Raw genomic sequence first — 87104 nt, 5'->3', positions numbered from 1 at the left:
GTGCCCAATTTTATAAGAACCCTGTGAACTCACGTTCACGGGGTTTCTTTGTTTATAACCCAGGCCTGAACCAGGCAGAAATAATCATCTCAGCCACACCGGTAATGCCCCTTAAGCCGGTAGCAAAAACAAGCGTTTCCCGGGTATCAGCCTGTATGCCGGTAGTAAAAACGGCCCTTTTCCGGGTATCCCGCCCGATGCCGGTAGTAAAAATCGCCTCTTTTCGGGTATCGGGCCCTATGCCGGTGTGATGTCTTGAGTTAATTGGCTGATATTCATATGTTAACCCAATAGCATCCATAATCCTTGCTGACTTGTAAAGCAAAGCGGCATTCCGGCTGAATCCTAGCCACGTCCTAAAATAGAAGTTATTTAATAAGCAATCAGGTTCGGCAGCAGGTATCCATCTTATAGGTAAGACGGTTGATAGTATCTTATGCAACCATAATCTGATTAACAAGGGTTCTAAAGAAAAATATACAGAGTTATTGCAAGGAGCTGGTTATTTCAGTACGCCTTTATCCAAATCTTCATCATCATTATGAGCTATCTTTTTAACATATAACTCATCAACCAAAATAATTAGAATGGCCAGTAGCGGCACGGCCAGGATAATACCTAAAGCCCCGGAAACGGTACCCATTATCAGCTGGCTTATTAACGTTAATGCCGGCGGTAAATTGATCATCTTTTTCTGGATCATGGGCGTAACAATATTAGCCACTATAGTTTGCGAAACGATATAGATCACCGCTACCAATATAGCCATATTGGTACTTATGGTAAGCGCCAGCAGCACACCGGGGATCATGGCTATCAATGAGCCTATACTGGGTACCATTTCTAACAAGCCGGTTATTAGGGCTAATATTAAGGCTACTGGTACGCCTACTATTGTTAACGCCGTACCTATTAATATCGTAACAAACAACATGGAAAATAAGGTGCCCTTAAGCCAGCCTTTTAATGAAAGGCTGATGCGGTCCATAATATGTTTGCCCAGTTCTTTTTTATTATGGGGTACTAATACCAGTATACCGTCCTTATACAGCGATGGATTGGTGGTGAAAAATATCCCGAGGAATAAAATAATATACATATCGCCCAAAACTCCAAAAGTGGTGCTGAAAAATCCCTGCACCGTATTCAGCATTTTTTGTGAGTTAAAGCCTGATATACCCTGCAATACTTTTTGACCGGCGGAAGTTTGCGAAAGCTTGACCTGCGCATTTTTAATTGTATGGGGCAGTGTGTTGCTCAGCTCGGCAACCTGCTCCTGGATCTTAGTGCCCATAAACCAAAATAAAGCAACCAGTAATATTACCGTGCTTAGTATAGATATGATCATGGCGGGTTTGCGGTTCAGCTTGGTTCGTCGTTGTATCATGTCACCCAGGCCATGAAAATATACCGAGATAAGGGCCCCGGCCAAAACCATCAACAGGATATCAAAAGCAACCCTTATCACTAATATGGTTACTACCAGCAAAGCTACTATGCCTACAGTCTGCCATACTTTGCCGGCATATGTTAATTCTATTTTTTCTTCGGATTGCTTTTTGTTTGCTGCCATGTTTATAAATGTATAAACAATACTGGAAATTAGGTTAAATGTTTTAAATGTTTACCGCCTATACCCCGTGCAGCCGATGGATATTAATAAAGCTTATACAGTATCCAGTGATCCGTCTCGTAAGCTTTTTGTAAGGTGGCGTAATTGTTACCGGTTTGATAAATGACAGGGCTGTATTTGCTGTTTAATATGGTATAGCCGGACAATAAATTTTTTGTGTTAGCGATAAGGATATAGTTTACGTATTGCCCGGGTGTTTCAATGGCGCTCAAAAAATTTTCCTGGTAGGGTAGTGTAAGGTCTGCCACATTATTGGTGAAGGCTACAATGGGATAAGCTACGGCATCATCAATCAATATTTTTGAGCCGTCAGGTAAACCGTTCAGGTAGTTTGCCATGTCACGGTTCTCGTCCTGTTGCCCGTCAACCGTCCTGTTTTTTAACAAGGTGATGAAATTGCGCTCATCATCAATTAATGACGTATTTAAAAAGTAATAGCCGGTATACAGTTGCACTAATATAATTAGGCTCAAAACTGATTTAAACAGTATAGTCCTTTTAACTGGCTGCGCCTTTATTATAAAACAAAGCACTGCCAGTATCAGAAATATAAGGTAGTATGGGTACAGCAAAAAGGCCTTGTCATATTTGATATGCAAAAATTCTACAAATGCAAATGGGGTTAACAAGGTTAAAATTTGATAAGCATTGCGCCTGAAAAGAGTTATTGCAAATAATATCAGCGGGCAGAACATCACTATCCTGGCCGAGATCAGCAACGATATTTCAGGCGATTGAAAATCGGGGTTAAGCGCAATTTTTTCATAGGAGAGCCTTTCAGCCAAAACATTCCAGTTAGCGTATGGGCTATTTAAAAAGTAGTCGGCATCATTGGCATTTGTCAGGTTAAGCATTTTATAGCAGAAGATTGTTGCTATGGGCAGGAGGAATAAGATGACGTATAATGCAAAGGTTTTGTTAATGAGCTTTCGACGTAACGACGGACTGTTGAAGCTCAGGGTCATCCTGAAAATAGATTCTTTTTCGGCCAGATTTAATGACTGTAAGGCTATTGAAAATATCAGCGGGATAAAAAACAGCGTTAACCAGATAAACTTATAATCGCAGAATAACAACAATACTAAACATATACTGGCTATAGAGATATGAAAGGTTGTATTTGAGGTATAAAACTTAAATATGTTGAGAAAAAACAAATAGAAAAATATCAATACCATATATATTGATTTGCCCGAGCAGGCTGCATACAATATCCCCGGATGAAATAAAAACAAAATGATTAGTAGCAGCAGGTAAAAGTCATCCGCAGTTTTTTTGACCAGCGTGCCGGCCATCAGGTAAAAAAGCGTAGCCGTGCCCAGGGCCGAGGCAATCGCCGGCGCAAGTAACGAACTGATTATGGTAAACGGCAAAGTGGCAAAAAAGGGTAATGCCGGCGCTGTTAAGCCAATTACCTTTAATTTATAACCCCTGCCCTCAAATATTATCCTAACCTTTTCAATATAAAAAAGGGTTTCCTGGTTAAAGTAGCCTAAGTTATTGAGGTAAATGCCGCATACCAGGTAGTAGATAGCTATCAGCATTGTAATAATTACCAGCGTTTGGCCGCGTGATATATTTATTTTAAACTTTAAGCTCATTCGGCAGGCGCAGGTTGGTTATTAATTTTACTTAAGCCATGATCGGTTTTTTCCCAATAAAAAGGCTTAACAATTAGCTGGTACAGGGCCTTATAGGCAGCCCACGAGTGTAGCAACCAGTAAATGGGGTTTGCTATGGCAAATAGTATAAGCTCATAGTAACGGCGCTTAAATACCGCCATCATATTTACATAGATCATTAATATGTTACCCACCATCAGGTTAATGATAGACATGAAAAGCACCCAATCCGGAAAAATTGAGCGGATAGAGGTTAAATCAAATATCAGATAGCATAAAAATATACCCAGCAATAGCGGGTATACCAAAAAGGTAACGGGTGTTGCGCCAATAAAAAAGTTAAAGCCCAGGAACCCCTTCCAGCCTAATTTCTTCCAGAGTTTTACGGGGTTGCGCATATGTACCAGGTGGGTTTGCATATACCCTTTAATCCAGCGCGAACGCTGGCGCACCCAGTTAAACATTTCATTATTGGCTTCTTCGTAAGTGGTAGAGTTGATAATAGCTACCTTATAACCTTTTGCATAAGCACGCACACCCAGGTCGGCATCTTCCGTTACGTTAAACGGATCCCATCCGCCCAACTCCATTAAAAATTCAAATTTAAAGTGATTACTGGTTCCGCCCAGGGGGATGGGGATATCAAAAGTATCCAGCCCAGGTAACATATAATCAAACCAGTAGGAATACTCAAGCGTAAACATACGGGTAAGAAAATTTTCGCCGCGGTTAAAGTAATTTAACGCGCATTGGATACATACATAATTAACGGGCAACTTATTAAACAGCGTAACTACTTTTTTAAGCTGATCGGTATCGGGTATGTCCTCGGCATCATAAATGGTGAGGTATTGCCCCCGCGAAAAATGCAGGCCGTAGTTGCAGGCCTTCGGCTTTGTTTTAGGCATATGGAACGGTACCACAATAACCTCAAATACAGCCGGGAAATCCAGGTCCCTTACCGCAGTAAGCGTTTTGTCATCGTCTTCTTCAATCAATAATTTAATATCCAGCTTTTCGCGCGGGTAATCTAAACTTTGCAGGTTCCAGATCAGTTTTTTGATCAGCCTATCTTCTTTGTATACCGGCAGGTGTATGGTATAAACAGGCAGATCGTCATCAATAACCTGGCGAACCTCCTGGCGCGTTACGGCCTGGTGCAGTTCAAACCGCGAACCAACCAGCGCCAGGAATAACTTAAATACAATAGATACCAGGAAGAACGCACTTAATAATACGTTGATGATGATTGATGTGTTTACAAAGCTCAGCATCAGGCCGATAGCTACTGCTGTAATTATCCCAAAGGTAAAAACAAGCTGGGGTGTAGTAAAAGTAGTAAGCGCAGAGCTTTCCGGATCGCGGTTATGTAAGTCAAACACCGCCGATTTTACATATTTCTGCCCCAGCAGCACATGGCTAAGCCAGGTAATATCCAGATCTGAAGCCAGGATTATCTGCGGCTCCATATCATAAGTAAACTTTATATAGTCAATAAAAAGCTCGTCGCTGGGATTAGCCATCAGCGTAACTATCTTATTCTTCTCTACCCGTAAAGGCAGGGCCAAATGCGCGTCTGCAAACTTTAAATCGGTTTGGGCCAATATGTCAAGATCATAAGCTTCGTCACGGATCTGCTTAAATTCATAGCCCGCGTTAAGCAATGAGCGTTCATAATTTTTACGGCTCAGGTAACCAAAGTTCAGTAATATTTTAATGTATGACAGCCCCGACCGTCTTGAAAAATCGTCAATCTTATCCTGATCGGCTTCTGTTATAAAGCCGTCATGGATCAAAAGCTCGGGGATTGACATCTCCATTATTATAGATTAAATAAAATGTTAAACAGTTTAAAAAACTGAGGTAATAAGCCGGTTATGCGCCAAATTACTCACTAAAAATATCTGTTGATTTTTGAACCTTGGCACGTATGTACAGGAACGACAGCAGGATCAATGCCAGCATACCCAGCAAAATGTACAGGTTGTAGCTTTCCCAGAAACGGGTAAGCACGCTTTTGGTATCAATATACTCCAGGTTCTCGCTTGATTTGCTGATGTTAAATAAATACTTGTTCATGTTAACATCAGATATAGCTACGTTACTTGACAGGGTCGACAACTGCTCGGTAATGGATCTTGAGGCTGATGTAAAGGCATCGGCCAGGTTTTTACCGGTAGCAGTAAGTACCAATACCGCGTTGTTGCTTCGCCCGTAAAAGATCTGTGCCAAACCATTTGATACCGAGTCGGACAGGGAGTAAACTATCTTGTTGTTCTCGTTATTATACAAACGGAACTTATGGTTAAACTTGATGGGGGCATCCGGGAAATCATCCATCAGGGGGTCATCATGTGATAGTAACGCAATGATGTTGTTTTTCTTCAGCTCGTTTTTATCAATGCCGTCGGCGTATTCAAACTCTGGGAAGTTGTTTGCGTTGATGTTGTTGTTTAACTCGTAAATGATCTCGCCCATTGCTGCCGCGGCATAAGGCGCATATTTTTTACTTACCACAATGCGGGTTGTACCGGAGTTAAATGCTTCAGGGTACTGGTAAAAACTCAGGTCGCTGGTGATGAATGGGTTCTTTGATTCAAGGTATGATTTATCAACATCAACCTCGGCAAAGAAGCCGTTAAAACTGGTGTTACAGTTACCCCCGCTTGAATAAAATCTAAACTCGGTCTCCAGTGTGTTGTATTTATGGTGCTGGTAACGGTTAATAGTTACCGATGTATTCAGCTTGCCGGATGCATCCAGCTTTTCTGAGCTGATCAGCATGCCGTTAAGGTAGATGTTTAAGTAACCGCGGTCGCCCTGTGCAAGGCTGCTATAATTAGCTATAACACGTATCTCAACTTCTTTTGGGGTAAAGCTAAAGTCGGAGTTTTTAAAGTTGTAAACGCTTTTTAAATTACCAATGCCCGACATGAAGTTGGTAGTGCCGCCAATTTGCCTGAATGATAATTTTGAACGGTTTTCGTCAATGGTTTTAAAGAACTTATTCTCAGCATTGTCTATTAACAGGTAGTCGCCAAAAGTTGAATTAAGAATATTCATGTTACCCAGGGCGGTAATGGTTTTTTCGTAGCCGGCATCATCGCCGCCGCTTACAAACAATACTTCAGATGGAACAGCAGCTTCTGCCAATGATTTAACCGTAAGTAATTTACCCTTTACATTAATCAGCCTGGTTAGGGTATCAATACTTCTTACTACTGACTTGTTTAAATAAAATAAGCCTTCGTTTTTTTGCGGAACAACTTTAATCAATGCCCGCTCGTTGGCGGTAAGCTTGGACATATTGCCTACTACAATATAGTTTTTTATGCTGTCGGGTAATAGCCCTTCCTGGTAAACTGCGATATTTTTAACATCGGCTTTCTTTAACCTTGAGTATGACCAGGCTACCGCTTTCAGATCATGCAATGATGGGTTTTTAGGATAAACAATGGCTTTCATGGTTTCAAAACAATTGCCAATATTTACGTTGTTAAAGAAATTGGTTGTGCTTTTTACCAGCGAGAGGTATGAATAACTTTTTATCTTCATCCACATAGCCGGGTTATCCAGGTCCTTGCATTTCTCGTCGGTCACCGTACATAAGGTTTTAACCTGTATTTTCAGGAATTTATCAGACGACATATCCGCACGGCTTAAGTTAAGTGTAATCGTCATGACAGAGTCCTGCGAAAGCCGGCTGCTAAAAGCCGGTCTGTCATTGATGATAACGTTGATGTACGACAGATTTTTAATTAAAGCCTGCGATGGCTGTACAAACAAAACTACTTTACTTCCGTTCAGCTCAATGCTCGGATCTATTTTCAGATAATAAGCACTGCTGCCGCTCATGCCTACAATAGCATCGTCATTATGGCCCATGGCATGAAATGAGAGTATCCTTTGCGCAAAAGTTGAGGTGCTTAATAAAAAGAAAAAGGCCAGTGAGGTAAATAATTTGGTCATTGGTGCAGTATTAGTTGATTACGTAAAATTCTACTCTAAAGTAATTGCCATTGTCATCGCTGCGGTAAAACAGTTCGCCACCCATTTCCTGGGTAATTAGTTTGGCTATTGACAGGCCCAGGCCCAGGCGGCTCTCTTTGCTGGTATGGGCCTCATTTAATGTTTTTAGCTTGTTAAACATCATGTCAAGTTCATCCTGTCCAATCGCTATTCCCTCGTCAATAATTTCAAAAACAAATTTTTGACGTTGTAAACTGGTTACGATACGGATGTTGTTATTGGTTTGTGAGAATTTGATAGTGTTTGATAACAGATTCTGAAATATCTGGCCGGCAAAAACTTTATCCAGTTTAACATTTAACGGCAGTTTTAAAATGTCGTCAATCAAATGGATGTTTTTCATTTGGGCGGTTTCCATCAGCCCCCTGAATATGCGCCTCACTTCAATGTTAATATCAAATATTTCCATGTTGAAGTTCATCTCAGGCGATTCTATTTCTTTTACATCCATCAACTTGTTAAGGATGTATTGCATTTTTTCTGCTGATTCTGAAATATAGTCTGCAAATTCTTTCTGGTCGGCACTTAAACGATAATCTTCCTCTTTAATCATGTTATTACTCATGATGATGGAGCCGATAATATTTTTCAGATCGTGGCCGGCTATATTAATGAAACCGTTTTTTTGCTCATCCATTTTTCGCAGCCGCTCGTACTGCATGTCAATAATGGTGTTTTTTTCGATAATATCACGGTTTTGATTTTTCAGTTGCTCGTTTGATTTTTCGATAAGCAGCTGCGACCGTACTTCGCGCTCAATAACCTTATAGCGGGCATTTGGAATAAGGCATGAAATAGCCGTAACAATGAAAAAAAACTGCCCGCCGTTACTAACAAACAAATCAACGCTGTACTCGTTTAAGGCATTAAAAAATATAGTAAGCAATATCAACGCAATAAGCGATTGAATGACAGAATTTACCGGCTCCCAAAATACCTGGATATTGAAAAAAAGGATAATTGCCGAGTAAACCAGGAAGTAAACATTTAATTGCTGTATATTAACCACATTACACAATATGGCCGAGGTGCATGAAAGCGCAAAGAAAGTAAGGTGTAATAAGATACGGTAATTGTAATTTTTACTTTTAAAGACCGTGTATAAACTGTAGATTAAAATGTCTGTTATAAGGCGTACAATTAAAAACTGTACCCAAATACCAGGGTTATAAATAACATCGATAATAAACGTTAAAGGATATAAAAAAAGAATAGTCCAGATGATATTATTGGTCTGGTACCAGGCTTTTTTTAAAATTTCTTTTGAAAATTCGTCTTTAGTAATTTGAACAAACATTATAAGTTTTTAAATTATATAAAGATTAAAATTATTTAGTGAAATAAACTTATAATTAAATAAGTGAAAAAATTAGTTAAACCAGGTGCCATAACCTTAATAGTTTGCCGGGCATTGATGATCCTGTTTCTATTCGCGCAGGCTACATTAGCAAAAAACAATCCAATTACATCGCCGCCGCGTTCGCGGGCATTTAAGCGGGCCCAAAGTTTAGATAATGGCATAAGTATTTCGTGGCTTGACCAAACCTGGGCCAGGGATATATTGAATGATAATGCTGTTACCGCAACCGATTTTGAATTGATTAAAAGGCTGGGTTTTAAAAGCGTGAGGCTACCAGTGGCATTTGCGTTTTTCGAATCAAAAAATATACCGGCAGACAGCGCTTTTAAGCGTATTGATAAAGTAGTCGGGCTATGCCGCCTCTACCGCCTGAAGCTGATAATAGATTACCATTATGGCCAGTTAAATGACAGTAATTATCTGACAGAAACGCCTAAAATTATTAACTCATGGCTCACTGTCACCCGGAGATATATACATGAAAACCCCGATAATGTATTGTTTGAAATATATAATGAGCCCGCGCGCATTAACCCCAGGGTGTGGAAAGATGCGGCCTATAATATAGTTACAGCTATACGAAAAGTTGATAAAAAGCGGACGTTGATTGTGGGCGCGTCAAACTTTAACAGTATTTATGAATTAAGCCGCAGCGAGCCTTTGGCCGATGATAATATTATTTACACGGTGCATTTTTATGAACCTTTTTTATTTACACATCAGGGTGCCGCCTGGGTGGGCGACCAGGTAGCTACCACCGGGGTAACATTTCCTTATAATGCGGAAAGTTTTCCCATAATTAATCCAAAAGCAAAAGGCACCTGGGGCGAAACAAACTTTTACCAGTACCGTACCGACGGAAATGAGCAATCACTGGCTGACAAATTATCAATTGTTAAAAAATGGGCGGCTAAATATGATGTCCCGCTTATTTGCGGAGAATATGGAGCCTACAATAAATATGCTGATCTGGACAGCCGGTGCCGTTATATTAAAGCGATGCGCAGCACCCTGAAAAAATTAAATATACCCGGGATACTATGGGATTATAACAGCGCTTTTTCTGTTTTCACCGGCCCGCCATCTTTAAAAACCCTGCCCGATTGCATGAAAGATGCTATAGGTTATGACGACAAAAAAAAATGATGTTTTATTGAATGTTTAAATCATTACCTTTGTAAATTAATTGTTTACTATGATATTTTTTGAAGAAAAACGGAAAGAAGTGATGGCGCACATCGAGAAATTCATGCTCGAAAAGATGCAGGAATACTTGAAGCCCATTGACACGATCTGGCAGCCATCTGATTTTTTACCGGATTCTACGAAAGATAATTTTTTTAGTGAAGTTAAAGACATGCGCGACACCGCCAAAGGCTTATCGTACGACCTGATGGCTGTTTTAATTGGCGACACGATTACGGAAGAGGCCCTGCCTACTTATGAATCCTGGCTGACTATGGTTGAGGGCGTATCCAGAAACGAAGAAGGTGGCTGGATGAAGTGGACCAGGCAATGGACCGCCGAGGAAAACCGCCATGGTGATCTGCTTAACAAATACCTGTACTTATCCGGCCGGGTGGATATGCGTGCCATGGAAGTATCAACCCAATATTTAATTGCCGACGGATTTGATATCGGTACCGGTCATGACCCTTACCGTAATTTTATCTATACTTCTTTTCAGGAACTGGCAACCAACGTATCGCACCGCAGGGTTGCATCACAGGCAAAAAAAGACGGCGATAACCTGTTGTCAAAAATGTGCGGTGTTATCGCATCTGATGAGATGCGCCATGCCAAGGCCTACAAATATTTTATAGAAAAGATTTTTGAGGTAGACCCGAATGAGGCGATGCTGGCATTTGAAGATATGATGCGCAAAAAGATTGTGATGCCTGCTCATTTTTTACGCGAGGTTGGTTTAAAGATCGGTCAGACTTTTGGGCATTTTACGGATGCTGCACAACGATTAGGTATTTATACTGCGGTTGATTATGTGGATATATTAAAAGAACTAATTACCGATTGGCATATTGAAAGTATTGGTGACTTAAGCGAATCAGGCGAGAAGGCCCGTGATTACATAGTGGCATTACCAAACCGGTTGCTGCGCGTTGCCGAAAGAATGAAGAACCCAACGCTTGATTATAAATTTAGCTGGATAAAGGAGTAACCTTTACCCCTTTCCTTAAAAGGGAGAGGGGGTGTAATTTAGTGGCGGTTTAGTCAAAGTTATCCCTCTGTAACCAGATCAACCCCTCTGCTATCGTCTGTCAAATCTTCAAACAAACTGTTTAAGATAGACTCGATGGTAAGCGAGTTTACATCATCTACATAATGTTCATTACGGGTTATCCACAGCTCACCCCCTTTGATAACCAGGCTGAAAAGAACCCCGTCATAAAGCTCGGGTTGTGAGATCTCTACCGCATCGCCAACTTTCTCAATTTTAAAACTAATGTCTTCCTGCCTTTGTTCTTTAAACAAGGGGTTTAACTTTTGCTGCAAATGCGCCAGTAATTCATCCGGATTAATGTTGGTATGTAGGGTTATCACTTTCATATATAAATTACAATCGAATTGTATAATTGTTTAATTTCCCACTTTATCATTTCATAGCAAATGAAATGCAGCGGTTTTAAAATATCAATGTCATGAACTATAAATTATTGGGCCGATCAGGTCTTAAAGTATCAGAGTTATGCCTGGGCACCATGGGCTTTGGCACCGAGGCCGGCTGGGGAGCGGATGCGGCAACCAGCTTTGCAATTATGGATTCCTTTACCAATGCCGGCGGCAACTTTTTAGATACGGCCAATGTATACAAGCTAGGTACCAGCGAGAAGATAATAGGCGAATATATCAGCAACCACGATCGCGATTATTTTGTACTGGCTACCAAGTATTCCTTAAAAGATAACCTGACCAATCCCAATGCATCAGGTAATAACCGTAAAAACATGATGCGCAGTGTTGAGGAAAGCCTGCGCCGTTTAAAAACCGATTTTATTGACATGTTGTACCTGCATATATGGGATGATATTACGCCTATTGATGAAGTAATGCGCGGACTGGATGATCTGATCCGCCAGGGGAAAGTAAACTATGCCGCTATCAGCGACACGCCGGCGTGGGTTATAGCCAAAGGTAATACCCTGGCTGAATTAATGGGCTGGAGCCAGCTGATAGCCCTGCAGGTTGAATACAGCCTGATACAACGCACACCAGAGCGCGAACTAATACCGATGGCCAAACATTTTGGCATGACGGTTACACCCTGGGCGCCTTTGGGCGGCGGCGTGCTTAGCGGCAAATATTTGCGTGGCGAACAGGGCCGGATAAAACCCGAAAGCAGACGACTGGACGATCGCAGCGTTAATATCACTAAGGCCGTGGTAGCCATTGCCGGCGAATTGGGCGTATCAGCAAGTCATGTTGCGTTACAATGGGTAATGAGCCGGGGCTTTTCGTCAATCCCGATTGTAGGTGCAACCAAAGTTAACCAGCTGGAAGAAAATCTAAAAACTATTGAGGTTGTCCTGACTAAAGAGCATATACAAAAACTGGATGAAGTATCAGCAATAGACCTCGGTTTCCCCGGCGAGTTTTTTAAGGAGGATGGCGTTAAAATGAATTCTTTTGGTGGATTTTATGATAAAGTAGAGAAAAGAACCTAGCCATTATAAGCGCAGTGTGTTAATCGCGAATTTTGTGTGCGACCGGTTCGTTGTTGAACAATCAGGTGATGAAGAAAATTACTTCCTGGCCATGTTCTCTAAAGCATCAATAAACAACGGCGAATCATTCAAGCTCTCAACCAGTTGCACGTGCTCTCCACCCAGCGCACGGAATTCGGCGCCATATTCTTCGGTAACTTCGTAAACGGTTTCCAGGCAATCGGCAACAAAAGCGGGACAAAGTACCAGCAGACGCTTTTTGCCTTCGTGGGCAAGTTGCTCAATCACTTTACTGGTATAAGGCTGCACCCAGGGGTCATTACCCAGGCGGGATTGAAAACAAACCGTATAATTTTCTTTGGAGACGCCCATTTTTTCGGCAATAAGACGTGCCGTATCATATGATTGTGCCGAGTAACAAAACTTATTGGTATCATTTAAAGTGTCGCAGCAGCCATCAACCTGCAGGCAATAGGTATGGGTATGATCGCATTTTTTAATCTGCCGCTGCGGCAACCCATGGAAGCTAAACAATACATGATCATAGGTTTCGGGCTGATATTTTTGCGCATTGTTGGCGAAGGTTTGTATCATCAGTTCATCATCATGAAATGAATTGATGAACGAAATATTGGGGATGGTTTGCCAGGTTTTAACCAGCTCCATTACCTTTTCCTGTACTGAGCCGGTACTTGCTGATGCATATTGCGGGAACAACGGGATAACTTTGATATCGCTAACCAGGTTTGCCTTCAGGCGTTCTAAAGCCGACTCAATAGAAGGGCTTTGGTAGCGCATGGCCAGCTCAACCTGGTACTCATCGCCAAGGCGATCCTGCAAGGCTGCATGTTGTAATTTGCTGTAATGTAATAAAGGCGAGCCGGTTTCACTGCTCCATATCTGCTGGTATAATTTGGCTGATTTTGGCGCACGGAAAGGCACAATAATCCCCTGCACTAATAGGCTGCGCAGTACCGGGTTAATATCAATAACCCGCCCGTCCATTAAAAACTCGTTTAAGTATTTGCGTACATCCGCAGTGCTCGGGCTATCAGGGGTACCCAGGTTAACCAGTAAAATTCCTTTTTTAGACATCGGCGTAAAAATAGCAAAAAAGAGCTTAACCCCCTAAATGGTTAATTTTATTACCGGAAGATTAGATTGTGAAGCGGCGGCAGGTTAAAACTTCTCCAGTTCGGCTTTAACTTCTTCCATTAACCACATCGGTGTTGAAGTTGCGCCGGCAATGCCAACTTTATCGCCGGGGGCAAACATAGCTAACTGCAGCTCGCTGCTTGATGAGATGAAAAAAGTGTTAGGGTTATGCTTGCGGCAAACCTCATACAGCACCTTGCCGTTTGACGATTTTACACCGGATACAAATACAATTTTATCAAAGTTTTTTACAAATGCAGGCAGGTCCTTGTCTCGGTTTGATACCTGGCGGCAAATGGTATCATTAGCATTCAAATCATAACCACGCGCGGTAAGTTCTTCCTTAACCTGGTAAAACTTTTCCATGCTTTTGGTGGTCTGGCTGTAAAGGGTAATATTTTGCGGCAGTTCCACGCCATCCAGCTCGGCAATATCCTGGAAAACCAGGGCTTCGTTGTTGGTTTGCCCCTGCAGGCCGATAACCTCGGCATGTCCGTGCTTGCCAAATATTAATATTTTCTCTTTATGGTCGAAAGATGTTTTAATGCGGTTTTGTAATTTAAGCACAACCGGGCATGAGGCATCTATCAGTGTAATGTTATTAGCCAAAGCGGTGCGATAGGTATCAGGAGCTTCGCCATGCGCGCGGATCAATACTTTCTCATTGCGTAGTTCTTTCAACTGTTCATGGTCAATAATGCGCAACCCAAGGGCCTTTAAGCGCTCAACCTCTTCGTCATTATGTACAATGTCGCCCAGGCAATACAGGTAACCGTCTTCGTTCAGGATATCTTCGGCCATGTCAATGGCATAAATAACCCCGAAACAAAATCCCGAATCTTTATCTATCGTCACCTGTAATTGATATGCTCCCATCGCGTTACAAATTTACGGTTTTTTTGTCCGAATCACATACAAGTTTAATTTGTGGGGTTGGCCGTGATGATAAATGCTTTGATCTTTTTAAGCTTTAACTATTACTGCATCAGCGCAAAAAATATAAACTGGCTTGCCAATATAGCCGGTCCAACCATATTCTGTTTATTAAAACGGAATTTTTCAAACACAAAAAGTAACACCAGGCTTATAATAAACCAGCAGGCATAGTTTTGAATATGCGTGCTATTGTCCGCCCATTGCCAGTAGTTTAACCGCCCGGCCACGGGCTCTATTAGCAGATCAAGCATAACCAATAATAAGGCACCAGTTAAAACCCGTAGCCAGGCCGATTTTATTCGCAATTGCTTTAGCGATACCCCTGTCGAATAGATCAATAAAAACCAGTTTGCGCCCATTATTAACGGGACGCCATTAACAGCAAACCCCAATGTTTTTCCATAAGCATAGTTGCCAAAAAGTTGGCCCGTATGTACGCCGAGCCACTCGACAGTAAAACCTGTTATAAATACAAGCGCAAAAAAAAATATGAATTTAGTATCAAAACGATCATGGCTATAAAAAACCACCAGCGTCATCAACAGTAAATGAAACGGAACCAAATGGAGAAACAGCGGCCTGGCAACCGTAATGGAAAGCCCTATTAATCCTACCAAATGAAATATGGCGACTATCCTTACTGCATTGGCGTCACGTTTTTCTTTGCGGGTGGCTCTGAATGAATTTATATCTTGCGGCCTTTCCATATCATGGTTTTGGTAAGATGTCTTTGTACTGCTAAAAAGGCAACGAGGGTTAAGCTAAACATTTGCGCGGGGTGCAAAAGGATATTGTGCCACGCATTTTGACCGGCCGAAAGCGATACCATTATCCGGGTTAGAATGATCAGGCTCATCATAAATAGTATCAACTGCAGGTTAAGCGTCATTATCACTATCATAGGGCCGCCAATAATCAAGACAATATAGACCAAAAACCATAGTATGCTATAGTTAAATGCCGCCAGGAAATTTTTGCTAAACCCGTTTACCGCGTTAACATAGTTATTATACATGCGGCAATTTATCATACCGTTAGCCAGCAGGGCTTCGCCATTGCGGCCTGCGGCTTTAACCTGGCGCATTATTTCAACGTCTTCAACTATTTTGCCTTTTACCTGGCGGTGCCATTGGTGCTCGCGGTAAACCCCGGCGTCAAAAAGCATAAACTGGCCGCTGGCCGCAGCCACTGTATAATTTTTAACCAGGTAAATTAAACGTAGCGGTAACAGGTTAAGCAGTATATAATGCATTAAAGGCACTATCAGCTTTTCGCCCAGGGTAAGCATTTGTTGATTGGCAAACAGGCTTAGCAGGCTCAGCTTATTTACATACATGCGGTGGATGGCGCTATTTACCAGGCCCGCGCTTATTTTTTCATCAGCATCAACAAACAAAAAGAAATTACCCCGCGCCTGGGTGGCCAACTGGTGGCAGGCATAGTTTTTACCCAGCCAGCCGAGTGGCAGTTCTCCGCCCTTTATCACCCTGAATTGCGAATGCCCGGCAGCAAAGCCGGCGCAGATTTCATAAGTGGCGTCTGTAGATTCATCATCCAGTATCAGCACTTCATAGTTGGCATAGTCCTGCTGATGGATAGATTGCAGTAATGCCAGGATGTTTCCTTCTTCGTTACGCGCTGGTATCAGGATAGAAACAAGGTCGGTATAATGGCGGTTTACACGGCGCAGTTTAGGATCGGATATGAAATTAAACAATGTCACCGCAAACCGCAGGATAAGAAAGAAGAAGGTAACGGCAATGGCAATTATCACTATTTAATTATTTGAGTTTGCTGTTGGTGCGCATAGGTATAATGTTGCTGATAGGCCTGCTGCAGATCAGTAATGTTATCAAAACTATCCTGTTTAACCGATTTTAAATAAATGTAGGCACCTGGTTTTTTGTTTTCAAAATGCTCTATAAAAATAGTGGCAAATACTAACTGAAAACTGCCTGTTGCCTGTTTCATCACTTTTATTATGCCCTTTTCAAATTCAATATTGGTAGTAAAATTAGAATATAGTTTTCCCTGCGGAAAAATAACCACCAGGTTACTGGGGTCTTTGAGCAGTTGCGAAGTATAATTAAGCGACTCAATAATGTCTTTCGATTTTTTATTGATTGAAAAAGCTCCGACATATTTAAGTATCGGTATCCGTTTGGACGTTTGCTCTAATAACATGACATAAAACTTCTTTTTAAAAAGCTTAGATCTCACCAGGTATAACAAAAGTCCGTCCCAAAAACTACTGTGGTTAGCAATTAACAAAATGGATTTATGCTGATCAATTTCGATATCGTTAAAAATAACCCGGTTGAAATGGCGGGCGACAGTAAACCGTACATAAAGATGGAAGACGGTTTGTATAATGAAGTTTTTTTTGGGATAGATCATATGCCGCCGTCATTAATGCTCCGCATCCAGCTGCGCTGTCAGGGCTTGTTGATGAAAGCTGTTGATCCTGTTGGTTAGCTCTTCAAATGATACCTCGCCGGCTACTCCGCAATCGTAAAGGTGAAAGAAAACAGATGGTTTAAGGCTTTCAAAATAGTCAATCAACGCGCACGAGTAAATTATCTGGCATGGGCCCTTGATGTTTTTTATCAGGCGTTCAATGCCCTTCTCCACCGTAATTTCAGTAGTATGATTGGATATTAATTGTCCCTGCGGGAAAACAACTACCAGGTTTTCTTTGTCGTTTAACAGGTTTGCGGCGTACTGTAAGGACTTTATCATTTCGCGCGAGGTACGGTTAATAGAAAACCCGCCGAACAGGTTAAGCATCATCCGCTTGCGCAGATGATCTTCCTGCATCATGATATAGAGTTTGCGTTTAAGGTGCCAGTAAGCCAGGTAATTGCCCCACAAGCCGTCCCACCAGCTAAAGTGATTGCAGAGCAATAATATAGAATGGCCCTCCTTAGGTTCAAAAGGCATAACCACCAGCCGGTTAAAATAGCTGCGCATCCTAAAACGCATATAATAAGCAAACCAGTTGCTAAATAAGTTTACTCTGCGTGCAGGTATCATGGCGCTAAATTTACTAAATATTCATCCAATGCGGGTATCACCAGCCAGTGGCCCAGTTCAACTTCATGTACTTCCGGATCAGCTAATAAATTAATAAACGGCATAGCGGCTTTTTTGGGGAACAATTCGTCATGCCGGCCAAATATCAGCCGGCATTTTATTTTATGCTGATTGATGAGATGTGCCGTTTTAACAACATCGGGCACCAGTAATTTTATTAAATTAAGGGTATAATAAACGTCAAGACGTTTTTGTTCGGTATCCATTTCGCTGTAGGCTATCTGGTACAGGCTTTCATCAATAAAACCTACTTTACGAAGGTTTTTAAGCAACGCCGGCGCTAACCATTTGCTCTTGGTCACTTTATTAAAAAGGTATTTGCCCCAGCCGCGGTTTCGCAACAGTTCAAAGCCTTTGTAAACTGAAAGCCCGTCAGGCGCCATCAATATAATTTCGTCTATCAGGTCTGCGTATTCTTCAACCAATATCAGCGCTAAATTAGCGCCGATGGAGTAGGCCATTACCGAAAAACGTTGCCGGCCATACTGCTTAAACCATTCCTCAACATATTCAAAAACCATAGCTTTGGGCATGCCGGCCAGGATCTGCGCTTCGGTCCAGTTAGCTAATTTGCTTTCACCATGAAAAAAATGGTCAAAGCCATACACATGATATTTTTTTAAAACAGATTGACTTAGCACATGAAATTGCTTTCCGGTCATTCCATAGCCGTGAAATGCCAGCATGGGCCTTTGTCCCTCGCCATATTCATGAAAATGTATTTTGCCTAAGTTTGAAATTTGTAAAAAGCCCATCAAGAATATGCTATATAATTGACAATCGCATCGGTAGCGCCGGTATGTTCGGCTACGTAAGTTTTTGCCTTATTGGTTGCCGCTGCATAGTGGGTTTCATTACCAATCAAATCAGCCACTACTTTTTTTAGCCCGGCCTCATCACTAACACTAAAACCGGCACCAAGTTTTATCAGATCCTTAGCTTCTTTAAATTTATTATAGTTAGGGCCAAATATCACTGGTAAACCAACGGCAGCAGCTTCCAGTGTATTGTGTATGCCGGCGCCAAAGCCACCGCCAATAAAGGCAATGTCTGCATATTGATATAAAGACGACAGCATACCAATGTTGTCGATAATTAAGACTTGAGTAGTGAGTGGTGGGTTTTGAGCGGTAAGTTTTGAGTAACGCTGGGCGGCGTTTTGAGGCAAAAGGCCTGTTAGGTTATTTATTTTCTCTTCGCTTATCTCGTGCGGGGCGATAATGAATTTCCAATCGGGGTATTGGGTAATTAACCCGGCAATTAACCGCTCATCAGCAGGCCAGGTACTGCCGGCTATGAAGAGCTTCTGGCCATCTTTAAACCCGCTGATCGCGGACAGGTCTTTTGGTTGTTGCGCATTCGCCCAAACGCGGTCAAAACGGGTGTCGCCGCTGACACTTACATTATTGATGTTTAGGGATTGCAGTAGATGTTTTGACTCCTCATCCTGCACAAAAAAATGACTTACAAAACTTAACATCTTACGATGTAAGCCGCCGTACCATTTAAAAAACACCTGTTCGGGCCTGAAAATGCCCGAGATAATGTATAATGGTATCCGGCGTTTATTAAGCTCGTTAAAAAAATGATACCAATACTCATACTTGGTAAATATTGCCAAAGCCGGATTAACGGTGTTTATAAACTCTTGTGCATTTTGTGCGGTATCCAGCGGGAGATAATAAACCGCATCGGCAAGCGGTGTATTTTTTCTGATCTCGTACCCCGATGGTGAGAAAAAAGTAACAACGATCTTGCTTTGAGATTGCATGGCTCTAAATCGTTCCAAAACCGGGCGCCCTTGTTCAAACTCGCCAAGCGATGCAAAATGAAACCAGACACTTTGATTAAAAGCGGTATATTTAACATGTTGGCGTCCTGTTATCCAAAGGCGCGCCTTGCTGTTGAAAGCCGAAAAAAGTAAAATCAGGGTATAGTAGATGCGTAACCCTAAGTTATATAATAATAACATTTTAAATGCGAAATCAGTATCTTCGCCGGGATAAATATAATAACAATATAAACAAATACTTTTGTGAAAATAGCTGTAGTAGGAACGGGATACGTCGGTTTGGTTACCGGAACTTGTTTGGCCGAAACCGGCAACCAGGTTATATGTGTTGATATAAACGAGAAAAAGGTAAAAATGATGCAGGAAGGCAAATTGCCTATTTACGAGCCTGGATTAGAGTTGCTTTTTACCCGAAATATTAATCAGGGCCGCCTGCATTTTACCAGCAATCTTGCTGAAGCCATTAAAGAAGCGAAGATTATATTCCTTGCTTTGCCCACGCCTCCGGGTGGTGATGGCTCCGCCGATTTGAGTTATGTATTAGGTGCAGCAAAAGACATCGCAAAACTGATCAGTGAGTATAAAGTGATCGTAACCAAGTCTACCGTTCCGGTTGGTACGGCCGACAGGATTACCGCAGTGCTTAATGAGCATACCGATGTTGAGTTTGCAGTGGTATCAAACCCTGAATTTTTGCGTGAAGGCGTAGCTGTTGAGGATTTTATGAAGCCCGACCGTATTGTTATTGGTACGTTAGATGAGCGCGCACGTAAATTAATGGGCGAATTATACTCGCCTTATGTGCGCCAGGGTAATCCTATTATTTATATGGATCAGCGTTCGTCAGAGTTAACTAAATATGCTGCTAACGCTTTCCTGGCGACAAAAATTTCATTCATGAATGAAATTGCGAACCTATGTGAACTGGTTGGCGCCGATGTTGACATGGTTAGGCGAGGCATTGGTGCCGATGACAGAATAGGCCGCAGATTTTTATTTTCAGGCATAGGTTATGGTGGCAGCTGTTTCCCTAAGGATGTGCAGGCCCTGGCCAAATCAGCCAGGGAAATAAATTACGACTTTAAAATCTTAAACGCGGTGATGGATGTTAATGACATTCAGCGTAAAATATTGGTTGAGAAGGTAAAGAAATACTTTAACGGCGATTTGAAAAATAAGAAGTTTGCCATTTGGGGCCTTGCCTTTAAGCCGGAAACCGACGATATACGCGAAGCGCCGGCGTTATATATTATTGATGAATTATTAAAGGAAGGCGCAACTGTGGCCGCGTTTGACCCGGAGGCTATGCCCAATGTCAAAACTCAGCTAGGGGATGTAATCGTGTATGCCGATAACCAGTACGATGCGTTGAAAGACGCAGACGCGTTATTGATATTAACAGAATGGTCGGTATTCCGCACCCCGGATTTTGACCAGTTAGAGTCGCTTTTAAAGGCAAAAGTTATTTTTGACGGCCGTAACCTGTACGACATTCAGAAAATGATTGATTGCGGATATTATTATAACAGCATAGGTAGAAAAGTAGTAAGCTAATGGCACGTAAACGTATATTAATTACCGGGGCTGCCGGGTTTCTGGGTTCGCATTTATGCGATAGGTTTATTAAGGAAGACTATCATGTTATTGGTATGGATAACCTGATAACCGGCGACCTGCGCAATATTGAGCATTTGTTTAAATTGGAAAATTTTGAGTTTTATAACCATGATGTATCCAAGTTTGTGTACGTACCCGGCGAACTGCATTATATCCTGCATTTTGCATCGCCGGCCAGCCCTATTGACTACTTAAAAATACCTATCCAAACCTTAAAAGTAGGTTCATTAGGTACGCATAATTTATTGGGCCTGGCCAGATCAAAAAAATCCAGGATGCTTATTGCTTCCACGTCCGAAGTTTATGGCGACCCAAATGTTAATCCCCAACCCGAAGAATACTGGGGCAATGTTAACCCGGTTGGCCCGCGTGGCGTGTATGATGAGGCGAAACGTTTCCAGGAGGCTATTACGATGGCTTATCATACTTTTCATGGACTGGAAACCCGGATAGTGCGCATATTTAACACCTATGGCCCGCGGATGCGCTTAAACGACGGCCGGGTACTTCCCGCCTTTATTGGCCAGGCTTTACGTGGTGAATCATTAACCATGTTTGGTGATGGCTCTCAGACACGGTCTTTTTGTTATGTTGATGATTTGATAGAAGGGATTTATCGTTTATTGCACAGCGACTATGCACAGCCCATGAATATTGGTAACCCCGATGAAATTACTATCCGCCAGTTTGGTGAAGAAATCATCAAGCTAACCGGGACCGATCAGCAACTGATCAGCCTGCCGTTGCCGACCGACGACCCAAAGCAGCGCCGGCCCGATATTACAAAAGCCAGGGCAATTTTAGGCTGGGAGCCTAAAGTGTCAAGAAGCGAGGGTTTAAAAATAACTTACGAGTATTTCAAATCATTGCCTGAAAAGGAGATACAACACAAGGATTTTACTTATTATAATAAAAATTAATGGCAAAGATATTAGTAACGGGTGGTTTAGGTTTTATCGGTTCACATACCGTTGTTGAGTTGGTAAACTCAGGATACGAGCCGATTATTGTTGATGACCTTTCAAACTCTGATCCTAAAATAATAGATCAGCTGGCTAAAATCATAGGGTACAAACCGCCCTTTTACAAACTTGATCTTTGCGACGAACAGGGGGTAAAAGAATTAGCCGTTAAAGAACCGGATATTGCGGGTATTATTCATTTTGCAGCTTTTAAAGCAGTTGGCGAGTCGGTTCAACAGCCAATAAAATATTATCGCAATAATTTTTATTCGTTGCTTAACGTGTTGAATGCCTTTGATGGTAGACCGGTAAATTTTGTTTTCTCGTCAAGCTGCACCGTTTACGGGCAACCTGATAAATTGCCGGTTACAGAAAGTGCGCCGGTTAAAGCTGCCGAGTCGCCTTATGGAAATACCAAACAAATAGCCGAAGAGATATTAACTGACATGCAAAAAGCAGGAAGCAGCTATAAAGTGATCTCCTTGCGCTATTTCAACCCGGTAGGAGCGCATAGCTCCGGATTAATTGGCGAGCTGCCTATTGGGGTGCCTCAAAATCTGGTGCCATTTATAACGCAGACCGCCATTGGCAAACGTGAAAAAATTACGGTTTTTGGTAATGACTACAATACACCTGACGGCAGTTGCATCCGCGATTATATTCATGTGGTTGACCTGGCAAAAGCACACGTGGCAGCTTTAAAATTAATGGAGACTGAAACTTTTAAGGGCTACGATGTTTTTAATATTGGTACAGGTCAAGGTAGCTCGGTACTACAGGTTATACATGCCTTTGAGCAATCAACCGGCCAAAAATTAAATTACCAGATAGGCCCGCGCCGCGATGGTGATGTAGAGCAGGTTTGGGGCGATGTAAGCAAATCGAAAAATATTTTGAAATGGCAGACAGAATTGAATCTGGATGTCATGATGCAATCAGCCTGGGAATGGGAGAAATATATTGCCCAAAATCCATTATAATGATGAAAAAAATAATAATAACCGGGGGCGCAGGGTTTATAGGCTCGCACGTAGTGCGCAGGTTTGTAAAAAATTATCCTGAATACAGTATTATCAATCTGGACAAATTAACCTACGCAGGCAATCTGGCAAACCTCAGAGATATTGAAAATGCATCAAATTATAAATTCATAAAAGGCGATATCGTTGATTTGCCGTTTATTCATCAGCTTTTTGCGGACGAGCAACCCGACGCAGTTATACATTTGGCGGCCGAGTCGCATGTGGACAGGTCAATAACCAATCCGTTGGATTTTGTTATGACCAACGTTGTCGGTACCGTAAATTTATTAAACGCAGGCCGCGAAATTTGGAAGGGGCAATATGATAAAAAACGTTTCTACCACGTATCAACCGATGAAGTTTACGGAACTTTAGGCGAAGAGGGGATGTTTACTGAAGAAACTGCGTATGACCCCCATTCGCCATATTCAGCTTCAAAAGCCAGTTCAGACCATTTTGTCCGGGCTTATTATGATACTTATGGCATGGATACGGTAATATCCAATTGCTCAAATAATTATGGTTCTTTTCATTTTCCGGAAAAGTTAATACCATTGGCAATTCATAATATCCAGCAGCAGAAACCTGTCCCGGTTTATGGTAAAGGCGAGAACATCAGGGATTGGTTATGGGTTGAAGACCATGCGCGCGCAATCGACCTGATATTTCATAAAGCGGCTACCGGCACTACCTATAATATCGGCGGCCATAATGAGTGGAAAAATATCGATTTGATTAGAACGCTTTGCCGCATTATGGATAGGAAACTGGGCAGGGCCGAAGGCGAATCGGAAAAATTGATAACCTTTGTTACCGACAGGGCCGGCCATGATTTGCGTTATGCTATTGATGCAACCAAGCTTAAAAATGAATTGGGATGGGTGCCAAGTATTACGTTTGAAGAAGGACTGGAGAAAACGGTAGACTGGTATTTGGCGAACGAAGAATGGTTAACCGATGTAACATCAGGTCATTATCAGCAATATTATAAAGAACAATATAACAGCCTTTAGATGTTAAATTTCTTTAAGAAGAAGGAAGAAAAAAAAATCGCGGCTTTCAATTATGATTTGATAGCAGTTGACATGCACTCGCATGTTTTACCCGGGATTGATGATGGCGCACAAACCGTTGAAGAGTCTGTGTACCTGATAAAGAAAATGATGGATGTTGGCATCAAAAAGATTATTGCCACCCCGCATATCATGGTTGATTTTTACAGGAATACACCCGAAACAATAAATGGTGCGCTTGAAATACTGAAAGCCGAATTAAAAAAGCAAAATATCGACATAGAAATTGAAGCTGCTGCCGAACACTATTTTGATGAAACTTTTGAGAAAAGGGTTGAAGAAAAAAAATTAATGACCATGGGCGATAACTACGCCCTTTTTGAATATTCATTTATAAGCCCGCCACCTAACGCATTTGAGGTTATTCAAAAAATGATGGAATGGGGTAGTTACAAACCAATTTTAGCGCATCCCGAAAGATATCCGTACATGACGGTTGAAGAGATGGCAAACCTGCGTGGCTGGGGTTGTAATATGCAGTTAAATACAATATCATTAACAGGCTATTATGGCAAGGATGTAAAGAAAAAAGCCGAGAGTATGGTTGACAATGATATAGTTGATTTTATATCAAGCGATATGCACCATCCAAAACATGCCGCCGCTTTTAAAGATGCACTTAATTATCCGCACCTGGAAAAACTGCTCTTTAATTATCCGCTTAAAAATATAATGCTGAAGTAGCGCTTAATGTGCAGTTACGAAGATCGGCACATTATTTAAACTACTCATATCTTAATGCCTCAACCGGGTCAAGTTTTGAGGCTTTTTTTGCCGGATAAAATCCTGACAGCAATCCAATTAAGGTGCACAAGGCAATAGCCGAAAGCAGCCACAACCAAGGTATAATGAATTTACCGCTTATTTGTACCGCTATAAGGTTACCAACAGCCATACCTAATATAATACCCAGCACGCCGCCGATCAGGCATATTACTATGGCTTCAATTAAAAATTGCTTACGTATAACCGCAGGGGTAGCGCCAATAGCTTTTCTGATGCCAATTTCGCGGGTGCGCTCGGTAACCGACACCAGCATAATATTCATCAGGCCTATAGCCGCGCCAATTAAAGTAATTATGCCAATGCCAAAACCGGCATACGTCATCCCGGTTAACTGACCTGACAGTTGTTGTTGAACAGAGTCGCTGCGGGTTATTTCAAAATTATCGGCACTGCCAACATTTAGTCCGCGGATATTCCTGAATAGCGAGGTAGCTTCGCCAATACTGGCGTCAAAGCCGCCCCCGTTGGTAACCATCACCGTAACAGCAAATGATGGATTTGAAATGGCGGCTATTTGTTTAGCCTTTAATATGGGTATAGTACATAGCCTGTCGCCGCCGCCAAAGCCGGCGCTTGATCCCTTTGGCGCAAAAACACCAATGATCCTGAATTTATTGCTGCCTATAAAAATTGATTTATTGATGGGGTCCTGGTTTTTAAAAAGCTTGGTTTTTATTTCATCACCTATAATGGTCACGTTGGCGCCATACTCCAGCTCGGTTCCTGAAAAATTACGGCCAAGGCCCAGTTTGTAGCCATTGGTCAATAAATAATTTTCATTAGTGCCGGTTACGGTAACGTTTGGATTTGTTTTTTCACTGCCATATTTAACAATAGCGGCACCTGATATATCCAGGTTTATGGCGACGAGGGCAGGTAATTTATAAAGCGTTTTAAAACGCTGGGCCTGATCGTAGCGTATAGAAGGATAACGTTTTCGGTGCCCCCCGTTGCCAAAACTAACTCCCGATCCGCGGTTTTGTATGGTGAATGAATTTGCGCCGAGGCTTGAAAAAGCATCAGTGGTGTATTGTTTTATACCTTCAATAGCGGTTAAAATGCCCACCAAAGCCATAATGCCGATAGCGATAATTAATGAGGTAAGCGAAGTGCGTAGCCGATTTCCGGCTATTGATTGTAAGGCTATGGATATATTTTCTTTAAGCGTGGTTTTTACCGGCATGGTATAAATATAAAAACTTGAATATAAGATTATATATATGCGGGTTTGTTACAAGTGTCGTTAAATGAAACTGACACGCCTTAAAATTAGTTATTAATTTTTTTTAAATATTTACGAACAATTTGTTTTGCAGGTAACTCAATAAATGAATAAACTAAAGCGGCAATGGCAATTAATATTAATATGGATAAACCAAGAAAGATTGACGGATTTGAAACGTGAAAAAGATGACAACACCATATATATACCGGATACTGTAAAATATAAATACAATAACTTATTTCGCCCAGGTAAATAAATACAGGCTTCGAAAAAAAAGAAGCTATATAACCTTTATTTAACGATAGGAATAATATGAATGGCGCAAAGATTATTACCAGTAATCCATTATGCAGGTTAACAGGTAACTTAAGCCCATATGATTTAATTAATGGTAACAATAAACAAGTTACTCCAGCTAGTGCAAAAAATATAATCATCGCATAATCAGTTTTAAAATACCTTTTATGTAAAAATTTCAGATAAATGAACCCTAATAAATTGCCTGTTAAAAACTCATTTAAATGTATTACCGGGCTGTAAAAAATAAAGTTCCTAGACAGATCTGACAATGTGCTTAAATGAATCGATAAAAAATAACAGGCAATTTGTGATAGTAACCATATTGCTATAATTGCAAAACATAGCTTTGTTAAACTATTTTTTAAGTAAAATCTATTATACAAAAAAGGGAATAATAAATAAAAAAACATCTCGACTGATAATGACCAATCCGGTAGATTATAGGATAGTAAATGACCAGGTATCATTGATTGTACTAAAAATATCTCTGAAAGTAACCTTTGAAAGATTATAGGGCTTACAAAAAAAAGCATACCACAAAGTGCCAATAGGTATATCGGATAAATTTTGGCAAACCTGTTGATGTAATAGTTTTTTATATCAATCCGTTTATCACCATGATGGTAGGCCACGATCATCACAAAGCCCGATAAACAAAAAAAATAACTTACTGCAACATTGAAGTTATTTAAAAGTACAAACAAAAAGCCCGTGTTAAAAGGATAGGTGCCTTTTCCAAAATGAAATATAACGATACCAATAGCTGCGATAAACCGGGTAAAGGTTAGTTGGTCAATCTTCATTAGTTTTGAAATTGTTAAACTAAACGCCAAGATAAAATAATAAGGCTAATAAATATTAAATTCACCATTTAATTGGAAATATCATGAAAACCCTCAAATCAATTTTTGTAGCGCTATTATTAACGACAATAACTATCTGCGCAAAGGCACAAGCAACAAATGCCGCTATAAACAATGTGGTAACCGCCTATTTAGATGTAAAAAATGCGTTGACCGCAGATGACGGCGCTACGGCAGCAGCAAAAGCTAAAATGTTAGCCGGCCAGATCAACGCGGTTAAGGCTGCTGATCTGTCGCCGGTACAACAAGGCACCTGGAAAAACTATGTTGATAAACTGAGTTTTGATAGTCGTCATATCAGCGAAACTACGGCTATTGACCATCAGCGCGAACATTTTGCATCACTGTCAAAAAACATGTATGCCGTTTTAAAAGCAGTTAAGGTAAACAACGAAACGCTTTACCTGCAATATTGCCCCATGAAAAAAGCGGGCTGGTTAAGCAATAAGCCCGAAATTGAAAATCCCTATTTTGGCAAGAGCATGCCCAACTGTGGCAGCGTAAAAGAAACATTGAAGGCGACGAAGTAGCGGTGGAGAGCCGGCAGAATCGCCGTAAATAAAAACAGCCAGCAATCAGCACCCGTTTGGGTCCTGGTTCCTGGCTGTTATATTTTTATACTTAAGAAGGATTATACTGAAAACGAGGTGCCGCAGCCACAAGTGCTGGCAGCATTAGGGTTGGCAAAGGTAAATCCACGGGCGTTTAAGCCATCCTGGAAATTTATTTCCATCCCCATCAAATACATGCCATGGGCTTTATGCATAAAAACACGAAGGCCATTGATCATAAATTCCTGATCGCCTTCTTTTTTCTGGTCGAAACCCAAAACATAGCTCATGCCAGAACAGCCACCACCTTCCACACCAATGCGCAGGCCAAAATCGTCGCCAATTTCTTGCTGATCTTTTAATTTATGAAGTTCTTTAACGGCACCCTCTGTAAGGGTAACCGGTGCAGGTGCAATTTCAACAGCAGTACTCATCTTATTTTTAATTAACTACACAAATATAAGGTAAAATGCGGATTTTTGTTTCAGCAGCATTATTTATGACCTGCGCCTAACATTAACTAACACCAATGATACTGTATTCTTATTTATTAGACATTGTAAAATATACCGTTTCCGGCCTTGGGGTGGTATGGATAGCCTTTTATTTATTAAAGCCCTATCTTGACCGGTCTGAGAATATGCAGCTTATCGAATTAAAAAAAACGATCAGTAACCAAACGCTGCCATTGCGCCTCCAGGCCTATGAGCGGGTGGTGCTGTTTATTGAACGGATCAACCCTTCTAATCTGCTTATCCGGTTAAATAACCCGGATTACCAGGCTGCCGAATTATATATGCTGATAGTTGCCGAGCTGCGCAATGAATACCAGCATAACGTTACCCAGCAAATTTATGTAAGTACCAATACCTGGGCCATCGTAAAACGCCTGAAAGATGAAACCCTGGGCGTAGTTAATAACGCCATAAAAAACCTGCCCGAAACGGCTACCGGTCTTGAGCTGAGTAAAATGATATTGGCACAGGTAAACCAGTCTGAAAATAATCCTTATGAAATTGGTCTTAACCTTATCCGTAAGGAACTTGAAGAGTTATTTTAACAGCTATGGCGGGTAAGCGGGTAACAACGTCGGGTATTGAAATTAAGGAAGTATATACCGGGCCTTCAAACATGAATGAATTGCCCGGCGAGTTTCCGTATACCCGCGGGATCCAGAAAGACATGTACCGGGGCAGGCCCTGGACGATGCGTCAATACGCAGGTTTCTCAACCGCCGAAGAGTCAAACAAGCGCTACCATTATTTACTGAGCCAGGGCACCATGGGCCTGTCAGTTGCTTTTGACCTGCCCACACAGATCGGTTATGACTCTGACCACGAGCTTGCCGATGGCGAAGTTGGGAAGGTTGGCGTAGCTATTGATTCGCTGCAGGATATGGAATTGTTGTTTGAGGGGATTGCGCTAAAAGACATCACCACCTCCATGACCATTAATGCTACGGCGCCAATTTTGCTGACGATGTATATTGCGCTGGCAAAAAAGCAGGGGGCAGACCTGCAGCAATTATCAGGCACGGTGCAAAACGATATACTGAAAGAATATGCCGCGCGCGGTACTTATATCTATCCGCCCGGCCCGTCTATGCGGTTAATTACGGACGTGTTTGAATATTGCAGTAAGGAAGTGCCTAAGTGGAACACGATATCTATCTCCGGCTATCATATCCGTGAAGCCGGGTCGACCGCCGTACAAGAGCTGGCATTTACTTTAGCTAATGGCAAGGCCTATTTAAAAGCCGCCTTAAGTAAAGGATTAGACATTAATGTTTTCGCCAAACGGCTTTCCTTCTTTTTTAATTGCCATAATAATTTTTTTGAAGAGATAGCCAAGTTCAGGGCCGCGAGGCGGATGTGGGCACACATCACCAAAGAGTTGGGGGCCACAGATGCCGGGGCGCAAAAATTGCGCTTTCATACCCAGACAGGTGGCTCAACGCTTACCGCGCAGCAACCTATGAATAATATTGTGCGTGTAACTAACCAGGCGCTGGCGGCAGTGCTGGGCGGCACACAGTCATTACATACCAATGGTTATGACGAGGCTATCGCTTTACCCACAGAGGCCGCCGCAAAGATAGCCCTGCGTACCCAGCAGATCATCGCTTTTGAAAGTGGCGTGACCGACACGGTTGACCCATTGGCGGGATCATACTTTATAGAGGCATTGACCGACGAGCTGGAGGCTGCCGCCCAGCAATACATAGATAAGATAGATGCTATGGGCGGATCGGTGAAAGCTATTGAGCAGGATTACATTCAGCAGGAAATAGCCGCGTCCGCCTACCAGTATCAAAATGAAATTGAAAGTGGCGAAAAGGTAATTGTGGGCGTAAATAAATTTATACAGGAAGAACCACCCTTAACCAATGTGTTTAGGGTTGATGACGCGATAAGGATACACCAAACCGAAAAGTTGAACGACCTAAAGAACCGGCGTGATAACATCGCGATAGCCAATAACCTGCAGCAACTGAAAGCAGCAGCAGCAGGTACAGAAAACCTGATGCCCTTTATACTGGCAGCCGTTGAAAGCTACGCTACCCTGGGCGAAATTGCAGACACCCTGCGCGCCGTTTTTGGCGAATATTAAAAGTGATTTGCCTGTAAGTAAATCTATCTAAAAAGTAGTACTTGCTAAAATTACCCCGACAGCAATTAATTGTTAAGAAGCCGTTAAGCCGTAAAATTTGAGTTAAATAATAATAAAGTGGCAAAAACGGCTCAAAACGCAATGTTTGGTATTAAAAGGGATATAACGGCGGTTGGGTCATGCGTAATATAGCTTTTAATCTTATAAATCATACAAAATTCCGGGCACTATTTTTGAAATTTATTTTTATAAAAAGTGAAAAAAGAATTTTTTAATTCGCTTTTTTTCTGAATATTCGATGTTCCGTAGCAATCCCAATTAATGTGTCGCTGGGGGTTGAAAATCAATCTTTTACTAAATACTATATGGAAAAAACTTGTACTACCGTCTGGAATAGCTGCCTTCAAATCATAAAAGACAACATACCTGCGCAAAGCTTTAAAACTTGGTTCGAGCCAATAAAAGCTTTACGTATGGAGGGAAGCGTCCTTACGATACAAGTACCTAGTTTATTCTTTTACGAGTGGCTTGAAGAACATTATGTGCAGCTATTGCGTAAAACAATAAAAAAACAATTGGGCGATGATGGCCGTTTAGAATATAATATTGTAGTTGAGCAGTCATCAACCAGCAAACCCTATACAACGAATATGCCTTCAAACGGAAATGGTGCGGAGTCAAAGAATCAGTCAATGCCGATTCCTATTTCTATAAATAAGGACATTAAGAACCCGTTTGTAATTCCCGGTTTAAAGAAATTGAATGTTGACCCGCAATTAAACCGTCAGTATACTTTTGAAAACTTTGTTGAAGGCGATTGTAACCGTTTGGCCCGCTCAGCCGGCTATGCTGTTGCTGCAAAACCGGGCGGTACTTCATTTAACCCGTTAATGATATATGGTGGTGTAGGTTTAGGTAAAACCCACCTTGCACAAGCCATTGGAAATGAAATTAAACGTTCATTACCCGATAAACTGGTACTATATGTATCATGCGAAAAATTTACACAGCAGTTTGTTGATGCGTTAAAGCATAATAACATCAATGATTTTGTGAATTTTTACCAGGCCATTGATGTACTGATCATGGATGATGTGCATAACTTTGCCGGTAAAGAAAAAACACAGGATTTCTTTTTTCATATCTTCAACCACCTTCACCAGTCGGGCAAGCAACTGATCATTACTTCTGACAAAGCGCCAAAGGACCTTGCCGGTTTAGAGGAGCGTTTGCTGTCAAGATTTAAATGGGGCCTGTCGGCCGATTTGCAGATCCCTGATCTGGAAACCCGCATGGCTATCCTTAAAAATAAAACTTACCAGGATGGTATTGAGCTGGGCGATGACGTGATTGAATACGTTGCGCACAATATTGACAACAACGTGCGTGAGCTGGAAGGCGCCATGGTGTCCCTGCTGGCACAATCAACCCTTAACCGCAAGGAGATTGACCTGAACCTGGCCAAGCAAATGCTGAAGAATTTTGTGAAAAACTCATCTAAAGAAATTTCGATGGAGTTTATCCAAAACCTGGTTTGCGAGTATTTTGAAGTGCCTATTGATATGGTGAAATCACAAACCCGCAAACGCGAAATTGTGCAGGCACGTCAAATATCAATGTACCTGGCCAAGGCGCATACCAAGAGCTCCCTAAAATCTATCGGCCATTTCTTTGGCGGCCGTGATCACTCAACGGTAATCTATGCCTGCCAAACTGTAGAGGATTTAATTGATACCGATAAAAAATTTAAAGGCTACGTAGCCGATATACAGAAGAAGCTAAAGATGTCATAAAACGGTATATCCCGCTATACTTTGATGAGTGCCATTGTGATTTAATCATGATGGCGTTTTTGTTTTAGGCGATTTACATATGCAGCTAATTAGTTAATTACACTATCTTAGTATATGAAGAAATTCGTCATACTTGCGGCCATTATCATTAATTGTTCCATCGCGCTAGCGCAACAAACAGCTGCCGACGCTGTTAAGCAAACCGTTAACACCATGTTTACCGCCATGCGTAAAGGCGATAGTACACTGTTACGCTCAACCTTCGCAAAGGGAATAGTGTTTCATAGCGTCGGAAATAAGAAGGATGGCAGCACAGTACTTACAACCGAAAACCCCGACGAGTTTATAAAAGCCGTGGGCACGCCGCACAAAGGCGTCTGGGATGAGCGCATTGTAATAACCGATGTGAAAATCGATGTTGCCCTGGCCAGTGTTTGGGCTCCGTATAAGTTTTACCTTGACGATAAGTTTAGCCATTGCGGCGTAGACGTTTTCCAGTTGATGAAAACTGCCGGTGGCTGGAAGATAATTTATATTGCAGATACCCGCCGAAAAGACAACTGTATAGAGTAATGTTTTTTTAAATACCGCTTTTATCAGGATTATTAAGTAAAATTGATAGTTGCTTTTAAGTGATATTATATCCCCCGCGTTAATGGCTATACATAAACCCAAACACATTATGCTTGTTGATGACGATCAGCTTTTTTTAAAGCTGATTGAACAGGTGTTTAAAAAATCAGGGTTTAACTGTACCATAGCCCCGTCTGCCGAAGCTGCTATTGAATTACTGAAAGAAGGTGCTGCGCCGGATATTATCCTGTCTGATTACGAAATGCTGAAAATGAACGGCTTTGAGTTTCGGCGTTATTTAATGAACGAACCTTTATTTAAGGACATCCCGTTTGTGTTTTTAACTTTTTTCTCGGACAAGGACCTGGTAGAAAAAGGGCTTGACCTGCAGGCGATTGACTACATCATAAAAGATACGCCTATCAATGTTATTGTATCTAAAGTAAACAACATACTTTTCGCTGTTGACAAGCAGCGCGAACTGTCTGAAAATGAGATCAAGAAAGCGGCGAAGTCGCTTAACATCAAATCAATACCTGTTAAACCGCCGGAGATAAAGGAATTTAAAGTTGATTTTTGGCACCAGGCTTATCAGGATATCCCGGGGGGCGACTTTATTGATTTTATAAAGGTTAATGACCGCTACAGCTTTATTGTGCTGGGCGATATTATGGGCAAAAAGTGGATGGCCTGGTTTTTTACATTCGGGTTTTTAAGCTATGTACGGTCGGCGGTGCGGTTTGCGGCTTTTAACAAGGAATATTCAACCTCAAAAATTTTGCAGCAGGTTAACAGCATTATTTGCTTTGATGAAGTGTTGAAAGATATTTTATCAAGCTTATCGTTGTTATTAATTGATAGCGAAACCAAACGCATCACCTACTCGGGCGCAGGAGATTTACCATTACTGCATTATAACCATGAAGCCGGCGACCTGAGCATGATCAGCTCATCGGGTTTGTTGCTTGGGTTGTTTGAAGAAGGTAATTACAGCGAGAAAGAGATCATATTAAAGCCCGGCGACAGGCTGTTTGTGTTTACTGACGGTATGATTGATTTTATTGATAAAACCGGCAAAAAGAGTGATTACAACCAGTTTTTAAAAACGCTTAACCCCTTTATGAGAAAAGAGAATAACTTTACGGATATTGCGGCAAACCTGTTTAGTAATAATTTAAGTGAACAGGTTGATGACCGCAGCATAATTAGCATATATAAAAATTAAGGTATGGTTAGTATATATAAAGAGCATGACAACGTTTTGCTGGTTAAGCTGGATATAAAAGAAGCCAGCCTTGAAAATGGCGATGCCTTTAAAACCGAGGTTATCAAACTTTTTGAGAAGTATCAAAAATCAATTGCGATAGATATGAGCGCTGTTGGATATATTGACAGCTCATTTTTAGGCTCAATGGTGTCTGCATTTAAGCATTTAATTGCCCTTAAGTCTGAACTTTTATTGATTGGGCTAAGTAAAGACATAACTAACCTTTTTGCGCTAACCAGGTTAGATAAAGTTTTTAAGATATATAATACTTTTGACGATATTACTTAAGCAGGAAATACATGGCTCAACCGGTTAGCAAACAGTTTATATTACCCAATACCAGGCAATCCATCAAATCCTCGGTGCAGGAACTGCTTGATTTTGTAATTAATCATTTGCCTGCGCATATTGATAAAGAAGTAATCAGTTTTAAAATAGAGGTGATATTAATCGAGCTGTTAACTAACGGTATCAAGCATGCCGGTACCAAAGAAACCCTCCTGGATATTACCATCGATGATAAAAGCATCAACATAGATAAAAGCGATTTTGGCAACCGCTACCAGCCGGGTAACATTACTTCATTGCTTATTCATGATTCCGGCTATAAAGAATTGTTAACTAAAGACGGCCTGCACAGCATGTATGCAGTGGTTGAAAACGACACCCGGATAAAGTTTGTATGCGAGGAAGAGGGGGATGATGATACAGTTATAGATGTAAGTAATTTAATGGAACATTTCGGCCTGCTCATCATCACCAAAGCATCTGATAATTTTACGTACACCTATAATATCGAGCTGGGCCTTAATACCTTTAGTGTACTGCTGGTATTAGATGGCTCACCGTTTTAAAACCTGGTAATCCCACTACACTTTAGCTTTGTCAGCATTTACGGGGTAGTGTCCGGGTCTTTATTTTCGATATGCTTTTCGGATTTAACCTCGCCGTCGATAATGGTCCTTTCGAAATCTTTCTCGTCTTTACGGTCGCGCCTGATAAGCCACCTGATCAATATCACGATCGCCAGAAACAATAAGCCAACTAACCAATAATTAACATCTACAGTCATTTTTATAATAATGCGTTTAATTGCACTATAAATTTAAACCATACATATTAAACCAGGGTTACGGTGCAATTAATATTTAAGCAATCCTTAACGTGCGCTAGCGCAGCCTGGCCAGCGCTTCTTTTATCCTCGGGATGGCCTGTTCAATGTCCTGCAGGGTACATACGCCAACCGACGCCCTGAACCAGTTAACATCGTCATCAGTACCAAAAGCAGAGAACGGAACAAAAGCAATGCCCGCCTCTTTTATCAGGTAAAAATTAATATCGGCAGAGTTTGAAATCCTGGTGCCGTCCGGCGTTATTTTCCCCGTGTAATCAATCTTTAGCGTAAGGTAAATTGCACCCATAGGAGCAATGGAGTCAACCTGGAAGCCTTCGGTCTTTAATTGCTGAAAGCCGTTATGTAAGGCATTTAAGCTTGCCTGAACTCTTGATTTAAGCTTGTCCAGGTAAGTATTAACCGCGGCATCTTCCACAATGTATTTTGCCATTGCCACCTGTTCTGCCTTCGGCGCCCACGCACCCATATGGCCCACAATGGCTTTCATGTTATTTATAATAGCTTCCGGGCCAAAGCCCCAACCCACACGTACGCCTGTGGCCGCAAAGCACTTAGAGGCGCCATCAATAAAGATAACATAATCCTTAAGCTCCGGGCGTAAAGTAACGGGGTCAAAATGCTGGTTATCGCCAAATGTTAATTGCGAATAGATCTGGTCATATAAAAAATACAGTGGTTTATCGCCGGCTGCACGGGTTTTGTTTTCGGCAATTACCAGGTCGCAGATCTCTTCCAGGTCCTTTTTATGGAACATGGTGCCCGTAGGGTTCAATGGCGAGCATAAAGCCAGCAGGGCCGCGCCCTTAATATGGGGGCGCAGATCGTCGGCCGTAGGCATAAAATTGTTTTCGGCTTTGGTTTGTACCATTACGCCTTTGGCTTTAAGCAAATCGCAGTAATGGTTATTGTTCCACGATGGCGCCGGGAAAACCACCTTGTCGCCCTCGTCAACAACCGCCAGGTAAGTGGCGTATATCAATGGCCTTGATCCGCCCGAAATCAAGATCTCGTTAGGTTGATAGGTCAGCCCCAAACGGTTCTTTAAAAAAGACGAAACGCTTTGGCGCAGTAATAACACACCATCGGCAGGCGGATAGTTGGTTTGGTTAGCTGCATAAGCATCAACTATGCCTTGCTTTAACTCGTCAGGTATAGGATAGATATCCGAGTCGTAATCGCCTATGGTAAGGTTGGCAATATTTTGGCCCTGGCGTTTTAATTCGTTGATCTCGCCGGCTATTTTGATAATTTCAGAGCCGCGAAGATTTTCAGCTAATGCAGATACTTTCATTTTGAACTTGTAGTAAAAGGGTAAAGGTATTTATTTAAGGTTAAAGGTAAAAGGCGAAAGGTAAAAGGTTTGTAATAAATACACCTTTTACCTTTCGCCTTTTATACTTCAGTCTTATTAGTTTTATCCCGGAAGGGGCTTACGCAATTTAATTATTCTAACTAAATGCATAAATTTCATTACCGGGTAAACCGGGTCAAACTCATACCATTTAGCGGCAAAGTTTGAGTTATTAGGGCGTTTATGATGATTGTTTTGAAACAATTCGCCTAACATTAAAAAATCCAAAGGGATAGAATTTTTAGATTTATCGCCATTGTCAAAATTTGAGTAGCCGTATTTATGACCGCACCAGTTTACAATAGCTCCGTGTATGGGGCCCATCATAAAGTGGATCGGCAATAATAAAAACATCCACCAATGGGTAGCAAAGGCCACATAAAAGGCTATATAGCCAGCACCAAATAATAGTCTTGATATAATGGTTGATCCCCAGTAATCCAACAAACGCCACTCGGGGTAGTTGCCTTTAAACTGAGCTTCGGGTTCCTTTAACCGTTTTTCATACAGCTTATAGCTTAGTGCGGTGCGCCACATCATCTGGAAAACATCCCTGAAAAAATAAGGCGAATGCGGATCCTTCTCCGTATCGCTGTAAGCATGGTGCTCGCGGTGCATAATTGCATACGCACGCGGGTTTAAATAAGATGAACCCTGGCAAATAAACGTTAACATATGGAATATGCGCTCGTTAATTTTATGGGTGCTAAACATTTTATGTGATGCGTACCGGTGAAGAAAAAATGTTTGGAAAAATAATGACAGGAACCAGTGTGCCAGAAAGAATATTAATATGATCACGAATTGATATGGATTTGTATATAGTATATTATAATAACGGCAAAGATACCATTTTAGTTTTTATCGCTAATAAACTTATTATTAAATTAATATGCGGCCCTGCCGGAACCTGCGCCAGATAAAGTATAATCTGACGAAAAATAGGTTTAAAATAGATATACCGACTTATAGGTCTTTTTTTGAAACTATAATTGGAAGTGTAAATAATTAGAGTTAGATTTATAGCATACAAAGAAATGGGCGTGAAACCCCATAGATACTTGACAGATACCTTTCCCGATCAGCATTTTTGCTGTCTTATTAGTCTTAGCCGTTAACTTCCGTTGTATATTAATCAGTAAAAAATATTTTTTTATTATCAATACCTATCTAAACCTGATCACAATACAACCGCCCGGAAGTTAGCTCCCGGGCGGTTTTTTTTATTGAAATTCAGTTTTCTTTGCAACTATAAGCATTTATCTAAACCTGTATCATTTTGAGAAAAGTTAAAAAAAAAGTGCGTTTTGGCACTGTAATGCTGGCCTTATTACTTGCCGGCCTTATCAGCGGCTGCGCAAAAAAAGCCATTGATCCACATTGGGGTGCTGGCGACGATTCGGGCGTGAATGACTCCACTCTGCCTGTGTTATATGATTTTACGCCAAAAAGCGGCCTGGGCAATACGGTTATAAAAATATCAGGAAAAGATTTTGATACATCCCCGGGTAATACTGTCGTATTTATAAATGATCTTCGGTTAGCTATCAGCTCAGTCACGTCGACCGAAATTGTGGCAACAATACCTGCAAAAGCAAATACCGGTAAACTGGTTATCGGTAACGGCAACTCGACCTTTCAATCAGAGGTTAATTTTACGGTGATGTATGCGTCTTCTGAGAATTTTTTTACACTGGGTATTACCAGTATTAAACATTTTGGTTTAGACCGGCAGGGTGTTGGTTATGGTGATAATGGTACCAGCATTTATAAAATCGGGGCAAATGGCATTACGACATTGATGATGAATCCCGGTACGGATTTTAAAGCTATATCAGATTTTACAATGTTGCCTATCGGTGATATTTATGTAGCTAACCAGGGTAATTTTAATATCGCTAAAATAACACCGGAAAGAGTAACAACTGTATTTGCCGGCGACGGCACCGAAGGTTATGCTGACGGCCCCGGCAAAACTGCAAAATTTAGCGCAATTACCGGGATTGCTCATGACATATTGGGTAATTTATACGTTAACGATGCCCATAGGGTACGAAAAATATCCGCCACGGGCGTGGTTACAACTATTGCAGGAAATGGTACCGACGGATATGTCGACGCAAAGGGTGCCAACGCCCAATTTGGTTCGTTAGAAGGCATAGTGGTTGATGAAGAGGGCACTATCTATGTCACAGATCGTAAATATCGGAATATACGCCGCATCTCAGCCGATGGCGTGGTAACCACCCTGGCCGGCGGCGGTGCCGCGGGTTTTGCAGATGGTACGGGCACTGCAGCTCAATTCAGTAATCCAAGACAGTTAGCAATTGACCTGGCTGGCAATATATGGGTCACTGATGAAAACAGCTCGATACCTTTATATGAAGTGCGTGTGATCAATAAATTCGGGGTGGTGACAACCTTTATAAAAGGGATGTCAAATAACGGCGTGCTTACCGGGTCGGCAGTTAGTGCCACCGTAAATTCGCCGCTTGGATTAACTTTTGACCTGGCAGGTAATTTATACATCGCCAATACCGGCGCGGGTATTGTCAGTAAATTAACCTTCAGGCCGATTTAGTAAAAAACTATACCTGCTATTAATTATAATAAAGACCGCCGGGACTAGCCCGGTCGGTTTTTACTATAGTTCAAACAGGTCTGCCAATAACTTATAGGATTTTAGCCTGTCGTCAAAATCTTCGGCAATGGTTACGGCAATAATTTCATTAACACCATAGCTTTCTGCCAATTGGGTTAAGCGGGCTTTTACCATTGCCGGTGTACCGGCAACTACGCGCTGACGGTTGTAGCGCATGCGGTCCTGCTCCTGGAGCGTATATTCGGTATCTTTTATTTCCGCATAACCAAAAGGGGATAGGCCGAGCCCTTTTTCAAACTGAATAAACCGGTGGTCCATTACCGCTTTGTGCTGCATTACCTTTTCTTCGTCTTCCGAGCAAAAAACAAATATGGCCATGTTGGCTTCGGGTTGCTGTAAATCCTGCGACGGTTGAAAGCGGTCCTTATATGCCTGTACCGCCTGCGGGCCGCCTACCGGATTAATAAAGTGCGCGAAAGAAAAGCCCATGCCAAAATGGGCCGCAAATAAACCGCTTTGCCCGCTTGAACTTAGCAACCACATTGCCGGTACGGTTTGTACCTGCGGTATGGCCCGTATTTTTTGCCGGATAGTGCCCGGATCGGCCGTGTCGTGAAAATAGTGGCGCAGGTCAGCCAGCTGCTCTACAAAGTCCTGTTCGGCAAAATGGTTTGACGGGTTTAATATCGAAGCAGTAATGCGGTCGGTCCCCGGTGCGCGGCCCATGCCCAGATCAACACGGCCGGGTGCCAGCGCTTCCAGCATCCTGAAATTTTCGGCAACTTTCAGGGTACTGTGATTAGGCATCATGATCCCGCCGGACCCAACCCTGATATTTGTAGTTTGCGATGCCAGGTAGGCTATCAGCACTTCGGGCGTAGAGCCTGCAAGGCTGCCGGTATTGTGATGTTCTGATACCCAAAAGCGGGTAAAGCCTAATTGATCTGTATATTTTGCTAACGCGATGGTTTCCTGTACGGCCTGTTCGGCAGTGACGCCCATTCTGATTGGCGACTGGTCCAGTACGCTTAGTTTGATTTTATTTGTATCCATAGTGATTATGGAACAAAAGTACACACCGCGGGATTGTGGACAGCCGGGTTGCCTGTATTATGGCATTACCGTTACAGATTTTTCCTGTTAAATTAGAATAACCAGACAAACGCAGGCTGACAGCCTACGATAAAAAATGATATAGAAATACGACGGCACCCGTATAAGCAGGTTTCTTCTCGCCTTCAATTTCCATCGTAACACCTATGGTAGCTTTGGTAATGCCCCTTAAATTAGCAATAGCATCTAATTTAGCAATAAGGCGCACTTTGCTTTCAACCACAACAGGTTGTGCAAAGCGTATGTTTTCTACGCCATAGTTAATCAGCATTTTGAGGTTGCGCACATCGGCAATCTGGTGCCAGAAATAGGGCAACAGCGATACCGTTAAATAACCATGCGCTATGGTAGCATGAAAGGGACTTTCGGTTTTGGCTCTTTCCGGGTCGGTATGGATCCATTGATGATCTATGGTGGCTTCGGCAAACTGGTTGATTTGTAGTTGGGTTATGGTATGCCAGCCGGATACGCCGATTTCCTGGCCTAAAAGCGCTTCAAACTCGGCGTGGTTGTTTATAATTTTCATAGATCAATAATTATCAGGTTAGTGATTGATGGTGTAAATATAATAAACCAACTAACAAAGCAATCGTTTGCAAAAAAAACGGCACAGTAAAATTGGCTATGGTGTTCCGCTTCGTTCCGGGGTGTTCCGCTCTGTTCCGGGGTGTTCCGCTCTGTTCCGGGTGTTCCGCTTTGTTCCGCTCGCGCAAAGTGGAACGCCCGGAAAACAGGACATTTAAGACAGTCTACTTAAACATATTCTTCAATGCGGCCAGTTTAACCGCCATATCAGTTTCGGGTTCCGGTTCTTTCTTTTTAGGCTGATGACGGTCTGGCCTGTTTTGTTGAACCGGTTTAGCCCCATGTTGCGGCCTGTTTTCCTTTTTAGGCTCGTCCGTTTTCATGGATAGAGAGATCCGCTTGCGAGCCACATCCACCTCGGTAACAGTAACCTCAACCTGCTGCTGAACTTTCAATACCTCGTTAGGGTCCTTAATAAACCGGTTAGTGATCTGGCTTAAATGCACCAGGCCATCCTGGTGGACACCGATATCCACAAATGCACCAAAGGCGGTGATATTGGTTACTATACCGGGCAGTTTCATGCCCGCTTTTAAGTCGGTAATGCTGTTTACGCCTTCAGTAAAGCTAAATGCCTCAAACTTTTCGCGCGGGTCGCGCCCCGGCCTGGCCAGTTCGGCCATGATATCATTCAGGGTTGGCAAGCCCACCGTCTCTGTAATATATTTTTGTAAAGGGATGCTTTGACGCAGCTTATCATCGCTGATCAGGTCGTTTATGGTGCAGCCTTTGTCTTTAGCCATTTGTGCTACCAGTGGATATCTTTCAGGGTGCACCGCGCTTGCATCCAGCGGGTTTTCGGCGTTGTGGATACGTAAGAACCCGGCGGCCTGTTCAAATGCTTTATCACCCAAACGTGGTACCTTTTTTAGCTGATCGCGGTGTTTAAACGCGCCATTCTCGTCCCGGTACTCCACAATTTTTTGCGCCAGTTGCGGGCCAAGGCCGGATACGTAGGAAAGGATTTGTTTTGATGCCGTATTGAGCTCAACGCCAACGGCATTAACCGCGCTGATAACGGTATCATCTAACGATGCCTGTAATTTATTCTGATCAACGTCATGCTGGTACTGCCCGACGCCGATGGATTTTGGATCGATCTTTACCAGTTCAGCCAGCGGATCCATCAAACGGCGGCCGATAGATACTGCCCCACGCACGGTTACGTCCTTATCCGGAAATTCCTCACGCGCAACCTCCGAAGCCGAATAGATGGACGCACCGCTTTCGTTCACCATCACAATTTCCACTCCCGGTAAATTAAGGTTGCGGATGAATAGCTCGGTTTCGCGGCCGGCTGTCCCGTTACCTATGGCTATAGCTTGTATGTTGTATTTTTCAAAAAGATGTTTTACGGTTTTCTCCGCTTCTTTTGCCTGCCCTGCGCCGGTATGCGGAAAAACTGCGGTATACTCCAGCAACTTACCCTGCTCATCCAGGCAAACCACCTTGCAACCTGTACGGAAACCCGGATCGACCGCCATGGTGCGTTTCTGGCCAAGTGGTGCGGCCAACAGCAGCTGGCGTGCATTCTCGGCAAATACCCGGATAGCTTCTTCATCAGCTTTCTTTTTGGTAAGCAGGCGTACCTCTGTTTCCATTGATGGGCGCAGCAGGCGCTTATAACCATCGGCTATGGCAGTTTTGACCTGGTCCGCAGCAGCGTTATTGCCGGTTATAAAAGCTTTTTCCAATTGATCAATAGCTTCATCCTCGGGTGGTAAAACGTCTAAATATAAAATCTCTTCTTTTTCGCCGCGGCGCATAGCCAGTATGCGGTGTGAGGGGGCTGATTTTACCGGTTCTTCCCACTCAAAGTAATCCTTGTATTTAATGCCTTCGGTTTCCTTGCCGGTAATTACCCGGCTTTTAAATGAGCCTTTCTCCAAAAACAATCCGCGTATTTTGGTGCGTACCTCCACATCTTCGCTGATATGCTCGGCGATGATGTCCCGGGCTCCGCCCAGGGCCTCTTCCAGGCCGGCCACGCCTTTTTCTTCAGAGATATATTTTTCGGCTTCGGCTTCCACATCAAACTTGTGTTGGGCGAAGAGCAGGTCGGCCAGCGGTTGCAGGCCTTTTTCGCGGGCTATGCTGGCGCGGGTTTTACGTTTGGGGCGGTAGGGCAGGTAAATATCTTCTAACAGCACCATCGTTTCGGCAGCGTTGATCTGTGCCTGCAACCCGGGCGTTAGCTTACCCATTTCGGTTAAAGAATTTAGTATGGCTTCGCGGCGTTTGTCAAGCTCACGCAGTTGTTGTATCCTGTCGCGGATGCCGGCTACCTGCACCTCGTCCAGGCTACCGGTTACCTCTTTACGGTAACGGGAAATAAAGGGAACCGTAGCGCCTTCGTCTAACAAACTTATAGTTGCGGTAACCTGTTTTTCGGCTATCGAAAATTCGGCAGCTAATTTTTTATGGTGGCTCGTCATATCCTATCCTTTATTGGGATAGCGAAATTCGGGTTATGATTGGAGATGTCAAAGGGATGTTGGTAAATAAGTGATTGGAAACAATTGGTTGGGAATGCTTTGAAGAAAGGATCAAAGACCAGGTAATAGCTGTTACCCTTTTTTTCCCTTCGCCAAATTCTTATCAACCCTAAATTTTACAATACGGGTTATCAGATCCAATGGCAATGGCTGATCAAGCGGGAACTGCAGCGTGCCTTTACCGGCCTCATATTTTGCGGTTTCTTCTTTAAATGCTTCAATGCCCATTGGCGCCGGGTAAAACCCGATATGATTTTTATAGCCACCAAAATGTACCAGGTTGCCGTTAAGCGTGAACGTTGGTATGCCGTATTTAATAGCTTCCCGGGCGTTTGGCGCTGCTTGTTGTATAGCGGCGCGGATGGTTTGTAATTGCTCCTGCACATCGGCCGGGTAGGCGGCGATATAGTCGTCAATATTTTTTGCGTGATCGGTTTTCATTGTTCGACAATTAATCTGTAAACAAATTTAGCAGCTGATAACTAACCGGATGGAGTGCAAAAAAGACATTGTTAGGGGTGATATGTGACAAAAAAGCCTTTCCTGGCTGGGAAAGGCTTTAAAGATCATTGGTTAATGGTTACTTAACCGTCAATTGATTATTACTTACATCAGCATCCATAAAAATACCGCCATCTAATGCAATGGATTTGGCTGTTTTATTGGCATTAATAGTTATGGTGATGTGTTTGCTGTCTTTTTCCCAAACAGCGGCAGTTGCGTGCGTGCTTTTGGTGGTACCATCAGTATAAGTAACAATCACGTCAAACGGAACTGCAAACCCGCCTATATTATTAATGGATAGTTTATAACCACCGGCAACCGCTTTTGCATTATCTAATCCCAGGTCTATGTAACCGTTGGTGAAGAACCAGTTGTTAAAAAACCAGTTTAAGTTTTTGCCTGAACCCGCATTCATCGAGTTAAAATAATCCCAGGGGATAGGGTGCTTGCCGTGCCAGTTATTCATATAAGTATGCAGCGCTTTTTTAAATAAAGCATCGCCCAGCATATCTTTTAGTGCCAGATAGCTTAATGATGGCTTGCCGTAAGCATTGTTACCGTATCCCCGGCGCAATTCGCTGGTTGGGGTAATTACCGGCAGGTCCTCCATGGTTGAGGGGTTATTGATATAACCTTCAACACGGAATTTTTTATAAAAATCGTCAGCTTTTTTCTTGCCGTTTTCGGCAGTGCCTATTAACAGTTCAAAGGTGGTTGCCCAGCCTTCGTCCATAAATCCGTACCGGGTTTCGTTAATGCCCATGTAAAACGGAAAATAGGTATGCGCTATCTCGTGGTCCTGCACTAACTGCGCAAAGCCCAGGTCTTCTTCGTGGCTGTCATTAACCATCATCGGATATTCCATGTCAGCAAATCCCTGGAAAACTGTCATTTTAGGGAACGGGTAAGGCACACCCGGCCAGTTGTGCGAGAACCAGCCCAATGCATTACGGCTGAACTGTACTGAATGATGAAAATCCTGAGATTTATCCGGATAAGCGGCCTGTACACTGGCTATGCGGTGGGTGGCATCGTCAACCAAAACGCTTGCACCATCCCAATTATAATGATCGCTTACGCCTACAGCCATGTCTGATATGTCTGTCGCGGTCCATGTCCAGGTATTGGTAGCATTTTGCGCGGTAATATTTTTCGCCGCCAGGTCGGCAGGGGTAGCAATATGTATGGTGCTGTCGCTGGTCATTGATTGTTGCAGGCGTTTGGCAGCTTCGGGTTGTAAAACCTGGTTGGGGTTTTGCAGGGTGCCGGTGCTCCATACAATATAGTTTTTAGGCACGGTGACGTTAAGCGTATAATTATTAAAATCATTATAAAACTCTTGCGCATCTAAAAATGCTAAAGTATCCCAGCCGTTATAGTCGTCATACACGGACACGCGCGGATAAAAATAAGCAAGATAAAAAGTGGTTGAATCTATCATCCCCTCGCGGCCGCTTTCTTTTGACAGGTCAAAATGCCAGTCGATATTCAGTTTTACCGAATCATGCGGCATTAAAGGCGTTGCCAGTGCTATGGCCTGGTTGGTGCCGGCTGCGGTAGTATTGTTCCAGTTGTGCCTGGCGCCGTTAACCAAAAAATTGTCAACCTGGATGCCTGAAGTCAGATAATCATCGTTTACGCTGCTATAACGGGCCACACCGGGGCGATGAATATTGAGGATCAGTTTCATGTTAAGCCTCTTTAAAGTATCGGGACTGTTATTAAAATAGGTTATCTGCTCAACGCCTTTAACCAAACGGCTTGGCGGCGCCAGGCTGATGGATATGTTATAGTTGCCGGTGTTTTGCCAATAGTTTTTACCGGGCTTGCCGCTAACATCGCGGGTGCCTTTGTTAAAGGCTTTATGAATATCGCGCGGCATGTACAGGTTTTGGGCGTTGGCCTGTATCATGAACAGGCACAATAAGGCCGGGATAGAAAATGATTTTAACATTTAATAGCGTTTAAATAATGAATCAGTTAATGAGCTGTAAATCTACTAAAAGTAGTGAATTACTACTTTGATTTTGCAGGAGGGAAAATGTTACTAACCTGTATAAGATATTTTATACTCCTGTTTATGCGATGCTTAGGCAAGCATCAGCCTAAATAATAATTACAATAACCTATAAATCTGCTTGCAAATAAAACAAATAAGCGTATCTTTGCAGTCCCGAAAAAGCGGGGTATAATAAAGATTTATTTAATTTAATTAAAAGCAAGTGAATACGTTAAGTTACAAAACTGTCTCAGCCAACAAAAAAACAGTTAACAAACAGTGGGTTGTTGTTGACGCCGAAGGCGAGATTTTGGGGCGCTTGTCTACTAAGATCGCAATGATCATTCGTGGAAAAAACAAGCCAGATTTTACCCCAAACGTAGACTGTGGTGATAATGTAATAGTTATCAACGCAGACAAGGTTAAGTTGACCGGAAATAAATTCAGTGAGAAACAATATGTTTCTTATACCGGATATCCAGGCGGTCAGCGTTTCATTTCTCCTAAGGAGTTAATGGCAAAACATCCAACACGCGTAATTGAAAAAGCGGTGCGTGGTATGTTACCTAAAAGTCGTTTGGGCAAAGCATTGTTTGGCAATTTGCATGTATATGCAGGCGCTGAGCATCCTCATGAAGCACAAAACCCGAAAGCCATTTAACTATTAAAAACTAAGGAAAAAAGAAATGCCAACAACTAACACTTCAGGCAGAAGAAAAACAGCCGTTGCACGTATCTACCTTACAGATGGTAGCGGTGCAATTACCGTAAACGGTAAAGACTACAAAGAATACTTCCCTACATTGCCATTGCAATACATCGTTACTCAGTCAACTGAGGTTTCCGGTTCAGCCGGTTTATTTGATGTTAAAGTAAATGTTGCAGGTGGTGGTGTAAAAGGACAGGCAGAAGCCGTTCGTTTAGCTATCGCGAAAGCTATTGTTGAACTCGATGCTGATAAGAAGCCTTCATTGCGCGCTAAAGGTTTAATGACACGTGATAACCGTATGGTTGAGCGTAAAAAACCAGGCCGCAAGAAAGCACGTAAGAAATTCCAATTCAGTAAACGATAATTTAAGGAGAACAACAAAATGGCAAGAACAACATACGACGAGTTACTGGATGCTGGTGTACACTTTGGTCACCTTACCCGCAAATGGGATCCTAAAATGTCACAGTACATTTTCATGGAGCGCAACGGTATACACATTATCGATTTAAATAAAACCTTATCAAAGGTTGAAGAAGCTGCTGCAGCTATAAAACAAATTGTAAAATCAGGACGTAAAGTATTATTCGTAGCTACAAAGAAACAAGCGAAAGATATTGTTGCTGAATATGCAAAAAATGTAAACATGCCTTTTATAACCGAGCGTTGGTTAGGTGGTATGTTAACCAATTTTGCTACCGTACGCAAGTCGATCAAAAAGATGTCAAACATCGATAAATTGACTAAAGACGGTACTTACACCAACCTTTCTAAAAAAGAAAGATTGATGATACAGCGTGAGCGTATCAAATTAGAAACTTTATTGGGTGGTATTGCTGATTTAAATCGCTTACCGGCTGCATTGTTTTTAATTGACGTTAAAAAAGAACACATCGCAGTATCTGAGGCGTTAAAGTTAAATATCCCAACCTTTGCAATGGTTGATACTAACTCTGATCCTTCAAACATCGATTTCCCTATCCCGGCTAATGATGACGCTACCAAATCAATTTCATTGATCACCGGTATCATTATCAAAGCGATAGAAGAAGGTTTGGAAGAACGCAAACGCGAGAAAGACGACGAAGCTGAAAAAGAAGCAGCACAGGCTAAAGCGAAAGCTGACGCACCTGAAGTTGCTGACAGGGCGCCTGCTGCCGAAGGCAAACGAAGCCGTAAAGCTCCGGTTGAAGCTACTGCAGCTGTAGAAGACGAAGCTCCTGCCGCAGCCGATACTACAGAAGAATAATAATTTTAAAAGTTGTAAGTTGTGAGTTATAGGTTGTAAGTTTTTACTCCTGCAACTCATAACTTGCAACTTTCAACATTTAAAACATACAAATAAGATGTCTACAGTACAAATATCTGCATCCGATGTAAACAAGCTGCGCCAGCAAACTGGTGCCGGTATGATGGATTGCAAAAAAGCTTTAACTGAAACTAATGGTGATTTTGAAGCAGCTATTGATTTTTTAAGAAAAAAGGGCGCTAAAGTAGCAGCCAGCCGTCAGGACCGCGAGTCGAACGAAGGTGTTGTCATCGCGCGTACATCGGCTGATTTTAAACGCGGTGTGATCATCGAGTTAAACTGCGAAACTGATTTCGTGGCTAAAAATGCTGAGTTTATTGCTTTTGCTAACGCTATTGCTAACGAGGCGGTTGAGCAAAACCCAAAATCAGTTGAAGAATTAAATCAATTGCCAATTGATGTTGAAAATGCACGCGTTACTATAGCTGAGGCTTGTATTGACAAAACCGGTAAAATCGGCGAGAAAATTGGTGTATCTAAATACGAAGTTATTGAAGGCGAAAAAGTTGTTGCTTACATCCATGGTAACTACCGTTTAGGTGTATTGGTTGGCCTGAGCAAAGCTGTTGCCGGCGCTGACGAAGCAGGAAAAGACGTTGCGATGCAAATTGCTGCAATGAACCCTGTTGCTATTGATAAAGACGGCGTTGATTCATCAATTATTGAGCGTGAATTGGAAATTGCTAAAGACGTAATACGTGCAGAAGGTAAACCGGAAGAAATGGTTGAAAAAATTGCTGCAGGTAAATTAAATAAATTCTACAAAGACTCAACCCTGTTAAACCAGGAGTTTGTTAAGGACTCATCAAAAAATGTATCTCAGTTTTTAGATACCGTTGATAAGGGCCTTACGGTGACTGCCTTTAAACGGGTAGCTTTAGGAGCTTAAATATTTTAATCCCCGCTGAAAAGCGGGGATTTTTTTTGTCAAAAATTTGGGGCCGATAATTGATGACCGCGCTTTATAATCTTCAGTTGATATCTGATGGTGTTGTTACCACCGGTAAAGCTGTTTTATTGCAGGGCGAAAAGATCATTGCTGTTATAGCGGCTGACGCGATCCCAAATGATGCTAAAAAAATCGACTTAAAAGGGCACTATCTTGCCCCGGGTTTAATTGACCTGCAGATTTACGGCGCAGGTTTACCCTTGTTTTTTGGCGGTGATCCATCAGCAGAAGCACTGGCCCAAATGGAACAGACTTTATTAAGCCAGGGATGTACCGGTTTTTTTGCCACCATTGCCACCAATACAGACGAGATTGTTGAACAAGGCATTGAAGCGGCAGTAGCTTATTGGAATAACCGGCTGGGTAACTTTTTAGGTTTGCACCTTGAGGGGCCTTATTTAAACTCCAAGCGTTGTGGCGCGCACCCGCCTGCATTAATTAAAAAAGCTGCGCTGGCCCAGGTAAAAAGCTGGGTTGAAAAAGCTAATGGTTTAATCAGGATGATAACGCTGGCGCCAGAGTTACAGGACACTGAAGTTTTAGATTATCTGCACCAGCAAGGTATTATATTGTCAGCAGGACATAGCAACGCCACTTACGCTGAAGGAAAAGCATTTTTAAATAAACCGGTTAAAGCGGTTACGCATTTGTATAATGCGATGCCGCAGATGCATCACCGTGATCCGGGGTATATCCCCGCCATATTTGAAGACAAGCCTTATACCAGCATTGTTGCCGACGGTATTCACGTTGATTTTGTGATGGTCCGTTTAGCTAAACGCGAATTGGGTGACAAGTTGTTTTTAATAACTGATGCGGTAACCGAAAGCGATAAAGGCACTTATCAGCATAAATTTACAGGCGACAGATATGTAATGCCTGACGGTACACTGTCAGGCTCATCTTTAACAATGCTCAAAGCGGTACAAAACTGTGTGCAGCATGCCGGTATTGAACTGGCCGAAGCTATAAACATGGCAAGCCTTTACCCGGCTCAGTTAACGGGAGCAACAGCTAAGGGCAAGATTGAAAAAGGCTTTGATGCCGACCTGGTTATTTTTAATGAAGCGTTCGGGATTTACGGCGTCGTATTTAAAGGCATAACAAAAACAACATAAAATTTTAACAGTAGCTTTAATTCCATATTTTTGATAAATCCCAATTCATGAAATACAAGAGAATATTACTCAAACTCAGCGGTGAATCTTTAATGGGCGATAAGCAATACGGCATTGATAATAAGCAGGTATTGCAATATGCGCAGGACATTAAAAGTGTTTACGATAAAGGAATCGAAATAGCAATTGTTGTAGGTGGCGGTAATATTTTTAGGGGCTTAAGCGCCGAAAAATCGGGCATGGAACGTGCACAGGCTGATTACATGGGTATGCTTGCAACTGTAATAAACTGTATGGCATTGCAAAATGCTTTAGAAAGTGTTGGTGTTGAAACGCGTTTGCAATCGGCCATAAAAATGGAGCAGATCTGCGAACCTTATATCCGCCGCCGTGCAATGCACCACCTGGAGGTAGGCAAAATTGTAATATTTGGGGCTGGTACCGGTAACCCGTATTTTACTACGGATACCGCGGCATCACTTCGTGCTATCGAAATCAAAGCTGATGTTGTGCTTAAAGGTACCCGCGTTGATGGTATTTACACGGCCGACCCGGAGAAAGACCCATCGGCTACCCGTTATGATGAAATCACTTTCCAGGAGGTATATGACAAAGGTTTAAATGTTATGGACATGACCGCTATAACCCTTTGCCAGGAAAACAGCCTGCCTATCATCGTATTTGACATGAATAAACCGGGTAACTTCATGAAAATTGCCGAAGGCGAACAGATTGGTACGCTGGTAAGATAATTATCTGCAAATTAAAGTTTAGGGCTTGATCTGATTTTCCAATGAGTCGGGCTCCTGCTGGTGTGAAATACTCCAAATACTTTTATTGTGTTTTCATCAACTAAATAATGAATGCCGTAGGGGAACCTATCGATAAAATAAATGCGTAAATCTTTATATCGCTTTTGAAATAGGGATGGATCACGGCTGATTAGATTGAACCCGGCTTCTAAGCAAAGCTCAAAATCTTTGCCTAAGCCGGCTCTGCGGTTTTCATACCATGCAAAAGCATCTAATATATCAAGTCTCGTCTCGTCAGATATTAACAGTTGATACATTATTATTTCGCGGCGTTAAGCTCGCCTTTTATATCCTCCCAGCTGACAAAAGAAGTCTCGCCTTTTGCATAGCGGTCTAAGCGCTTGTCTAATTCTTGTTGGTGTGAATCAGGTGTTGAAATTGTATTATGATCTATACTATCCCAGATTTTTTCAATCATCAAAATGCGCTCTGCCACACTCATTTCTAATATCTCCTGCATTTGTATCATGTGTTAAAATTAAAGTAATTTTTTATTTATAACAACAAAGTTTATTACCAATGGCACCAACGGTTTTTTTATTAAACCAAAAATCATAGATTTTACTATTTTTGTCAAAAAACATAACACAATGAGCGAACTCATTAAAAAACAAGTAACCGACGCTAAAGCTGCAATGGACCGTGCTATTGACCATGCAGACGGCGAATTGAATAAAATACGCGCAGGTAAGGCAAGCCCTTCTATGCTGGATGACGTATATGTTGATTACTATGGTACCGCAACGCCGCTAAGCCAGGTTGGCAGTGTTAACACCCCGGATGCACGCACCATTGTTATACAACCCTGGGAAAAATCATTGCTGGGCCCCATCGAAAAAGCCATAATGGAAGCTAATCTGGGTGTTAATCCGCAAAATGACGGCGTGATCATCCGCATTAACGTACCGCCATTGACTGAAGAACGCCGCCGCGACCTGGTTAAGAAAGCAAAAGGCGAGGCTGAAAATGGTAAAATCGCTATCCGTAACGTACGTAAGGATGCTAACGAGAAGATTCGCAAACTAAAAGCCGAAGGTGTTTCAGAAGACGAAATGAAAGCCGGCGAAGCTGAGATACAGAAACTTACCGATGCCTATATCATTAAGGTTGACCAACTATCCGAAGCTAAAGAAAAAGATATCATGACGGTTTAATTTAACCTGATTGTCAAATTAAAGGGAGTGAGCTACTTAGCCATTCCCTTTTTTTATTTTTGTGGCAAATCATGAAAATACTCTTATCATATCTTAAAAAACATCGCTGGGTAGTAATCTGCGCGTTATTGTTTGCTGCTTTTAACATTGGGTTCTCTTTATTAGATCCGTATATATCTGGTCGTATATTTGACGAAGTGATTAATCAGCACAATAAGCTGGATTATCATGTTTATCTTTTCCGCGCGCTCAAACTGGTAGGTCTGGCTATCGGTGTTGCAATGGTGTCGCGCATAGCAAAAAATTTCCAGGATTATTTTACCAATATCATTACCCAAAAAACCGGTGCAGAAATGTATGCCGATGGCTTAAAACGTTCATTGGAATTACCTTACCAGGTGTTTGAAGATCAGCGCAGTGGCGAAACCCTGGGCATATTACAAAAGGTACGATTAGATTGTGAAGCATTTATCACGTCGTTTATCGGGGTGTTATTTGTTAGTATAACAGGTATGACGTTTGTTATTGTTTACTCTCTGTTTGTGAGCTACAAGGTGACACTGGTATATGTCGCCGCTATACCGATCATTACTTTCGTAAGCGTGTCGCTTAGTCGCCGAATCAAAAAGATTCAGCGCAGTATTCTGTCTGAAACTACAGCCCTAGCGGGTTCAACAACCGAATCGCTAAGAAATATCGAGTTGGTTAAGAGCTTAGGATTAGTTAACCAGGAAATTAGCCGCTTAAACAATACTACTTACAAAATATTAGGCCTTGAGCTTAAAAAAGTAAAATATGTACGCAGCATGAGTTTCGTGCAGGGTACTACGGTTAATTTTGTGCGGAGCACTATGGTAGTTGTGTTGTTGCTGCTGATATTCGGGCAAACCATAACGCCGGGGCAATACATCAGTTTGCTATTTTATTCTTTCTTTTTGTTTAATCCTTTGCAAGAGCTTGGTAATGTGATAGTGTCGTGGCGCGAAGCCGAAGTTTCCCTGGGGAATTTCGAAAAGATCCTAAACACACCTGTTGACGTCAAGCCTGAAAAACCCGTACTGGTTGAAAAAATTATCAAGCTGACCTTTGATAATGTATCCTTTAAACATTTAACCGCAAACCGAAACGCGCTTAATCATATCAGCTTTGAAACCAATACCGGCGAAACCATAGCCTTTGTCGGTCCTTCGGGCTCAGGTAAAACCACGTTGGTTAAATTACTGGTTGGCTTGTATCAGCCATTGGAGGGTGAAATATCATATAACAACGTGGCCAGCAAAGAAATTGATTTGGATCAGCTGCGCGAAAAAATAGGGTTTGTTACCCAGGATACACAATTATTCTCGGGCACTATCCGCGAAAATTTATTATTTGTACGCCCGGGCGCTACAGACGAAGAATGTTTGGAAGTATTGCAACGTGCAGCCTGCCAAACACTAATGGCCCGGGCCAGCAATGGTTTGGACACCGTAATAGGCGAGGGCGGCGTGAAAGTTTCCGGGGGCGAGAAGCAACGATTATCAATAGCCCGTGCCTTATTACGCAGGCCGGATCTGCTGGTGTTTGATGAGGCTACATCGTCATTAGACTCGTTAACAGAAGAAGAGATAACCGAAACGATTAAAGATGTATCAGGACTTAACAATCACATCACTATTTTGATAGCGCACCGTTTATCAACCATAATGCATGCGGATAGGGTATATGTGTTAGAAAAAGGCAGGATTATTGAATCTGGCAGGCACACAGAACTATTAGATCAAAAAGGACTGTATTATGCCATGTGGCGCCAGCAAATTGGTGAAAAAGATGCTATTGAAGTAAACTGATAAAAGATAATCAATATGCTCACATCAGCCATTAGCGGTACTTTTGGATTAATATTTTTGATAGCTTGGGCACTGCTGGTGATATTTGCCTTGATCAGTATCTTCCGCAATGCTAACGTAAACCGGGACAATAAATTTTTGTGGTTTATTATCGTTGTTATTGTACCAATTATTGGCCCGCTTGTTTACTGGTTTTGGCATAGCGTAAGGCGGCCGGAGTAATGACCGCCTTATTATGCGCGATTAAATCGCAATTTGTTCCTTCACCTCCGGCGCAGATATTTCATCGAGCGACAACGGGATCAGCTTTTTAGTTTTGAAATAGGTAATGCTTACAATCAATAAAGTCATGCTGCCGCCAAAAAGTACAGACGGCACTGTCCCTAATAACTTTGCTGCCGTGCCCGACTCAAAGGCACCTATCTCATTTGACGAGCCTATAAACATTTGATTTACAGCAGATACCCGGCCGCGCATACTGTCAGGGGTTAGTATCTGCATAATGGTGCCGCGTATTAATACACTGATGCTGTCAAATCCACCCTCGGTAAATAAAAACAGTAACGACAAATAGAAATTACGCGATAAAGCAAAACAGATAATAGATAAGCCAAAACCGGTTACAGCTATTAACAGGTTACGCCAGGGTTTACCCATAGGTGATATACGGGCCATGGCCAGCATAACCAGTACCGCGCCTAATGAAGATGTTGCACGCATTATCCCCAGGCCCTGTGGGCCTACGTGTAATATCTCGTTGGCAAATACAGGTAACAGGGCCACAGCGCCCCCAAAAAATACCGAGAACAAATCAAGACTCATCGCGCCAATCATCATTTTGTTGTGGAACACAAAGTGAATACCCTCCGACAGGCTGTCCCAGATACTTTCCTTAGGCACATAAACCGGGGGGTATCTTTTCAGGAAAAACACACATACCAACGCCACAGCCAGGAATATGATGATAATGCTGAAGGTTGCTGTGATCCCGTAAAAACCGTAGGTCAAACCACCTACCAACGGACCCAGAATAGAAGCGATCTGCCAGCTCGAACTGTTCCAGCTGCTGGAGTTGGGATAAATTTCTTTAGGCACACTATGGGCCATGATGGTAAAAGCGGCGGGATTATAAAAAGCCCGGGCCACACCATTACAAAATACCATTACATATAAAACAGGAAGGATCCACCCGGCATGAATGTAGGTTTCCATGCTTTTTAGGGTGATCGTAAACATTACGACAGATGAAAGCAGCACGGCGAAAAACACAAAGAGCAGCATCTTCTTTTTCTCGGATTTATCAGAGATGTAGCCACCGTACAAGGCAATACCGATGGATGGTATTGCTTCGCTTAAGCCTATCAGCCCCAGCGCAAAAGCGCTTTTGGTTAACTGGTAAACATAAAAGCCTAAAATAACGGCCTGCATTTGGTAAGCAAAGGTGAAGAAGAACTTCATGCCCAGGTAGGAGCGGAAATCTTTATAACGTAAAGCTATGAAAGGATCTTTTTCGGGTAAGGATTGACTATCAGCATCTGCCATCACACAAAATTACAATTCAGAATTTAAGATTATAGATTATTTGAAATAAATACCCGGGGATGACCTAACCGCGTTTACGATATCTTATCCCAGCTTAACCCCGCATTTTTAGCCTGGAAAGCCAAATTCAACAGCTGATTTTCGGGTAATGTCAGTTGGGGGTCTGCCGCAAAAATATCTTCAACACATTTTCGGGCCTGCATTAACAAATCCTGGTCGGTGGTTAAATCGGCTACTTTTAGGTCGAGTAATCCGCTTTGTTGCGTACCTTCAATATTGCCGGGCCCCCGTAATCGCAGGTCGGTTTCGGCAATTTCAAAACCATTGTTGGTTTTAACCATCGTATTCAGGCGTATGCGGCCCTCGGGGCTTAGTTTTTCTTTACTCATAAGGATACAATAGGATTGCTCTGCACCGCGGCCCACGCGGCCTCTTAACTGGTGTAACTGAGATAGCCCGAATCGTTCTGCATTCTCTATGATCATTACCGAGGCGTTTGGCACATTTACGCCAACCTCAATTACGGTAGTCGCTACCATAATCTGTGTTTCGCCTTTTACAAAGCGTTGCATTTCAAATTCCTTATCGGCGGCTTTAATTTTACCGTAAACCACACTTAACCTGTATTGCGGTAACGGAAACTCGCGCGATATGGCCTCAAAGCCATCCATAAGGTTTTTTAGGTCCAGCTTTTCGCTTTCCTGAATCAGCGGATAAACAATATAAATTTGGCGGCCCCTGGCAATTTCTTCTTTCATAAAGCCAAACATGCGCAGCCGGCTGTTTTCGTAAAAGTGAATGGTTTTTATGGGCTTTCTGCCTGCGGGCAGTTCGTCAATTATAGAAATATCCAGGTCTCCGTATAAAGTCATAGCCAGCGTGCGCGGGATAGGAGTTGCCGTCATTACCAGTATATGCGGTGGCACAGCGTTCTTTCGCCAAAGTTTAGCGCGCTGTTCCACACCAAAGCGGTGCTGTTCGTCAATCACAACCAAACCCAGGTTTTTGTATTGTACTTTATCTTCAATAAGCGCATGGGTGCCTATCAGTATTTTTAGTTCGCCGTTTTCCAGTTTTTCGTGCAGTATTTTCCGGTCCTTTGGCTTGGTTGATCCGGTTAACAGCGCCACTTCAACAAAATTATCGCCAACCAAACTTTTTATGGTCTGATAATGCTGATTAGCCAATATCTCGGTAGGCGCCATAATACAGGTCTGAAAACCGTTGTCAATGGCTATCAGCATACTCATTAACGCCACAACAGTTTTGCCGCTGCCAACATCGCCTTGTAATAAGCGGTTCATCTGTACGCCGCGCTGGGTATCCTGGCGGATCTCCTTTAAAACTTTTTTTTGCGAATTGGTTAGCTCAAACGGTAACCTGTTGTGATAAAACTCATTAAAATATGGCCCTACTTTATCAAATATGTTGCCTTTAAATTTTTGTACCCGCAATAGTTTATTCTTTAACAACTTTAGCTGTAAAAAGAAAAGCTCTTCAAATTTTAGCCGGTGTTTTGCTTCTGCCAGTGTTGCAGCGTCATCCGGAAAATGAATGTTACGGTACGCATCCGCCCGGCCCAACAAATTAAATTTGTTGATGATATATAGCGGAAGGTTTTCATGAATGTCGCGGACATGCCGTTCAAGTAAGCCGGCGATGAGTTTTTGCAGGCCTTTACTGTCTAAGGTAAATTGTTTTAGTTTCTCGGTCGAGCTGTATACCGGCTGCAGCGCCATGTTGCCCTTGCGTTGCGCAGCTTCTGTGCCGTACAGGTCAAACTCCGGGTGCGACATTTGCGCTTTGCCATTAAATAACCCGGGTTTGCCAAAAAGGATATAAGCCTTGCCTGGGATAAGATTTTTCTCGACCCATTTAATACCCTGGAACCATACCAGCTCCATTACGCCGGTGTCGTCCTGCACCTGCGCAACCATGCGCCGGGTATGTTTTTCGCCCAGCAGTTCTTTATGGATTACACGGGCAATAACCTGCACATAAGGCAGGTCAGGTTGTATTTCCCTGATTTTATAAAAGCGGGTACGGTCAATATGCCTGAACGGAAAATGCAGCAGCAGATCCTCGAATGTTTTTATGGACAGTTCTTTTTTAAGAGCATCGGCACGGACGGTACCAACTCCTTTTAAATATTCAACCGGGGTGTTAAATGGCTGACCGTCCAAGGCTTTCTATCAGGCTTTAACTGCTATTACAGAAATTTCAACACTTACGCCTTTAGGCAGCGCAGATACCTGAACGGTCTCACGCGCCGGGAAGTTATCCTCAAAGTATGAACCATAAACTTCGTTAACCTCAGTAAAGTCAGCCAGGTTAGTTAAGAAGATGGTGCTTTTTACAATGTGGCTAAAATCCGCTTTTGCCTGGTTTAAAATAGCGCCTATGTTTTCCATCACCAAATGAGTGGCGGCGGTAATATTATCAGTAACTAACTCACCGGTAAAAGGATGTAACGGTATCTGGCCGGATACAAAAATGGTATTACCTGCCTGTATAGCCTGGTTATAAGGGCCTATCGGTGCGGGTGCATCAGTGGTACTAATTACTTTTTTCATTTTATATAGATTGATTTATTATGCCGCCAATGTCAGCATTGATCTTGTTACTTGTGTTTTAATATAAACCAGGATATCAGTTTCCAGATAATGCCCAACAAGAAAACACTTATAGCAATAGCATTTATAATATGCATTACCCGCAGGTTAAAGCTGGTTGGGCGGTTGGGGTCTTTTTTACGGAAAAAGTACATAAGGCAAATTTATTAAAAATTAGCTTCCGGATTATTTAGCAAATATAGGTAAACAAAAAAGGCTCCCCAAAATTGGAGAGCCTTTATATTATTTAACTGAATTCAAATTATTTTTTGAATTGAACACGACGGTTTAATACACGTCCTTCTTCAGTTGAGTTATCAGCGATTGGCATTGTTTCGCCATATGCTTTTACTTTGATTTTTTTAGCGTCAACACCAGAGTTAACTAAGTAAGTTTTTACTGAGTTAGCACGGTCTTTAGATAAAGCTAAGTTGTGAGCAGCAGTACCTTCAGATGAAGCAAAACCGTCTAATTCAACTCTTGAACCTGATGCACGTAGGTCAGCAGAAGTAGCATCTAACACTGGGTAAGATGAAGTTCTTAATACTGAACTGTCAAATTCAAATTGGATGTTGCTATAAGCAGCACCAGTAACTGAACGATTCATTGTAGTATCAACTGCTTTAGGGAATACGATAGCGCAACCTGAACCGTCAACTACTGTACCAGCTGGAGTGTTAGGGCATTTGTCAAATTGATCAGCAACACCGTCACCGTCAGAATCTTTTTTCAAATCGTTAACTGCATTTTCAACGTTAGTTACACGGCCTTTTAATGCCTCAACTTCTTTACGCAATGCTTCGTCATACAATTCGTCGTACATCATAGCAACTGGGTTAACCCACTCTAAGTTAGCTTTTGATTTTGAACCTAAAGTAAATTCTAAACCAGCATAACCGTAAGAGTAATGGTCATTGTTATGGTAACCTGCGTTAACACCATCAAATACGTCACCGTCGATGAAGTTCTCAGTGTAACCTAAGTTTAAGCCAACAGCGTCAGATAATCTGAATTTAACACCAACACCAACCGGGATAACTAAGTTAGTCACAGTGTGTGGATTAGTGTTAGTAGCACTTGCAGTGTTGTAAGTTTCTGATGTAATTGTTGGGAAACCAGGAGTGTTAGCACCGTAGATAGTAGGGTTAAAGTTTACTAAACCTGCACCTGCACTAACTAAGAAGTTAATAGCGTTTTTGCGACGCAGATAATCAATAGTAGCTACGTTTACAACACCACTGATTGTTCCTTGCCAGAACGGAGTTGAATATTTGATGTAGTTGTTACCAGTTCTCTGATCAGTAACGAAACCTCTGTTACCGGCAGTACCTTGTACTTTACCACCATGTAAGTCTAATTGCAGCGCAAATGAATGTGCTAATTGTTTTTTAACAGATAAGCCATAACCTAAGTTAACAACGTTACCAGGGAAATCAGAACCGCCGCCTGTTGCGAGCGTAGGTGATGTTGCACCAACGTTTAAGCCAATACTCCAGGTATTGTACTGTCCGCTACCACCAAATACCTTGGCAGTAGTTGTAGTCGATGACGTTGTTTCAGTGGTCTGGGCGTTTGCGGCACCTATAACCATCAAAGAAACAAATGAAAGAGCGACTGTTTTTTTTAATGTAGAATAGTTCATAGTTTTAAGATTAAACAATGTTTTAATTGTGATTTTTACCAAAAATAGTAATTATGTTTGAAACGATTACCAAATACTGTTCCAAAAATTATAATACCAACACAAAGAAATGAAAAATGTTCTATAACTAGTACAAATAATATTAATAGCATGAAATATTTACCTATCCAAAATAATTTATTTACAAATAATAGAAAAAATTTCGTTTCACGCATTAAACCGGGGTCGTTAGCTGTATTTCATGCCAATGATGAGTTCCCCAGAAGCGGTGATCAGGCCTTTATATTTAAGCAAAATCCCGATTTCTTTTACCTTTCGGGGATAGATCAGGAGCAAAGCATCCTCTTGCTGTTTCCTGACTGTCCTAATTCTGTATACAAAGAAGTACTATTTTTAAGACAAACTAATGAACACATTGCCGTTTGGGAAGGACACAAGTATACCAAAGAGGAAGCCAGGCAGGCGTCAGGCATTGAAAGCATTTATTGGCTGAGCGAATTTGACAACATATTGCATAGTATTATCAACTATGCCGAGAATATTTATATCAATACTAACGAAAATGACCGCTTTAGTTTCTCTGTTCCGTACCGCGACCTGCGGATGCTGGACGAATTGCGCGTAAAATACCCGCTGCACCATTATGAGCGGTCGGCACCTATATTGCGCGATCTCCGGCCGGTGAAATCAGAAACAGAGATCGAACTGACCAAGAAAGCCTGCGCTATTACCAAGGATGCTTTTGAGCGTGTATTGAAATTTACCAAACCGGGCGTAACCGAATATGAGATAGAGGCGGAGATTATCCACGAATTTATCCGTCAGCGTGCAACAGGCCATGCGTATAACCCGATTATCGCATCGGGCAAAAACGCAATAGTGTTACACTATATAGATAATAACCAGGTTTGTAAGGATGGCGATGTGATATTATTTGATTTTGGCGCCGAATACGCTAACTACAATGCCGACATGAGCCGCTCCATCCCTGTTAACGGCCGCTTTACCAAACGCCAGCGCGAAGTGTATGATGCCGTATTGCGGGTAATGAAAGCTGCGACCAAAATGATAGTAGCAGGGGCCGTATGGAACGAGTATCATGACGAGGTGGGTAAGGTAATGACCAGCGAACTGATTGGCCTGGGTTTACTGACCAAACACGACGTTGAAAAACAGGACCCTAAAATGCCGGCCTATAAAAAATACTTTATGCATGGTACCTCGCATCACCTGGGTTTGGATGTGCATGATTATGCCAGCCGTTATAAACCGTTTGAAGTTGGTAACCTGTTAACCTGCGAGCCCGGGATCTACATCCCTGCCGAAGGCCTGGGGATAAGGTTGGAAAACAATATCCTGATTACTAAAGGCGGCAATATCGATTTAATGGCTGATATCCCTTTAGAGGCTGAGCATATTGAGGAGATAATGAATAGTTAGGATATTGGAAGTTCGATTTTGTATTTGATTAATTAAATATGTAGAGCCGCAATTTTGCGTCTCTTTTTTTATGCTGAATATTTTTCTATAAAAGCATACAAATTAAACCCCTTATCAGTTAGAGCTTTAGCAAGATCCTGCCGAAGCTTTTTTTTGTCAATACCGGCCATGCGCTTTTGCCTGATCAGTTGGTAAGCTTTTTCGGCCAGCAAAAATTCTTTGCGGGTGTTTTTGCTGTCCCGGGAGGTTACAATAAAATCAGCTATCTCATTAATGCCTGTGCCGGTTGTGGCTATGGTTTTAAAAACGGGTGTTTCGGCAGTCTCTTTTTGGTGGATGATCTTTTTGAGGTTATTGGCAAAGAGATCCGCATCGACCCTGTCGGCTTTATTAATAATGAAAGCATTGGCAATTTCCATCAGGCCTGATTTAATGTTCTGGATCTCGTCGCCCGATTCAGGTACCAGCACCACCAACGTCAAATCAGCAAGGCCCGCGATTTCAATTTCTGATTGCCCTACACCAACAGTTTCTATCAGCACATAATCAAAGCCGGCTGCGCGCAGCACGTCGGCCATTTCAATAGTTTTGGCAGACAGCCCGCCCAATGATCCGCGGGTGGCGATTGACCTGATAAAAACATCAGGGCTGTTAAAGTGACTGCTCATCCGAATCCTGTCGCCAAGCAATGATCCAAAGTTAAATGGGGATGTTGGGTCAATAGCCAAAACCGCTACTTTATTACCTTTATTAACCAATCGTTCAATCAGGCTGTTTACCAGCGTACTTTTGCCCGCGCCCGGCGGGCCGGTTATACCTATAATAGGTGCAGGGTTTTTAAATTGAAGGGTCTTTAGCAGTTCATCGGCTCCGGGCAGGTCGTTCTCCACCATAGTTAACGCGCGCGCCACGGTTTTAAAATCGTTGCATGTTAGTATGGGTTGCTTGTTAATAGATACCGGCATCTGTGGATTTGAATATTACAAATGAATAAAAATATCGCAACATAAATTAATATAATCTTTATAATTGCAGCAAAGCGGTAGTTTAATGTCAAAACCCAGGGTATTAGTAACGTTCGATTCAATGAAGAACCCAAACTCGGGTTACTTCACCTACGGCAAAGGCCTTGGCGACGCGCTGATCCGACAAAACAATAACAGGTTTAAGCTAACCTATTATATGTTTAAAAATACCATTTACTTTTTTAATAAGCTGGTTGATATCATTTTCCTGTACAGGTTCCATGCTCTCTTCTTTCCGTTTTATAACAGGTTTGACGTGGTACATTTTACAGATCAGACCTGCCGGTTAAAACCGTACCGGGTAAATGGCAAAAAGATCATGACCATACATGATATTAATAAGGTGCACCTGTCATTTAGCAAGCCTCATAAAATAAAAAAGCATTTAAATAAGATCCGTCGCTATATGGCGCTATGTGACAGGGTAGTAACCATATCGCAATTTGTGGCCGATGATATCCTGCGTTTTATCCCGGAAATAAAAGATAAACTGAGTGTTATATATAATGGTGCGGATGAGTTGAAGGTGCCCATAGGACACGTGCCCGCTTATCAGCCTCAAAAACCTTTCTTATTTACTATAGGGTTACTATCCGTGCAGAAAGGATTTCATTATATTCCGTCCCTACTGGAAGGGAATAACTACGAACTGGTTATTGCCGGTATTGAAACCCCGCATAAAAGCCGCATTATAGAAGAGGCCGTAAAATACGGCTGCCTTGACCGCCTCACTATAACCGGCCCGGTGAGTGACGACGACAAAGCCTGGTACTACAAAAATTGTAGCGCTTTTGTGTTCCCCTCAATTGCCGAGGGGTTTGGGCTGCCCGTGATAGAGGCCATGTATTTTGGCAAGCCGGTATTTTTGGCAAAATTCACCTCGTTGCCCGAGGTTGGTGGCGACGTAGCTTATTACTTTGATAATTTTGAGCCCGCGTATATGCAAACCGTTTTTGCTGACGGAATGAACGACTATACTATTAATAATAGAGCTACGGCTATTATTGAACATGCGCATAAGTTTTCGTGGGATAAAACGGTCCGGCAGTATATACAATTATACGAGGACTGTTTGGCGCAGCAATAGCAAATCATCATTCCTGTAAGGGGCATTGCCTGCACTGTTTAGAGAAACAAGGAGAATTTTATAATACAAAGTGCAAACCATGTTTACACCGGCTTTGCACTTTGTATTAAAAGTTGTTGTTATTAATTCTTTTGAAAAGTATAAACAATATAAGCTGTTGTATTACCTACAGCAACGGGCGACTTTAGTGTCATGTACCGGCCATCGTTTTGCGCGATGTTAAGCTGATAGCCCTCGGTGACATTCTTAGCTTTATCGCCCTGGTATATTTTCTTGAACTGAAATACGGGATTGTTTTTATCCTGTGTATTATAACTCCAAAATATGGTTTGCGATGTGCCGTTAGCCAGCGTGTACATACCATCGCCACTATTAGTAAGGCGCCAGGTGCTGTTAATGAAATCGCGCGGAGGTGCCTGGTTAAAAACATCCTGCACAGCGCCGGGTAGCAGGCCGTCATAATTTATACCGGTTAACGTCCACGTCCCGACAATGCGGGCACGCGATGCACCGGTAGCTGCCGCAGGCAAACTTTTAACGGTTGAACATGCCTGGAAAATAAAAGCAAGGGCTATAACAGTAAATGTCAGCTGAATAATTTTTTTCATAATAATGATCTGTCTTTTACAATAAGGTATACATAAATCCTGCCAAGAATATCAAAAAAATTTTTGTCGGCTGGGCAACCGGCGGGCCAGCCGATTAGTATTATCCGCCCCGGTCTTCTCCGGTTGGCAATTTTCAATATTAACTTAATTACTTAACTGTATACTTAAATATATCCCCTTTGCGTTAAACAACCTGATATAATAATAAACCAGAAAGAAAAATTTCATTTAATTTTCATCTACACAAAATAAAGTGAAACTGGTGTACGTTATACATCGTATAACTGATCAACAAACAATAATAGCTTATGGTTGAAACCTTTACATTCAATGCACTCACTAATCACGAAGAAGTGAAAAAGGAAAATTTAAAAGATGATCTGGGAGCCGACGAATTGATGTTTTATCACTCGTTACGCGCTAACCTGGAGCTTCTGCAAAAAAAACCAAAACTTCAAACTATCCACTACATTTTAGATTATTCAAAAAGCAGCCGGTAGTTATTAGTGGTCGAAAGTCTTAAGTCCGAAGCCGAAAGTCAATTTCTTCTTCGGACTTTTTTTTACTTTTGGATGCCGACTTAAGACTTCGGCTTACACCTGCATGCTTAGATCAGAACGTTACCGCCATTTTGTTGATTATTTTTCAAAGCATCAGCCCGAAGCCGAAACCGAGCTGCATTATACAAATCCGTTTGAGCTGCTGGTGGCAGTGATCCTGTCGGCGCAGTGTACAGACAAACGCATTAACCAGATAACCCCGGCGCTGTTTGCGCGTTTCCCGGATGCTGCCAGCCTGGCTGCATCAAATACTGATGAGGTATTTACGTATATCCGCAGTGTAAGTTATCCTAATAATAAAGCCAAGCACCTGGTACGCATGGCTAAAATGCTGGTTGATGTTTTTGGCGGGGTTGTCCCGGCGGATATTGACGAGTTGCAAAAGCTGCCGGGTGTGGGCCGTAAAACGGCTAATGTTATTGCATCCGTAGTGTATGATGTGGCAGCTATTGCGGTAGATACCCATGTTTTTAGGGTAGCCGACAGGTTGGGCCTTACCACTAACGCCACTACACCGCTTGCTGTCGAGAAACAATTGGTAAAATACCTGCCGAATAACACCCTTGCTATTGCGCACCACTGGCTGATATTGCACGGCCGTTATATATGTGTGGCCCGCAGCCCTAAATGTGAAATATGCCCCCTTACCTGGTTTTGCCGTTACTATGAACGCACACATACCGAAAAGGCTTTAATAAAGGCTGAAGCGCAAAAATTAAAGAAAGCTAAAGATGCCAAACGCAAACGGTCATTAGATGGAATAAGCAGGGAACTGGCTAAACGCAGTGTGGATAAGAATATTTGATTGGTAGTTGCGGGTTAGGTAAGTTTACCTAAGGAATAATACTCTTTAAATTTTTTACTAAAAAAATTAGTATTATTAAAAATAACTATTACATTTGCTAAAGATATTATTAAAAGATGAGCAACGCAGATAAACTAAAAGCACTACAACTTACACTGGATAAGTTAGAAAAATCATACGGAAAAGGCACCATCATGAAGCTGGGCGATTCTGTAATTGAACCTACGGAAGTTATATCAACCGGTTCATTAGGCCTTGACATCGCTTTAGGCGTTGGCGGCTTACCTAAGGGCCGGGTTATTGAAATATACGGGCCTGAGTCTTCAGGTAAAACCACCTTGGCCATTCATGCCATTGCCGAGGCGCAAAAGAAAGGCGGCATTGCTGCCTTTATTGATGCCGAGCATGCTTTTGACCGTTTTTACGCTAAAAAGCTAGGGGTTGATGTAGAAAACCTTTTAATATCACAACCGGATAACGGCGAACAGGCGTTAGAAATTGCTGATAACCTGATCCGCTCGGGCGCTATTGATATTTTGGTGATTGACTCCGTTGCTGCGCTGGTACCCAAAGCTGAGATTGAAGGCGAAATGGGCGATTCGAAAATGGGTTTACATGCCCGTTTAATGTCGCAGGCGTTACGTAAACTAACCGGTACCATCAGCAAAACCGGATGCTGCTGCATATTTATTAACCAGTTGCGTGATAAAATTGGGGTTATGTTTGGCAATCCCGAAACTACTACCGGTGGCAACGCTTTAAAATTTTACGCTTCGGTACGTTTGGATGTACGCCGGATCTCACAAATTAAAGACAGTGACGAGGTATCAGGTAACCGGGTTAAAGTTAAGATCGTTAAGAATAAGGTTGCACCTCCGTTCCGCATCGCCGAGTTTGACATTATGTTTGGCGAAGGTATATCAAAAGCGGGCGAGATCATCGATCTGGGTGTTGAGCATAACATTATTAAAAAGGCAGGTTCGTGGTTTAGTTATGGCGATACCCGCCTTGGTCAGGGCCGTGATGCGGTTAAACAATTAATTTTGGATAACCCTGAACTAATGGACGAACTGGAAGCCAAAATTAAAGCAGAAGTTACCGGCGATAAACTGGTAGTTGAAACCGAATAATTTGACAGGATAACTGGAGTTCTGCATATCATATTTTATTTTAATAATATGAAAAAGCCCCTTCCGATTGGAAAGGGCTTTTTTTATTATACTGCTCATAATCAGGCGAATTTAATAATGACTATGATGAGTTAACCTGAGATTAAAATGAGATTAAATTTTCAGAAATCCTTTATATTGTCAAGGCAGAGTCATACATTTATATAAAAGTAACAAAAATGCTACAATATAAATGATGATACCCCCATTTAACTTACCCCTTAAAAAAGCATGGTTTTTACTCATGCTTTTTATATTTCCGGTTGGTGTAAGATCACAAACATTTACCCTTGCCAATGCTTTTGCCCATAACGATTACCGGCATAAGCGGCCCTTGCTTGATGCCGAGAATAACGGCTATACCCATATTGAAGCCGATGTTTTTTTGCACAAGGGTAAACTGGTAGTTGCCCATATTAACCCTTATTTTAAAAGCAAGCGTACACTCGAAAACCTGTACCTGGCTCCTTTATTTAAACAGGTGGCTGCTAACAATGGCAATGTTTATGAAGGTTACAACAAGCCGGTAACCTTAATGATAGATATTAAGACGGACGCCGGGAAGACTTATGTCGAATTAAAAAAGCTATTAGAGAAATACAAGCCCATATTATCAAGTTACGATACCGGCAAGGTTACTATGCGTGCGGTTACTATTGTATTATCGGGCAACAAGCCTTATGACAATGTAAAAAACGAAAAGAGCCGCCTGGCCTTTATTGATGAGGACCTGCGTAAAGTTGCCCGTGACACTATTGCCAACGTGGCCCAAATGGCTAGTTGTAAATACTCAAAACTTTTAAAGTGGAAGGGAAACGGTACTATATCGCCCCGCGAAAAACAACGGTTATGTAATTATGTTACCATGGCCCATAAAAATGGCGACCAGGTACGCTTATGGGCGTCGCCCGATAATAAAGCCGTTTGGAAAGAGATACTAAGCTGCGGTGTTGATCTGATCAATACCGATAAGTTGGTTGCCTTAAAAGACTTTCTGGTATCACAAAAGACGAGCCTTGCGGCATCAAATTAATCAACCCGCCGCCACTTTACGGAATAATAATGTTTTTATGCTGCGAGGTGTGTACGCTAAAATAACCCAGCACCTGGTCGGTATTAAAATTATTTGGCGGATTGGTGGGTGTTGTCGAATTAAACCCGTTTGATTTTTGTTGTGTAAATGTATACCAATACGTATACATATTAGCATCAATACACTGCATTTCAATATCTACGTGATCACCGCTTTGAAGCTCTATATCGTCCTGATAGAGTAATTGCTGTACAAACCGGCCGTTGTTAAATTGATCGTTGCGGGCAAATACCTGCTTTACCTGTACTCCATTTACTGTTAGCACAAAACGATATTGATTAACGGTATTCGGCGGATCCTGGTAATAAATAATAATGGTTTTTGAAGTTTTGTTGGCAAAGTGCTGCACAGATAAAGCAACAGAATCAATCGCTACTTTTGACGGCATGGTTGATTGTGCGATATAAGTCTTGCCATCAACCAGGGCATTTAAGGTATATGTTTGGTTATACCTGCCTAAAAATGAAGTTGAGTAATATACCCCCGGAGAACGTTCTATCAACGTAAAGGTTATGCCATTGTAATCAATAAGTTTAACCGTTGCGCCCCTTACCGGTGGGTAAACATTGGTATGATCAAGCGGGACAGATCTTGTTATCACCACGGTTTGTGGGCCTAACTGATCGGTCAAATTTCCCTCGATTACCAGTTGCGACGCCGCATTATTTAAATTCAGATCTATCACATTTTTACAGGAGTTTATTGTTATCCCCAGTAAAAATAAAATCGGTAGGATATACTTGATTTTCATATCTGTACTAATAAGTAAAGTTATACGTAACGGACGGTATCCGGCCAAATAAACTTGTTTTTACAGCTTGCGTACGGGTAGGATCATCCGGGTTGTCCTGGAAAGTAATGGTGTAAGGATTTTTACGGTTATATGCGTTATATAAACCAAATGTCCAGCTTGAATGGAACCTTTTATGCGGCTTACCTTCAAAAGTAACGCCAAGATCAAGGCGGCTGTATGCCGGCAGGCGGTCGGCATTACGTTCGCTGTAATAAAGGGTAGTTAGCCCCCCAATATTATACTTGCCGTGCGGATAGGTAACCGCGTTACCGGTGCCATACACAAACGTGCTTGACAGCGTCCACCTGTTATTCAATTTATAAATGCCCACTACTGACAGATCATGTGTCCGGTCCTGCGTGGCCGCAAAGTAATTGCCTCGGTTTACGGCATCAAACTGATTTTCTGTTTTTGACAGGGTATACCCGATCCAGCCGTTTAATTTGCCGTAGCGTTTTTTAAAGAACAACTCCAGCCCGTAAGCCCTGCCACGCCCGTAAACCAATTGCGATTCAACGTCCTGATTGGCAATTAACTGTGCACCATTTTTATAATCGATCTGGTTTTGTAACCGTTTATAGTAAACCTCGGTCGAAAATTCATATTGATTATTAACCGAGTTTTTAAAGAATCCTAATGCCACCTGGTCTGAAATACCCGGTTTAATATTATTGCTGCTCATTACATACAGATCTGTTGGCGAACTCGCCGTGGAGTTAGAGACCAGGTGGATGTTTTGGGTATTGCGATTGTATGATGCTTTTATTGAGTTTTGATCATTTAACTTATAACTGACCGAAAATCGCGGCTCCGCATTAATATAAGTTTGTACAACTTCGCCCGAATTATAGTTGGCAGAAGAGGTGAGCATGTCATTAGCATCGTAAGTATTAAATTTGCCCGGCCCAAGCAGCGAAAACAGGGCGACCCTTACGCCGTATAAAAAGTTAAGCTTGCTGCCTACTTTCCAGTCGTCTGATATATAGACGGTAGATTCAAGACCATTGCGCGTTTGTATAGTCTGCGGGTTTACGTCTGAGTTATTTGACGAACTGATATCGCCCGGAGAAATGGCATGGTGGGTACCGTTAATACCAAAATGCAGTGTGTTTTTATCGGATAAGAAATATTCAAAATCCTCCTTCAGGTTAAAGTCGCGTATTTTTGAGGTAACCTTAAAATCGTTGTTACTTGAAAAGCTTTGGACAACAAAATTGTAATCGCTGTAAATAAAGGATGTATTTAAAAATAGCTTATTGTTAAAAATATGGTTTAGCCGCAGCGTAGCGGTTTGGTTACCCCAGTTGGTTTCAAAATTATCTTTAAGCCCCAATACATCCTTGCCGAAATAGCCAGAAAGATAGACGGTGTTCTTATCATCAAGACGATAGTGGAATTTAGCATTAAGATCGTAAAAATAGAGGCTGGCACCCCGTGTGGCCGAATCAGGAGATAGTTTTAAAAACAAGTCGGCATATGTTCTGCGGGCGCTTATCATAAACGAGCTTTTGTTTTTCACGATTGGCCCTTCTACTTTTATGCGAGATGATATTAAACCGATCCCGCCCTGCACCGCAAAGTTTTTATCATTGCCGTCCAGCATTTTAATGTCTAGTACGGAAGATAATCTGCCGCCGTACTGCGCCGGCATACCCCCTTTGTACAGACTTACGTCTTTTATGGCATCAGAGTTAAAAGTAGAGAAGAAACCAAACAGGTGCGAGGCATTGTAAACCGTAGCCTCGTCCAGCAAGATCAGGTTTTGATCGGCCCCGCCGCCGCGGACATAAAAGCCCGTATTGCCATCGCCGGTCGACTTAACGCCTGGCAACAGCTGAATAGTTTTTAAAATATCTTTTTCGCCAAATATCACGGGTACGTTGTTTGCCTGGCTAAGATCAAGCCGATTCACACCCATTTGTGGATTATCCACATTGTCGTTTTTATGCGAATTACTGCTGATGGATATTTCTTTCAGAGTGTTGTTATTGACAAGCAACACAGTTAGCTGCGAATTTTTATTTAGTTTAATGGGCTGACTCAGGGTTTCATAGCCAATGTAACTTATCATCAGCGTATAATCACCCTCAGGGGCGGTCAATGAAAAGAAGCCGTAGGCATTGGTAGCCGCGCCATTTTGCTGTAATTCTTTTAACCTTACAGAGGCGCCAATTAGTGTTTCGCCAGTGGCAGCATCTTTAACGGTACCATCAATAGTATATCTCTTTTGAGCATTTGCCTTTGGGATCAGCGAAGCAGAGATCAACAGAAAAAAAACGTAAAAAAAAAGTCTATGCATATAGGCTCATTCCGTCTACTCTAAATCGATAAAAAAACGTTTGTCGACGCATATCCGGGAATAATAGGTCTTTAATGGCTCAAAGATATCACTCTGAGCGTATTATAACGTATAAATACGACAAATAGCATAAACAGGTTGCTGTTACCGGCGATATTTTTGAATACCGATTTTACCGGGTACCATAGCTAAGTAAAATAACTCCCGAAGATAGTGTTTGTGCGCACAGCAGGGTTAGATTTTGCCTTTTATTGAAAAGGGCTATCCCGCGCCCCAGGCTAACGGGGTATAACCAAAGCCGGTATTCATCAACCAGATTCAATTTTATAAGAGACTGTACCAGTTTACGGCTTCCATAAATAATAATATCCTTACCAGCCTGTTGTTTTAATTTAATTATTTCACGGCGGATGTCCCGGCTGATCAACAGCGAATTTTGCCAGTATAAATTTTTTAACGTAGTTGAGCAAACCACTTTGGCATAGCTGTTCATCATATCGGCAAAAGCCAGATCATCGCGCGAAAGAGAAAGCGTGTTACCCACAGCCGGCCAATAACCGGCCATTGCGCTGTAAGTATTTCGCCCCAATAATATCGTATCCGCCCTGCTTAGTTGTTCGCTTAATAACCGGCCCATGTCGTTAGTCCAGTTTTGCAGGTGCCAGTCAAGCCCACCATCGGGCCCGGCCATAAAGCCGTCAAGACTAATATTCATCGATACAATTATCCGCCTCATTCAACCCCACATTATAAGTCAATTATGCCGGAGTATAATGGAGTGCCACAATGCCCACTTCAAATGCCCGGATCTTTGCCAGTTCAAAGCCAAGTTTTTTGTCGAGCATTTTAAATATAGGTATGCCGTTGCCAATTGCTGCCGGGTTTATAAATAGGTGATATTCGTCAACCAATCCGGCTTTAATTAATGCTGAAGCAAAGCCCGCACCGCCGTAAGTGATTATATCGCCGCCCTCAGCAGCTTTTAATTTTTTCACTTCTTCCGCAATATCCCCGGTTGCAATAACTGTATTTTCCCAACCGGATTCCCTTAGCGTTTTAGAAAAAACAACTTTAGGCGTTTTAACCATTTTTTGGGTAAACTCATCAGCTGTTTCAGGGTTCTGCATTAATCCGGCCCAATGCGGTATAAAGCCTTCGGCCAGTTTACGACCCATAATTATGGTGTCAACAGGGGTGGTTATCACTCTGACATAGTCTTTAATATCTTCGCCCCATCCCCACGACATCCAGTCCATCTCGCCATTTGGGCCGGCAACGTATCCGTCAACAGATAGCTGCATCTGTAATTTTAATTTTCTCATGATATAGATATGTAAGGCTTATGCCTGTTTGGTTAATGCCAGCTTTTTGTGATAGAAAATATAAGCACAGGCAGCCAGTGCCAGGAATAAAAGCATAAAGTACCATGGTGCCTCAGGATGTGGGATGCTGTAAAGCGAATAGGTTGCAGCTATCAGATCAAATGTCAAACCCGCATATGCCCATTCTTTTAAGCGTGGAAAGCCCGGGATGAGGATAACTACAGCGCCCAGCATTTTTGCCACCCCTATAAACGGAACAAAATAAAGCGGATAGCCTAAAACATTATGAATGCCTTTTACCGCATCTGGCGATGACAGGACGTCGGGTATGGCCGATCCGAACATTACGAAAGCGAACAGGCCGTTAAATACCCAGTACAAAATTTTTGTTGTTTTCATGATTGTTAGTTTAGTTGTTGTGATTTAATTATTTAACTATACAAATGTACTATCGCAAACTAGACCCGGTAGCGTGAGGTTGAGACATTGTAAGGGGTGGTTTGAGACATACCGTTTTTTCTTAATCTGCTTTTCTTAAATTTGAAATATATAAATTCATGATAGCCTGGTTAATACAATAAAGCAAATGAAACATATCTCTATACTGGTACCTTATGATGCTGTTTTAGCCGCCATTTTTGACCCGCGGTATATGTTTAGCGCCGTTAACCAGTTTTTAACAGATGAGGGCAAGGAGCCTGCTTTTGACATACAACTGGTTGGCCTGGCGCCGCAGGTTCAATTAAACAATAACGCTTTCACGGTAAATACAGACAATCTTTGTAGCGCTGTTGAAAAAACCGACCTGGTAATTATCCCCGCTCTTAGCGGCGATCTGAGAACTAGCCTGGAGCGAAATAAAGAAATGGTGCCCTGGATAATTAAACAGTATGCTAACGGCGCCGAAGTAGCCTCCTTGTGCCTCGGCGCTTTCCTGCTGGCTAAAACCGGGTTGTTAAATGGCCAGGAATGTTCAACCCATTGGTTGTTTGCCAATGATTTCAGAGAGATGTTTCCGGAGGTGACACTAACCGACGGTAGTATTATTACCGAAGCAGACGGCTTATATTCAAGCGGCGGGGCAAGTTCATACTGGAATGTGCTGCTGCACCTGATTGAAAAATATACCGGCCGCGAAATGGCCATACGCGCCTCTAAGTTTTTTGCCATTGAAATTGACCGCAAGAGCCAGTCGCCATTTATTATGTTTAACGGGCAAAAGAAACACGAGGATGAACCTATAAAAAAAGCGCAGGAATTTATTGAAGAAAACCTCGCCGGAAAAATATCTGTCGAAGACCTGGCTACCCGCTTCGCTATAGGCCGGCGCCATTTTATCCGCCGGTTTAAAAAAGCCACCAATAATACACCTGCCGAATATATACAGCGTGTAAAAATTGAAGCCGCCAAAAAACATTTGGAGAGCACCTGTAAAAACATCAACGAGGTCATGTATGATGTTGGCTATACCGATGTTAAAACCTTCCGGACGGTATTCAAAAAAATCACGGGCTTATCCCCGATTGATTATAAGCACAGATATAACAGGGACGCGGCCGGTAAATAATTTCTATTTTTGAAAATGCTCATTCGCCTTGCAAATTTTACCGATATCCCTCAAATACTGCAGTTAATAAAAGAGGTAGTGCCGGTTATGAATGCGGCCGGCAATTTTCAATGGGACAATGCCTATCCAAATGCGGCCGTATTTGAAAGAGATATAACCTTAAACCAGCTTTGGGTGGCCGACGGGGATGACGGCATAGCCGGTGTTATTGCTATTACAACAGACCAGGACCCGGAGTATGCTGATGTTGGCTGGGATATCAATGAAACCGCTATTGTGGTGCACCGCATTGCGGTAAGCATCAATCACCAGGGCAAAGGTGTTGCCGCCCGGCTGATGCAGCAGGCAGAGCAGGTGGCTAATACTCGCGGCCTGAAAAAAATACGGATCGATACCAATGTAGTGAACGGGGCCACAAACCACCTCTTTCCTAAATTGGGCTATGTTTATGCCGGCGAGATCAGCCTGGCAACGCGCCCCGGAATGCGGTTTAGTTGTTATGAAAAAATATTGCGCTAATTAGTTTAGTGTTACCAAAATCCAGTCAACCATAAAACTGGCTTTGCCGGCTTTTATTTTGTGGACGGTACTCTGCGGCAAACCGGGGTACGGCTCTTTTACTTTATTAACGCCCTGCGGATAGGCGCCGCCCAGGGCCAGGTTAAGCAACAGGTATTTTGAATTATCAAAAACCCAGTTCCCATATTTTTCTACCAATGCTTTGGTTACGGTGTAGGTAATCTTACCGTCAATGCTAAAGGTTAGTTGGGTGGCGGCTATGTCCACCGCGTAAATATGCCATTGGGTTACATCAATTCCTTCAGGAAAAACATTGCGATAAATTAACGGGGTATTTCCATGATATGTTGGGCCGTGTATGGCATGGCTCACCCACGACGAATCGCCAACGGTTTCCATAATATCGATTTCGCCGGCATCGGGCCATTTGCCCTTCCCTAATATCCAAAAGGCCGGCCATAAGCCGTCGCCCGCGGCAATTTTCATCCTTGCCGACACCGCGCCGTACCTAAACTCATACTTGTTGCGGGTATTTATCCTGCCTGATATAAAATCATTAGATTTTTGCCGGTTACTGCTGAAGCCCGGGTGATAACCCGGCTGTATGGTTAATCGGCCATCAGCTACAATCAATACCGCTGCCGAATCTACATAAGCCTCCTGCTCGTTATTGTCAGCATGGTTGTTAATTTCAATGTTCCATACCGATCGGTTCAGGTCATTGCCGTTAAAGTCCTCAAAAAATAGCGTGTCCGGTTTTTTTTGTGCCGATGCGGCCACCCCAAAACAAAGCAATAGCAGAAGTAAACAAAAAAATTTCATTGATATGGTTTCCTATTAAACCTTTTAAAAAAGCTGTAGTCAAAACAATAATAAACCGCGTCGTATAACAAATGTACAATTTGTGACGTTATATTTCCTCCCACCTTAAACTATTGCTTAAAAAGAACTAAGCATATTAACCAACCAAACTGCAGCGCTACGCTATAAATACATGGTGCATAAAAGCATCCAAACAGATTCCTGATGGCTATTTATTGCTTTTTAGACCAGGTTGCTTTGTAGCAGTTGGTTTTATTTCCGCATCACGGATGTTGCCCAAATGAAATAGAGAAAGAATGTATTTTAAATATCTAAAAATAAATTAGTTAATAGAAAACATTCATAATTATAAATTAATAGAAAAACCAGCTTAAGCCAAATTTGTTAGTGATTCACAGCCATAGCCAATTTGGCTGTAAAAAGAATTGTTTTAGCTAAAGTATTAAAAGCCGAATTTATAAGAGATCTTAATTTAAGCAAAGCGCTTTAAAATTTATCTTTTGTAAATAATAAACCAATACCCCCCCAATTAATCCTCATTAATTAAAAACTGTTTATTAAAATTTTTCTAAGGACACCTTACCGGGCCGCCCTTATGGACAAAGTGTGCCCTTTTGGGACCCATTTACGCTTAACCCTGCCTGACGAGCAGGCCGCCATGAAAATTAACTGAATGAAAATAACCATCTACTTTTTAAACCAAACATCTAAAAGCCAATGAATTAAATCTTGAAAAACATCCTAAAAATAAGTCACTATTATTCTACTATGTTTAATTAAAACCAATTATGAAACAAAATTTAATAAGAAAAATACCAGGCAGAAGACCGCGGTACCTGGGTGTTATTGCCCTGTTGCTTATAACAGGTTTAAGCTTTGCCGCTACACCAAAAGCGGCTTTAAAAATAAGACCGGCGGCTTTTACAAGCGTTGCACCTATCACTATTAAAGGAAAGGTTACCGATGCTGCCACCGGCGAATCTTTAATCGGGGTATCCGTAAAAATTAAAGGATCGGGCGAGGGGGTAGCTACTGATGCCGATGGTAACTACGCTATCAGCGCCGAAGGAACCGCGACGCTTGTTTTCACTTACCTGGGTTATGAGCCCGTAGAAGTAGCAGTTGAGAATAAAACAGCTATCGATGTTAAACTAAAAGCGCAAAACAAAGCCCTCACCGAAGTGGTGGTAATAGGTTACGGCACCGCCAAAAAGATCTCGTTAACCGGCGCTGTCGACCGGGTATCCGGGGATAAAGCCGTTGAGGGCCGCCCGGTTACCGGCACCGTACAGGCATTGCAGGGCGAATCGCCAAATTTAATTATCCAGCAAAAGGGGTGGGCGCCAAATGGCGGTTCATTCAATATCAACATCCGCGGAACAGGAACTACCGGTAATAATGATCCGCTGGTGGTTATAGATGGTATCATCGGCGGCGATATTAATACGCTTAATCCAAGCGATATTGATAATATTTCCGTATTGAAAGATGCTGGATCTGCGGCCATTTATGGTTCGCGATCGGCCAACGGCGTAATATTGGTTACTACCAAAAAAGGAAAGCTTAACGCTAAGCCAACCATAACTTACAGCGGTATTTACGGTACGCAGGTGCCTAAGTTTACTTTCCATCCGGTTGATGCCTGGGTGAATGCTGAGGATAAAAATATGTCGCTGGCTAACTCTGGTAAACCGCCGCAGTATACCCAGGCGCAAATTGATGCCATTAAAGCGGCAGGTAATGGCAACTGGCGCTTGGAAACTATTATGCATAACGCGCCGCAAACCAATCAAAACTTAAGTATAAGCGGCGGGTCGGCCACCAATACTTATTTGATGTCATTTGGTTATTTTGACCAGCGCAGTTACCTTGAGCCAAGCCTTATTAACGGGACTTATGGTTTAAGAAGATTTAACTTCCGTTTAAATGAAACGGCCACTTTGGGTAAATTTAATACTGCCTGGAACTTAACTTATGCCAAGATCCAATATAATGAACCTTATAATGATGTAATAGGCGATACTTTCCGCGCACCGCTGACAGATAGTTTTCAGGATGCGCAGGGCCGCTACATCACCGGGTTTGTTACTAATAACCCGTTAGATCTGTTGCGTAACGGTGGTTTCAGGTACACCAATAATGATGAGATAAACGGCAGCTTTACGGTTGGATATAACATTACACCATCATTCAAGGTCAGGGCTGTATTTGGCGGTACTGTAAAATCAAATTCACAATTGCAAAGGGATGTTGATTTGAAATATTACCCAACCGGCGAGTCGAATTCTGACCGGCAGGTGGCTAACTACGATGCCAAATCACTTACCACAAATACCAACCTGATTGCCGAGTATACCAAAACAACCGGCAAGCATGATATCAACATCTTGCTGGGTGTGGCCAATGAGTCGTACCTATCGCAATCAAACGGTATCCGTAAATCATTAACCGATTCTTTACTGGGCGTACCCACTACCGGTACGCTGGTTGATCCGGGGGTGAATCTTTCAGGCGGCGGTTCATTTAACTCGCTTACCAACACTACCGAAACCAGTTTGAACTCAGTGTTTGCACGTGGATCTTACTCATACGCAAACAAGTATTTCCTGGATGCGACCATCAGGGCTGACGAATCATCGAACTTCCCTAAAAACAAACGCTGGGGATATTTCCCGTCAATAGGTGGTTCGTGGCGTTTAACAGAAGAAGCTTTTATGAGCGACTTCAGGCAAAAAGTCGGCGATATCCGGGTAAGGGCTAACTATGGTATACTTGGTAACCAAAGCGTTAACCCGTATCAATATGTAAACAGTTATAATATTAACGGCAACGTGTATGCCTTTAACAACCAGGCGACGGCGGGAGCAACACTTAACCTTGCTAACCCTGACATTACCTGGGAAAAGGCTGCCACGCTTGATATCGGTGCCGATGGAACGTTCCTGAACGGCAAGCTAACTATTGGTGCTGATTATTTTAACAAAGTAACCAGCGATATATTAGCGCCGAGACAGGATGTGCCTACGCTGTTTGGGTCAAGCTTTCCAACGTATAACGTATCAAAAGTGCAGGACAGGGGTTGGGAGGTTAAAATAGGCTACAACATACGTGGCGATCTGTTTAGCCATAGCCTTACGTTCAGTATTTCTGACGCGAAGAGCAAATTGCTGGCGTACAGTTACGGACAAACACAGAACGTATTTCAACGTGAAGAATTTGAGTTTGTTAGAAAAGTCGGCTACCCTATAACTGTTTACCAGGGATATAAAACCAATGGTTTATATCAGACACAGGCCGAGGTGGCAACGTATCCGCACTTTGCAAATTACACTACCTCTGAACTGGCTCCGGGCGACTGGAAATTTGTGGACAGGGACGGTAATGGTGTAATTGATGCCAATGATAAATTTATCCTGGGCGATCCGTTCCCTCATTACACGTTTGGTTTTAACTATAATGTTACCTATAAACATTTTGATGCAACCATATTTATACAAGGTGTACTTAAAAGAGATGCATTAATAAGGGGTGAGTTAATTGAGCCATATCACTTTAGCAATTATGGTGGTACGGTTTATGACAGTTCAAGCGATTTCTGGACACCACAAAATACCGGTGCAAAATATCCGCGTTTAGCAGAGAACGGAACGGTTGCCAATAACAATAACTTCCGCACCGGGTCTGACATGTATTTGTTTAACGCTGCATATGCAAGGCTTAAAAACATACAGGTAGGGTATTCTTTCCCAACGGCTATGTTATCTAAAGTAAGTATCCAAAGAGCACGGGTATACTTTACGGCTCAAAACGTATTTACGTTATCCCCGTTGAAATTTACCGATCCTGAAGGAACAGAGTTTGGTAACAACCTGGATAATACCGTAGGTGCCAACAGCCCGCGCGGCTATCCTACACCTGTCTTTTACGGTGTTGGTTTAGACTTAACTTTTTAACAATTAAATTAACTTATTATGCGTTTAAGACTTTTAAATAAAACAAGTTTCATCATATTGCTGGCCGCGGCAATGGCCGGCTGTAAAAAGATCGACCTGCAACGGATCGACGTTTACACCGATGCAAACTTCTGGACGGTAAATGCTAATGCATTTAATGCGCTGGCTACCTGCTATGCCCAGCAGATAAGCGGGGGCCAGTCAGGCTCAAGCTCGCCTTCACAGGCTTATTTTTATAATGAGGCACTCTCTGATAATGCGTTTTGCCCGTTAGATGTTAATGTTGGTACGCCAACTCAAATATCAAGCGGTAATGATGCAAATTTTAACGCCGGGATAAACCGCGTTAAATATGAGTGGGGTAGCTACTATACCAATATCAGGTCATGTAACGTGTTTTTAGAAAATGTAGATAAAAACACATCGTTAGGTACCGCCTTGATTAAAAGGATGAAGGGCGAAGCCAGGTATCTGCGTGCCCAGGCGCTTTTTAGATTGACGAACTTTTTTGGCGATGTACCTTTAGTTACCAAAACATTGAGCGTTGATGAAGCTAAATCAATAAAAAGAACACCTAAGGCCGATGTAGTTACCTACATATTAAATGAACTGGATTCGGCAGCGGCTGTATTACCTACCCGCGACGCCCAATTAGCTACGGACCGCGGACGTATAACCCGAGGCGCGGCTTTAGCCATGAAAGCAAGAGTGTTATTATATAATAATCGTTGGGCGGAATGCGCCGCAGTTTGCGAGGATTTAATGAACAACCAGGCAGTAAATGGTACTTACTCTCTATTACCTAATTTTCCGGATATCTTTTCTGCCAATAATAAATATAATGCAGAAGTTATAGCCGATCTGGGCTATCAGCAACCTAACCGTACCTGGAGCGATTGGTCCGATTTTGGTCCGTTTTATACCGGCCCGGGTGCAACAGCGGCCACCAACAGCAATCTGGTTCCAACCCAGGATCTTGCCGAAAGCTTCCTGACACTGGATGGTAAGGGCATATTTGAAGCCGGGTCTGGTTATGACGAAGATAATAACCCGTATGTTAACCGCGATCCGCGTTTGGGTTATACCTTGGTTTATGATAAATATCAATGGGTAAATAATTTAGGTGCAACTCAAACTATTTATATCAAACCGGGCACCGCACCTGACGCTACCAATAAAAAGAATGAGGCCGGACCCGGCGGCACAACTTCAGGATATTACTGGCGTAAATATTTTGACCCGACAGCACCTAACGGCACTTTTAATTATGGTGAAAACCTGATTATTATACGCTGGGCCGATGTGTTGTTAATGGAAGCAGAATCAAAAGCGATGCTGGGCCAAATGACTTCGGCTGTGTGGGATCAAACCATCAAACCATTGCGCACCCGGGCAGGCTTCACTAACCCGTTGGCGTTAAACTATCCGGGTAACACAACAGTGACCATGATTGACCAGGTTAGAAACGAACGGCGCTGTGAACTGGCTTTTGAATCACTGCGCTATGACGATATCAAACGCTGGAAAATTGCTGAAGTGGTGATGAATCATCCGACTGGTAACGAAGTACGCGGCGCTAAGTATGCTGCCGGCAATACGGCTTATTTAAAATTGGTGGTAAGGCTGTTTAATCCGGCCAAACACTATCTGTGGCCTATACCTACAGAAAGTATACAAACAGATCCGGCCTTGCTTCCGCAAAATCCTGGATGGAATTAAAAATAATTAGAACAGCCTGCAAAGCGCCCCGGTTAACCGGGGCGCTTTTGTTTTTGGATTTACAGAATGAACGCCTTGATACGGTTTCCGGTAACGATTACGTAGAAAACAATAAATAAATCGCCAAAAAAAATATACTTTTAACGCAGATACCAATGAGTTTATAAAAACTGTCATTTCTATAAAAATACCGTCGCGTTACACACCCAAAAAATTAACTATCATACATAATCATGAACAAAGTCTTATTTAAAAAAGAGATTGTTATGTTGTTGCTGGTGCTTGCTTGCAGCCATAAAATAAGTTTTGGCCAGGATGCGCCTCCCGGCAGCAACTTTTCAAAAACCGATACCGCTACTGTCCCCAAAGAAATTGAGGATCCCGAAAATATCGGCATAAACAAAGAGCTTAATCACGCTACGCTGATGCCGTATGGTAATCTGGCCGAAGCATTAAAAGCTAACCGCCGCGCATCGTCATTAGCCATTAGCCTGAATGGTATGTGGAAGTTTAACTGGGTTGACTGGCCGCAGAAACGCCCGGTTAATTTTTATAAATCCACTTACGATGTTTCAAAATGGAAAGATATCAGGGTGCCTTCATCTTTCCAGGTGCAAGGTTACGGAACGCCCGATTACAGCAACTTTACGCTGATTTTCCAGAGCGATTTCCCGCGGGTAATGACCGAACCTAAAAACAAAAAATACACAACCTTTCATGAACGTAATCCTGTAGGCAGCTACCGCCGCGATTTTGAGGTACCGGCCAACTGGAACGGTCGCCGCATATTCATCACTTTTGATGGGGTTGATGCCGGTTTCTTTATTTGGGTTAACGGCAAAAAAGTTGGTTACAGCGTAAACAGCCGTAACGCCGCCGAGTTTGACCTGACCAAATATGTGCATCCGGGTAAAAACATGTTGGCGGTTGAAGTTTACCGCTTCACATCCGGAAGTTATTTGGAGAACCAGGATATGTGGCGCTTAAGCGGCATTTTCAGGAACGTTACATTATGGAGCGCCCCGCAGGAACATATCCGCGATTTCTTTATTAAAACCAATCTGGATAATAAATACCGCGACGCTGATCTGAACGTATCAACCAAGGTAAAAAATTATAGCAATGTTGCTGTACCGGCCCGCCAGATAGAAGTTACGCTTTATAACGGTACTGTTAAAGTACCCGGAGGTGTAGCTAAAGCAAACGTGCCTGCATTACAACCCGGGGAAGAAGTGACGGTTAAAACCGGGTTCCATGTAACCAATCCACAAAAATGGACCGCCGAGACGCCCAAGCTTTATACCACAGTAATCACCCTGAATAATGGTGGTAATACCATCGAGACTTTATCAGCCCGTACCGGTTTTCGGGAAATCGAAATCAAAGGCAGGTTGTTTTTGGTTAACGGTGTACCCATTAAACTAAAAGGGGTTAACCGCCATGAAAACTGGCCCGATGACGGTCATGCTGTTACCGAAGAGCAGATGATTAAAGATATCGTTCTGATCAAACAAACCAACAGTAACCACGTGCGTACCTGCCATTATTCGGACGACCCGAGATGGTATGAGTTGTGTGATGAGTACGGGATCTACTTAGTTGCCGAGGCTAATGTAGAGTGTCATGCGCAACAAAATCAGTTCAACGAGGAGCCTACCATAAAAGCGGCTATTATTGAGCGCAACGTAGCTAATGTCGAGAATTTTAAAAATCACCCGGCAGTGGTTATCTGGTCGTTAGGTAATGAGTGTGGCCGGGGCGGTACCAATTTCAGGGCCGCGTTAAAAGCCATTAAAGCTATCGATGACAGGCCAACCCACTACGAGGGCTTCGGCATAGGCAATGATAAAAACCCTGCAGATATTGACAGCCAGATGTATACCGGCATAGCAGGCGTTGAACATAATGCCACTGATGCCACCTTAACAAAGCCGTTTTATTTATGCGAATATGCGCACGCTATGTTCAATTCTATGGGCTCAGTTGATCTTTATAATGATTTGTTTGATAAATACCCGTCATTACTGGGGGGCGCTATCTGGGAATGGCAGGATCAGGGTTTATACAACAACCGGAACCCCGACCATAAAATAATTGCCTACGGCGGTGGTTTCGGCGAATATCCAAATGACCATTACTTTATTCATAAAGGCGTTGTGTTTTCTGACCGGTCGCCCAAGCCGCATTTTCCGGAACTTAAGCATGCCTACCAATGGATCACGATTAATGCCAGGGATCTGAATAAGAAATTATTCACCATTAAAAACCGCTACCAGTTTATCAACCTAAACGGATTTGATGCCAAATGGGAGCTGAGCGAAAACGGCACAACGATATCATCCGGTAATATTGCGGTTGGTTCAATCAATCCGGGCCAGCAAAAAGATATTAAGTTGCCTTATATAATTAAGGCTAAACCCGGCGCCGAGTATTTTGTACGGATCTCATTCCAGTTAGGCAGGGATAAGCTTTGGGCCAAACGCGGCTTTGAAGTTGCCGAACAGCAGTTTGAACTGGGTACGCCGGTGCCTGCTATTGCCAATAAATCGCAAGGCGGTAACTTAACCTTAAACGACTCAAAAAGCGATATTAAAGTTAAAGGCGCTGATTTTAGCGTAGAGTTTAATAAAGAAAAAGGAACTTTCACCCGGCTTGAAAAAGACGGCGAAAACATTTTGAGAAATGACGGCGGACCGATGTTGCACTTATGGCGCGCGCCACACCAAAAAGATGACATGTGGGCCTATACAGATTGGGTTGACAAGGGTCTTAAAGAAATTAGCTGGGTAGCCAGCAATGTTAAGGGCACGCAGCTCGCGCCAAATGTGGTACAAATAAGTGCCACCTTAACCGGTACGGGTAAAGAAAACTTTGTGGTACATCATAAAGTGGTTTATACCATAAATGGCAAAGGCGAGATCAAAGCTGAAAACAGTGTTGACTTTAGCGATCCTAAACTGGTGCTGGCCCGTATTGGTGTACGTATGTTCCTGAATAAGGAACTTGATCAGTTTGATTACCTGGGCCGCGGCCCGATGGAAAACTACGGCGACCGCAAAAGCGGGTTTAATGTGGGTCACTTTGGCAGCAGCGTAGTTAAACAGATGACCGGCTACGAAAAACCCATGGAACAGGGAAACCATGAAGATGTACGCTGGGCAAATGTAACCGCAGCTAACGGCTGGGGTGTAAATATTAAACAGGTCGACTCGGTAATGCAGGTTGCTGCGCTGCCATACAGCGACGAGGAAATGGAAAATGTGGAATACAAAGTTGACTTGCCAAAAAGCAAAGGCACCGTATTGTGCATCAGCCATAAAACTTTAGGTGTAGGCTCAAACGGCTGCGGCCCGCGCCCGTTAGAACCTTACAAGGTGTATGCAAATGCAACAACGTTTAGTTATCAGATAGAGCTGGCTAAAAAGAAAAAATAAACAGGTCTGTCTATACAGATTTAATTACAAGCTAAAACAGGAAGGCAGTCAATGGGCTGCCTTTTTGCTTTTTATGACTTCGTAATTAAATTTCAATATACTATCTTTAGAAGCCGAACGTGTGACCAATGCATCCGGCTATAACCTTTAATATTTTTTAGCTATACTATGTTGCGTAAGAAATTGATCCTCCTTATACTTTTATTGCCCGCAATTAAAGTATTAAGTCAGAAAAAAGAGGTGCCCACCCCCCAATGGAGACCTAAATATCATTTTACTCCCGAAAAAAACTGGACCAACGACCCCAATGGCCTGCTGTTTTTAAATGGTGAGTTTCAATTGTATTATCAGCATAACCCTTTTGAAAATAAATGGGGACACATGAGCTGGGGACATGCCACCAGTAAGGATATGATCCAATGGAGGCACCTGCCTGTTGCTATTCCTGAAATTGTTACCAAGGACACCACTACCTGGATCTATTCAGGATCAGCAGTGGTCGACAAAAATAATACCAGCGGATTCGGCATAAACGGCAAGCCGCCGATTATAGCCATTTTTACCGCCGATCAGCCAAAACAACATAAAGAATCACAGTTTATCGCTTACAGTAATAACAATGGTTTAAGTTATACCCAATACAGTCATAACCCGGTTATTGATCTTAATAAAAGTGATTTTAGAGATCCCAACGTTTTTTGGTATGAGCCTGCCAAACAATGGATCATGACCGTGTCAATGGTTAATGAGCATATGGTAAGGATTTACGGTTCAAAGAACCTGAAGGAGTGGACCAGGCTAAGCGACTTTGGCCCGGCCGGTTATACCCGTAATGGCTGGGAATGCCCGTCGCTGTTGCCTTTGGTGGTTGATAATGATCCGAAGAACATTAAATGGGTGATGCTGGTATCATCAGGCGGTGACCACGGTCCGTTGATCCAATATTTTGTAGGCGATTTTGACGGCGAGACGTTTAAAGACGATAATAACGGAACTAAAGTATTACCTGTTGATTATGGCGATGCTTTTTACGCTGCCATTGCCTGGCGTGATGCACCGCAAAACAAAAAAGTATTATTGGGATGGATGCAGGACGGCCGCCGCGAAACTTATCCATGGAAGGGCCAGATGTCTATTCCGCATGACCTGTCTTTAAAAACCACTGAAGAAGGGTTACGGTTGGTACAGGAGCCTTCGTCCTTTGTTACTAAATCACTGGCTAAATATTCAACGGAGAAAGCGCTGCTAAAAAAGAATATGCCGATAAATGATACCCGCATAAACCTGAGTAAAGAACGTCCGTTTGCCGGCAACTCTTACTGGATAGAAGCCGAGTTTGCGGTGGATAAGGCCAAAAAAGTTGGTTTTAATATTGTCGAGAATCCCGACATTACCAAAAACGTAACGGTTGGCTATGATGCGGAGCACGGGCAGTTATTTATAGATTGCACTATATCAGAGATGGGGAATAAGTCACGAAGAAACCTGGAACAGAGGGCACCGCTAAAGGCAATAAATGGCGTGGTCAAAATACAAGTATTGGTTGATAACTCGTCGTTAGAAGTATTTGGCAACGGGGGAGAAAAAGTGATCTCGACCATGATCTATCCGGATATTAATGCCACCAACCTGTCGGTATTTGCCGAAGGAAAAGCGGTGATAAAGAATATGAAGATCTGGGATTTTAATCAGAAATAATAGTTCGGTTAAACCGGGAAAGCTATCCGGCGAGGTAGCTTTCCTGGTTTATATAAGGCTATTTCAATTTCTTGATCCACATATTGCGGACATAAATTTTGGTGGTGGCTTCAATTTCAATGCCGATATAACCCGCCAGATTGTTTGATGATTTTGGATCATCGTCAATCATAACCGCCATAACCTGGCCGTTAATAATATGCATACACACACCACCACGAGCTATTACGGTATACTGGTTCCAGTCGTTCTTTTTAACAACTTTAGCCAGTTCCATAATGTCGCCTATATTGCCCATCAATCGTTTTGATTTAGTACTGAAACCTTCAACCACCTGCCCGCGCCAGGCCAGTATACGCATGGGGGTGTTTTCTGAATAGAATTGCCCGGTCCAAAATTTAGCCGCCGGCCAAAAATCAGCCTGCGGGCCGGTCATCATCCAGTTTAAATTAACGGGACCAACGTTTGCAGTTACATTATCGGCAATCGGTAAGCGCCACGGAATGCCGGTTTGGCTGCGGTATTGGATGCCGCTGCCGCCTTCGCCATCCACCTTAATTTCAAATTTCAGGGTGAAATCTTTAGCTTTCATCCCACGATAAACCAGGTAGCTGTTGCCGCTTGGGTTTTGCGGTGTCGATTCGCCCACAATAGCGCCGTCCTCAACCCGCCAGAATTTAGGATTGCCATCCCAGCCGGTCAGCGTTTTGCCATCAAATAAGGATACATAACCTTCATGGTCATTAAAATCTAAAGGCGCAGGCTGCGTAAACGGATCATTATAATAATGCGGTTTTTTGCCTTGCGCATGGGCGATCGTACCGGCGGCAAACAGGCAAATAAATAGTTTAAATTTTAAGTCTATGATCATGATGTTATCGGGCTATGTTAGCAGTGTTTAAAATAATGCTGTTCATTTGAGGTTTAAGTCTCAAAACAGCTCCATTATCAGGTTTGCCAAATATGCCTTTAACCGCGCTTAATTTATAATTGGCGTCCTCAAACCTGCAATTTAGCTGTTTTGGGGCTATGCTTTCAAAAGGTAATTTAGCGTCTGCCGCAGTATTTAGGTCAAAGAACCAATCAAGCCTGGTTTTGCTAACCAGGTTAATTTTTACCTGCCCCTCGGTCAGTTCAATTTCCAGTGATCCTTTAATTGTTGTCAGCGGCCATGAAATATGCAGGGCTCCTGTTGCTGTTTTACTAAATTTGGGATCGCTGCCTTCAACTAATACCTCATTGCCATTTACTATAGCTTTTATGCGCATCCCTGCAAGCTCTTTGTGTTTGCTCCAGATGTAACCATCAACAATTGGCAGGGTGAAAAAGGTGCACTCGTTTGAGGTTACCGGCTCCGTTTCATATACCGACGGAAATTTTTCGTCAAACAAATGAACGTCGCGGATGCGCAAACTGTTATGTTCCCACAATAAATTGATGCGATAAAAACGGCTGTTGTACCAGACCGTTTTAAGGTCACTGCCTTCAATGTCCTTAGTTACGGTAAAAGATGTTGCCGGTGTCACTTTATAGGTTTTCTTAAACCAAAGTCCGGATGCCGCCATGGTTTCAACTCTTATTTTATGCTGGTCGCGCAGTCTGGCAATCAGCGGCATTTGGATCTCAAACCCTTTTTTCATGGCATCCCACGTAAATGAGTTTTCCTGCCCGGCCTGGGTATAGTTAAAGCCCAATGATTTATCATCAGTAAGCGTTTTGAAGAACCAGTTTACCCAGGTTGAATCGCCCCCGCCAAAACGGTAAACGGGCTCCAGGGTAATTACACCCT

General features: G+C 42.5%; 81 protein-coding genes (1 of these 81 running past the window's edge). 38 read left to right on the top strand and 43 right to left on the bottom strand.

Annotated elements, in window-relative coordinates; translation table 11 throughout:
• Window positions 1–52: 52 nt before the first annotated feature.
• The 6 genes from LJ658_RS10845 to LJ658_RS10820 form a co-directional block, all read right to left on the bottom strand.
• Window positions 53–301: a hypothetical protein gene (locus tag LJ658_RS10845; protein WP_230546525.1), complete on the bottom strand. Its 249-nt coding sequence runs from the start codon at window positions 299–301 to the stop codon at window positions 53–55.
• A gap of 201 nt (window positions 302–502) precedes the next feature.
• Window positions 503–1573 carry an AI-2E family transporter gene (locus LJ658_RS10840; protein ID WP_230546524.1) on the bottom strand — a complete coding sequence of 357 codons (1071 nt, stop codon included), beginning with the start codon at window positions 1571–1573 and terminating at the stop codon, window positions 503–505.
• An 83-nt stretch (window positions 1574–1656) separates the two neighbouring features.
• Window positions 1657–3234: a hypothetical protein gene (locus tag LJ658_RS10835; RefSeq protein WP_230546523.1), complete on the bottom strand. Its 1578-nt coding sequence runs from the start codon at window positions 3232–3234 to the stop codon at window positions 1657–1659.
• Window positions 3231–5075: a glycosyltransferase family 2 protein gene (locus LJ658_RS10830; protein WP_230546522.1), complete on the bottom strand. Its 1845-nt coding sequence runs from the start codon at window positions 5073–5075 to the stop codon at window positions 3231–3233. The genes LJ658_RS10835 and LJ658_RS10830 overlap by 4 nt, the downstream gene beginning before the upstream one ends.
• A 67-nt stretch (window positions 5076–5142) precedes the next feature.
• Window positions 5143–7224 (bottom strand): cellulose biosynthesis cyclic di-GMP-binding regulatory protein BcsB, encoded by a 2082-nt coding sequence (locus tag LJ658_RS10825; RefSeq protein ID WP_230546521.1) that lies wholly within the window; start codon window positions 7222–7224, stop codon window positions 5143–5145.
• 10 nt (window positions 7225–7234) lie between these two features.
• Complete coding sequence (locus LJ658_RS10820) at window positions 7235–8581, bottom strand: sensor histidine kinase KdpD (protein WP_230546520.1); 1347 nt, start codon at window positions 8579–8581, stop codon at window positions 7235–7237.
• 63 nt (window positions 8582–8644) lie between these two features.
• On the opposite strand from LJ658_RS10820, the gene LJ658_RS10815 reads away from it, so the two are divergent.
• Together LJ658_RS10815 and LJ658_RS10810 are read left to right on the top strand one after the other, a co-directional pair.
• Window positions 8645–9790, top strand: a complete 1146-nt coding sequence (locus tag LJ658_RS10815) for a glycoside hydrolase family 5 protein (RefSeq protein WP_230546519.1) — start codon at window positions 8645–8647, stop codon at window positions 9788–9790.
• Window positions 9791–9839: 49 nt separating this feature from the next.
• Complete coding sequence (locus LJ658_RS10810; protein WP_230546518.1) at window positions 9840–10820, top strand: acyl-ACP desaturase; 981 nt, start codon at window positions 9840–9842, stop codon at window positions 10818–10820.
• Between the two features lie 59 nt (window positions 10821–10879).
• Here LJ658_RS10810 and LJ658_RS10805 read toward each other — a convergent pair whose 3' ends face one another.
• The gene (locus LJ658_RS10805; protein ID WP_230546517.1) at window positions 10880–11209 is read right to left on the bottom strand and encodes a hypothetical protein; all 330 of its coding nucleotides are present in this window, start codon (window positions 11207–11209) and stop codon (window positions 10880–10882) included.
• 92 nt (window positions 11210–11301) lie between these two features.
• Here LJ658_RS10805 and LJ658_RS10800 point away from each other — a divergent pair, with 92 nt between their 5' ends.
• A complete protein-coding gene (locus tag LJ658_RS10800; RefSeq protein ID WP_230546516.1) occupies window positions 11302–12324 on the top strand; it encodes an aldo/keto reductase in 1023 nt (340 codons plus the stop codon).
• 78 nt (window positions 12325–12402) lie between these two features.
• On the opposite strand, the gene hemH is transcribed toward LJ658_RS10800, so the two are convergent.
• The 8 genes from hemH to LJ658_RS10760 form a co-directional block, all read right to left on the bottom strand.
• Window positions 12403–13419, bottom strand: a complete 1017-nt coding sequence (gene hemH / locus LJ658_RS10795) for a ferrochelatase (RefSeq protein ID WP_230546515.1) — start codon at window positions 13417–13419, stop codon at window positions 12403–12405.
• Window positions 13420–13503: 84 nt separating this feature from the next.
• Window positions 13504–14355 carry a 4-hydroxy-3-methylbut-2-enyl diphosphate reductase gene (locus LJ658_RS10790; protein ID WP_230546514.1) on the bottom strand — a complete coding sequence of 284 codons (852 nt, stop codon included), beginning with the start codon at window positions 14353–14355 and terminating at the stop codon, window positions 13504–13506.
• Between the two features lie 101 nt (window positions 14356–14456).
• A complete protein-coding gene (locus tag LJ658_RS10785) occupies window positions 14457–15122 on the bottom strand; it encodes a carotenoid biosynthesis protein (protein WP_230546513.1) in 666 nt (221 codons plus the stop codon).
• On the bottom strand, window positions 15101–16189 hold the full coding sequence (locus tag LJ658_RS10780; RefSeq protein WP_230546512.1) for a glycosyltransferase: 1089 nt from the start codon (window positions 16187–16189) through the stop codon (window positions 15101–15103). The genes LJ658_RS10785 and LJ658_RS10780 overlap by 22 nt, the downstream gene beginning before the upstream one ends.
• Window positions 16189–16812 carry a 1-acyl-sn-glycerol-3-phosphate acyltransferase gene (locus tag LJ658_RS10775; protein ID WP_230546511.1) on the bottom strand — a complete coding sequence of 208 codons (624 nt, stop codon included), beginning with the start codon at window positions 16810–16812 and terminating at the stop codon, window positions 16189–16191. Before LJ658_RS10775 ends, LJ658_RS10780 begins: the two co-directional genes overlap by 1 nt.
• 12 nt (window positions 16813–16824) lie before the next feature.
• Entirely contained in the window at window positions 16825–17448 is a 624-nt protein-coding gene (locus LJ658_RS10770) for a lysophospholipid acyltransferase family protein (protein WP_230546510.1), read from the bottom strand.
• Window positions 17445–18263: an alpha/beta fold hydrolase gene (locus tag LJ658_RS10765; protein ID WP_230546509.1), complete on the bottom strand. Its 819-nt coding sequence runs from the start codon at window positions 18261–18263 to the stop codon at window positions 17445–17447. The genes LJ658_RS10770 and LJ658_RS10765 overlap by 4 nt, the downstream gene beginning before the upstream one ends.
• The gene (locus LJ658_RS10760) at window positions 18263–19480 is read right to left on the bottom strand and encodes a 3-deoxy-D-manno-octulosonic acid transferase (RefSeq protein ID WP_230546508.1); all 1218 of its coding nucleotides are present in this window, start codon (window positions 19478–19480) and stop codon (window positions 18263–18265) included. Before LJ658_RS10760 ends, LJ658_RS10765 begins: the two co-directional genes overlap by 1 nt.
• Before the next feature lie 63 nt (window positions 19481–19543).
• Between LJ658_RS10760 and LJ658_RS10755 the strand changes: the two genes are divergently transcribed.
• From LJ658_RS10755 to LJ658_RS10735, 5 genes are read left to right on the top strand one after another with little or no spacing between them, the layout of a single operon-like run.
• On the top strand, window positions 19544–20854 hold the full coding sequence (locus LJ658_RS10755) for a UDP-glucose/GDP-mannose dehydrogenase family protein (RefSeq protein WP_230546507.1): 1311 nt from the start codon (window positions 19544–19546) through the stop codon (window positions 20852–20854).
• Window positions 20854–21837 carry a UDP-glucuronic acid decarboxylase family protein gene (locus LJ658_RS10750; RefSeq protein WP_230546506.1) on the top strand — a complete coding sequence of 328 codons (984 nt, stop codon included), beginning with the start codon at window positions 20854–20856 and terminating at the stop codon, window positions 21835–21837. Before LJ658_RS10755 ends, LJ658_RS10750 begins: the two co-directional genes overlap by 1 nt.
• Window positions 21837–22859 carry a UDP-glucose 4-epimerase GalE gene (gene galE / locus LJ658_RS10745; protein ID WP_230546505.1) on the top strand — a complete coding sequence of 341 codons (1023 nt, stop codon included), beginning with the start codon at window positions 21837–21839 and terminating at the stop codon, window positions 22857–22859. Before LJ658_RS10750 ends, galE begins: the two co-directional genes overlap by 1 nt.
• A 2-nt stretch (window positions 22860–22861) precedes the next feature.
• Entirely contained in the window at window positions 22862–23914 is a 1053-nt protein-coding gene (gene rfbB / locus LJ658_RS10740) for a dTDP-glucose 4,6-dehydratase (protein WP_230546529.1), read from the top strand.
• Window positions 23915–24658, top strand: a complete 744-nt coding sequence (locus LJ658_RS10735) for a tyrosine-protein phosphatase (protein ID WP_230546504.1) — start codon at window positions 23915–23917, stop codon at window positions 24656–24658.
• A gap of 40 nt (window positions 24659–24698) precedes the next feature.
• On the opposite strand, the gene LJ658_RS10730 is transcribed toward LJ658_RS10735, so the two are convergent.
• Together LJ658_RS10730 and LJ658_RS10725 are read right to left on the bottom strand one after the other, a co-directional pair.
• Window positions 24699–25943, bottom strand: a complete 1245-nt coding sequence (locus LJ658_RS10730; RefSeq protein ID WP_230546503.1) for an ABC transporter permease — start codon at window positions 25941–25943, stop codon at window positions 24699–24701.
• 86 nt (window positions 25944–26029) lie between these two features.
• Window positions 26030–27088 (bottom strand): acyltransferase, encoded by a 1059-nt coding sequence (locus LJ658_RS10725; RefSeq protein ID WP_230546502.1) that lies wholly within the window; start codon window positions 27086–27088, stop codon window positions 26030–26032.
• Between the two features lie 83 nt (window positions 27089–27171).
• On the opposite strand from LJ658_RS10725, the gene LJ658_RS10720 reads away from it, so the two are divergent.
• The gene (locus LJ658_RS10720) at window positions 27172–27678 is read left to right on the top strand and encodes a DUF3347 domain-containing protein (RefSeq protein ID WP_230546501.1); all 507 of its coding nucleotides are present in this window, start codon (window positions 27172–27174) and stop codon (window positions 27676–27678) included.
• Window positions 27679–27779: 101 nt separating this feature from the next.
• Here the strand turns inward: LJ658_RS10720 and LJ658_RS10715 are convergent, their stop codons facing one another.
• Complete coding sequence (locus LJ658_RS10715; RefSeq protein WP_230546500.1) at window positions 27780–28133, bottom strand: iron-sulfur cluster assembly accessory protein; 354 nt, start codon at window positions 28131–28133, stop codon at window positions 27780–27782.
• Between the two features lie 95 nt (window positions 28134–28228).
• Between LJ658_RS10715 and LJ658_RS10710 the strand changes: the two genes are divergently transcribed.
• The 7 genes from LJ658_RS10710 (at window position 28229) to LJ658_RS10680 (ending at window position 34796) form a co-directional block, all read left to right on the top strand.
• The gene (locus LJ658_RS10710) at window positions 28229–28759 is read left to right on the top strand and encodes a hypothetical protein (RefSeq protein WP_230546499.1); all 531 of its coding nucleotides are present in this window, start codon (window positions 28229–28231) and stop codon (window positions 28757–28759) included.
• A gap of 5 nt (window positions 28760–28764) precedes the next feature.
• A complete protein-coding gene (locus tag LJ658_RS10705) occupies window positions 28765–30309 on the top strand; it encodes a methylmalonyl-CoA mutase (protein ID WP_230546498.1) in 1545 nt (514 codons plus the stop codon).
• A gap of 365 nt (window positions 30310–30674) precedes the next feature.
• Window positions 30675–32102 (top strand): chromosomal replication initiator protein DnaA, encoded by a 1428-nt coding sequence (dnaA, locus tag LJ658_RS10700; protein ID WP_230546497.1) that lies wholly within the window; start codon window positions 30675–30677, stop codon window positions 32100–32102.
• Window positions 32103–32216: 114 nt separating this feature from the next.
• Window positions 32217–32675 (top strand): nuclear transport factor 2 family protein, encoded by a 459-nt coding sequence (locus LJ658_RS10695; RefSeq protein WP_230546496.1) that lies wholly within the window; start codon window positions 32217–32219, stop codon window positions 32673–32675.
• A gap of 82 nt (window positions 32676–32757) precedes the next feature.
• Window positions 32758–33900, top strand: a complete 1143-nt coding sequence (locus LJ658_RS10690) for a SpoIIE family protein phosphatase (RefSeq protein WP_230546495.1) — start codon at window positions 32758–32760, stop codon at window positions 33898–33900.
• A gap of 3 nt (window positions 33901–33903) precedes the next feature.
• Window positions 33904–34230, top strand: coding sequence for an STAS domain-containing protein (locus LJ658_RS10685; protein ID WP_230546494.1), 327 nt, complete (start codon window positions 33904–33906; stop codon window positions 34228–34230).
• A gap of 11 nt (window positions 34231–34241) precedes the next feature.
• Complete coding sequence (locus LJ658_RS10680) at window positions 34242–34796, top strand: hypothetical protein (protein WP_230546493.1); 555 nt, start codon at window positions 34242–34244, stop codon at window positions 34794–34796.
• A gap of 38 nt (window positions 34797–34834) precedes the next feature.
• On the opposite strand, the gene LJ658_RS10675 is transcribed toward LJ658_RS10680, so the two are convergent.
• From LJ658_RS10675 to LJ658_RS10665, 3 genes are all read right to left on the bottom strand, one after another.
• Entirely contained in the window at window positions 34835–35014 is a 180-nt protein-coding gene (locus tag LJ658_RS10675; RefSeq protein WP_230546492.1) for a hypothetical protein, read from the bottom strand.
• A 97-nt stretch (window positions 35015–35111) separates the two neighbouring features.
• Window positions 35112–36368 carry a pyridoxal phosphate-dependent aminotransferase gene (locus LJ658_RS10670; protein WP_230546491.1) on the bottom strand — a complete coding sequence of 419 codons (1257 nt, stop codon included), beginning with the start codon at window positions 36366–36368 and terminating at the stop codon, window positions 35112–35114.
• Window positions 36369–36491: 123 nt separating this feature from the next.
• On the bottom strand, window positions 36492–37229 hold the full coding sequence (locus tag LJ658_RS10665) for an acyl-CoA desaturase (protein WP_230546490.1): 738 nt from the start codon (window positions 37227–37229) through the stop codon (window positions 36492–36494).
• Window positions 37230–37707: 478 nt separating this feature from the next.
• Here LJ658_RS10665 and LJ658_RS10660 point away from each other — a divergent pair, with 478 nt between their 5' ends.
• Window positions 37708–39009 carry an IPT/TIG domain-containing protein gene (locus LJ658_RS10660; protein ID WP_230546489.1) on the top strand — a complete coding sequence of 434 codons (1302 nt, stop codon included), beginning with the start codon at window positions 37708–37710 and terminating at the stop codon, window positions 39007–39009.
• Window positions 39010–39072: 63 nt separating this feature from the next.
• On the opposite strand, the gene LJ658_RS10655 is transcribed toward LJ658_RS10660, so the two are convergent.
• The 5 genes from LJ658_RS10655 to LJ658_RS10635 all read right to left on the bottom strand — a co-directional run bounded on the left by LJ658_RS10655 (window position 39073) and on the right by LJ658_RS10635 (window position 45681).
• Entirely contained in the window at window positions 39073–40083 is a 1011-nt protein-coding gene (locus tag LJ658_RS10655; protein WP_230546488.1) for an LLM class flavin-dependent oxidoreductase, read from the bottom strand.
• Window positions 40084–40207: 124 nt separating this feature from the next.
• The gene (locus LJ658_RS10650) at window positions 40208–40669 is read right to left on the bottom strand and encodes a MaoC family dehydratase (RefSeq protein ID WP_230546487.1); all 462 of its coding nucleotides are present in this window, start codon (window positions 40667–40669) and stop codon (window positions 40208–40210) included.
• Between the two features lie 223 nt (window positions 40670–40892).
• Window positions 40893–43163, bottom strand: coding sequence for a Tex family protein (locus LJ658_RS10645; RefSeq protein ID WP_230546486.1), 2271 nt, complete (start codon window positions 43161–43163; stop codon window positions 40893–40895).
• 132 nt (window positions 43164–43295) lie between these two features.
• Window positions 43296–43664, bottom strand: a complete 369-nt coding sequence (locus tag LJ658_RS10640) for an iron chaperone (RefSeq protein WP_230546485.1) — start codon at window positions 43662–43664, stop codon at window positions 43296–43298.
• Window positions 43665–43803: 139 nt separating this feature from the next.
• Complete coding sequence (locus LJ658_RS10635) at window positions 43804–45681, bottom strand: M1 family metallopeptidase (protein ID WP_230546484.1); 1878 nt, start codon at window positions 45679–45681, stop codon at window positions 43804–43806.
• A gap of 268 nt (window positions 45682–45949) precedes the next feature.
• Between LJ658_RS10635 and rplM the strand changes: the two genes are divergently transcribed.
• The 6 genes from rplM to pyrH all read left to right on the top strand — a co-directional run bounded on the left by rplM (window position 45950) and on the right by pyrH (window position 50563).
• Window positions 45950–46387, top strand: a complete 438-nt coding sequence (rplM, locus tag LJ658_RS10630; RefSeq protein ID WP_230546483.1) for a 50S ribosomal protein L13 — start codon at window positions 45950–45952, stop codon at window positions 46385–46387.
• Between the two features lie 25 nt (window positions 46388–46412).
• Window positions 46413–46799 carry a 30S ribosomal protein S9 gene (gene rpsI, locus LJ658_RS10625; protein ID WP_230546482.1) on the top strand — a complete coding sequence of 129 codons (387 nt, stop codon included), beginning with the start codon at window positions 46413–46415 and terminating at the stop codon, window positions 46797–46799.
• An 18-nt stretch (window positions 46800–46817) separates the two neighbouring features.
• Complete coding sequence (rpsB, locus tag LJ658_RS10620) at window positions 46818–47684, top strand: 30S ribosomal protein S2 (protein ID WP_230546481.1); 867 nt, start codon at window positions 46818–46820, stop codon at window positions 47682–47684.
• 97 nt (window positions 47685–47781) lie between these two features.
• On the top strand, window positions 47782–48633 hold the full coding sequence (gene tsf / locus LJ658_RS10615; RefSeq protein ID WP_230546480.1) for a translation elongation factor Ts: 852 nt from the start codon (window positions 47782–47784) through the stop codon (window positions 48631–48633).
• A gap of 62 nt (window positions 48634–48695) precedes the next feature.
• Window positions 48696–49811: an N-acetylglucosamine-6-phosphate deacetylase gene (gene nagA, locus LJ658_RS10610; protein ID WP_230546479.1), complete on the top strand. Its 1116-nt coding sequence runs from the start codon at window positions 48696–48698 to the stop codon at window positions 49809–49811.
• A 47-nt stretch (window positions 49812–49858) separates the two neighbouring features.
• Complete coding sequence (pyrH, locus tag LJ658_RS10605; protein WP_230546478.1) at window positions 49859–50563, top strand: UMP kinase; 705 nt, start codon at window positions 49859–49861, stop codon at window positions 50561–50563.
• Window positions 50564–50574: 11 nt separating this feature from the next.
• Here the strand turns inward: pyrH and LJ658_RS10600 are convergent, their stop codons facing one another.
• Both LJ658_RS10600 and LJ658_RS10595 read right to left on the bottom strand, forming a co-directional pair.
• Window positions 50575–50880: a type II toxin-antitoxin system RelE/ParE family toxin gene (locus LJ658_RS10600; RefSeq protein WP_230546477.1), complete on the bottom strand. Its 306-nt coding sequence runs from the start codon at window positions 50878–50880 to the stop codon at window positions 50575–50577.
• 2 nt (window positions 50881–50882) lie between these two features.
• On the bottom strand, window positions 50883–51092 hold the full coding sequence (locus LJ658_RS10595; RefSeq protein WP_230546476.1) for an addiction module protein: 210 nt from the start codon (window positions 51090–51092) through the stop codon (window positions 50883–50885).
• Between the two features lie 121 nt (window positions 51093–51213).
• Here LJ658_RS10595 and frr point away from each other — a divergent pair, with 121 nt between their 5' ends.
• From frr to LJ658_RS20560, 3 genes are all read left to right on the top strand, one after another.
• Window positions 51214–51777, top strand: a complete 564-nt coding sequence (frr, locus tag LJ658_RS10590; RefSeq protein WP_230546475.1) for a ribosome recycling factor — start codon at window positions 51214–51216, stop codon at window positions 51775–51777.
• A gap of 71 nt (window positions 51778–51848) precedes the next feature.
• On the top strand, window positions 51849–53606 hold the full coding sequence (locus LJ658_RS10585; RefSeq protein ID WP_230546474.1) for an ABC transporter ATP-binding protein: 1758 nt from the start codon (window positions 51849–51851) through the stop codon (window positions 53604–53606).
• 15 nt (window positions 53607–53621) lie between these two features.
• Window positions 53622–53828, top strand: a complete 207-nt coding sequence (locus tag LJ658_RS20560; RefSeq protein ID WP_370632959.1) for a PLDc N-terminal domain-containing protein — start codon at window positions 53622–53624, stop codon at window positions 53826–53828.
• A 21-nt stretch (window positions 53829–53849) separates the two neighbouring features.
• On the opposite strand, the gene LJ658_RS10580 is transcribed toward LJ658_RS20560, so the two are convergent.
• The 5 genes from LJ658_RS10580 to LJ658_RS10560 all read right to left on the bottom strand — a co-directional run bounded on the left by LJ658_RS10580 (window position 53850) and on the right by LJ658_RS10560 (window position 59402).
• Complete coding sequence (locus tag LJ658_RS10580; protein ID WP_230546473.1) at window positions 53850–55148, bottom strand: MFS transporter; 1299 nt, start codon at window positions 55146–55148, stop codon at window positions 53850–53852.
• A gap of 74 nt (window positions 55149–55222) precedes the next feature.
• Window positions 55223–57331 carry an ATP-dependent DNA helicase RecG gene (gene recG / locus LJ658_RS10575; RefSeq protein ID WP_230546472.1) on the bottom strand — a complete coding sequence of 703 codons (2109 nt, stop codon included), beginning with the start codon at window positions 57329–57331 and terminating at the stop codon, window positions 55223–55225.
• A gap of 9 nt (window positions 57332–57340) precedes the next feature.
• Window positions 57341–57721, bottom strand: a complete 381-nt coding sequence (locus LJ658_RS10570; protein ID WP_230546471.1) for a RidA family protein — start codon at window positions 57719–57721, stop codon at window positions 57341–57343.
• Between the two features lie 47 nt (window positions 57722–57768).
• Complete coding sequence (locus tag LJ658_RS10565; protein ID WP_230546470.1) at window positions 57769–57915, bottom strand: DUF6728 family protein; 147 nt, start codon at window positions 57913–57915, stop codon at window positions 57769–57771.
• Between the two features lie 107 nt (window positions 57916–58022).
• The gene (locus tag LJ658_RS10560; protein ID WP_230546469.1) at window positions 58023–59402 is read right to left on the bottom strand and encodes an OmpA family protein; all 1380 of its coding nucleotides are present in this window, start codon (window positions 59400–59402) and stop codon (window positions 58023–58025) included.
• Between the two features lie 150 nt (window positions 59403–59552).
• Between LJ658_RS10560 and LJ658_RS10555 the strand changes: the two genes are divergently transcribed.
• Window positions 59553–60842: an aminopeptidase P family protein gene (locus LJ658_RS10555; RefSeq protein ID WP_230546468.1), complete on the top strand. Its 1290-nt coding sequence runs from the start codon at window positions 59553–59555 to the stop codon at window positions 60840–60842.
• Window positions 60843–60910: 68 nt separating this feature from the next.
• Here LJ658_RS10555 and meaB read toward each other — a convergent pair whose 3' ends face one another.
• The gene (meaB, locus tag LJ658_RS10550) at window positions 60911–61807 is read right to left on the bottom strand and encodes a methylmalonyl Co-A mutase-associated GTPase MeaB (RefSeq protein WP_230546467.1); all 897 of its coding nucleotides are present in this window, start codon (window positions 61805–61807) and stop codon (window positions 60911–60913) included.
• 121 nt (window positions 61808–61928) lie between these two features.
• Between meaB and LJ658_RS10545 the strand changes: the two genes are divergently transcribed.
• A complete protein-coding gene (locus tag LJ658_RS10545; protein ID WP_230546466.1) occupies window positions 61929–62954 on the top strand; it encodes a glycosyltransferase family 1 protein in 1026 nt (341 codons plus the stop codon).
• 122 nt (window positions 62955–63076) lie between these two features.
• Here the strand turns inward: LJ658_RS10545 and LJ658_RS10540 are convergent, their stop codons facing one another.
• Entirely contained in the window at window positions 63077–63562 is a 486-nt protein-coding gene (locus tag LJ658_RS10540; RefSeq protein WP_230546465.1) for a hypothetical protein, read from the bottom strand.
• A gap of 308 nt (window positions 63563–63870) precedes the next feature.
• Between LJ658_RS10540 and LJ658_RS10535 the strand changes: the two genes are divergently transcribed.
• The 4 genes from LJ658_RS10535 to LJ658_RS10520 all read left to right on the top strand — a co-directional run bounded on the left by LJ658_RS10535 (window position 63871) and on the right by LJ658_RS10520 (window position 67129).
• Window positions 63871–64062 carry a hypothetical protein gene (locus LJ658_RS10535; RefSeq protein WP_230546464.1) on the top strand — a complete coding sequence of 64 codons (192 nt, stop codon included), beginning with the start codon at window positions 63871–63873 and terminating at the stop codon, window positions 64060–64062.
• A 103-nt stretch (window positions 64063–64165) separates the two neighbouring features.
• Complete coding sequence (gene nth / locus LJ658_RS10530) at window positions 64166–64927, top strand: endonuclease III (RefSeq protein ID WP_230546463.1); 762 nt, start codon at window positions 64166–64168, stop codon at window positions 64925–64927.
• Between the two features lie 116 nt (window positions 64928–65043).
• Window positions 65044–66057, top strand: coding sequence for a recombinase RecA (recA, locus tag LJ658_RS10525; RefSeq protein ID WP_230546462.1), 1014 nt, complete (start codon window positions 65044–65046; stop codon window positions 66055–66057).
• A 283-nt stretch (window positions 66058–66340) separates the two neighbouring features.
• The gene (locus tag LJ658_RS10520; RefSeq protein WP_230546461.1) at window positions 66341–67129 is read left to right on the top strand and encodes a phosphatidylinositol-specific phospholipase C/glycerophosphodiester phosphodiesterase family protein; all 789 of its coding nucleotides are present in this window, start codon (window positions 66341–66343) and stop codon (window positions 67127–67129) included.
• 16 nt (window positions 67130–67145) lie between these two features.
• Here the strand turns inward: LJ658_RS10520 and LJ658_RS10515 are convergent, their stop codons facing one another.
• From LJ658_RS10515 to LJ658_RS10495, 5 genes are all read right to left on the bottom strand, one after another.
• Window positions 67146–67940, bottom strand: coding sequence for a DUF4249 domain-containing protein (locus tag LJ658_RS10515; RefSeq protein WP_230546460.1), 795 nt, complete (start codon window positions 67938–67940; stop codon window positions 67146–67148).
• Between the two features lie 7 nt (window positions 67941–67947).
• Complete coding sequence (locus LJ658_RS10510; RefSeq protein ID WP_230546459.1) at window positions 67948–70281, bottom strand: TonB-dependent receptor; 2334 nt, start codon at window positions 70279–70281, stop codon at window positions 67948–67950.
• A 172-nt stretch (window positions 70282–70453) separates the two neighbouring features.
• A complete protein-coding gene (locus LJ658_RS10505) occupies window positions 70454–71017 on the bottom strand; it encodes a dihydrofolate reductase family protein (RefSeq protein WP_230546458.1) in 564 nt (187 codons plus the stop codon).
• Between the two features lie 22 nt (window positions 71018–71039).
• Entirely contained in the window at window positions 71040–71603 is a 564-nt protein-coding gene (locus LJ658_RS10500) for a dihydrofolate reductase family protein (protein ID WP_230546457.1), read from the bottom strand.
• An 18-nt stretch (window positions 71604–71621) separates the two neighbouring features.
• Entirely contained in the window at window positions 71622–72002 is a 381-nt protein-coding gene (locus LJ658_RS10495) for a DoxX family protein (RefSeq protein ID WP_230546456.1), read from the bottom strand.
• Window positions 72003–72189: 187 nt separating this feature from the next.
• Here LJ658_RS10495 and LJ658_RS10490 point away from each other — a divergent pair, with 187 nt between their 5' ends.
• The gene (locus tag LJ658_RS10490) at window positions 72190–73170 is read left to right on the top strand and encodes a GlxA family transcriptional regulator (protein WP_230546455.1); all 981 of its coding nucleotides are present in this window, start codon (window positions 72190–72192) and stop codon (window positions 73168–73170) included.
• Window positions 73171–73185: 15 nt separating this feature from the next.
• Window positions 73186–73689 carry a GNAT family N-acetyltransferase gene (locus LJ658_RS10485; RefSeq protein ID WP_230546454.1) on the top strand — a complete coding sequence of 168 codons (504 nt, stop codon included), beginning with the start codon at window positions 73186–73188 and terminating at the stop codon, window positions 73687–73689.
• Here the strand turns inward: LJ658_RS10485 and LJ658_RS10480 are convergent, their stop codons facing one another.
• Window positions 73690–74511 (bottom strand): family 16 glycosylhydrolase, encoded by an 822-nt coding sequence (locus tag LJ658_RS10480; protein WP_230546453.1) that lies wholly within the window; start codon window positions 74509–74511, stop codon window positions 73690–73692.
• A 788-nt stretch (window positions 74512–75299) separates the two neighbouring features.
• Here LJ658_RS10480 and LJ658_RS10475 point away from each other — a divergent pair.
• The 4 genes from LJ658_RS10475 (at window position 75300) to LJ658_RS10460 (ending at window position 85315) form a co-directional block, all read left to right on the top strand.
• The gene (locus tag LJ658_RS10475) at window positions 75300–78464 is read left to right on the top strand and encodes a TonB-dependent receptor (protein ID WP_230546452.1); all 3165 of its coding nucleotides are present in this window, start codon (window positions 75300–75302) and stop codon (window positions 78462–78464) included.
• A gap of 18 nt (window positions 78465–78482) precedes the next feature.
• Entirely contained in the window at window positions 78483–80183 is a 1701-nt protein-coding gene (locus tag LJ658_RS10470; protein ID WP_230546451.1) for a RagB/SusD family nutrient uptake outer membrane protein, read from the top strand.
• Window positions 80184–80416: 233 nt separating this feature from the next.
• Window positions 80417–83617, top strand: coding sequence for a glycoside hydrolase family 2 TIM barrel-domain containing protein (locus tag LJ658_RS10465; protein ID WP_230546450.1), 3201 nt, complete (start codon window positions 80417–80419; stop codon window positions 83615–83617).
• A 168-nt stretch (window positions 83618–83785) separates the two neighbouring features.
• The gene (locus LJ658_RS10460; RefSeq protein WP_230546449.1) at window positions 83786–85315 is read left to right on the top strand and encodes a glycoside hydrolase family 32 protein; all 1530 of its coding nucleotides are present in this window, start codon (window positions 83786–83788) and stop codon (window positions 85313–85315) included.
• Between the two features lie 58 nt (window positions 85316–85373).
• Here LJ658_RS10460 and LJ658_RS10455 read toward each other — a convergent pair whose 3' ends face one another.
• Entirely contained in the window at window positions 85374–86186 is an 813-nt protein-coding gene (locus LJ658_RS10455) for a DUF1080 domain-containing protein (protein WP_230546448.1), read from the bottom strand.
• Window positions 86187–86190: 4 nt separating this feature from the next.
• Window positions 86191–87104 carry the 3' portion of a hypothetical protein gene (locus LJ658_RS10450; protein ID WP_230546447.1) on the bottom strand. Its footprint extends 781 nt past the window's final position, so only the last 914 of its 1695 coding nucleotides appear in the window; its start codon lies off the right edge, out of view; the stop codon is at window positions 86191–86193.

The organism is Mucilaginibacter sp. UR6-11 (assembly GCF_020880695.1).
Taxonomy (GTDB): Bacteria; Bacteroidota; Bacteroidia; order Sphingobacteriales; family Sphingobacteriaceae; genus Mucilaginibacter.
This window is presented reverse-complemented; position numbering and strand designations above follow the sequence as displayed.

Excerpts from the sequence above, each read along its gene's own strand:
- LJ658_RS10845 (WP_230546525.1), bottom strand. The coding sequence starts at position 301 with ATGGATGCTATTGGGTTAACATATGAATATCAGCCAATTAACTCAAGA.
- LJ658_RS10840 (WP_230546524.1), bottom strand. The coding sequence starts at position 1,573 with ATGGCAGCAAACAAAAAGCAATCCGAAGAAAAAATAGAATTAACATAT.
- LJ658_RS10835 (WP_230546523.1), bottom strand. The coding sequence starts at position 3,234 with ATGAGCTTAAAGTTTAAAATAAATATATCACGCGGCCAAACGCTGGTA.
- LJ658_RS10830 (WP_230546522.1), bottom strand. The coding sequence starts at position 5,075 with ATGGAGATGTCAATCCCCGAGCTTTTGATCCATGACGGCTTTATAACA.
- LJ658_RS10825 (WP_230546521.1), bottom strand. The coding sequence starts at position 7,224 with ATGACCAAATTATTTACCTCACTGGCCTTTTTCTTTTTATTAAGCACC.
- LJ658_RS10820 (WP_230546520.1), bottom strand. The coding sequence starts at position 8,581 with ATGTTTGTTCAAATTACTAAAGACGAATTTTCAAAAGAAATTTTAAAA.
- LJ658_RS10810 (WP_230546518.1), top strand. The coding sequence starts at position 9,840 with ATGATATTTTTTGAAGAAAAACGGAAAGAAGTGATGGCGCACATCGAG.
- LJ658_RS10805 (WP_230546517.1), bottom strand. The coding sequence starts at position 11,209 with ATGAAAGTGATAACCCTACATACCAACATTAATCCGGATGAATTACTG.
- LJ658_RS10800 (WP_230546516.1), top strand. The coding sequence starts at position 11,302 with ATGAACTATAAATTATTGGGCCGATCAGGTCTTAAAGTATCAGAGTTA.
- hemH (WP_230546515.1), bottom strand. The coding sequence starts at position 13,419 with ATGTCTAAAAAAGGAATTTTACTGGTTAACCTGGGTACCCCTGATAGC.
- LJ658_RS10790 (WP_230546514.1), bottom strand. The coding sequence starts at position 14,355 with ATGGGAGCATATCAATTACAGGTGACGATAGATAAAGATTCGGGATTT.
- LJ658_RS10785 (WP_230546513.1), bottom strand. The coding sequence starts at position 15,122 with ATGGAAAGGCCGCAAGATATAAATTCATTCAGAGCCACCCGCAAAGAA.
- LJ658_RS10775 (WP_230546511.1), bottom strand. The coding sequence starts at position 16,812 with ATGATCTATCCCAAAAAAAACTTCATTATACAAACCGTCTTCCATCTT.
- LJ658_RS10770 (WP_230546510.1), bottom strand. The coding sequence starts at position 17,448 with ATGATACCTGCACGCAGAGTAAACTTATTTAGCAACTGGTTTGCTTAT.
- LJ658_RS10765 (WP_230546509.1), bottom strand. The coding sequence starts at position 18,263 with ATGGGCTTTTTACAAATTTCAAACTTAGGCAAAATACATTTTCATGAA.
- LJ658_RS10760 (WP_230546508.1), bottom strand. The coding sequence starts at position 19,480 with ATGTTATTATTATATAACTTAGGGTTACGCATCTACTATACCCTGATT.
- LJ658_RS10750 (WP_230546506.1), top strand. The coding sequence starts at position 20,854 with ATGGCACGTAAACGTATATTAATTACCGGGGCTGCCGGGTTTCTGGGT.
- galE (WP_230546505.1), top strand. The coding sequence starts at position 21,837 with ATGGCAAAGATATTAGTAACGGGTGGTTTAGGTTTTATCGGTTCACAT.
- rfbB (WP_230546529.1), top strand. The coding sequence starts at position 22,862 with ATGAAAAAAATAATAATAACCGGGGGCGCAGGGTTTATAGGCTCGCAC.
- LJ658_RS10735 (WP_230546504.1), top strand. The coding sequence starts at position 23,915 with ATGTTAAATTTCTTTAAGAAGAAGGAAGAAAAAAAAATCGCGGCTTTC.
- LJ658_RS10730 (WP_230546503.1), bottom strand. The coding sequence starts at position 25,943 with ATGCCGGTAAAAACCACGCTTAAAGAAAATATATCCATAGCCTTACAA.
- LJ658_RS10725 (WP_230546502.1), bottom strand. The coding sequence starts at position 27,088 with ATGAAGATTGACCAACTAACCTTTACCCGGTTTATCGCAGCTATTGGT.
- LJ658_RS10720 (WP_230546501.1), top strand. The coding sequence starts at position 27,172 with ATGAAAACCCTCAAATCAATTTTTGTAGCGCTATTATTAACGACAATA.
- LJ658_RS10715 (WP_230546500.1), bottom strand. The coding sequence starts at position 28,133 with ATGAGTACTGCTGTTGAAATTGCACCTGCACCGGTTACCCTTACAGAG.
- LJ658_RS10710 (WP_230546499.1), top strand. The coding sequence starts at position 28,229 with ATGATACTGTATTCTTATTTATTAGACATTGTAAAATATACCGTTTCC.
- LJ658_RS10705 (WP_230546498.1), top strand. The coding sequence starts at position 28,765 with ATGGCGGGTAAGCGGGTAACAACGTCGGGTATTGAAATTAAGGAAGTA.
- dnaA (WP_230546497.1), top strand. The coding sequence starts at position 30,675 with ATGGAAAAAACTTGTACTACCGTCTGGAATAGCTGCCTTCAAATCATA.
- LJ658_RS10695 (WP_230546496.1), top strand. The coding sequence starts at position 32,217 with ATGAAGAAATTCGTCATACTTGCGGCCATTATCATTAATTGTTCCATC.
- LJ658_RS10690 (WP_230546495.1), top strand. The coding sequence starts at position 32,758 with ATGGCTATACATAAACCCAAACACATTATGCTTGTTGATGACGATCAG.
- LJ658_RS10685 (WP_230546494.1), top strand. The coding sequence starts at position 33,904 with ATGGTTAGTATATATAAAGAGCATGACAACGTTTTGCTGGTTAAGCTG.
- LJ658_RS10680 (WP_230546493.1), top strand. The coding sequence starts at position 34,242 with ATGGCTCAACCGGTTAGCAAACAGTTTATATTACCCAATACCAGGCAA.
- LJ658_RS10675 (WP_230546492.1), bottom strand. The coding sequence starts at position 35,014 with ATGACTGTAGATGTTAATTATTGGTTAGTTGGCTTATTGTTTCTGGCG.
- LJ658_RS10670 (WP_230546491.1), bottom strand. The coding sequence starts at position 36,368 with ATGAAAGTATCTGCATTAGCTGAAAATCTTCGCGGCTCTGAAATTATC.
- LJ658_RS10655 (WP_230546488.1), bottom strand. The coding sequence starts at position 40,083 with ATGGATACAAATAAAATCAAACTAAGCGTACTGGACCAGTCGCCAATC.
- LJ658_RS10650 (WP_230546487.1), bottom strand. The coding sequence starts at position 40,669 with ATGAAAATTATAAACAACCACGCCGAGTTTGAAGCGCTTTTAGGCCAG.
- LJ658_RS10645 (WP_230546486.1), bottom strand. The coding sequence starts at position 43,163 with ATGACGAGCCACCATAAAAAATTAGCTGCCGAATTTTCGATAGCCGAA.
- LJ658_RS10640 (WP_230546485.1), bottom strand. The coding sequence starts at position 43,664 with ATGAAAACCGATCACGCAAAAAATATTGACGACTATATCGCCGCCTAC.
- LJ658_RS10635 (WP_230546484.1), bottom strand. The coding sequence starts at position 45,681 with ATGTTAAAATCATTTTCTATCCCGGCCTTATTGTGCCTGTTCATGATA.
- rpsI (WP_230546482.1), top strand. The coding sequence starts at position 46,413 with ATGCCAACAACTAACACTTCAGGCAGAAGAAAAACAGCCGTTGCACGT.
- rpsB (WP_230546481.1), top strand. The coding sequence starts at position 46,818 with ATGGCAAGAACAACATACGACGAGTTACTGGATGCTGGTGTACACTTT.
- tsf (WP_230546480.1), top strand. The coding sequence starts at position 47,782 with ATGTCTACAGTACAAATATCTGCATCCGATGTAAACAAGCTGCGCCAG.
- nagA (WP_230546479.1), top strand. The coding sequence starts at position 48,696 with ATGACCGCGCTTTATAATCTTCAGTTGATATCTGATGGTGTTGTTACC.
- pyrH (WP_230546478.1), top strand. The coding sequence starts at position 49,859 with ATGAAATACAAGAGAATATTACTCAAACTCAGCGGTGAATCTTTAATG.
- LJ658_RS10600 (WP_230546477.1), bottom strand. The coding sequence starts at position 50,880 with ATGTATCAACTGTTAATATCTGACGAGACGAGACTTGATATATTAGAT.
- LJ658_RS10595 (WP_230546476.1), bottom strand. The coding sequence starts at position 51,092 with ATGATACAAATGCAGGAGATATTAGAAATGAGTGTGGCAGAGCGCATT.
- frr (WP_230546475.1), top strand. The coding sequence starts at position 51,214 with ATGAGCGAACTCATTAAAAAACAAGTAACCGACGCTAAAGCTGCAATG.
- LJ658_RS10585 (WP_230546474.1), top strand. The coding sequence starts at position 51,849 with ATGAAAATACTCTTATCATATCTTAAAAAACATCGCTGGGTAGTAATC.
- LJ658_RS20560 (WP_370632959.1), top strand. The coding sequence starts at position 53,622 with ATGCTCACATCAGCCATTAGCGGTACTTTTGGATTAATATTTTTGATA.
- LJ658_RS10580 (WP_230546473.1), bottom strand. The coding sequence starts at position 55,148 with ATGGCAGATGCTGATAGTCAATCCTTACCCGAAAAAGATCCTTTCATA.
- LJ658_RS10570 (WP_230546471.1), bottom strand. The coding sequence starts at position 57,721 with ATGAAAAAAGTAATTAGTACCACTGATGCACCCGCACCGATAGGCCCT.
- LJ658_RS10565 (WP_230546470.1), bottom strand. The coding sequence starts at position 57,915 with ATGTACTTTTTCCGTAAAAAAGACCCCAACCGCCCAACCAGCTTTAAC.
- LJ658_RS10560 (WP_230546469.1), bottom strand. The coding sequence starts at position 59,402 with ATGAACTATTCTACATTAAAAAAAACAGTCGCTCTTTCATTTGTTTCT.
- LJ658_RS10555 (WP_230546468.1), top strand. The coding sequence starts at position 59,553 with ATGAAATATTTACCTATCCAAAATAATTTATTTACAAATAATAGAAAA.
- meaB (WP_230546467.1), bottom strand. The coding sequence starts at position 61,807 with ATGCCGGTATCTATTAACAAGCAACCCATACTAACATGCAACGATTTT.
- LJ658_RS10545 (WP_230546466.1), top strand. The coding sequence starts at position 61,929 with ATGAAGAACCCAAACTCGGGTTACTTCACCTACGGCAAAGGCCTTGGC.
- LJ658_RS10540 (WP_230546465.1), bottom strand. The coding sequence starts at position 63,562 with ATGAAAAAAATTATTCAGCTGACATTTACTGTTATAGCCCTTGCTTTT.
- LJ658_RS10535 (WP_230546464.1), top strand. The coding sequence starts at position 63,871 with ATGGTTGAAACCTTTACATTCAATGCACTCACTAATCACGAAGAAGTG.
- nth (WP_230546463.1), top strand. The coding sequence starts at position 64,166 with ATGCTTAGATCAGAACGTTACCGCCATTTTGTTGATTATTTTTCAAAG.
- recA (WP_230546462.1), top strand. The coding sequence starts at position 65,044 with ATGAGCAACGCAGATAAACTAAAAGCACTACAACTTACACTGGATAAG.
- LJ658_RS10520 (WP_230546461.1), top strand. The coding sequence starts at position 66,341 with ATGCTTTTTATATTTCCGGTTGGTGTAAGATCACAAACATTTACCCTT.
- LJ658_RS10515 (WP_230546460.1), bottom strand. The coding sequence starts at position 67,940 with ATGAAAATCAAGTATATCCTACCGATTTTATTTTTACTGGGGATAACA.
- LJ658_RS10510 (WP_230546459.1), bottom strand. The coding sequence starts at position 70,281 with ATGCATAGACTTTTTTTTTACGTTTTTTTTCTGTTGATCTCTGCTTCG.
- LJ658_RS10505 (WP_230546458.1), bottom strand. The coding sequence starts at position 71,017 with ATGAGGCGGATAATTGTATCGATGAATATTAGTCTTGACGGCTTTATG.
- LJ658_RS10500 (WP_230546457.1), bottom strand. The coding sequence starts at position 71,603 with ATGAGAAAATTAAAATTACAGATGCAGCTATCTGTTGACGGATACGTT.
- LJ658_RS10495 (WP_230546456.1), bottom strand. The coding sequence starts at position 72,002 with ATGAAAACAACAAAAATTTTGTACTGGGTATTTAACGGCCTGTTCGCT.
- LJ658_RS10490 (WP_230546455.1), top strand. The coding sequence starts at position 72,190 with ATGAAACATATCTCTATACTGGTACCTTATGATGCTGTTTTAGCCGCC.
- LJ658_RS10485 (WP_230546454.1), top strand. The coding sequence starts at position 73,186 with ATGCTCATTCGCCTTGCAAATTTTACCGATATCCCTCAAATACTGCAG.
- LJ658_RS10480 (WP_230546453.1), bottom strand. The coding sequence starts at position 74,511 with ATGAAATTTTTTTGTTTACTTCTGCTATTGCTTTGTTTTGGGGTGGCC.
- LJ658_RS10475 (WP_230546452.1), top strand. The coding sequence starts at position 75,300 with ATGAAACAAAATTTAATAAGAAAAATACCAGGCAGAAGACCGCGGTAC.
- LJ658_RS10470 (WP_230546451.1), top strand. The coding sequence starts at position 78,483 with ATGCGTTTAAGACTTTTAAATAAAACAAGTTTCATCATATTGCTGGCC.
- LJ658_RS10465 (WP_230546450.1), top strand. The coding sequence starts at position 80,417 with ATGAACAAAGTCTTATTTAAAAAAGAGATTGTTATGTTGTTGCTGGTG.
- LJ658_RS10460 (WP_230546449.1), top strand. The coding sequence starts at position 83,786 with ATGTTGCGTAAGAAATTGATCCTCCTTATACTTTTATTGCCCGCAATT.
- LJ658_RS10455 (WP_230546448.1), bottom strand. The coding sequence starts at position 86,186 with ATGATCATAGACTTAAAATTTAAACTATTTATTTGCCTGTTTGCCGCC.